Annotated in this window: 103 protein-coding genes, 3 tRNA genes, 1 other RNA gene and 1 pseudogene (1 of these 108 cut by a window edge); 64 read left to right on the forward strand and 44 right to left on the reverse strand. The window is 64.8% G+C overall.

What is annotated here, in order from left to right:
• Positions 1-163, forward strand: a 163-nt coding sequence (locus F615_RS19575; protein WP_156824495.1) for a transposase, incomplete at its 5' end; no start/stop codon positions are given.
• Between the two features lie 1,036 nt (positions 164-1,199).
• On the opposite strand, the pseudogene F615_RS20355 reads toward F615_RS19575, so the two are convergent.
• Together F615_RS20355 and F615_RS19585 are read right to left on the reverse strand one after the other, a co-directional pair.
• A pseudogene (locus F615_RS20355) lies at positions 1,200-1,469 on the reverse strand (PAAR domain-containing protein); the annotation flags it as partial.
• Between the two features lie 67 nt (positions 1,470-1,536).
• The gene (locus F615_RS19585; RefSeq protein WP_019559311.1) at positions 1,537-2,358 is read right to left on the reverse strand and encodes a M15 family metallopeptidase; all 822 of its coding nucleotides are present in this window, start codon (positions 2,356-2,358) and stop codon (positions 1,537-1,539) included.
• 155 nt (positions 2,359-2,513) lie between these two features.
• On the opposite strand from F615_RS19585, the gene F615_RS0101035 reads away from it, so the two are divergent.
• The gene (locus F615_RS0101035; protein ID WP_019559312.1) at positions 2,514-3,308 is read left to right on the forward strand and encodes a hypothetical protein; all 795 of its coding nucleotides are present in this window, start codon (positions 2,514-2,516) and stop codon (positions 3,306-3,308) included.
• Between the two features lie 4 nt (positions 3,309-3,312).
• Here F615_RS0101035 and icmH read toward each other — a convergent pair whose 3' ends face one another.
• The 3 genes from icmH to tssJ are packed head-to-tail and all read right to left on the reverse strand — an operon-like array spanning position 3,313 to position 6,102.
• The gene (gene icmH, locus F615_RS0101040; RefSeq protein ID WP_019559313.1) at positions 3,313-4,095 is read right to left on the reverse strand and encodes a type IVB secretion system protein IcmH/DotU; all 783 of its coding nucleotides are present in this window, start codon (positions 4,093-4,095) and stop codon (positions 3,313-3,315) included.
• A complete protein-coding gene (gene tssK / locus F615_RS0101045) occupies positions 4,092-5,444 on the reverse strand; it encodes a type VI secretion system baseplate subunit TssK (protein WP_026329908.1) in 1,353 nt (450 codons plus the stop codon). Before tssK ends, icmH begins: the two co-directional genes overlap by 4 nt.
• Positions 5,445-5,469: 25 nt before the next feature.
• On the reverse strand, positions 5,470-6,102 hold the full coding sequence (gene tssJ, locus F615_RS17495; protein ID WP_051090159.1) for a type VI secretion system lipoprotein TssJ: 633 nt from the start codon (positions 6,100-6,102) through the stop codon (positions 5,470-5,472).
• Between the two features lie 281 nt (positions 6,103-6,383).
• On the opposite strand from tssJ, the gene F615_RS0101055 reads away from it, so the two are divergent.
• The 8 genes from F615_RS0101055 (at position 6,384) to tssH (ending at position 15,899) form a co-directional block, all read left to right on the forward strand.
• Positions 6,384-7,040, forward strand: a complete 657-nt coding sequence (locus F615_RS0101055; protein ID WP_019559316.1) for an outer membrane protein assembly factor BamD — start codon at positions 6,384-6,386, stop codon at positions 7,038-7,040.
• Positions 7,041-7,070: 30 nt separating this feature from the next.
• Complete coding sequence (tssB, locus tag F615_RS0101060; protein WP_019559317.1) at positions 7,071-7,586, forward strand: type VI secretion system contractile sheath small subunit; 516 nt, start codon at positions 7,071-7,073, stop codon at positions 7,584-7,586.
• 4 nt (positions 7,587-7,590) lie between these two features.
• A complete protein-coding gene (tssC, locus tag F615_RS0101065) occupies positions 7,591-9,081 on the forward strand; it encodes a type VI secretion system contractile sheath large subunit (protein WP_019559318.1) in 1,491 nt (496 codons plus the stop codon).
• A 39-nt stretch (positions 9,082-9,120) separates the two neighbouring features.
• A complete protein-coding gene (locus F615_RS0101070) occupies positions 9,121-9,660 on the forward strand; it encodes an Hcp family type VI secretion system effector (RefSeq protein ID WP_019559319.1) in 540 nt (179 codons plus the stop codon).
• An 88-nt stretch (positions 9,661-9,748) separates the two neighbouring features.
• On the forward strand, positions 9,749-10,240 hold the full coding sequence (gene tssE / locus F615_RS0101075; RefSeq protein ID WP_019559320.1) for a type VI secretion system baseplate subunit TssE: 492 nt from the start codon (positions 9,749-9,751) through the stop codon (positions 10,238-10,240).
• Position 10,241: 1 nt separating this feature from the next.
• Complete coding sequence (tssF, locus tag F615_RS0101080; RefSeq protein ID WP_026329910.1) at positions 10,242-12,116, forward strand: type VI secretion system baseplate subunit TssF; 1,875 nt, start codon at positions 10,242-10,244, stop codon at positions 12,114-12,116.
• The gene (gene tssG, locus F615_RS0101085) at positions 12,080-13,156 is read left to right on the forward strand and encodes a type VI secretion system baseplate subunit TssG (protein WP_026329911.1); all 1,077 of its coding nucleotides are present in this window, start codon (positions 12,080-12,082) and stop codon (positions 13,154-13,156) included. Before tssF ends, tssG begins: the two co-directional genes overlap by 37 nt.
• A gap of 25 nt (positions 13,157-13,181) precedes the next feature.
• Positions 13,182-15,899 (forward strand): type VI secretion system ATPase TssH, encoded by a 2,718-nt coding sequence (gene tssH / locus F615_RS0101090; protein WP_019559324.1) that lies wholly within the window; start codon positions 13,182-13,184, stop codon positions 15,897-15,899.
• A gap of 167 nt (positions 15,900-16,066) precedes the next feature.
• On the opposite strand, the gene ffs is transcribed toward tssH, so the two are convergent.
• Positions 16,067-16,164, reverse strand: an RNA gene (gene ffs / locus F615_RS19590) — signal recognition particle sRNA small type.
• A gap of 109 nt (positions 16,165-16,273) precedes the next feature.
• Here ffs and F615_RS0101095 point away from each other — a divergent pair.
• From F615_RS0101095 to F615_RS0101120, 6 genes are all read left to right on the forward strand, one after another.
• Complete coding sequence (locus tag F615_RS0101095) at positions 16,274-16,987, forward strand: MgtC/SapB family protein (protein ID WP_019559325.1); 714 nt, start codon at positions 16,274-16,276, stop codon at positions 16,985-16,987.
• A 428-nt stretch (positions 16,988-17,415) separates the two neighbouring features.
• Positions 17,416-18,165 (forward strand): electron transfer flavoprotein subunit beta/FixA family protein, encoded by a 750-nt coding sequence (locus F615_RS0101100; RefSeq protein WP_019559326.1) that lies wholly within the window; start codon positions 17,416-17,418, stop codon positions 18,163-18,165.
• Positions 18,166-18,176: 11 nt separating this feature from the next.
• Positions 18,177-19,109, forward strand: coding sequence for an electron transfer flavoprotein subunit alpha/FixB family protein (locus F615_RS0101105; RefSeq protein WP_019559327.1), 933 nt, complete (start codon positions 18,177-18,179; stop codon positions 19,107-19,109).
• 127 nt (positions 19,110-19,236) lie between these two features.
• The gene (locus F615_RS0101110; RefSeq protein WP_026329913.1) at positions 19,237-21,027 is read left to right on the forward strand and encodes an acyl-CoA dehydrogenase; all 1,791 of its coding nucleotides are present in this window, start codon (positions 19,237-19,239) and stop codon (positions 21,025-21,027) included.
• A gap of 17 nt (positions 21,028-21,044) precedes the next feature.
• Positions 21,045-22,001, forward strand: a complete 957-nt coding sequence (locus F615_RS0101115) for an NAD(P)H-dependent flavin oxidoreductase (RefSeq protein WP_019559329.1) — start codon at positions 21,045-21,047, stop codon at positions 21,999-22,001.
• 118 nt (positions 22,002-22,119) lie between these two features.
• Positions 22,120-23,223, forward strand: coding sequence for a PA0069 family radical SAM protein (locus tag F615_RS0101120; protein ID WP_026329914.1), 1,104 nt, complete (start codon positions 22,120-22,122; stop codon positions 23,221-23,223).
• A gap of 37 nt (positions 23,224-23,260) precedes the next feature.
• Here the strand turns inward: F615_RS0101120 and F615_RS0101125 are convergent, their stop codons facing one another.
• From F615_RS0101125 to F615_RS0101140, 4 genes are all read right to left on the reverse strand, one after another.
• Positions 23,261-24,160 (reverse strand): hypothetical protein, encoded by a 900-nt coding sequence (locus tag F615_RS0101125; protein WP_019559331.1) that lies wholly within the window; start codon positions 24,158-24,160, stop codon positions 23,261-23,263.
• A 153-nt stretch (positions 24,161-24,313) separates the two neighbouring features.
• Complete coding sequence (locus tag F615_RS0101130; RefSeq protein ID WP_019559332.1) at positions 24,314-24,808, reverse strand: cupredoxin domain-containing protein; 495 nt, start codon at positions 24,806-24,808, stop codon at positions 24,314-24,316.
• Between the two features lie 36 nt (positions 24,809-24,844).
• Positions 24,845-26,194, reverse strand: coding sequence for a multicopper oxidase family protein (locus F615_RS0101135; RefSeq protein WP_019559333.1), 1,350 nt, complete (start codon positions 26,192-26,194; stop codon positions 24,845-24,847).
• 57 nt (positions 26,195-26,251) lie between these two features.
• Positions 26,252-27,358 carry a TolC family protein gene (locus F615_RS0101140; RefSeq protein ID WP_156824497.1) on the reverse strand — a complete coding sequence of 369 codons (1,107 nt, stop codon included), beginning with the start codon at positions 27,356-27,358 and terminating at the stop codon, positions 26,252-26,254.
• A 167-nt stretch (positions 27,359-27,525) separates the two neighbouring features.
• Between F615_RS0101140 and F615_RS0101145 the strand changes: the two genes are divergently transcribed.
• Together F615_RS0101145 and F615_RS0101150 are read left to right on the forward strand one after the other, a co-directional pair.
• Entirely contained in the window at positions 27,526-28,212 is a 687-nt protein-coding gene (locus tag F615_RS0101145) for a heavy metal response regulator transcription factor (RefSeq protein ID WP_019559335.1), read from the forward strand.
• On the forward strand, positions 28,209-29,591 hold the full coding sequence (locus tag F615_RS0101150) for a heavy metal sensor histidine kinase (protein WP_019559336.1): 1,383 nt from the start codon (positions 28,209-28,211) through the stop codon (positions 29,589-29,591). Before F615_RS0101145 ends, F615_RS0101150 begins: the two co-directional genes overlap by 4 nt.
• A 5-nt stretch (positions 29,592-29,596) precedes the next feature.
• On the opposite strand, the gene dnaJ is transcribed toward F615_RS0101150, so the two are convergent.
• The 3 genes from dnaJ to grpE form a co-directional block, all read right to left on the reverse strand.
• Entirely contained in the window at positions 29,597-30,736 is a 1,140-nt protein-coding gene (gene dnaJ, locus F615_RS0101155) for a molecular chaperone DnaJ (RefSeq protein WP_019559337.1), read from the reverse strand.
• Positions 30,737-30,855: 119 nt separating this feature from the next.
• A complete protein-coding gene (dnaK, locus tag F615_RS0101160; protein WP_019559338.1) occupies positions 30,856-32,793 on the reverse strand; it encodes a molecular chaperone DnaK in 1,938 nt (645 codons plus the stop codon).
• A 69-nt stretch (positions 32,794-32,862) separates the two neighbouring features.
• Positions 32,863-33,393: a nucleotide exchange factor GrpE gene (gene grpE, locus F615_RS0101165; RefSeq protein WP_019559339.1), complete on the reverse strand. Its 531-nt coding sequence runs from the start codon at positions 33,391-33,393 to the stop codon at positions 32,863-32,865.
• A 216-nt stretch (positions 33,394-33,609) separates the two neighbouring features.
• Here grpE and F615_RS17500 point away from each other — a divergent pair, with 216 nt between their 5' ends.
• The gene (locus F615_RS17500; RefSeq protein ID WP_156824498.1) at positions 33,610-34,497 is read left to right on the forward strand and encodes a DUF6502 family protein; all 888 of its coding nucleotides are present in this window, start codon (positions 33,610-33,612) and stop codon (positions 34,495-34,497) included.
• Positions 34,494-35,705 carry a DUF5666 domain-containing protein gene (locus F615_RS0101175; protein ID WP_156824499.1) on the forward strand — a complete coding sequence of 404 codons (1,212 nt, stop codon included), beginning with the start codon at positions 34,494-34,496 and terminating at the stop codon, positions 35,703-35,705. The genes F615_RS17500 and F615_RS0101175 overlap by 4 nt, the downstream gene beginning before the upstream one ends.
• A 67-nt stretch (positions 35,706-35,772) precedes the next feature.
• Here F615_RS0101175 and F615_RS0101180 read toward each other — a convergent pair whose 3' ends face one another.
• The 3 genes from F615_RS0101180 to F615_RS19285 all read right to left on the reverse strand — a co-directional run bounded on the left by F615_RS0101180 (position 35,773) and on the right by F615_RS19285 (position 40,980).
• Positions 35,773-36,183, reverse strand: a complete 411-nt coding sequence (locus F615_RS0101180) for an Hsp15 family ribosome-associated heat shock protein (protein ID WP_019559342.1) — start codon at positions 36,181-36,183, stop codon at positions 35,773-35,775.
• A gap of 9 nt (positions 36,184-36,192) precedes the next feature.
• The gene (gene hemH / locus F615_RS0101185) at positions 36,193-37,284 is read right to left on the reverse strand and encodes a ferrochelatase (protein ID WP_019559343.1); all 1,092 of its coding nucleotides are present in this window, start codon (positions 37,282-37,284) and stop codon (positions 36,193-36,195) included.
• A 93-nt stretch (positions 37,285-37,377) separates the two neighbouring features.
• Entirely contained in the window at positions 37,378-40,980 is a 3,603-nt protein-coding gene (locus F615_RS19285; RefSeq protein WP_019559344.1) for a PAS domain S-box protein, read from the reverse strand.
• 132 nt (positions 40,981-41,112) lie between these two features.
• Here F615_RS19285 and F615_RS0101195 point away from each other — a divergent pair, with 132 nt between their 5' ends.
• Positions 41,113-41,832 carry an HAD-IA family hydrolase gene (locus F615_RS0101195; protein WP_232300977.1) on the forward strand — a complete coding sequence of 240 codons (720 nt, stop codon included), beginning with the start codon at positions 41,113-41,115 and terminating at the stop codon, positions 41,830-41,832.
• Positions 41,833-41,850: 18 nt separating this feature from the next.
• Here the strand turns inward: F615_RS0101195 and F615_RS0101200 are convergent, their stop codons facing one another.
• From F615_RS0101200 to dnaG, 3 genes are all read right to left on the reverse strand, one after another.
• Positions 41,851-42,762: an adenylate/guanylate cyclase domain-containing protein gene (locus tag F615_RS0101200; RefSeq protein ID WP_019559346.1), complete on the reverse strand. Its 912-nt coding sequence runs from the start codon at positions 42,760-42,762 to the stop codon at positions 41,851-41,853.
• A 287-nt stretch (positions 42,763-43,049) separates the two neighbouring features.
• The gene (gene rpoD, locus F615_RS0101205) at positions 43,050-45,323 is read right to left on the reverse strand and encodes an RNA polymerase sigma factor RpoD (protein WP_019559347.1); all 2,274 of its coding nucleotides are present in this window, start codon (positions 45,321-45,323) and stop codon (positions 43,050-43,052) included.
• Positions 45,324-45,672: 349 nt separating this feature from the next.
• Positions 45,673-47,499 carry a DNA primase gene (gene dnaG / locus F615_RS0101210; protein ID WP_019559348.1) on the reverse strand — a complete coding sequence of 609 codons (1,827 nt, stop codon included), beginning with the start codon at positions 47,497-47,499 and terminating at the stop codon, positions 45,673-45,675.
• A gap of 271 nt (positions 47,500-47,770) precedes the next feature.
• Here dnaG and malE point away from each other — a divergent pair, with 271 nt between their 5' ends.
• Positions 47,771-48,952 (forward strand): maltose/maltodextrin ABC transporter substrate-binding protein MalE, encoded by a 1,182-nt coding sequence (gene malE / locus F615_RS17510; RefSeq protein WP_019559349.1) that lies wholly within the window; start codon positions 47,771-47,773, stop codon positions 48,950-48,952.
• A 4-nt stretch (positions 48,953-48,956) separates the two neighbouring features.
• On the opposite strand, the gene F615_RS0101220 is transcribed toward malE, so the two are convergent.
• The gene (locus F615_RS0101220) at positions 48,957-50,744 is read right to left on the reverse strand and encodes a gamma-glutamyltransferase family protein (protein ID WP_019559350.1); all 1,788 of its coding nucleotides are present in this window, start codon (positions 50,742-50,744) and stop codon (positions 48,957-48,959) included.
• Positions 50,745-50,753: 9 nt separating this feature from the next.
• Positions 50,754-51,512, reverse strand: a complete 759-nt coding sequence (locus F615_RS0101225) for a 3-hydroxyacyl-CoA dehydrogenase (RefSeq protein WP_019559351.1) — start codon at positions 51,510-51,512, stop codon at positions 50,754-50,756.
• Positions 51,513-51,711: 199 nt separating this feature from the next.
• Between F615_RS0101225 and F615_RS0101230 the strand changes: the two genes are divergently transcribed.
• The 13 genes from F615_RS0101230 (at position 51,712) to F615_RS0101290 (ending at position 64,601) form a co-directional block, all read left to right on the forward strand.
• Positions 51,712-54,063 (forward strand): bifunctional salicylyl-CoA 5-hydroxylase/oxidoreductase, encoded by a 2,352-nt coding sequence (locus F615_RS0101230; RefSeq protein ID WP_026329917.1) that lies wholly within the window; start codon positions 51,712-51,714, stop codon positions 54,061-54,063.
• 2 nt (positions 54,064-54,065) lie between these two features.
• The gene (locus F615_RS0101235) at positions 54,066-54,830 is read left to right on the forward strand and encodes an SDR family NAD(P)-dependent oxidoreductase (protein WP_019559353.1); all 765 of its coding nucleotides are present in this window, start codon (positions 54,066-54,068) and stop codon (positions 54,828-54,830) included.
• Positions 54,827-55,381 carry a MarR family winged helix-turn-helix transcriptional regulator gene (locus F615_RS0101240; RefSeq protein WP_019559354.1) on the forward strand — a complete coding sequence of 185 codons (555 nt, stop codon included), beginning with the start codon at positions 54,827-54,829 and terminating at the stop codon, positions 55,379-55,381. The genes F615_RS0101235 and F615_RS0101240 overlap by 4 nt, the downstream gene beginning before the upstream one ends.
• A complete protein-coding gene (locus F615_RS0101245; RefSeq protein WP_019559355.1) occupies positions 55,378-56,244 on the forward strand; it encodes an enoyl-CoA hydratase family protein in 867 nt (288 codons plus the stop codon). Before F615_RS0101240 ends, F615_RS0101245 begins: the two co-directional genes overlap by 4 nt.
• A 1-nt stretch (position 56,245) precedes the next feature.
• Positions 56,246-57,424 (forward strand): acyl-CoA dehydrogenase family protein, encoded by a 1,179-nt coding sequence (locus F615_RS0101250; protein WP_019559356.1) that lies wholly within the window; start codon positions 56,246-56,248, stop codon positions 57,422-57,424.
• Positions 57,421-59,052 (forward strand): AMP-binding protein, encoded by a 1,632-nt coding sequence (locus tag F615_RS0101255; protein WP_026329919.1) that lies wholly within the window; start codon positions 57,421-57,423, stop codon positions 59,050-59,052. Before F615_RS0101250 ends, F615_RS0101255 begins: the two co-directional genes overlap by 4 nt.
• A 71-nt stretch (positions 59,053-59,123) precedes the next feature.
• Positions 59,124-60,305 (forward strand): ABC transporter substrate-binding protein, encoded by a 1,182-nt coding sequence (locus F615_RS0101260; RefSeq protein WP_019559358.1) that lies wholly within the window; start codon positions 59,124-59,126, stop codon positions 60,303-60,305.
• A 15-nt stretch (positions 60,306-60,320) separates the two neighbouring features.
• On the forward strand, positions 60,321-61,241 hold the full coding sequence (locus F615_RS0101265) for a branched-chain amino acid ABC transporter permease (RefSeq protein ID WP_019559359.1): 921 nt from the start codon (positions 60,321-60,323) through the stop codon (positions 61,239-61,241).
• Positions 61,242-61,248: 7 nt separating this feature from the next.
• Positions 61,249-62,280: a branched-chain amino acid ABC transporter permease gene (locus F615_RS0101270; protein WP_019559360.1), complete on the forward strand. Its 1,032-nt coding sequence runs from the start codon at positions 61,249-61,251 to the stop codon at positions 62,278-62,280.
• On the forward strand, positions 62,277-63,044 hold the full coding sequence (locus tag F615_RS0101275) for an ABC transporter ATP-binding protein (protein WP_019559361.1): 768 nt from the start codon (positions 62,277-62,279) through the stop codon (positions 63,042-63,044). Before F615_RS0101270 ends, F615_RS0101275 begins: the two co-directional genes overlap by 4 nt.
• Positions 63,041-63,751: an ABC transporter ATP-binding protein gene (locus F615_RS0101280; protein ID WP_026329921.1), complete on the forward strand. Its 711-nt coding sequence runs from the start codon at positions 63,041-63,043 to the stop codon at positions 63,749-63,751. The genes F615_RS0101275 and F615_RS0101280 overlap by 4 nt, the downstream gene beginning before the upstream one ends.
• A gap of 2 nt (positions 63,752-63,753) precedes the next feature.
• Complete coding sequence (locus tag F615_RS0101285) at positions 63,754-64,209, forward strand: acyl-CoA thioesterase (RefSeq protein WP_019559363.1); 456 nt, start codon at positions 63,754-63,756, stop codon at positions 64,207-64,209.
• The gene (locus F615_RS0101290) at positions 64,206-64,601 is read left to right on the forward strand and encodes a RidA family protein (RefSeq protein ID WP_019559364.1); all 396 of its coding nucleotides are present in this window, start codon (positions 64,206-64,208) and stop codon (positions 64,599-64,601) included. Before F615_RS0101285 ends, F615_RS0101290 begins: the two co-directional genes overlap by 4 nt.
• Positions 64,602-64,613: 12 nt before the next feature.
• Here F615_RS0101290 and adk read toward each other — a convergent pair whose 3' ends face one another.
• The 6 genes from adk to F615_RS0101320 form a co-directional block, all read right to left on the reverse strand.
• The gene (gene adk, locus F615_RS0101295) at positions 64,614-65,267 is read right to left on the reverse strand and encodes an adenylate kinase (protein ID WP_026329922.1); all 654 of its coding nucleotides are present in this window, start codon (positions 65,265-65,267) and stop codon (positions 64,614-64,616) included.
• Positions 65,268-65,396: 129 nt separating this feature from the next.
• Positions 65,397-66,152: a 3-deoxy-manno-octulosonate cytidylyltransferase gene (gene kdsB / locus F615_RS0101300; protein WP_019559366.1), complete on the reverse strand. Its 756-nt coding sequence runs from the start codon at positions 66,150-66,152 to the stop codon at positions 65,397-65,399.
• A complete protein-coding gene (locus tag F615_RS0101305; RefSeq protein ID WP_019559367.1) occupies positions 66,149-66,349 on the reverse strand; it encodes a Trm112 family protein in 201 nt (66 codons plus the stop codon). The genes kdsB and F615_RS0101305 overlap by 4 nt, the downstream gene beginning before the upstream one ends.
• On the reverse strand, positions 66,349-67,398 hold the full coding sequence (lpxK, locus tag F615_RS0101310; RefSeq protein ID WP_033370840.1) for a tetraacyldisaccharide 4'-kinase: 1,050 nt from the start codon (positions 67,396-67,398) through the stop codon (positions 66,349-66,351). The genes F615_RS0101305 and lpxK overlap by 1 nt, the downstream gene beginning before the upstream one ends.
• 24 nt (positions 67,399-67,422) lie before the next feature.
• Entirely contained in the window at positions 67,423-67,848 is a 426-nt protein-coding gene (locus tag F615_RS0101315) for an ExbD/TolR family protein (RefSeq protein ID WP_019559369.1), read from the reverse strand.
• 26 nt (positions 67,849-67,874) lie between these two features.
• On the reverse strand, positions 67,875-68,501 hold the full coding sequence (locus F615_RS0101320; protein WP_019559370.1) for a MotA/TolQ/ExbB proton channel family protein: 627 nt from the start codon (positions 68,499-68,501) through the stop codon (positions 67,875-67,877).
• A 363-nt stretch (positions 68,502-68,864) separates the two neighbouring features.
• Here F615_RS0101320 and xseA point away from each other — a divergent pair, with 363 nt between their 5' ends.
• From xseA to F615_RS0101340, 4 genes are all read left to right on the forward strand, one after another.
• Positions 68,865-70,163 (forward strand): exodeoxyribonuclease VII large subunit, encoded by a 1,299-nt coding sequence (gene xseA, locus F615_RS0101325; RefSeq protein ID WP_033370867.1) that lies wholly within the window; start codon positions 68,865-68,867, stop codon positions 70,161-70,163.
• A gap of 115 nt (positions 70,164-70,278) precedes the next feature.
• A complete protein-coding gene (locus F615_RS0101330; protein ID WP_019559372.1) occupies positions 70,279-70,860 on the forward strand; it encodes a superoxide dismutase in 582 nt (193 codons plus the stop codon).
• Positions 70,861-70,967: 107 nt separating this feature from the next.
• Entirely contained in the window at positions 70,968-71,663 is a 696-nt protein-coding gene (locus F615_RS0101335) for a response regulator (protein ID WP_026329924.1), read from the forward strand.
• Positions 71,664-71,667: 4 nt separating this feature from the next.
• Positions 71,668-73,128: a sensor histidine kinase gene (locus F615_RS0101340; protein WP_026329925.1), complete on the forward strand. Its 1,461-nt coding sequence runs from the start codon at positions 71,668-71,670 to the stop codon at positions 73,126-73,128.
• Positions 73,129-73,131: 3 nt separating this feature from the next.
• Here F615_RS0101340 and F615_RS0101345 read toward each other — a convergent pair whose 3' ends face one another.
• Positions 73,132-73,626, reverse strand: coding sequence for a DUF192 domain-containing protein (locus tag F615_RS0101345; RefSeq protein ID WP_019559375.1), 495 nt, complete (start codon positions 73,624-73,626; stop codon positions 73,132-73,134).
• A gap of 79 nt (positions 73,627-73,705) precedes the next feature.
• Between F615_RS0101345 and F615_RS17515 the strand changes: the two genes are divergently transcribed.
• From F615_RS17515 to F615_RS0101390, 9 genes are read left to right on the forward strand one after another with little or no spacing between them, the layout of a single operon-like run.
• A complete protein-coding gene (locus F615_RS17515; protein ID WP_156824508.1) occupies positions 73,706-76,084 on the forward strand; it encodes a heavy metal translocating P-type ATPase in 2,379 nt (792 codons plus the stop codon).
• 9 nt (positions 76,085-76,093) lie between these two features.
• Positions 76,094-76,294: a cbb3-type cytochrome oxidase assembly protein CcoS gene (ccoS, locus tag F615_RS17520; protein ID WP_019559377.1), complete on the forward strand. Its 201-nt coding sequence runs from the start codon at positions 76,094-76,096 to the stop codon at positions 76,292-76,294.
• A gap of 28 nt (positions 76,295-76,322) precedes the next feature.
• Entirely contained in the window at positions 76,323-77,774 is a 1,452-nt protein-coding gene (ccoN, locus tag F615_RS0101360; protein WP_019559378.1) for a cytochrome-c oxidase, cbb3-type subunit I, read from the forward strand.
• 30 nt (positions 77,775-77,804) lie between these two features.
• Positions 77,805-78,434, forward strand: coding sequence for a cytochrome-c oxidase, cbb3-type subunit II (ccoO, locus tag F615_RS0101365; RefSeq protein WP_019559379.1), 630 nt, complete (start codon positions 77,805-77,807; stop codon positions 78,432-78,434).
• A gap of 16 nt (positions 78,435-78,450) precedes the next feature.
• On the forward strand, positions 78,451-78,588 hold the full coding sequence (locus F615_RS0101370) for a CcoQ/FixQ family Cbb3-type cytochrome c oxidase assembly chaperone (RefSeq protein ID WP_026329926.1): 138 nt from the start codon (positions 78,451-78,453) through the stop codon (positions 78,586-78,588).
• A 12-nt stretch (positions 78,589-78,600) separates the two neighbouring features.
• Positions 78,601-79,515 (forward strand): cytochrome-c oxidase, cbb3-type subunit III, encoded by a 915-nt coding sequence (gene ccoP / locus F615_RS0101375; RefSeq protein ID WP_019559381.1) that lies wholly within the window; start codon positions 78,601-78,603, stop codon positions 79,513-79,515.
• The gene (gene ccoG, locus F615_RS0101380) at positions 79,496-81,004 is read left to right on the forward strand and encodes a cytochrome c oxidase accessory protein CcoG (protein WP_083932360.1); all 1,509 of its coding nucleotides are present in this window, start codon (positions 79,496-79,498) and stop codon (positions 81,002-81,004) included. Before ccoP ends, ccoG begins: the two co-directional genes overlap by 20 nt.
• A 26-nt stretch (positions 81,005-81,030) precedes the next feature.
• The gene (locus tag F615_RS0101385) at positions 81,031-81,321 is read left to right on the forward strand and encodes a hypothetical protein (protein WP_156824501.1); all 291 of its coding nucleotides are present in this window, start codon (positions 81,031-81,033) and stop codon (positions 81,319-81,321) included.
• Positions 81,322-81,370: 49 nt separating this feature from the next.
• Positions 81,371-81,607 (forward strand): hypothetical protein, encoded by a 237-nt coding sequence (locus F615_RS0101390; protein WP_033370843.1) that lies wholly within the window; start codon positions 81,371-81,373, stop codon positions 81,605-81,607.
• Between the two features lie 16 nt (positions 81,608-81,623).
• Here the strand turns inward: F615_RS0101390 and fnr are convergent, their stop codons facing one another.
• A complete protein-coding gene (fnr, locus tag F615_RS0101395; RefSeq protein WP_019559385.1) occupies positions 81,624-82,343 on the reverse strand; it encodes a fumarate/nitrate reduction transcriptional regulator Fnr in 720 nt (239 codons plus the stop codon).
• A gap of 267 nt (positions 82,344-82,610) precedes the next feature.
• Here fnr and hemN point away from each other — a divergent pair, with 267 nt between their 5' ends.
• The 3 genes from hemN (at position 82,611) to icd (ending at position 86,104) form a co-directional block, all read left to right on the forward strand.
• Entirely contained in the window at positions 82,611-84,017 is a 1,407-nt protein-coding gene (hemN, locus tag F615_RS0101405; protein WP_019559387.1) for an oxygen-independent coproporphyrinogen III oxidase, read from the forward strand.
• A gap of 13 nt (positions 84,018-84,030) precedes the next feature.
• Positions 84,031-84,711 carry a sulfite exporter TauE/SafE family protein gene (locus F615_RS0101410; protein ID WP_019559388.1) on the forward strand — a complete coding sequence of 227 codons (681 nt, stop codon included), beginning with the start codon at positions 84,031-84,033 and terminating at the stop codon, positions 84,709-84,711.
• Positions 84,712-84,850: 139 nt separating this feature from the next.
• A complete protein-coding gene (gene icd, locus F615_RS0101415) occupies positions 84,851-86,104 on the forward strand; it encodes an NADP-dependent isocitrate dehydrogenase (protein ID WP_019559389.1) in 1,254 nt (417 codons plus the stop codon).
• A gap of 173 nt (positions 86,105-86,277) precedes the next feature.
• Here the strand turns inward: icd and F615_RS20685 are convergent, their stop codons facing one another.
• Positions 86,278-86,592: a cold-shock protein gene (locus F615_RS20685; protein ID WP_019559390.1), complete on the reverse strand. Its 315-nt coding sequence runs from the start codon at positions 86,590-86,592 to the stop codon at positions 86,278-86,280.
• 186 nt (positions 86,593-86,778) lie between these two features.
• Between F615_RS20685 and clpS the strand changes: the two genes are divergently transcribed.
• Together clpS and clpA are read left to right on the forward strand one after the other, a co-directional pair.
• Positions 86,779-87,138, forward strand: a complete 360-nt coding sequence (clpS, locus tag F615_RS0101425) for an ATP-dependent Clp protease adapter ClpS (RefSeq protein ID WP_026329929.1) — start codon at positions 86,779-86,781, stop codon at positions 87,136-87,138.
• On the forward strand, positions 87,135-89,441 hold the full coding sequence (gene clpA / locus F615_RS0101430) for an ATP-dependent Clp protease ATP-binding subunit ClpA (protein WP_019559392.1): 2,307 nt from the start codon (positions 87,135-87,137) through the stop codon (positions 89,439-89,441). The genes clpS and clpA overlap by 4 nt, the downstream gene beginning before the upstream one ends.
• Before the next feature lie 58 nt (positions 89,442-89,499).
• Here the strand turns inward: clpA and F615_RS0101435 are convergent, their stop codons facing one another.
• The 5 genes from F615_RS0101435 to F615_RS17530 form a co-directional block, all read right to left on the reverse strand.
• A complete protein-coding gene (locus F615_RS0101435) occupies positions 89,500-90,288 on the reverse strand; it encodes a M90 family metallopeptidase (RefSeq protein WP_033370845.1) in 789 nt (262 codons plus the stop codon).
• Positions 90,289-90,293: 5 nt separating this feature from the next.
• Positions 90,294-91,106, reverse strand: coding sequence for a UDP-2,3-diacylglucosamine diphosphatase (locus F615_RS0101440; RefSeq protein ID WP_245558303.1), 813 nt, complete (start codon positions 91,104-91,106; stop codon positions 90,294-90,296).
• A gap of 5 nt (positions 91,107-91,111) precedes the next feature.
• A complete protein-coding gene (locus F615_RS0101445) occupies positions 91,112-91,606 on the reverse strand; it encodes a peptidylprolyl isomerase (protein WP_019559395.1) in 495 nt (164 codons plus the stop codon).
• A gap of 3 nt (positions 91,607-91,609) precedes the next feature.
• Positions 91,610-92,176: a peptidylprolyl isomerase gene (locus F615_RS0101450; RefSeq protein WP_026329930.1), complete on the reverse strand. Its 567-nt coding sequence runs from the start codon at positions 92,174-92,176 to the stop codon at positions 91,610-91,612.
• Positions 92,177-92,261: 85 nt separating this feature from the next.
• The gene (locus tag F615_RS17530; protein WP_019559397.1) at positions 92,262-92,813 is read right to left on the reverse strand and encodes a tetratricopeptide repeat protein; all 552 of its coding nucleotides are present in this window, start codon (positions 92,811-92,813) and stop codon (positions 92,262-92,264) included.
• Positions 92,814-92,923: 110 nt separating this feature from the next.
• On the opposite strand from F615_RS17530, the gene cysS reads away from it, so the two are divergent.
• From cysS to F615_RS17535, 8 genes are all read left to right on the forward strand, one after another.
• Complete coding sequence (gene cysS, locus F615_RS0101460) at positions 92,924-94,297, forward strand: cysteine--tRNA ligase (RefSeq protein WP_019559398.1); 1,374 nt, start codon at positions 92,924-92,926, stop codon at positions 94,295-94,297.
• Between the two features lie 5 nt (positions 94,298-94,302).
• Complete coding sequence (locus tag F615_RS0101465; protein WP_019559399.1) at positions 94,303-94,944, forward strand: DNA-3-methyladenine glycosylase family protein; 642 nt, start codon at positions 94,303-94,305, stop codon at positions 94,942-94,944.
• Between the two features lie 67 nt (positions 94,945-95,011).
• A complete protein-coding gene (locus F615_RS0101470; protein WP_019559400.1) occupies positions 95,012-95,986 on the forward strand; it encodes an acetyl-CoA carboxylase carboxyltransferase subunit alpha in 975 nt (324 codons plus the stop codon).
• Positions 95,983-97,308, forward strand: a complete 1,326-nt coding sequence (gene tilS, locus F615_RS0101475; RefSeq protein ID WP_019559401.1) for a tRNA lysidine(34) synthetase TilS — start codon at positions 95,983-95,985, stop codon at positions 97,306-97,308. Before F615_RS0101470 ends, tilS begins: the two co-directional genes overlap by 4 nt.
• A 138-nt stretch (positions 97,309-97,446) precedes the next feature.
• Complete coding sequence (locus tag F615_RS0101480; protein WP_019559402.1) at positions 97,447-98,715, forward strand: aspartate kinase; 1,269 nt, start codon at positions 97,447-97,449, stop codon at positions 98,713-98,715.
• A 68-nt stretch (positions 98,716-98,783) separates the two neighbouring features.
• Positions 98,784-98,876: transfer RNA gene (locus tag F615_RS0101485), tRNA-Ser, on the forward strand.
• Between the two features lie 501 nt (positions 98,877-99,377).
• On the forward strand, positions 99,378-99,722 hold the full coding sequence (locus F615_RS0101490) for a hypothetical protein (RefSeq protein ID WP_156824502.1): 345 nt from the start codon (positions 99,378-99,380) through the stop codon (positions 99,720-99,722).
• Positions 99,723-99,866: 144 nt separating this feature from the next.
• Positions 99,867-101,783 carry an ATP-binding protein gene (locus F615_RS17535; RefSeq protein WP_156824503.1) on the forward strand — a complete coding sequence of 639 codons (1,917 nt, stop codon included), beginning with the start codon at positions 99,867-99,869 and terminating at the stop codon, positions 101,781-101,783.
• Here the strand turns inward: F615_RS17535 and F615_RS0101500 are convergent.
• The 3 genes from F615_RS0101500 to F615_RS0101510 form a co-directional block, all read right to left on the reverse strand.
• Positions 101,754-102,422 (reverse strand): N-acyl amino acid synthase FeeM domain-containing protein, encoded by a 669-nt coding sequence (locus F615_RS0101500; protein ID WP_019559404.1) that lies wholly within the window; start codon positions 102,420-102,422, stop codon positions 101,754-101,756. The two genes, F615_RS17535 and F615_RS0101500, sit on opposite strands and share 30 nt — an antisense overlap.
• A gap of 273 nt (positions 102,423-102,695) precedes the next feature.
• Positions 102,696-103,004 carry an H-NS histone family protein gene (locus F615_RS0101505; RefSeq protein ID WP_019559405.1) on the reverse strand — a complete coding sequence of 103 codons (309 nt, stop codon included), beginning with the start codon at positions 103,002-103,004 and terminating at the stop codon, positions 102,696-102,698.
• A 147-nt stretch (positions 103,005-103,151) separates the two neighbouring features.
• The gene (locus F615_RS0101510) at positions 103,152-104,195 is read right to left on the reverse strand and encodes a Fe(3+) ABC transporter substrate-binding protein (RefSeq protein WP_033370847.1); all 1,044 of its coding nucleotides are present in this window, start codon (positions 104,193-104,195) and stop codon (positions 103,152-103,154) included.
• Between the two features lie 164 nt (positions 104,196-104,359).
• On the opposite strand from F615_RS0101510, the gene F615_RS0101515 reads away from it, so the two are divergent.
• A complete protein-coding gene (locus F615_RS0101515; RefSeq protein WP_019559407.1) occupies positions 104,360-104,860 on the forward strand; it encodes a response regulator in 501 nt (166 codons plus the stop codon).
• Here F615_RS0101515 and F615_RS0101520 read toward each other — a convergent pair.
• The gene (locus F615_RS0101520) at positions 104,839-105,111 is read right to left on the reverse strand and encodes an oxidative damage protection protein (protein WP_019559408.1); all 273 of its coding nucleotides are present in this window, start codon (positions 105,109-105,111) and stop codon (positions 104,839-104,841) included. The genes F615_RS0101515 and F615_RS0101520 overlap by 22 nt on opposite strands.
• 98 nt (positions 105,112-105,209) lie before the next feature.
• A complete protein-coding gene (gene argA, locus F615_RS0101525) occupies positions 105,210-106,550 on the reverse strand; it encodes an amino-acid N-acetyltransferase (RefSeq protein WP_019559409.1) in 1,341 nt (446 codons plus the stop codon).
• A gap of 93 nt (positions 106,551-106,643) precedes the next feature.
• Here argA and hrpA point away from each other — a divergent pair, with 93 nt between their 5' ends.
• Together hrpA and F615_RS0101535 are read left to right on the forward strand one after the other, a co-directional pair.
• On the forward strand, positions 106,644-110,468 hold the full coding sequence (gene hrpA, locus F615_RS0101530) for an ATP-dependent RNA helicase HrpA (protein WP_019559410.1): 3,825 nt from the start codon (positions 106,644-106,646) through the stop codon (positions 110,466-110,468).
• Between the two features lie 37 nt (positions 110,469-110,505).
• Positions 110,506-110,582: transfer RNA gene (locus tag F615_RS0101535), tRNA-Pro, on the forward strand.
• Between the two features lie 481 nt (positions 110,583-111,063).
• Here the strand turns inward: F615_RS0101535 and F615_RS0101540 are convergent.
• The 4 genes from F615_RS0101540 to F615_RS0101555 form a co-directional block, all read right to left on the reverse strand.
• Positions 111,064-111,140 (reverse strand) — tRNA-Arg (locus F615_RS0101540).
• A 33-nt stretch (positions 111,141-111,173) separates the two neighbouring features.
• The gene (locus tag F615_RS0101545; RefSeq protein ID WP_019559411.1) at positions 111,174-111,587 is read right to left on the reverse strand and encodes a VOC family protein; all 414 of its coding nucleotides are present in this window, start codon (positions 111,585-111,587) and stop codon (positions 111,174-111,176) included.
• 53 nt (positions 111,588-111,640) lie between these two features.
• Positions 111,641-112,333 carry a glutathione S-transferase N-terminal domain-containing protein gene (locus tag F615_RS0101550; protein WP_019559412.1) on the reverse strand — a complete coding sequence of 231 codons (693 nt, stop codon included), beginning with the start codon at positions 112,331-112,333 and terminating at the stop codon, positions 111,641-111,643.
• Positions 112,334-112,472: 139 nt separating this feature from the next.
• Positions 112,473-113,608, reverse strand: partial view of an acyl-CoA dehydrogenase family protein gene (locus F615_RS0101555; protein ID WP_019559413.1) — the 3' portion only. 82 nt of this gene lie beyond the right edge of the window; the window shows 1,136 of its 1,218 coding nt (coding positions 83-1,218); its start codon lies off the right edge, out of view; the stop codon is at positions 112,473-112,475.

Below are 113,608 nucleotides of genomic sequence, written 5' to 3' on the forward strand. Positions count from 1 at the left end.
CGCGCGGGTCGAGCACCCGTTTCATGTGCTCAAGCGCCTGTGGGGCTTTGCCAAGGTGCGCTACCGAGGCCTGGCCAAGAACGCCAACCGCGCCTTCACGGCGCTGGCGATGGTCAACCTGTACATGGCCGCACGGCGCGTGCCGGCATTGGTGCGCCCGTAATGGGCCCATCATGGCCCGGGCGGGCGCCGAAGGGCCCGCCAGTAAGGCCCTCGAGGCCGTAGAACGCGCCAAAAACGCTCCGTTTCGCCCCGCGCAGGACAATCTCGCCGCGGCGCGGGGCTTGATCAGCGTTTCCTTATATTCCTTAGCGCGTGTCAATCGGAGGTACTCAGGGTTCAACCTCCAGAAAATCGTCCCGCCGTGAGCCGCTGTGGATTGATAGACGTGGTCATAGCGGCCGACCTCCTCCTGCTTGACGCTCACGGTGCCCGTGCTCTTGTCTCGAACCTTGATCCGCTTATAAAGGATCACGACCTTTGTCGACTCCTCGATGCCATAGATGTTGTGTGATGGATCCGTAAAGCGGATACCGTGCTTCACTTTGAAGTGGTTCTTGTAATTGGTCTTGATGTCGGCGCCGTCCCAGAACCAACCGCCGTTCGACATGTCCGGTCCCCCGGCCAGTGCATTCTTGGCGGCGGCGACCGCACGTCGCATGCCGGTGTCCTTCTCGATTTCTTGATCGCTAGCCTTCATCAGCTTGGCGTAGCGCTTGTTCCCGTCGTTGACGACGAATGAAAAGGTTGGCTCACCTCGCGCAAAGCTCGCGATGTCCTTGTATCCGCGCGCGTCGCGCTGTCGCACCAAGATGCTGGCCAGAGCCTGCAGCTCGGCTTCCACGTTGTCTGGCGATGCCTCGCCGTATGCCATTGCCGCCAGTTGGCGAGTTTCGTCGTCGACCTTTGACATCTCAGTTCAGCCAAATGATCAGTTTGAGCTCGCAAACGCCCTGCACACTGGTAGTACATCCATCGCTGAAATCCTTGGCCTTCGCATGCAACGCGCCGTTCGCGAACAGGTCATATCGGTAGCCCTTGCAGGGATATCCAAATTCATCAGCCAGGAAGAAGTGCTGCTCAATCACCTCATCCTGTTCATCTTGCTTGTCCGGCTCTGCCTTGGCCCCAGGCTCCGGAGGAGACACGGAAGTGGCACTGCTGACTGCCCATGGGGCGGATGTGTCTCCGCCCCCGCTTGAGCCGACAGTGCTGATGCTTTGGCTCGCGATCAGCGTTGCCCCACAGGCGCATTTGTCGCCATGGCGAGCCGCCGGCTTGCCGTCGATCAGCATCGTGGGGTCACCGGTGACGATCGTGGTCACGCGGCCGTGGCCCTTGCGGGGGCAGGTCACTTTGTCCCCGACGCGTGCGATACGCCGTCCGTGGGTGTCGGTCGATCCGGATGCTTCGACGACGGTGCCGCCGTGACTGGTCTTGTCGCCCAGAACAATGAACGGACGTGACATGTGCACTCCCTGCACTTGAAGATTTCTTTGTGGAACGAAGTCTAGCGATACAAACGTCTGCAACCTGTTACCGTTGGTGTCGTCGAGACAATTGGATGGAACGCAGCTCCACGTGCCCGTAGTCGCGCATCTGCCATCGTCCCCCCCAGGTCAGGCCCACCGATTCGGCGAGTTCGCCATACAGTCGATACCCTTCGAGGGCCCAGGGATCTTGTTCGGAGATCACGAGCGTCCCATCACGAAGAAACGCGCTGTCGGCGGCCAATCCGTGCTGGTGATAGCTTTCTCCCGGTCCGGCTTGCGTGACCTGAGGCCCCATGGCTTGCAACTCGGCTTGTCTTTGCGGGCTTCGGTATCCCTCGATGAGCACCATCTCATAGCCATATCGCTCCCGCATCAGTCGATAGACGAGCAGCAGCCGTTGACGGAAGTCCTCGTCCAGAAGCGACCAATCTCGGCTGGCGTGTGTGAGTCGAGGGCGGATGGCCTCGACCTCGGCCGTGGCGAATACCTCCGGTGGCAACGCCGGCGGCGGAACCAGCTTTTCGCCTTGTAGCAGCCAGGCGATCTGGGGGTTCCTGCTCGCGGTGTGGGGCACGCCGAGGTCCGCCACACGGCGGCCGTCGTGCATCCACCATGCCAGCAAGGGCGGCACGATCAGGAGCGACAACATGCCCAGGATGCGCAGTCGGTGTCGGTACGAAAGCACAAGCTGCGTCGGCGCCTTCCAAGGCTTCTTCGGGCGCATGCGGCGGTGTCCACGTTGGGTTCGTCGCCAGTCGCGGCCGAGGCGGCGCACCCATGGGAGCGGATTGCTGCGCAGTTCCGGCAAGGCCCACCAGCTCAGCAGCAGGCTGCCAGTGATGACGAACAGGAGAATCCAGCCCATGGCGTTTTCACGATGTAACGAGGCTTTGCGAGCCCCCACAAATCACACCGGTCTTTCTAGAATCGTGCGCGCGCGGTCCGGGACGGTCATGCCACGGATCGCCCAAGGGAGGATCCATGCATAACCGTCGTTTGCCACCATCGGGGCACGAGCCTGTGCCCAGTCTCCTGGCGAGCCGCGACGCGGCCGTCGACGCCTCGCTCGAAGCTGCCGAGCAGGCAGAGGGCATCCTGGCGGTGGTCAGCCAAGGCCACGCGCCGGGCACATCACGTCGGATGCGGATTTGGCGCGTGCTGCCGATCGTGTCGATCGTGCTGGTCGGCGCGTTGACATGGTGGATATGGCCCATGCAGGATCGCCGCGTACCTGCACTCGAGGCAGCACCTTGGTCCCAGCAGCGCGCGCCCCAGCAGCCAGCGGCCGCTGCGGTCTTGCCCGACCCGTTCGTTCGCACCACTGAGGCGGCCGTCACGAATCCGTCGGCGGCACGTATCGAGCTGGCCGAGGAAGTCTCCACCGTGCCCCAGCCCGAGGTCGAGCCGCAGGCCTCTGAGCGCGTGACGGTGGGGCAAGCGCCTTCGGCGCCATCCACCTCTCCTGAGAGTCGCCGCAAAGGATCGCGGGTCGCTCCCGTGTCTCGAGAGCCCGTGCGCCGCATGGCCACCCGCACCGTCGATCCCGATGTGGACGTCATTGAAGTGCTGATGTCACGCGCTGTGCCCGAATCGGTCGCCCCCCGCCAGGTGTCGTTGGGATCGGGTTCCGCGCCTGGGGGGGGCCACAGCGATGTCGTGCTCGTCCAGGCGGGAATTCCCACTGCGGAGCTGGTCCGGCGTTGTCTCACCTTGGGCTGGCTGGAAGGGCAGTTGTGCCGCGCCCGAGTGTGCGCGGCGCGGCATGACGACGAGGCGGCCTGTCCACGCCAGGCCACTGCCTTGGGCGCTCCCTGAATCATCACGGCAGTGTGATCGTCAGATGCGCGGCTTCGGGGGGAAGCTGAATGAGCTGTTGGTAGGCCGCGAGATCGGTATGGGTTGCCCGATCGAGCAGGGTCCGAATCCCCATGAACGCCAGCAGTCCCAAGCAGACAAAGCCAGCTGCCAGCATCCACGGCGGAATCACGGTGTGCAGCACGTGTTGCACGCGGTCCGGAGGCGCCCAATGCGGAGCGAAGCTTGCTTTGCGTCCTTTCATGTGGGTGATCTCGTCGGTCAAACGTGCCGTCAAGTAGCTCAGCTTCTCTTGCCCTTCGAGCAGGTATTTCCCCTGAAACCCGAGCAGCAGGCACAAATGAAAGACCTCGAGCGCGGCCAAACGAGCGCTGCCTTGCTGACGCAGTCGCTCGAGATGCACGAAGAAGTTCTCCCCGGCGAGTTGATCTCCGAAAAACTGCAACTGCAAGGGGTGGCGCTCCCAGTCCTCGCGGATCTTGAGGCCCGAGGTCAGGATCGTTTCATCCACCAGCGCGCAAAACGCGTACTTTGCGAGGTGAACGTCTTCGGCGCTGGCATCGAGCTGAATCGAGTGACGCTCGAACTCGGCGAGAAATTCCTTCAGCTTCTCCCGCAGAGTGGTGGCATCGGCCGGGCTATGTCGATTCTTCAGTAGAAAGACCAGGTAGAAGCCCTCGTAGAGCAGATCGACGAGTTTGCCGGTTTGGACGGGCGCACCGGAGGGGGCCTCCGCCGGTGGCATCAGCTCGGTGTCTTCGAAAAGGGAGGGGGGTGAAGTGCTCATGGATTCACGGCGATCAGTTCGAGACGCAGATCAGGCCAGCCCTGCGGGGTGTACAGAGCGATCGCTTGTGCTTGCAGCATGCGCTCGTAAAGAGGGCCACGTGGCTCCAGCGAAAAGTAGTGCATGCCCGGTCGAATCGGCACAGCGGCAGGGACCTGCTGAGCATGGATGAGCCGCACGCCTGGCATGGCTGACAGCACGAGTTTTTCCACATCGTCCGGCGCGCCGATCTTCAAGCGCAAGGGCGCGGTCTCGATGAGCTCCGAGCCGGGCAGTGCGGCCGACAAGCCCAGGAAGAAGGCCGTGGAGGCTTGGATTTGCTCGCTGTCGAGGCGACCGATGTGGAATGAAGGCTTGCTCTCGTGCAACGCGATGGCGAAGTATCGTGTGGAGATGACGGCTTCTAGCATTTCCCGCACGATGTGATCGATGCGAGCAAAGCAAGTGCCCGGGTCCTGGTGGTCATAGGCGGGCAAGTCCGACAACGTGAACGACTTGGAGAACGTCAAGAGCGAGCCGGCCAATTGGAGCAAGGCCTGATACAGGCGCTCGGGATGCAAACCGGGGTGGCGCGCCAAATGGGTCAAGGACGCGTGGGCTGCGTTGACGGTGTGAAGCAGCCAGAATGAAGCCACGTCGCCGGATCTGAATTCGATGATGTTTTTCGACGGCTCTCGGTGCAGGCCGATCAGCGCATCGGCCTTGGCTTGCAGCGCATCGAGCAGCCGGCGGAGCATCGACTGCAACGCCGGGGTGGAGTCGATGGCCACCGAAGGCGGAATGAAGCGACGGTCCACTTCGAATCCACCGTTGCCTTTGCGCCGCAAGCGCAGCACCGGAAAACTGACGGTGTCTTCTCGCGCATCGTGGCTGGCACGTAAGCGCGCCGCTTTACGCAGGACCACGACTTCGGCCGGGACCGCGTCGGTGAACCAGTCGCTGGCTTGCACGTGTGCGTCTTGTCGAAACCGCAACTCGACGCCTTCGTTCTCGTCGAGACGGCTATGGTTGTTGCCCATTCGACGCATCGGGGCGACGCACAAATGAAACGTGAATTCGGACTGCTGTAGGTCGAGCTCGGTCAAAGACAAGGAAGGAGGCAGCAGGTCATCTCCTGGTGCGTCGTAGAGATCGCCATCTGGCAACACGGCTTGAATCTCCAACAGTTGCAGCAGGCCGTTTTGCAAAGCGTCTTCGTCGACGCGAAGGTGCCTCACCCCCCAGGCGTATGGATGCAGGATGCGCGCCATTTGAGCAAGCCGCCACTCGTGATAGGCGTCTTGCCGTTGGAAATGCTGAGGTCTCAGGAAGAGACCTTCACCCCATAGGATCTTGGAAGATGGAATCACGTTGTCAGGTCCGTGTTGCAAGTCCTCATCCGCGCTGACAGCCCGCCGGCGCAGAAGGAACGGGGTTTGCAGACGAGGTCGTCGATCGGCCGATGGCCACGCTGAGGCTGCAGGCGTGTAGACCAAGCGACAGGCCCGTTTTCGCCGCGTCCTTCGCATCGAAAGTCAGTCGCCAGCTCTGCGCAGCAGGGTGATGGAATAAAGCCACGATGCCCAGGTGAGTAGCCTCGGCAGGAAGAACTTCGTGCCATTCACGGTGTTGCCCTGGCAGCATCTGAATTTCGCGCACCTCGATCAGCTCGTCGCCGAGCAGCTCGCGTTCACGGGCAGGCGAGGTGAACGCGTCCTGCGGTGCCGACTCGAATGCCTGGATTCCTTTGAGCTTGTAGACGCGCATCACCAGCGACAGGGATCGGCCTTGGTCGTCGACGTTGAGCGATTCGCTGGCCTGCATTCGCACCGCAATGCGCGCAGGTTGAGCGTTTGGTGGAGGGGATTCTTGCGGGGCCAAGCCGATCAGGCGCAGCGCCCCACTCGTGAGGGCGCTGGCCGCATCGACTGCCTTGCCGGCGCTCGCGCAACCGACGACACCTGCCAGCGCCACGACAGACAGAACACGGGCGAGCAAAGCAAGTGCCGGCGGTGCGCGATGCCACATGGCTTTCTTCCCTGAGACGATGCTTGTTGTGATGAAAAGCGGCCGTAGTCTAGGCAAGACGAGCGCGGATGCACTCACCTGTTCAGGGGGATATGGTGACTTGCTGTATCAATAGGTAATTCTGTGTAACGAGCGCCTCGAAGCCCTAGCGTCGAGCCCACAAGCTGCGATTTAATCCGCAGCCATTCAAGCGACACGATGAGAGTGCGGGGCCTGCATCCACTTGCAGGTGAAGCAACCGGTCGCAACGATCAGCAACAGCAGGTGAGGGGGTCTTCGGTATGGACCTGATTGCATTCAAGGGGGCACTCAAGGGGGCGCTTTGGCGCATCGGGGCGGTCTTGGTGGTTCCAGGCTTGACGGCCTGTGCCAGCGTGTCACGGACCGAAGACAAGTTGCCCCAAGTGGATCTTCAGCAGGCGCTGGCTCAGGCCCGGACTGCACAGGAAGCCGGCGATTGGGCCAAGGCGAGCGATTTGCTGCTGCAAGCGGCGCGCGCCCACCCGGGAGCCAAGGAGCCCTGGCTTCAGCAGGCCCAGATGCATTTGGAGGCCAAGCGCTATGGCCAGGCCATGGTCGCTGCGCAGGAAGTCCTGCAGCGCGATGTGAATGACACCACGGCCCACAGCATCATGGCGGTGGCAGGTTTGCGAGCTTCGGCCTTGGCTTTGAGTCATTTGCGGCAGGGCAATGCGGTGCAGGGCAGCACCCGCGAGGAAGCTCAGACACTCACGCAGACGATCCGAGAGGCCATAGGCGAGACGGTGATCGTGGCGACCGAACCCGTCCAGACGCCGGCTGCGCGCCCTGCGGTGGTGACCCGCCGCCGGGAGGCTTCATCCATCTCGGCCTCCAGTCGGGCGGCGCGTCCGGCGGAGCCTGCCACGGCCCGACCGGCATCCACCGGGTCGCGCAATCCATTCAGCGCTCTCCAGTGAGCGTCTTTCATCCTCTTCGCAGGGAGTCCCATGGCCAAGAAAGACAGTGTGCAAAAGCGTCTCGAGAAGGTGCGTCCGCCTCGGGTGCAGTTGACCTACGACGTCGAGATCGGCGATGCCATCGAGCAGAAGGAGTTGCCGTTCGTGGTGGGTGTGCTGGGTGATTTCATCGGAAAACCTTCCGACCAGACGCCTCCGCCTCGGCTGAAGGATCGCAAGTTCGTCAACATCGATCTCGACAACTTCGATGCCGTCATGGCAGGCATGGCCCCGAGAGCGTCGTTTCGGGTGCGTAATGTCTTGAGCGAGGAGGGTGGGGAGTTCGCCGTCAACCTGGAGTTCAAGCAGATCGACGACTTCCGTCCGGAATCCGTGGTGCAGCAAGTGGAACCGCTGCGTCGTCTGCTCGAGGTGCGGACCCGGCTGGCCGATCTGCGTAACAAGCTGGCAGGCAACGAGAAGCTGGAGGATTTGCTCGACGAAGTGTTGCGCAACACCGAGCAGCTCGAGCGCTTGGGCCAAGAAACCCAGACCACGAAGGAGTGACGTGATGAGTGCCGAAGCCCTTGCGCAAGCGCCGCAACCCGAAGCCGCGCCAGAGTCGGAGTCTTTGCTCGATCGCATCGTCGAACAAAGCCGCGTGGCCAAGTCGCCGACGGAACATCAACGTGCGCGAGACATCATTTCCGAGTTGGTGCGAGAGGTCCTGAAGGGGACCGTGGTTCTGTCAGAGAACCTGTCGGCCACGCTCGATGCCAGAGTGGCTGAGATCGACCAGCTCATCTCAGCCCAGCTCAGCGAGGTGATGCATGCCCCGGAGTTTCAGCGTCTTGAATCATCTTGGCGCGGTTTGCACTATCTGTGCAAGCACACCTCCACGGGAGCGATGATGAAAATCAAAGTCATGCACGCAACGAAGAAGGAGCTCGTGCGTGACTTCAACACGGCCATCGACTTCGACCAGAGTACGCTTTTCAAAAAGGTCTACGAAGAGGAGTTCGGAACCTTCGGCGGGGCGCCCTTCGGGGCCTTGATCGGTGACTACGAGATTGGTCGTCAGCCCGAGGACATGTACTTCATCGAGCAGATGTCCCATGTCGCGGCGGCGGCTCATGCGCCATTCATTTCTGCAGCGTCGCCGGAGCTGTTCGGGTTGGAGAGCTTCACCGACCTGGGCAAGCCTCGCGATTTGGCCAAAGTATTCGACACGGTCGAATATGCCAAGTGGAAATCCTTCCGAGATTCGGAAGACGCCCGCTATGTCGGTCTGACCTTGCCGCGCTTCCTCGGGCGACTGCCGTACAACCCGAAAGATGGAACCACCGTGGAGGGGTTCAACTTCGTCGAGGCGGTTGATGGCAGCTGCCATGACCGTTACCTGTGGGTCAACAGCGCTTACGCCTTCGCCGCGCGACTGACTGCCGCTTTCGAAAATTATGGATGGTGCGCCGCCATTCGCGGGGTGGAAGGTGGGGGGCTCGTCGAAGATTTGCCGACGCACACGTTCAAGACCGACGATGGTGAGATCGCTCTGAAGTGCCCCACGGAAATCTCGATCACCGATCGGCGAGAAAAAGAGCTCAGCGACCTGGGGTTCATTCCCTTGGTGCATTGCAAACACACCGACTACGCCGCGTTCTTCGGTGCTCAGTCGGTGCAAAAGCCGCGCAAATACGATTTGGATGCGGCCAACGCCAACGCCGTGCTGTCCGCGCAGCTGCAGTACATGTTTGCGGTGTGCCGCATCGCGCACTACATGAAAGCGATGATGCGCGACAAGATCGGTAGCTTCGCGTCGGCAGCCAACGTGGAAGACTATCTGAACCGATGGATCTCGCAGTACGTCACCTCGGATGACGCTGCATCTCAGGAGACCAAAGCGCAGTTTCCATTGAGAGAGGCCTCCGTGCAGGTCTCCGAAGTTCCGGGCCGTCCAGGGGTGTACAGGGCGGTCTCCTTCGTTCGTCCACATTTCCAATTGGACGAACTTTCGGTGTCTTTGCGCCTCGTGGCGGAATTGCCACAGGGTGGCAAGGGCTGATTCTCAACGCTCCAACCTTTTCAGCGGAGGATTTTTTCCATGGCGAAGGACATCTACGTCGAGTTCAAGGGTAGCGACATCAAGGGCGATTCCCGCGACAGCAAGCACAAAGATTCCGTCGAGGTCTACTCCTGGAGCCACTTGGTGCGTCAACCCAAGTCTGCGACGGCGTCGACGGCCGGTGGGCATACGGCAGAGCGCTGCGAACATGGTGAAATGGTCTTCACCAAGGACATCGACGGTGCCACGCCCAAGCTGCTGCAGGCTTGCTCGGCCGGGACCATCATCAGTGATGTCATCGTCTACTTTTACCGGGCCCATGGCGGGAAGAACAATGTGGGCAGCCCGTCGGGGACTCAGAGCCGTCACCAGTATTTGAAGATCGAGTTGAAGAATGTCATCGTTTCTTCGGTGGCGCCGACGGTCAATGGTGAGGGCGTTCCTTCCGAGACGTTCACGCTGAAGTACTCGGCTGTGCGCTGGACTTACGACGAACTCAACATCACCGGCGACAAGTCCGGCAAGGTCAACATCACCGGGGCCTGGGACCTGGCCAAGAACGTCCCGAACTTCAGCTGATTCTCAAGGCTCCTTCCGGAAAGAGAAAGGCGGCACGTCCGCCTTTCTTTCTGAGCTTGGATGCCCCGTCGTTTCACTTGCGCCCCTCATGTTGCGCTATCGTCCTTCGCTCTTGGACTGCCTGCTCGACGACGATGGAGGTTCGGTCAGTCCTCATGCCGTGCTTCAAATGTCGCTGGAGCAAATCAAGGACTGTGTGGCTCGCGACCTGGAGGCCTTGCTCAACACCCGTTGCGCTTTAGCGGACGAGGACTTCGAGGGGTACCCGCTGAGCGAGCGTTCCGTGCTCTCGTATGGGATGCTGGATTTCAGCAGCCTGAGCCTGGCCAGCCCAGAAGACCGGCGGCGCATCTGTCAATCGATCGAGCGTGCCATCGGCATCCACGAGCCCAGGCTGAGTGCAGTGCAGGTGACTCTGGAGACAGGGGCCGTGGCTGAGCAAAAACTGCATTTCTCCATTCGAGCGTGGCTGCTGGTAGAGCAATCGAAAGAGCCTGTCAGCTTTGATGCGGTGGTGAGCCAGACCACGCAGCATTATCGCGTTCGCTGCGCGGGTGCAGACCGCATTGTCGAGGTCTGAAGTGGAAGAGCTACTGCCCTACTATGAGAGAGAGCTTGCGTTTCTACGCAATCAGTCCAGGGAGTTCGCGCAGCGGTACCCGAAGATCGCTTCCCGTCTACAACTGAGTGGAGAGTCTGCCGAGGATCCTCATGTCGAGCGACTGATCGAATCGTTCGCATTCCTGGCCGCGCGAATCCACAAACGTGTCGAGGACGATTTCCCTCTCTTTACGGAATCTCTGCTGGAGGTCCTCTATCCTCATTACCTTCGGCCATTTCCTTCGTGTTCCGTGGCTCAGTTCCGTCTTGGATCGGCAGCCGCGCAGATGAATGGGGTCGTACGCATTCCCCGTGGTGAGGTGTTGCGCAGTCGACCGATTCGGGGCGTGGCGTGTCAGTTCCGCACGGCTTACGACGTTGAATTGGTGCCGGTGAGGTTGACCGAAGCCAGCTTCCGGATGGCGCCACCGTCCCTGCCGGGCTGCCGTTGGCCCGATGGGACGTCGGCAGTCGTGTCCATTCATCTGGAGTCCCTGTCGCCACAGTTTTCTTTGGGGGATTGGCAGGGAAAGTGCTTGCGCGTCTACCTCGATGGCGAGCCGTCGCTGGTGAGCGTTTTACGCGAGGCGCTGTGTTCCAAGTCACTGGATGTGATTTTGCAGTCCGGTGATGGACAGGGGGTGTCGAAGCTGACAGGGATGCGGCCGCGGTTGGTCGGCTTCGAGGACCATGAGTCGATCGTGGAGCTCGATCCACGGTCGCATGTGGCTTATCGCTTGCTCACGGAATACTTCGCCTATCCGGAAAAGTTCAATTTCGTGGACCTGCCTGTGTCGCTTCCATCGCAAGGCACTGGCAGGGACATGGCCATCAAGGGGACGCACCTGATCCTGCACATTCCATTGACGGGCATGCGCGGTGATTCTGATGCGGCCCGACTTCTGGAAGATCTCGACGCCCAACATCTCCAACTCGGGTGCACGCCGGTGGTCAACTTGTTCCGAACGCCGGCCGACCCCATCCGGGTGACCCATGCTCGAACGATGTATCCGGTGGTGGTCGATGCGCGTCGGGCGTATGCCTATGAGGTGTATGGGGTTCAGAGGGTGTGGTGTGTGCGCCAGTCTGCGCAAGGCGAGTCCGTTCAGGAGTTTCGCCCGTTTTATTCTTTGCGCCACGACGACTTGCTGCGTGATGGGGAGCGTGTCCAACCCAAGGCCTGCTATTGGTACACCCAGCGCGACGAGCGAACGGCCTCACAAAGCCCTGGATATGAGTTGGAACTGGGGCTGGTGGATGCAGACTTTCAACCCAGCTGGGCGGTGCAAGAGACTTTGTCACTGGAGGTGTGGGCGACCAACCGAGACTTGCCCACCCAGCTGGCGATCGGGCAGCCAGGAGGTGATCTCTTCGTCGAGGGGGGCAGTGCGGCCCAAGAGATTCGGCTGTTGCGCCGGCCCAGCCCGAGCTTGAGGTTTTCACGCGGGCAAGGCGCTTTGTGGCGGCTCATTTCTCACCTGTCGCTCAACCATCTCTCACTCAGTCAGGGGGGCATCGATGCCCTCAAGGAAATGTTGCGGCTGTACGATTTGCCGCGCAATGCTGCCAATCAGCGCCAGATCGATGGCCTGGTGGCCGTGCAGCATCAGCCTGCGGTGGCCTGGTTGCCAGGCAAGCCCTATGCCACTTTCGTGCGCGGAACCGACATCTGTCTGACCATCGATGAAACCAGTTTCGTCGGCGTGGGGCTGCATGTGTTCGCCGAGGTGCTCCACCGATTCTTTGGTTTGTATACCCATCTCAACAGCTTCACACGGTTGCGGCTGGTCTCCGCCCACACCGGCGAAGAACTTCTGTCATGCTCTCCCCGCAGCGGCGCTCAATCCCTCGTGTGATCGATCGGCTGCTGGAAGAGCCACATCGACACGAGTTCTTTCAGGCCGTGCGCCTGTTGTCGCGTTGGCTGTCGGCGCGCGATGGCCTGGACGAGCAGGGCATTCTTGCGCATCGGCTCCGCTTTCGCAGCTCGCTGTCGCTGAGTTTTCCGGCCAGTGAAATCGAGGACCTTCAGGTCGTCCGAGAGGCGTCGCAGGGGCAAGCCGCCAGTGCAGGGTTGGAGCGCATCGAGATCACGCCTGCGTTCATGGGGCTGCTGGGCGTGCACGGCACCTTGCCGCTGCACTACACCGAAACACTCGTGCGTCGCGAGGTGTTCAAGCGTGATGGCGCAGCACGCGCTTTCCTTGACATCTTCAATCACCGAGCCCTTGGCTTGTTCTACCAGGCATGGAAGAAGCATCGCTTGGCCCTGTCGTATGAGTCCGACCGAGCCGAGGGGTTCTTGCCCATGGTGCTGTCCTTGGCAGGGCTGGGGCAGTCCGCGTTACGCAACCGTCTGCTCGATGGGCCAGGGGCTGGTTTGCACGACGAGTCGGTGGCCTATTGGGCAGGGGCCCTGCAGCGCCGGCAGGTGTCGGCATCGCAGTTGGAGTCTTGGATCGGAGCGCATTTCGGCATTCCCGTCCGGGTGGAATCGTTCGTGGGCCGTTGGGTTCGATTGCCCACGTCGGCGCGAAGTGTGCTCGGTCACAGCGATGTGGCCCTGGGGCGTAACGCGGTTCTGGGCGAACGCCTGTGGCAGCGCGACTTGCGTGTGCGCTTGCACCTAGGCCCCCTGGAGCGGCGGCGCTATGACCATTTTCTGCCGGGAGCCACCGGCGCGCGAGCCCTACAGCGACTGCTGACCTTGGTCTGCGGCGTGTCATTGGAGTTCGAAGTGCGCTTGTGCCTGCGGCAGCAGGACGTTCGGCCCACGGTGTTGAGCTCGCGGTCTGACGCTCTGGTCCCACGGTTGGGATGGACGACGTTCCTCTGTAGCAAACCCGCGACCCAGGATCGCGACGATCTGGCCTACGACGCGCTGTCGGCGGTGTGAATCTTTCATTCTTTGGACATCGACCATGTCTGTATCCCTCAAGACCTTGATTACCAAGCTCAACGAGCTGACGCGGCAGGCGGCTGAACGGGCGGCCAATTTGTGCATGGCTCATGGGCACCACGAGGTGGATATCGAGCACCTCTTGCTGGCCTTGCTCGACGAGCCTCGCAGCGACCTGAGCTTGATCTGTGCGCGTCGTGAGGTGTCGGCCGCAGGGCTGCGCCGGGATCTCGAGTCCGCGCTGCGGCAGCTGCCCAGCGGCAATACACGAACCCCCGTGTTCTCGCAGCGTCTGCCGCAATGGTTGGAGCATGCTTGGCTGATTGCATCGCTCGATAGCCAGGTGGCGCGCATCCGCAGCGCGCATTTGCTCTTGGCATTGCTGACCGATCCCGGATTGCGGCAGATGGCCGCTCGGGCCTCATCGGCGTTGTTGCGCATCCCCGTGGAGGACCTGAAACACCGCCTCGACGAACTGACTGCCGGCTCGGCCGAAGCCGCTGGCATTGCATCCTCACCGGTTGCAGCATCGTCACCGGATGGGGGCGCTGCAGCCTGCGCCAGCACGCCGGCATTGGATCGTTACACGGTCAACCTCACACAGCGAGCCCGCGAGGGACAGATCGATCCAGTGATCGGTCGGGAGTCCGAAATCCGTCAAGTCATCGACATCCTGCTGCGACGGCGTCAGAACAATCCCATCCTCACCGGAGAGGCTGGCGTGGGCAAGACGGCGGTGGTCGAAGGCTTGGCCTTGCGCATCGCTTCGGGAGACGTTCCTGGGCCTTTGCGAGACGTTGCGTTGCATGTGCTCGATTTGGGCTTGCTGCAGGCTGGCGCCTCCGTCAAGGGGGAGTTCGAACACCGGCTTCAGCAGGTCATCGATGAGGTCAAACGCAATCCGCAACCGATCGTTCTGTTCATCGATGAGGCCCACACCTTGATCGGTGCGGGAGGGCAGGCCGGGCAAAACGACGCGGCCAATCTGCTCAAGCCAGCACTGGCCCGGGGGGAACTGCGCACGGTGGCAGCCACCACCTGGAGTGAATACAAAAAGTACTTCGAGAAGGACGCTGCCTTGGCGCGTCGCTTTCAGGTCGTCAAGGTGGAAGAACCGTCCGAGGCCGTGGCAGCGGACATGTTGCGCGCGATGGTTCCGCTGATGGAGCGACATTTCGATGTGCGCATTTGCGACCAGGCCGTCACTGAGGCCGTCCGTCTGTCTCACCGCTACATCACCTCGCGTCAGTTGCCGGACAAGGCCGTGGGGGTGCTGGATACGGCGTGTGCCAGGGTGGCCTTGGGGCGCAATGCCACGCCAGCGGTGATCGATGAAGCCCGCCGCCGACTCGCGGCTCTGGAAGCCGAGCGTCAGGCTTTGCAGAAGGAAGCCGCGCAAGGCGTGGATCACCGCAGCCGCTTGGCCGAGCTGGACACACAATCCCAAGCGATCCAGGCCCGCCTGGAGGCCGACCTGAGCCGTTGGGAGCAGGAAAAGGCCTTGGTGGCCGAGATCGATGAGTTGCGTGAGCGTCTCGAACGTGGGGCAGACGAGGCGGGCGCGCCGTCCACGCCCGCAGCGCTGGGTGCTGAGCCTGCGCCGCCGGCTGGCAAGTCGCGCAAGAAAAACGAACCTTTGTCCTTGACGCCCTGGCAAGCCGCACTGCAGGCCAAGTTGTCGGAGTTGGCCGTCATCCAAGGCGACACGCCCTTGGTGCCGGTGCAGGTGGATGCGCAGGTCGTGGCCCAGATCGTCTCGGACTGGACCGGCATTCCTTTGGGCCGCATGGTCAAGGACGATATCCAAGCTGTGTTGCAGCTGCAACAAGCGTTGGAGGAGCGGGTCATCGGACAGTCCCATGCCCTGGCTGCCATCGCTCAGCGCGTGCGTACCGCCCGGGCCGGGTTGGAAGATCCGAACAAGCCCCAGGGGGTCTTTTTGTTCGTGGGCCCCAGTGGCGTGGGCAAGACCGAAACCGCGTTGGCTTTGGCCGATGCGCTCTACGGTGGGGAGCGCAGCCTCATCACCATCAACATGAGTGAATACCAAGAGGCGCACAGTGTTTCTGGCCTGAAGGGCTCGCCGCCGGGTTATGTGGGCTACGGAGAAGGCGGTGTCCTCACGGAGGCGGTGCGCCGAAAGCCTTACAGTGTGGTGCTGCTCGACGAGGTGGAGAAGGCGCACCCCGATGTGCTGGAGCTGTTTTTCCAGGTCTTCGACAAAGGCGTGATGGAGGACGCTGAAGGCCGCGAGATCGATTTTCGCAACACCCTCATCATCCTCACGTCCAATGTGGGTTCATCGACCTTGATGCAGGCCTGCCTGAACAAAGACGAGAGCGAAAGGCCTAGCCCGGAGCGCCTGGAGGAGCTGCTCAGGCCGCAGTTGTACAAGGCTTTCAAGCCGGCCTTCCTGGGGCGTTTGAAGGTCGTGCCGTTCTACCCCCTGTCCGATGAGGTGCTCGAGCGGGTCATCCGTCTGAAGCTGGACCGCATCGGTGAACGCTTCCATGCCCAACATGGCGCCCGCTTCGAGTATGGCGATGACTTGGTCGAGGCCGTGCTGGCCCGATGCACGGAAGTGGACACCGGGGCCCGCAATGTCGATCACCTGCTGGGCGGCAGTTTGTTGCCGGAGTTGGCGCAATTGGTGCTCGCCCGCATGGCCGAAGGTCAAGCCGTGGGGCGCATCAAGGCCAGCGTGGGCAAAGACGGACAGTTCAAGTACCGAATGACTTGAGCAGCGCTCGTCAACCGAGGCGCAGCCGTGGTGGTGTGGGCAGGCGCTGTGGACGCCTTGCGGCGCATCCCGGGATGCGCCGCTGGCGCTGGCGGGCCGCATGATCCGCTGCGGCTGGGCGCAGGCGCCTGTTGCAGGGCCGACGAAGCCCGAAACCGACGAATTCGGGTGACGAGCCTTAACCCCGGCACTGTTCGCGATGGTTAGGGCTGCTTCGTTCCCGACCTGACCCGGTTGGCCATGCTCCCATGCGAGGAGGCCCGTCATCCGCTATTGTAGGCCATGCCCCGCCAGTGGCAGTCCGATCGGTGCGGCCAGATGTGTCGCGGACGGTCGGCTGGACAGCGGGGGCGCGTGTTGGGCATGATGGGTGCATGAATGAGTTGCTGACCCAAGTGCCTCCCGTCTACAGAGAGACCAGCCTTCATTTGCTGGGCGCTGTATTGGCCGGAGCGGTCATCGGCCTGGAGCGAAGCTACCACGGGCGCCCAGCGGGGTTCCGGACGCATACCTTGGTCTGTTTGGCCTCTAGCCTGCTGATGCTCATCACGGTGTTCCATGCCGAGTGGTTTGCCGGTCCAGCGGCGATGCGGGCCCAGATCGATCCCACGCGCATGGCTCAGGGGATCATGACGGGCATCGGCTTCTTGGGGGCGGGCGTGATTTTCAAGGAAGGCCTGTCGGTGCGAGGGCTCACGACGGCGGCCTCGATCTGGGTCACCGCCGCGGTGGGCATTCTGATCGGCGTGGGATTCTTCTTTGCCGCGGCGTTGGCGACGCTCATCACCCTGGGTGTGCTGGCCGTGTTCCGCTTGATCGAAGGACGCATGCCCACGCGCCAGCATGCTCATTTCAGCGTGTGTTTCGAGCGCGACCACGTGATGCCCGAAAGCGAGCTGCGCCAGTTGCTCGAGGCCCATGGCTTTTCGATTGCAAACCTGAGCTACCGGCTCGAGGCTGAAGGAAGGATCTTCGAGTACCGCATGACCGTGCGCTCACGAGCCGGCGACAGCCTCTCGCGGCTGGCGTCGACGCTGGCGGCGCGGCCCATGGTGAAAGAGTTCCGTCTGTCACCGGCTGGGGATTGAGGCCGGGCTGGTCCGCACAGGGCGTGGTTGGACCCCAACCAACGGTTCGGCAGGCTCTGGAAGCGCGCAGCACAGCCTGGCTTGCGGGGCCATCACGCCGATGCGGCCGTTGCGGGCGCGCTGGGAGGCTGGCTGGACGCTGGCTTCGTGCCGATCAAAGGCAGGTCGGGGCCGACGGAGCAAGGCCGCAGTGAGGCGGTCAAGGCGCTGCAGTGTGGGGCTTGGAGACCCGACTCCAAGCTGGGTGACTGGACGGCCCTGGGGGGGGATCCGTTAGAATGCACAAAATCGAACGATCGTTCTATTTTGTGCAGGCTGCGATGCCTAGGGTTAACCCGAGCACGCTTGTCGCCAGGACAACAGTCCGGCTGTGCGCTGCACCATAGAATGGGATGTAACGTTTACGTCAATCCGAAGGAGAGCGTCGCATGAAGGCACTGGTCGCAGTCAAGCGCGTCGTGGACTACAACGTCAAGGTGCGTGTGAAGTCCGACGGCACGGGGGTGGACATCGCCAACGTCAAGATGAGCATGAACCCCTTTGACGAGATCGCGGTGGAAGAAGCCACCCGTCTGAAGGAAAAGGGGGTGGTCAGCGAGATCGTGGCCGTGTCCTGCGGCGTGGCGCAATGCCAGGAAACGCTGCGCACGGCGATGGCCATTGGGGCGGACCGGGCCATACTCGTCGAGACCGATGCCGAGTTGCAGCCGTTGGCCGTGGCCAAGCTGCTCAAGGCCGTGGTCGACAAGGAGCAGCCCCAGCTCATCATCTTGGGCAAGCAAGCCATCGATGACGATTGCAACCAGACGGGGCAGATGCTGGCGGCATTGCTCGATCGCCCGCAGGGGACCTTTGCCAGCAAGGTCGAAGTGGTCGATGGGGCCGTGGTCGTCACCCGCGAGGTCGACGGTGGCCTGGAGACGGTGAAGCTGCAATTGCCGGCCATCGTGACCACCGATCTGCGCTTGAACGAGCCGCGCTATGTGACGCTGCCCAACATCATGAAGGCCAAGAAGAAGCCCCTGGAGGTGCTCAAGCCGGCGGATCTCGGGGTTGACGTCAGCCCGCGTCTGAAAACCCTGAAGGTGGCTGAGCCTCCCAAGCGCAGCGCCGGTGTGAAGGTGCCCGACGTGGCCACGCTGGTCAGCAAGCTCAAGAACGAAGCCAAGGTCATTTGAGGAGTTCGGTCATGTCCATTCTTGTCATTGCAGAGCACGAGCACGGCGCCCTCAAAGGGGCCACGTTCAATACGGTGACGGCTGCGTTGGCCTGCGGGTCGGAAGTGCATGTGTTGGTGGCGGGTCACAACGTCGGGGAAGCGGCTCGGCAAGCGGCCCAGATCGCCGGTGTGACCAAGGTGTTGCATGCCGATGCGCCGCAACTCGATGCACAACTGGCCGAGAACGTGGCGGCCCAAGTGCTGGCCGTGGCCCAAGGTTATAGCCACATCCTCTTTCCGGCCACTGCTCACGGCAAGAACGCCGCCCCCAGGGTGGCGGCCAAGTTGGACGTTGCGCAGATTTCGGATATCACCAAGGTGGTGTCGCCGGACACCTTCGAGCGGCCCATTTATGCCGGCAACGCGATCGCGACGGTGCAAAGCGCCGATGCGGTCAAGGTGATCACGGTGCGCACCACGGCGTTCGACGCGGCGCCGGCCACTGGCGGCGCAGCAAGCGTGGAAAGCGTGGCGGCGGTGAGTGATTCGGGGTTGTCCAGCTTCGTGGGTCGCGAAGTCACCAAGAGCGACCGTCCGGAGCTCACCGCCGCCAAGATCATCGTCTCGGGTGGCCGTGCGCTGGGCTCGGCCGAGAAGTTCAACGAGGTGCTGACGCCGCTGGCCGACAAGCTCGGGGCCGCGCTGGGCGCCAGCCGGGCGGCGGTGGACGCGGGGTATGCGCCCAACGACTGGCAGGTCGGTCAGACGGGCAAGATCGTGGCACCGCAGCTGTACATCGCCGCGGGCATCAGCGGGGCGATTCAGCATCTGGCGGGCATGAAGGACTCCAAGGTGATCGTGGCGATCAACAAGGATCCCGAGGCCCCGATCTTTTCCGTGGCCGACTATGGCCTGGAGGCCGACCTGTTCGAAGCCGTGCCGGAGCTGGTCAAGAGCCTGTGAGATCCACAACGGGCCGTGACATCGGGATGTTGCGGCCCGCCAGACCCGTGCGCCCGTTGCACAGGCCACGGGTCTTTTTTCCGCCTGGTGCACAAGTTGTCCGTCGAGTGACAAGCGAGGAGATGCCGTGACTTACCGTGCCCCCGTCAAGGACATGCTGTTTTGCATGAAGGAGCTGGCTGGTTTGGACGAGGTGGCCAAGCTGCCTGGTTTCGAGGATGCCGGCGTGGAAACCGCCCAGGCCGTTCTGGAGGAATGCGCCCGGTTCAATGAGGGGGTGGTCGCTCCGCTCAATGTGGAAGGCGACCGCAACCCCAGCGCCTGGAAGGACGGGCAAGTCTTCACGACGCCTGGCTTCAAGGAAGCTTTCCGTCAGTTTGCAGAAGGGGGCTGGCAGGGTCTGCAGCACCCGACCGACTTCGGTGGTCAGGGCCTGCCCAAGACCATCGGTGCGGCCTGCATCGAGATGATCAACAGTGCCAATCTGAGTTTTGCACTGTGTCCGCTGCTGACCGATGGGGCGATCGAGGCCTTGTTGACCGCCGGCTCGCCCGAGCAGCAGCGCACCTACATTCCCAAGATGATCTCGGGGCAGTGGACCGGCACGATGAACCTCACCGAGCCGCAAGCGGGTTCGGACCTGGCGCTGGTGCGCACGCGCGCCGAGCCACAGCCAGATGGCACCTACAAGCTGTTTGGCACCAAGATCTTCATCACTTACGGTGAGCATGACATGGCCGAGAACATCGTCCATCTCGTGCTGGCGCGTGTCACCGGCGCGCCCGAAGGGGTGAAGGGCATCTCGTTGTTCATCGTGCCGAAGTTCTTGGTTCGGCCCGATGGGTCGATCGGTGAACGCAACGATGTGCACTGCGTGAGCATCGAGCACAAGCTTGGCATCAAGGCCAGCCCGACGGCAGTGTTGCAGTTTGGCGACCACGGTGGCGCGGTGGGTTACCTGGTGGGTCAGGAAAACCGCGGTCTGGAGTACATGTTCATCATGATGAACGCGGCTCGCTATGCCGTGGGTGTGCAAGGCATTGCGGTGGCCGAGCGGGCTTATCAGTTGGCAGCGGCGTATGCCAAGGAGCGTATCCAGTCGCGGCCGGTGGACGGGTCTCGGCCTGGCAGCGCGCCGATCATCCACCATCCGGATGTGCGCCGGATGTTGATGACGATGCGCGCCTATACGGAAGGCTGCCGTGCGATGGCCATCACTGCCGCAGCGGCCTATGACGCGGCTCATGCACACCCGGACGAGAAGGAGCGCCAGCGCAATCAGGCTTTCTATGAGTTCATGGTGCCGCTGGTCAAGGGCTACAGCACCGAGATGAGCTTGGAGGTGACCAGCCTGGGGGTGCAGGTGCACGGGGGGATGGGCTTCATCGAGGAGACGGGGGCCGCCCAGCATTATCGAGACGCTCGCATTTTGCCCATCTATGAGGGCACCACGGCGATCCAAGCCAATGATTTGGTGGGCCGCAAGACGGTGCGCGATGGGGGCCAGGTGGCCAAGGCCATCGCTGCGCAGATCGCCAACACCGAGGCGGACTTGGCCCGTCGCGACAGTGTGGCCGCTCGTGCCATGCTCCAGCGCCTGCAAGCGGCCCGAGAAGCATTCGTGCAGGTGGTGGATTTCATCGTGGCGCAAGCCAAGAGCCGACCGAATGCGGTCTACGCCGGCAGCGTGCCGTATTTGATGCTTGCCGGCAATGTGGTGGCAGGTTGGCAGATGGCGCGGGCCTTGATGGTGGCCGAGGATCGGCTGGCCGCCGGCGAGGACACGGGCTTCATGCAGGCCAAGATCGCCACGGCGCGCTTCTATGCCGAGCACATCCTGGCCAAGGTGCCAGCGGTGCGTGAGGCGATCGTCAATGGCGCCGACAGCGTCATGGGCTTGGACATCGAAGCATTCTGAGTCTCGAGGAGCATCCCGTGCCTTTGCCGACCATCCTTCAGAACTTGCCGCTGCCAGTCATCGGCTCGCCGTTGTTCATCATCAGCAATCCACGGCTCGTGATCGAGCAGTGCAAGGCCGGCATCGTGGGTTCGATGCCGGCGCTCAATGCGCGGCCGGCCTCTCAGTTGGACGAGTGGTTGGCCGAGATCACCGAGACGCTGGCGGCCTATAACCGCCAGCATCCGGACCGCCCGGCTGCCCCGTTTGCGATCAACCAGATCGTGCACAAGAGCAATGACCGGCTCGAGCACGACATGGCCTTGTGCGAGAAGTACAAGGTGCCCATCATCATCACCTCGCTGGGGGCCCGCACGGATGTGAACGAGGCGGTGCATCGCTGGGGTGGAGTCGTGTTGCACGACATCATCAACAACACCTTTGCCCGCAAAGCCATCGACAAAGGGGCGGATGGCTTGATTGCCGTGGCGGCCGGGGCCGGCGGTCATGCGGGCACGACCAGTCCTTTCGCGCTGGTGCAAGAGATTCGGGAGTGGTTCGACGGCCCCTTGGCGCTGTCCGGGGCGATTGCCACGGGGCGTGCGATCTTGGCGGCGCGGGCCATGGGGGCGGACTTCGCTTACATCGGCTCGGCTTTCATCGCCACCGAAGAGGCGCGCGCCGTCGATGAATACAAGCGCATGATCACCGAAAGCACCAGCCAGGACATCGTCTATTCGAACCTTTTCACCGGGGTGCACGGCAATTATTTGCGTGGCTCCATCGTGCGTGCCGGGTTGGATCCGGACAATCTGGCCGTTAGCGACCCGAGCAAGATGAATTTCGGCGGCGAAGGGGCGAAAAAGGCCTGGAAGGACATCTGGGGCGCCGGCCAAGGGGTGGGGGCCATCAAAGAGGTGGTGCCCGCGCGCGTGTTGATCGAGCGTTTACGCAGCGAGTATCTGGCCGCCAAGGCGCAGTTGTGCGCAGCTTGATGCGGCGGCCCGGCGTTCGCGCGGTCCACGGGCCGGGTGGACGCTGAGCCGCCGGCCTGGACTTCCAGCGGTTCGGCATCTATACTGTATATCTATACAGTTACCGATGGGTCCCGGCATGGCCGAACCTCCATGGTCTCCAGTGGTGATCAAGGGCCGCGGCACGGGCTGGCGGCTGGCGCATCGTTTCGAAAGCCAGGAGCGCGAATGGTTTGACGATGGATGGACCCCGGGGGCGCAGGCCGAGTCTGCCGCTGAGGGGGCCGTCGCGCATCCTCCTCGCACCGAGGTGATGGAAGAGCGCGTGCGCTCGCTGCTCAGCCCGAACGACTCCCCAGACATTCCCTTCGAGTGGTCGATCAATCCCTACCGGGGCTGTGAGCACGGCTGCATCTACTGTTACGCCCGCCCCACGCACAGCTACCTGAATCTTTCGCCCGGGCTGGATTTCGAAACGAAGCTGGTGGCCAAGGTGAACGCGGCCGAGGTGCTGGCCCAGGAGCTGGCGCGACCAGGGCACCGAGTCAGCCCGATCAATATCGGCTCGGCGACCGATGCCTATCAGCCCATCGAGCGTCGCTTGCGGATCACGCGGGCGGTGCTGGAGGTGTTGCACCGCTGCAAACACCCTTACACCATCGTTACCAAGTCCTCAGGGGTGGAACGGGACCTGGACCTGATTGCCGCCGATGCGGCCGAGCGCCGGGCGATGGTCTTCGTGAGCGTGACGACACTCGATGCGGCGCTGAGTCGCCGTCTGGAGCCCCGTGCGGCGGCGCCCCACCGCCGATTGCAGACGGTGCGGACTCTGGCGCGCGCCGGTGTGCCGGTGGGCGTGAACGTCGCCCCGATCATTCCTTTTTTGAACGAGCCGGAGATCGAGCGGCTCGTCCAGGCGGCTGCCGAGGCCGGCGCCAGGTCGATTCACTACACCGTGTTGCGGCTGCCGTGGGAGGTGAGCCCTTTGTTTCAGCGCTGGCTGCAAGATCATCTGCCGCAGCGGGCCGCACGCATCATGGCACGGGTGCGTGAGTTGCGGGGCGGCAAGGACTATGAGGCCGAATTCGGCGTGCGCATGAAGGGTCAGGGGGTGTGGGCGCAGCTCATCGCCCAGCGCGTGGACAAAGCCTGCGCCCGCGCCGGGCTGGCGCGCCACGCACCGCGTCTGGATGCGACGGCTTTCCGACCTCCTGGTGACGCACGCCAGGCCGAGCTGTTTTGACGCAGGGATCTGATGCGAGGGGGCCGAAGCGGGGGCATCAGAAGCGGATGGTCAGCGTCAGGCCCAAGGCCCACAGGCCTCGGCGCGCTTCGGCCGCTGTCTCGCGTTCGCGGAAGTGACCCAGGGAGACCTGACCGAGCAGCCAGTCTTCGTGCAGTGCTTGCTCCCAGCTCAGTTGCAGACCGTATTCCTCGACCTTGACACCGCCTCCTTCACGACCGCGGAAAAGCGCCTCGGTGGACAGCAGGCGCTGGTTGCCGAAGAACTGGTACAGACCGAGGTTGCTCGACCATTCGACGCGCTGGCTGCGTTGGGTGTAGGTGGCCGCGTGGAGCCAGCGCCCGATCAGGGTGGGGTTGACCTCATGCTCGTACGACACCGCGGTGGTGGATCCGACGCGGTCATCGCGGGTCCAGAAAACGGTCTCGCGCAAATGCAGCCGGTCGGCGGGGCCGAGTTCCCACTGGTGCCGGTAGCGCAGCTGTGCATAGGGTTTGATGCCTCCGCGCAGGCCCAAGCGGGCATCGAAACCGGCCCCGGCATGGACGCCCAGCCCAGCAAAGAAGGTTTCTTGTCCTGAGCCGGGGGGCTGCAAACGCTGTTCGCGGCTGAGGGGCTGCGGCTGGTCGGTCACCAGGTCTCGGGCGTCGTCTCGTCCGACGAACAGCCGTGCAGAGCGCCGTTCGATGTTGGGCAGCCGGAAGCTGGCGTTGAAGCGGGCCCCCAGCCGGGGCGCATGCTGTTGCCGCAGCAGCAACCGCACTTGGAAGACGCCGTCGCTCACAGAGCCGCCGTCTTCGAAGGGATGGTCGCCAAACCAACCGTCCACGCCCCGGGCCAGCCACTCGGCGGATGCGCGTAGGGACTGCCGGGCCGAGCTGGCGATGTCCACCATCGGGGAGGCCGGCTCCCCGGGAGGGGAGTCGGCCAGCGCCATGGCTGGCAGGATCAAGATCGCGAACTGACACCAGGCGCTGAGGCGCGGGGCAGGGCATCGTGAGCGTGCAGAAGGCGCGTACGTGGTGGACATGGGGGTAGGAACTTGCAGGCCGTGCGCACTATAAGCCAGCCCGCACCCCACGCCAGTACATCATCGCGGCACGACGCGGATCTTGCCCACCATGCCAGCGTCGAAGTGACCCGGCAGCAAACAGGCATACTCGAACTCGCCCACACGGTTGAAGTGCCAGATCATTTCGGCCGTCTTGCCCGGGGCGACATGGGCCATGTAGGGCTCGTCATGCTCCATGTCGGGGAACTTCTTCATCAGCTCGGCGTGCGCCTGGAGTTCCTGACGGGTGCCGAGCACGAATTCGTGCATGACGTTGCCGCGGTTGTGGTGGAGGAAGCGAATCGTCTCGCCGTGCTTGACCTCGATCTGGGCGGGGGTGAAGCGCATGTCGTCGCTCATTTGGATCTCGAGGGTGCGAGTCACGGCCCGCGCCTGTCCGGCGATGCCCCAAGGTTTTTGCTCAATCACCACGGGGCCGGCCTGGCCGCCGTGGTGGCGGTCGCCGTGCGCGATGGTCACCGCTGGCACGAGCAACAGGCCCGCAAGGGCGAGGGCATGGGCGGCTTGCAGCATCGGTGGGTCTCCTTCCAATGGGGCATCGATGGGGCGTCAATGGGCGTGGCCCGTGCCGTGGGGTTTGACCGCGCGGGCCGAGTCGGGGGCGGGCGATGGCGAGCCCGCGCGCACGGCCGCCGGAGGCGCGCCTGTCCATTCGTAGGCCACAGTGCCTGGTGGATGCCTGAATGGCCCGGGATCGCTGTAGTCACCGGGCCGCTGGTGGCGGCGCACTTTGAGCACGGTGAACATGCCGCCCATCTCCAAGGGGCCGTACTGTCCCTGGCCGGTCATCATCGGTGCGGTGTTGTCCGGCAGGGGCATTTCCATTTGACCCATGTCGGCCATGCCGCGTTCGCCCATTACCATGTAGTCGGGCACGACACGCTGGATCTTGCGCACCAGGCCGCGGTGGTCGACTCCGATCATCGTGGGCACATCATGGCCCATGGCATTCATCGTGTGGTGGCTCTTGTGGCAGTGCAAGGCCCAGTCGCCTTCTTCGTTGGCGATGAATTCGATTTGGCGCATCTGGCCGACGGCGATGTCGGTGGTCACCTCGTTCCAGCGTGCACTTGGTGGTGTGGGGCCGCCGTCGGTGCCGGTCACCTGGAACTCGTGACCGTGCAGGTGGAGCGGATGGTTGGTCATCGTGAGGTTGCCCACGCGAATGCGCACGCGGTCGTTCAAGCGCACGTTGAGCGTGTCGATGGCTGGAAAGATACGGCTGTTGAAGCACCAGATGTTGAAGTCGAGCATCGTGTTGATGCGCGGGGTCTTGCTGCCTGGCTCCACATCGAATGCGTTGAGCAGGAAGCAGAAGTCGCGATCGACCTCGTTGATGTGCGGGTGCTTGTCGCGCGGGTGCGTGACCCAAAAGCCCATCATGCCCATGGCCATTTGCACCATCTCGTCGGCATGAGGGTGGTACATGAAGGTGCCAGGGCGGCGGGCTTCGAATTCGTAGACGTAGGTCTTGCCCACGGGGATGGCCGGCTGAGTCAGGCCGGCCACCCCATCCATGCCGTTGGGCAGGCGCTGCCCGTGCCAGTGGATGCTGGTGTGCTCGGGCAAGCGGTTGGTCACGAAGATGCGCACCCGGTCGCCCTCGACCACTTCGATGGTCGGGCCCGGGCTTTGGCCGTTGTAGCCCCACATGTGGACATGGAAGCCAGGCGCCACCTCCCGCACCACCGGTTCGGCCACGAGGTGGAATTCCTTGACGCCATCTTTCATGCGCCATGGGAGGGTCCAGCCGTTGAGCGTGACGACCGGTCGGTAGGGCCGTCCATTGGGCGGCAGCAGGGGCGGTGCGGTCTGTGGCGAGGTCTGGACCACCGGTTCGGGCAGGGCCGCCAAGGCCGAGCGGGCTACGGCCACACCGGCCACGGCGCTGGCGGCCATGGCGAAGAATCCGCGTCGGGAAGAGGCATTCGGCATGTGGTGTCGGGACATCGAGGGTCAGTGAGCTGGGGCGGTGTCGGCGCTGGCACCATCGCCGAGCGAGACGAAGTTCGTGGGCTCGCCCCCTTGGAGCACCCATTGGAGATCGGATTCGGCCAGCCAGAAGTCGCGTTGGGCACGGACGGCGTCGGCTGCAGTGGCCAAGCGGGAGCGGGTGTGGGACAGCAGCTCCCAAACGCTCATGAGCATTCCGTTGTAGCGCAGCACCGCTTCCTCGGCCATCAGCTCGCGGGTCTTGAGCACCTGGTCGCGGTAGGTCATGGCCAGGGCGTGGCTGGTCCGATAGGCCTCGTAGGCCAATCTTGCATGAGCGGATGCACGCAGCGCCTCGGCTCGTGGCAACTGGTCGCGCAAGCCCTGCAGATGGGGTGCCAGCGCATCGACGCTCATCAAAGACTCTGGCAAGGCTGGCAGCGCATCGGGCAGGGCGATGCGGTCGTGCCGTCCGGTCAGCTGCAGCACGCGCACCAGCTCGCGCTCGGCCAGGGCGGCCGCGTATTCGGCTTTCTCCAAGGCCATCTTGGCTTCGCCGAGGGCCAGCGAGCTCGGCGCTGCTTGCAGGCGACTCCAGTTGCCCACCTGCACCATGCGTTGACCGAGTTCATGAGCCGCCTGGGCCGCCACGAGGCTGTCGCGGTGCATGCCGATGCTCTGTCGCGCCGCCACGGCTTGGATCCATGCCTGACGGGCCTGCCGGGCCACGGCCAGCAACTCGCTCAGACCTTGTACGCGACGGTGCATCTTGGGGTCGAGGGCCATCCAGCGCCCCTGGGCGATGGCATCGGTCAGCGCTGCGCCGAGCTGGGCCTGCACTGGGGCCAGCGACAGATGGGCCTTCCAGGCCTGGCGCACGGCGTCGGCGGGCGTGGCCAAGGACAGGGACGCCGATGGCGCGGCGGGCTGCGCGGGGTCTTGGTGTTGCGCTTCTTCCCAGCGCAGGATGTCGACATGGCCGCGCTGAAACCTTCCGACCGTGTCATTGGCTTGGCGCCAGTCGAGGGGGGCATCGCTTGGAGAGGCCAGCGCGGCGGGGGCCAGCATGGCCCCTGCGGCCCACAGGGCGGCTGCCAGTCGTGCGAGTTTGAGATGGAACATGGGTGGCATAAGGGGGGAACATCCACGGGCTCATCGACCGGTACATCAACCGGTGGGCGGAATTTTGGGCGGGTCGAGCCAACGGCAAGCTGTCTGCCAGATGACAAATCTGTCAGCTTGTGGCGCTGGGCAGCGTTGCAGGCACACTACGTCTTGTTCCAGTGTGTGCAGCGGCCGTGAAGATCCTCATCGTCGAAGATGAACCCAAGACCGGCGACTATTTGCGCCAGGGCCTGCGTGAGGCGGGCTTTGCCGTCGATCTGGCGACCCATGGCGCTGACGGACTGCACATGGCGCTGGCTGGCGATCCCGACTTGCTCATCCTGGATGTGATGCTGCCCGGCCTGGACGGCTGGACGGTGTTGCGCGAGCTGCGCAGGCAGGGGTGGACGCGGCCGGTGCTCTTTTTGACCGCGCGCGATCAGGTCGAGGAGCGGGTGCGCGGCTTGGAGTTGGGCGCCGATGACTATCTCGTCAAGCCGTTCTCGTTCGCCGAGCTGCTGGCGCGCGTGCGCACCATTTTGCGCCGAGGGCGTGCTGGCCTGGAGCCCACGATCCTGAGAGTGGCCGATCTGGAGCTCGACTTGCTGCGTCGTCGCGTGACGCGAGCGGGCCGTCGGATCGATCTGACGGCCAAGGAGTTTGGCCTGCTGGAGCTGCTGATGCGGCGCAGTGGAGAGGTGTTGCCCCGTTCCTTGATTGCCTCTCACGTATGGGACATGAATTTCGACAGCGACACCAATGTGATCGAAGTGGCGGTGCGGCGGCTGCGGGCGAAGGTGGACGAAGGCTTCGAGCCGCGGCTGATTCACACGGTACGCGGCATGGGCTATGTGCTGGAGGTGCCTGAGGAACGCGCATGAGACTGCGGCTGACGCTGACGGCTCGCCTGACGCTGCTGTACACCTTGGTGTCACTGACCATGCTGCTGGGGCTGGGCGTGTTCGTGCTGCGCGCCACCGATGCGCATTTCGTCGAGTTGGATGAGGAGCTGCTGCGCGACAAGTCGCGCCTGATCGCGCGGATCGTGGCCGAGAGCCGCTCGGCCGACGAGTTGGCCTCTCACTTGGATCATCTGCTCTCGACCCACGAGGGCTTGCATGCCGAGCTGCATGACGGGACTCGCGCGGTGTATGACGCCCATGGGCTGCAGCTGGCCCAAGCCGTCGAGCGCCAGCAGGGCGTGCGGCCGCCCGCCCAGTGGACCGTGGCGGGGCGGACGTTGCGCGTGCTGCAGTTTTCCTTGCCTGCTGCGCAGGCACTGGCTGCCGACGGCATGCTCGTGCTGACCTTGGGATTGGATATCGGGCACCACCAGCATTTCATGCAGTCGCTGACCCGCTGGCTGACGGTGTGCCTGGCCGCAGCCACGTTGCTCAGTGGGTTGCTGGCCTGGTGGGTGGCGCGGCGCGGGCTGGCTCCGCTGCGGGAGATGAAGGCGCGCGCGCAGCGTGTGACGGCGCGCCAGATCGATCATCGCATGCCCGAGCAGGACGTGCCGGTGGAGCTGGCCGACTTGGCCCAGGGGCTCAATTCGATGCTGGATCGTCTGCAACAGGATGTCGAGCGTTTGTCGCAGTTCTGCGGCGATCTGGCTCATGAGCTGCGCACGCCCATCAGCAACTTGCTGACGCAGACGCAGGTGGCCTTGGCCCAGCCACGACCGGCGCAGGCCTATCGCGAGATCTTGGCTTCCAATGCCGAGGAGCTGCAGCGCTTGGCTCGCATGGTGTCAGACATGCTCTTTTTGGCCCAGGCCGATCACGGACTGGCGCTGCCGCGGCCCGAGCGCATCGTGTTGGCCGAGGAAGTCAAAGCGCTGTTCGACTTTTATGAGGCCTTGGCCGAGGACAAGGGCTTGCGCCTGGAGGCTGCGGGTCAAGCCGAGGTGTGGGGGGACCGTCTGATGGTGCGTCGGGCCATCAGCAACTTGTTGTCCAACGCACTGCGGCATGCGCGGCCCGGCACGCCGGTGCGCGTGAGTCTGGAAGAGCGGGATGCCCAGTGTGTGCTGACGGTGCACAACGAGGGGCCGGACATCGATCCGCAGGATCTGCCCCGGCTGTTCGATCGCTTCTTCCGCGCCGACCGCTCGCGGCGCCACGGTGTCAGCGAAGGGGCCGGGTTGGGGCTGGCGATCACGCAGGCCGTGATGCGCGCGCACGGTGGGTATGCCTCGGCTCGGTCAGGGCAAGGCCAAACCGCGATGTCCTTGCATTTCCCGCGCGCAGCGTCCGGGTGAGGCGCTCACTTGAACAGGTCTTTGACCCGGTCGGTCCAACTCTTGGCATGGGGCGAGTGGCGTTCGCCGCCTTTCTTGAGCGATTCATCCAGCTCCTTGACCAGCTTGCGTTGGTGCTCTGTGAGCTTGACCGGTGTTTCGATCTGGATATGGCAGTACAGATCGCCAGGATAGGCCGAGCGCACGCCCTTGATGCCTTTGCCACGCAGGCGGAAGGTCTTGCCATGCTGAGTGCCCTCGGGCAGCTCGATTTCGGCGCGGCCAGACAGCGTGGGCACCTCGATGGTGCCGCCGAGGATGGCCGTGGTGATGCTCACGGGCACGGTGCAGTGCAGGTCGTCGCCGTCGCGTTCGAAGATCTCGTGTTTTTTGATGCGGATCTCGATGTACAGGTCGCCGGGTGGGCCACCGTTGGTGCCGGGTTCCCCATTGCCGGCCGAGCGGATGCGCATGCCTTCGTCGATGCCGGCGGGGATTTTGACCTCCAGTGTCTTGGCGCGCTTGACCCGACCCTGTCCGCCGCAGCTGGGGCACGGATCGGGGATGACCTTGCCGCTGCCGTGACAGTTTGGGCAGGTTTGTTGGATGCTGAAGAAGCCTTGGCGCAGGTGCACGGTGCCCGAGCCATGGCAGGTGCCACAGGTTTTGGCACTGGTGCCCGGACGGGCGCCGCTGCCATGGCAGGTGTCGCAGTCTTCCCAGCTGGGGATGCGAATTTGCGCTTCCTTGCCGAAGGCGGCTTCTTCCAGGGTGATTTCCATGGCATAGGACAGGTCGCTGCCGCGATAGACCTGTGGGCCCCCGCGGCGCGAGCCGCCGGTCCCGAAGATGTCGCCAAAGATGTCGCCGAAGGCTTCTGCAAAGCCACCGAAACCTTCGGGGCCACCGCGGAAGCCGGCGCCGCCCATGGACGGATCCACCCCTGCATGGCCGTACTGGTCATAGGCCGCGCGCTTTTTCGGGTCCGAGAGCATCTCGTAGGCCTCTTTGGCCTCTTTGAACTTTTCCTCGGCTTCCTTGGCCTTGTCACCCTGGTTGCGGTCCGGGTGGTACTTCATGGCCAACTTGCGGTAGGCCTTTTTGATGTCCTCTTCGGAGGCATTTTTCGCCACACCCAGGACTTCGTAGTAGTCGCGCTTTGCCATGTTCTCGGTCACTTTCAAACGCAAAGCCCCCGTGTGCAGGTGTCGCTGCCCACGGGGGTGCTTTCATCCCCGCCCCCTGCGGCTGCGGCTGCCGGCTTCGGGGGGCGGGCCAGCGTCGATTACTTTTTGTCCTTCACTTCGGTGAATTCGGCGTCCACCACGTTGTCGTCGGCGGACTTGGCCGAGGCTTGGGCACCAGCAGCGGAGTGGCTCTGGCCGGCCGCCTGAGCCGCCTGCATGTCGGCATAGAGCTTCTCGCCCAACTTCTGGCTGGCCTTCATCAGCGCCTCGCTCTTGGCTTCGATGGTGGCCTTGTCCTCGCCCTTGAGGGCTTCTTCGAGGTCCTTGATGGCCGACTCGATGGCTTCCTTCTCGGAGGCTTCGAGCTTGCTGCCGTGCTCACCCAAAGACTTGCGCACGCTGTGCACCAGGGCGTCGGCCTGGTTGCGGGCTTGCGCCAGTTCGAGCTTGCGCTTGTCCTCGGCGGCGTTGAGCTCGGCGTCTTTCACCATCTTTTGGATCTCCTCCTCGGTGAGGCCGGAGTTTGCCTTGATGGTGATCTTGTTCTCCTTGCCGGTGGCCTTGTCCTTGGCGCTGACGTGCAAAATGCCGTTGGCGTCGATGTCGAAAGTCACCTCGATTTGCGGCACGCCGCGCGGCGCCGGCGGAATGCCTTCCAGGTTGAACTCGCCCAGCAGCTTGTTGCCCGCGGCCATTTCGCGTTCGCCCTGGTAGACCTTGATGGTCACGGCCGGTTGGTTGTCCTCCGCCGTGGAGAAGACCTGCGAGAACTTGGTCGGGATGGTGGTGTTCTTGCTGATCATCTTCGTCATCACGCCGCCCAGGGTCTCGATGCCCAAGGACAGCGGGGTGACGTCCAGCAGCAACACGTCCTTGCGGTCGCCGGCCAGCACCGCGCCTTGGATGGCCGCACCCACGGCCACGGCTTCGTCGGGGTTGACGTCTTTGCGCGGCTCTTTGCCGAAGAACTCCTTGACCTTCTCCTGCACCTTGGGCATGCGGGTCATGCCACCGACCAGGATCACGTCATCGATGTCGCTGACCTTCACGCCGGCATCCTTGATGGCGATGCGGCAGGGCTCGATGGTGCGCTCGATCAGGTCTTCGACCAGGGCCTCGAGTTTGGCACGCGTGAGCTTGATGTTCAGGTGCTTCGGCCCGGAGGCGTCGGCCGTGATGTAGGGCAGGTTGATTTCGGTTTGCTGGCTGGAGGACAGCTCGATCTTGGCTTTCTCGGCAGCTTCTTTCAGGCGCTGCAAGGCCAGCACGTCCTTGGTGAGGTCGACGCCTTGTTCTTTCTTGAATTCCCCAATGATGTAGTCGATGATGCGCTGGTCGAAGTCCTCGCCACCGAGGAAGGTGTCGCCGTTGGTGGACAGCACTTCGAACTGCTTCTCGCCATCGACATCGGCGATTTCGATGATGGAGATGTCGAACGTGCCGCCGCCGAGGTCATAGACGGCGATCTTGCGGTCGCCTTTGGCGGTTTTGTCCAGGCCGAAGGCCAATGCGGCCGCCGTGGGCTCATTGATGATGCGCTTGACTTCCAAGCCGGCGATGCGCCCGGCGTCCTTGGTGGCTTGACGCTGGCTGTCGTTGAAATAGGCCGGCACGGTGATCACGGCCTCGGTCACGGGTTCGCCCAGGTAATCCTCGGCGGTCTTCTTCATCTTGCGCAGCACTTCGGCGCTGACCTGCGGAGGCGCGAGTTTCTTACCCCGCACTTCGACCCAGGCATCGCCGTTGTCGGCTTGCACGATGGAATAGGGCATCAGGTCGATGTCCTTTTGGACTTCCTTCTCGGTGAACTTGCGTCCGATCAGGCGCTTGACGGCGTACAGGGTGTTCTTGGGATTGGTGACTGCCTGGCGCTTGGCAGGGGCGCCGACCAGCACCTCACCGTCTTCCATGTAGGCCACGATGGACGGCGTGGTGCGCGCGCCCTCACTGTTTTCGATGACCTTGGGCGTATTGCCTTCCATGACGGCCACGCACGAGTTGGTGGTGCCCAGGTCGATGCCGATGATTTTTGCCATGTTGGATGCTCCTGATCTGAAAAATCCGGTTGTCCGCTACTTGTGGATCAATGAGGGGCTTTCAAGGGGTCAGCGGGGGGCCGCCACGGTCACCAGGGCTGGACGCAGCACCCGGTCGGCAATCACATAGCCTTTTTGCAGCACGGCCACGATGGTGTTGGGCTCTTGCTCGGCCGGCACCATGCTGATGGCCTGGTGTTGATGGGGGTCGAACTTGTCGCCGCTGGCCGGGTTCACCTCGAGCACCTTGTTGCGTTCCAGGGCCTGGGTGAGCAAGCGCAACGTGGCATGCACACCCTCGCGCAATTGTTCCAGCGTGGCGTTGTCCACTGCCAAGGCGGCTTCCAGGCTGTCTTTGACGGGCAGCAGGCTTTCAGCAAACGCCTCGATGGCGAACTTGCGCGACTTGGCGATTTCCTCCTCGGCGCGGCGGCGGGTGTTTTCGACCTCGGCCTTGGCGCGCAAGTAGGCGTCGGACACCTCGGCGTGCCGGGCTTCGAGTTCGGCCAGCTTCTGTTCGAGCGTCACCTGCTCGGCCGGCTCGGCGTTCAGTTCAGGGGCAGGAGATTGGTTGGGGTCAGGATGTTGCGGTTCTGTCATGTCGTGCTTCCCATCGGTTGGCGCGCAAATGGGGGCATGCTCCAAAGGTTCAAGAGGCTGGGCCCGATGGCGGACGGGAAAATCCTGAAGAAAATCTTGAATTTTGCCGGCAAATGGCCTGGGCCGGTCCGTCCGGTCCCCGACGCAGGGGGGCGCCTGGGCATTTTGCGCAGGTTAGGATGCCTGCCTGAGCCTGTGAATCAGTCCCATTTGCCCTTGGACACTTCCTTTTCCAGCGAAACCAAGGATGCCGCTGCGCATTCCAGGGGCGCCGGCCGCGCCGAGCTGGCCATGCGCACGGCCCTGACCTTGGCCCGGCCCATCGTGCGTTGGTTGCTGCGCCAGGGGGTGCAGTACGGGGCTTTCGTGGCCGCGCTCAAGCGGGTCTTCGTGGAGGTGGCGGCCGAGGAACTGCGCCGCCAGGGGCGGCGCTGCACCGATTCGGCGCTGAGCGTGCTCAGCGGGGTGCACCGCAAAGACGTGCGGGCGCTGACGCAGCTGGGCCGGGCCCTGCAGCGCGACAAGCCTTTTTCGCCCGCGTCGCTGGTCTTCACGCGCTGGGCCACCGACCCACGCTGGCGCGATCCGGCCAGCGGCCGCCCGTTGCGGCTGCCGCGCCAGGGAGAGCAAGGCTCGTTCGAGGCGCTGGCGCGAGAGGTGTCCACGGACGTGCACCCCCGCACCTTGCTGGACGAGCTGCAGCGGTTGTCGCTGGTGCACATCGATGGCCCGTGGGTGGAGTTGGTGGCGCAGAGCTACGTGCCGTCGGCCGACGAGGCCGCCATGGCCGAGCTGTTGGCCGCCAACGGGGCCGATCACCTGGCTGCTGCGGTGCACAACCTGACCATGTCCGAACCGCGCCTGCTCGAGCAAAGCGTGTTCGCCAGCGGGCTGTCGCAGGCTTCGGCCGAGGCGCTGGGGGTGCTGGCACGGCGGCTGTGGGCGCAGGACTTCGTGTGCATGGCCGAGCAGGCGCGACAGCGCTGTCAGGCCGACGCAAAGCCTGCGCAGCCTTACCGCATGCGCTTTGGCGTGTATTACTACATGGAGCCCGAGGCATCCGAGACCGACGCTGCGCACGCCCGAAAGGAGTCTTCGTCGTGAACCGAGTCCTGAGGGGGAGTCGGATCGGCCTGATGGCCCTGGCGCTGGCTGGCGGGCTGGTTGCTTGCGGCGGTGGGGACGGTGTGGGTTCGGGTGGGACGGGGGCGCCGGTGTCGTCATCGGGGACGGTCTCGGGCTTCGGCAGCGTGTGGGTCGATGGCGTGGAGCTGGACGACACCCAGGCGCGCGTGAGGCTCGACAGCGCGGAGGGGGCGCCCGACCTTCCCTCCGGACCGCTCCGGCTCGGCCTGGGCCAGCGCGTCGAGCTCGAGTTCGAGACCGCGGCCTCGGGGCGGCGCGTGGTCTCCGAGATCCGCATCTCGCCTCAGGTGATCGGCCCGGTGACCTCGGTCTCGCCCTTGAAGGTGGCCGGGCAGCCGGTGCGGGTCAACACCGATGCGGCGCAAGGGCCCTTGACCTTGCTGGTGGGGGTGGCCGACGCCTCGGCGCTGCAGGTGGGGCAGCGGGTGGAAGTGCACGGCCTGGCCCGCACGAGCGGGGGGGTGCGCGAGATCCTGGCCTCTCGGATCGCCACCGTGGACGGTGCCGGACAGAGCCCCTGGCTGCGCCTGAGCGGTTCGGTCATGGGCCTGACATCGGGCAGCTTCAGGCTGGGTGGACTGAGGGTGCAGTGGGACGGCCGCACGGTCATCGTGCCTGGTCAACAGGCGCTGGCCGAGGGGTTGTCGGTGCGGGTGTGGACACGCGGGGGCATCTTGGGCCCGCCGGACGACCCGTATGTCCTGGCCGATCGCATCCAGATCCTGCGCCGGCAGTGGCAGCCGCAACAGCCGGTGCGTCTGTCCGGGCCGGTGCAGGTCTGCTCGGAGGCACCCTCGTTGTTTTATGTGTGCGTCGCCGATGCCGTGATCGAGCGGTCGTCGGCCCAGGTGAGCGGAGGGAGTCTGGATGACTTGGTGGAGGGGCGGTACGTGGACGTGCAGGCGCACTACGATGCGGCGCTGCAGGTGCTGCGTGGAGCCCGCTTTGCGCTGCGCACGGATGCCAGTGAGGCGTCCGTGGCCCGACTGGCCGGGGAGGTGTCCGAGGTGTCCGGGTTCCGCTTCACGGTGCGCGGCACGTTCGTCGAATGGAACGCCAGCACGCCGCGTGACTGTGACCCGGCCCACGGCGTGCGGGTGCGGGTGACGGGCCGCATCGCTGGCGACCATGTCCGCGCGACCCGGATCGAGTGTGTGAATCCTTGAGGCGGCCTCAAGCAGCGGATCCTCGGGGCCGCTGCGGGTGTCCCGTGCCGGCGCGCCGGTGGCGGTATCACCGCTTGGGCAGATCGTCCAGCGACACGCTCCAGCGCTGCCAGTCGGCCAGCTTGCGCCGGTCGCGCTTGGTCGGGCGGCCTTGTTCGATGGCGTGGGCCGGGTCGGCGAGGTAGCGCCGCAGGCGCGCGGCTTCTTCGCGGGCGCGAACGCTGTCCGGTGTTTCTTCGTAGAGCTGCTGAGCCACGGCGGCCGGGCCGCGCACCTTGCTCAGACCGCGCACGATGAGAATGCGGGTCGTCGGTCCCTGTTGAATGCTCAGGCGGTCGCCGATGCGAACTTCGCGCGAGGGCTTGGCCGGTTGGTCGTTGACACGCACTCGACCTTTGTCGACTTCTTCCATGGCCAGGCTGCGCGTCTTGTAGAAGCGCGCGGCCCATAACCATTTGTCCAGGCGTACGCCGTCCATGGCCAGACCTCAAGCGGCTGCGCCAAGCGCCAGGGCGCGCTCGCGTTGGCGTGTCAGTGCGGCCGGGTCACTGGCTTCGCGTGTGGGCCATCCGGCCAGATGCTGCTCGGCGATGTCGCAAAGCGCGACGATCCATTCGTGCAGATCGTTCAGGCAGGCGATGTGATGGAACTCCTGGCCGCCGGCGCCCAGAAAGGCTTGGCGGCCTTCGATGGCGATCTCTTCCAGGGTTTCGATGCAGTCGCTGACGAAGCCGGGGCAGATCACGTCCACACGCCGCATGCCCTGGCGGGCCAGTTCGATCAGCGTGGGCTCGGTGTAGGGCTGCAACCAAGGTGCCTTGCCGAAGCGGCTTTGGAAGGTGACGCAATATTGCTCGGCTCGCAGGCCGAGCCGTTCGGCCACCAGGCGCGCGGTCTTGTGGCATTCGCAGTGGTAGGGGTCGCCGAGGTCCAGGGTGCGCCGCGGCACGCCGTGGAAGCTGAGGACGAGCCGGTCGGGCCGGCCATGGTCCATCCAGTGCTGGCCGATGCGTCGGGCCAGGGCGCCGATGTAGCCAGGATGGTCGCCATAGCGGTTGACGAAGCGCAGCTCGGGCAGGGCCCGCGTGCGCGCCGCCCAGGCGCCCACGGCATCGATCACGCTGGCCGTGGTGGTGCCGGAATACTGGGGGTACAGGGGCAATACCAGCACCCGTGTGGCACCAGCGGCCTTCAAGGCATCCAGTTGGGTGGCAATGGACGGTCGTCCATAGCGCATGGCGGCTGCCACCGTCACACGGTGCCCGCGCTCGCCCAGATAGCCTTGCAAGAGTTTGGCTTGTCGTTCCGTCCACACCCGCAAGGGGGAGCCAGCCTCGGTCCAGATGCTTTCGTATTTCGCGGCAGACCGGGATGGACGCACGCGCAGGATGATGCCGTGCAACAGGGGCTTCCACAGCCAGCGCGGGATCTCCACCACGCGGGGATCGCTCAGAAACTCGGCCAGGTAGCGGCGCAGCGCCGGCGCCGTGGGGGCTTCCGGAGTGCCCAGATTGCACAGCAGCACACCGGTGGTGCTGTCGCGGCCATGGGCATGGGGGGGTTCGGGGGCGAAGCGCATCGATTCGGGATTCCTTGTGGCTTCGGGATTATTCCCGAGCCGCTCCAGTCTCACCATCGCAGGCCGGGCTTGCCCCTAGGGGGTGGGGGGAACTCAGTCCTCGGGGTCTGGCCGGCGCCTCACGCGCGCGATGTCCGCCAGCACTTGGGGCAGGGCGATGGGTTTGGTCCAGTAGCCGGCGAAACCGGCCTGACGGGCCCGTTCGATGTCCTCGGGCATGGCATCGGCCGAGCACATGAAGGCTGGGATGTCGTGCAGGCCGTGGTCTCGGCGCAGGCCTTGCAGCACGTCGAAGCCGGACATGCCGGGCAGGTGGGCGTCGAGCACGATGACGTCGGGCCGCCAGTGGCGCACCAGGTCGAACGCTCGTTCACCATCTTCGGCGACCTGCAGTTCGATGTGCTCGCACAGGGTCATGGCCTCGCGGAACAGCAGGGCGTTGACCGGGTTGTCTTCCACGTAGAGCAGGCGCAGCGGGCCGATGCGGCTGGGCATCGATGGCGCGGGATCGGTGGACGCCGCACCGATGGTGTTCGCCGTGGCGGCATCGGCGCGCGGCAGCTCCAGGCTGACCGTGGTGCCCGTGCCGACGCTGCTGCGCACGTGGATGCGGCCGCCCATCTCTTCGATCAGGCGCTTGGCGATGAACAGACCCAAGCCGGTGCCTTCGATGCCGGAGGTTTCGCGCCCCAATCGCTCGAAGGGCTGGAACAGGCGCTCGAGCTGCGCGGCATCCAGACCGGCGCCGGTGTCGGTCACCTCGATGCTCACACGGTGCTCGGCCGCATCGCCGGCCTGCAGCGTCACGCGGCCGCCGGGCCGGTTGTATTTGATCGCATTCGACACGATGTTGAGCAAGACCTGGCGCAGCCGCTGCGGGTCGGCCCGCACGTGCGTGTCCATCGGTATGAGGTTTTCGATGTCGATGCGGTATTCCCGCGCCAAGGGCGCCAACAATTCTTGTGTTTGGGCACTGGCTTCGCGCAAGGACACAGGCCCCATCGACAGGGCAAGCTGGCCCGCTTCCACGCGTTGCAGATCCAACACGTCGTTGATCAGCGCCAAGAGGTGGCGGCCGGCTTGCAGCATGTGCGTGGCATAGTCGCGAATCTGCGCCGCATGGGGCTGCCCGGCGCTCATTGCAAGCAGTTGGGCAAATCCGATCATCGCATTGAGCGGGGTGCGCATCTCATGGCTCATGCGCGAGAGGAACTCCGTCTTGGCCTGGCTGGCCAGCTCGGCGGCCCGTTTGTCGCGCAACGCCTGTTCGGCTTGTTTCAGACGCGTGATGTCGGAATAAGTGCCGACCACCCGCAAGGCACGGCCATCGGGCGAACGGACCATCACCTTGCCGCGTTCGAAGACGCACAGATAGTGGCCATCGCGGTGACGCATGCGGTGCTCGGATTGGTAGACCTCGGTCCGTCCTTTCAAATGTGCCACCAGCGCGGCGCGCACCTGCGGCCAGTCCTCCGGGTGGACGCGTTCTCGCCATTCGCGTGGATCGTTGCTCAGCTCGTCATGGGCATAGCCCAGATTGGCGCGCCAACTGCGTGAGTAGTACACCGTGCCGGCTTGAACGTCCCAGTCCCATACGCCGTCGCCGCTGCCCTCGAGGGCGAATTTCCAGCGCTGTTCGCTTTGGGCCAAAGCGAGCTCGGCTTGGCGCTGACGGGTGATGTCCCGAAAGGTCAGCACGGCCGACATCGGCGGCTCGTCAGGACTTACCCGCAGCGGCTGCGTGTTGACGGCCAGCCACCGGGGGCTGCCGTCGCGCCCGCGCACCGCATACACCTCCTCGGTCACCGGCTTGCCGGTCTGGAGTGAGCGCGTCACCGGGTGGGCCTGGGCGGGCAAAGGCCGCAGGTCCTCGCTCAGCAGTTCGAGGACGGGCCGCATCATCAGCGTGTCCATCGAGGCGTCGAGGATGCGGCAGGCTGCCGGATTGACCGCCACGACGTAATGGTCACGTGTGAGCACCATCAGTCCATCGCTGATCGACAAGGCCACCGAGCGGTACAACTCCTCGCTCAGCCGCAGCCGGTCGGCGGCGGCGCTGCGTTCGGTGATGTCGTTTTGCAAGCCGATGAAGTGGGTGATGCGCCCTTGGGCATCGCGCAAGGGCGCCACATGCAATTCATTGAGGAAGCGGCTGCCGTCTTTGCGCTGGTTGCGCAGCACCACGGTGCAGCTTTCCCCACGCGCCAGCGCCGAGCGCAGTGCGGCCAGCATCACCGGATCGGTGTCCTCGCACTGCAGGAAGCGGCAGTTGCGGCCGAGGATTTCCTCTCGCCGGTAACCGGTCAGACGTTCGAAGGACGGGTTGACATACACCAGCGGCATGTCTGGAGCCAGGGCGTCGACCACGGTCATCGGCAGGGCGGTCTCGGCTTCCATGGCGCGCCGCATGATTTGCAATTGGGCATCGCGCTGCTCCAACTCCTGCTCGGCTCGACGGCGCGCGGTGATGTCCACGGCCACACGAATGTGGCCGCCGCTGGCGATGGGCTCTTCGGTCAGGAGGATCCAGCGGTCGCGCCAGCGCATCTCCAGCGGCGCAGCGCCCGCTGGGCGGGCGGCGGTGTGCCAGGCGAGAAATTCGTCCTCGCGTCCGATGGCATCGGGATAGTCGCCTGCACGCACCGCCCGCTCCAGCGCTTCGGTCCAGCAGGCACTCTCCAGGCCCTGGACGTGGCAACCCAGGCCTTCGCGCCAGGCCCGGTTGGCATGCACGATGCGGTCATGGGCATCGGTGATGACGATGCCCGCCCCCACGCTGTCGATGGCCTCCTGAAGCAAGCGCTGGACTTGGCGGGCCTGCTGCTGCAGACGCAGTTCCTCCGTCACCACCCGGGTGGCGCCGCGATAGCCGCGGAACCGCCCGGACGAGTCGAACACCGGCACGCCCGACACCGACACGGCCAGGCGGCCGCGCGGCGTTTCGCGCTCCATGACCAATTGGCTGAAGGGCTGGCGCGCTTGGCGTGCTTGTATGTAGGCCGCATGGTCGCTACGGTGGGCCGGATCGGAGCAAGGATGAAAGAACTCGCGGGCTGTTTGTCCGATTTCGTCTTCCGGACGCAGCCCGGTGTGCCGCTCCAAACTGGCCGACACCCAAGTGATACGACCTTCGGCATCCGATTCCCACAGCCAGTCGTTGCCGGCCAGTCCAGCCGTTCGCACCCGGGCTTCCTGCATGCGCGAGCGCTGCTCTTTGAGTCGCAAGGCCAGCATGTCTTCCAGCATCAGGCCGAGCTGATGCAGCCCCTGCCTGGCCGGGGCATCCAGTGTTCGCGACCGCAGGTCATAGACGCACAGCGTGGCCACCACGGCTCCTTCGACCCGCAGCGGCAGGCTTGCAAAGAAGCGCAGTCGATAGGTATCGACGACGAAGGGGTGCTGGGCGAAGCGGGGATCGGCTGTCAGGTCCTCGACCACCGTCAGACCGTCCTCATGCAGGGTCTGGTTGCACAGGGCCAGCTCGCGCGGGACTTCCCGGGCCTCAGCCCCGACCACGGACTTGAACCAATGGCGATCCCGGTCCATGAAGCCCAGCAGCGCGATGGGGCAACCGGTCAGCCGCGCGGCCAAGCTCACGGCGGCATCGAAGCTCGGCTCGGGCGCCGTGTCCAGGATGCGCAACTCGTGCAGGCGCCCCAGACGTTGGGTTTCGTCAGCGAGGCTCGGGCGGGACATGGCGTGTCCGGTGGATCATGGGCGGCGGGGGACGTTCGCCGTGCACTATAGGCGAGTTGGAGGCCGGCTTCATCGGGTTCGATGGTGCCATGGCCTCAGAATGCTGGGCATCGTTGAATAATGCGCTACCTCGTGAAGGCGACGAACAATCCCCCGCTAGCCATGCCGCCCTTGGCGCTGACGCTCGACCTGGACGACACCTTGTGGCCCGTGTGGCCGGCCATCGAACGGGCCGAGACGCAACTGCATGCCTGGCTGCAACGGCATGCGCCGGCCACGGCGCGGCGTTTCGATATCGCCGGCTTGCGGGCGCTGCGCGACGAAGTGGCCCGCACCCACCCGCAGTGGTCCCACGATCTGAGCGCCATCCGCCTGGAGAGCTTGCGGCGTGCGCTGCGCCAGGCCGGCGACGACGAGGGGCTGGCGCAACCGGCCTTCGACGCATTCTTGTCTTGGCGGCACCGAGTCGAGATTTACGCAGACGTGGTGCCAGCGCTACAGCGCCTGGCGGCTCGCTTCCCCTTGGTGGCGCTGACCAATGGCAATGCCGACCTGCAAACCATTGGGCTGAGCCATTGGTTTCGCAGCGTGGTCAGTGCGCGCAGTTTTGGGGTGGGCAAGCCCCATGCCGCGATCTTCATGGAGGCTTGCCGCCGTGCCGGGGCGCCGGCGCACCGGGTCTTGCACGTGGGGGACGACTTGGCTTTGGATGTGGCAGCGGCCTTGGCCGCGGGCCTGCAGGCGGCCTGGGTGGCGCGTCCAGACATTCATGCCGAGGCCGAGGGGGCGCCCGAAGGCACCCACCATGTGGTGCGTGATTTGGGCGAGCTGGCCGATCGGTTGGGAGCTTGAGCTGCCGTGGGAGGGCTTTCAAGGCCCGATGCTGAAGACTTCGAAGCTCAGGCAGGCAGCTTTGGGGTCGCCTGGCGGCGCTCCCAGTCCGATGACGCCACGGCCATGCAGCACGCAGCGGCCGCGGCGCAACACCACGGTCTCGGCCTCGTTGGCAAAGCGCACGAAGCTGCCGTTGCTGCTTTGATCGTCGAGGTGGAAGTTGCCGCTGTGCCATTCGATGCGTGCATGCAGTCGCGAGACCCGGGTGTCGTCGATGCACAGCGTGGATTCGGGGCTGCGCCCCAGGACGATCGGTGTTTGTTGGGGGGTGTAGACCTGATGCACACCGCCCACCGTCAGTCGCAGGCAGTCGGCCGAAGGGGTGTCGGTGAAGTCGGAAAACAGCGTAGACACCGGGGCATCGTCGGTCCAGGTCTCCAGCACGAAGACGCGGCAAGGTTCGGCGCGGCCGCGCAGATGCAGGCGATCCAGGCTGCGAAAACGCTGCCGATCCAGGCGGTTGAGACGCTCGTGCACCGCATCGGTGATCAGCACTTCATTGTCCCCGGCATGTTCGAGCAGGCGGGCCGCGACATTGACCGCATCGCCGAACCAATCGCCGTCGACCGCGACGATCTCGCCGTGCGCCAAGGCCACGCGCAGCTTCAGCGATGAGGCGCCAGTGTGGGCATCGGACATGATGCGGGCGATGGCTTCTTGCATTTCACAGGCCGCGCGCAGGCTGCGTGCGGGCCGCTCGAAGACGGCCATCAAGCCATCCCCCAGGGTTTTGACCACCGTGCCACCGCGTTGGCTCACGACCTGGCTGAGCATGCCGATGGTGCGGGTGATGATTTCGGCCGCCTGGGAATTGCCAAGGGACTCGTACAGCGAGGTGCTACCGCGCAAATCGGCAAACAGGACGGTGCGCTCGCTGGAAGACGGCATCGGCGGACTGTGAGAAATGTCACGCGCAGTGTAGCGGCTGCGAGGGGGCGCTGGAATGCGAACGGCCCCGCACAGGGGCGAGGCCGTTGGTTTCTTGCAATAGCCTGATGGGCCGAGGCGCCCGCTCGGCGCCTCGGGCGGTGCGAGTCCCGCCGCCTGCGGCGGCTGACGTCTCTCGCCAATCAAAGATTGTCGAGATACGTTCTCAGCTTGTGCTGGGTCGCGCAAGCCGAGAGGGCCTCGCTGCGCGAGTCCCGCCGCCTGCGGCGGCTGACGTCTCTCGCCAATCAAAGATTGTCGAGATACGTTCTCAGCTTGTCAGAGCGGCTGGGGTGTTTGAGTTTGCGGATGGCCTTGGCTTCGATTTGACGGATGCGTTCGCGAGTCACGTCGAATTGCTTGCCCACTTCTTCCAGCGTGTGGTCGGTGCTCATCTCGATGCCAAAGCGCATGCGCAGCACTTTGGCTTCCCGCGGGGTCAGGCTGTCCAGGATCTCTTTGACCACCTCGCGCAAGCCAGCTTGCATCGCGGCATCCACCGGCGCGATGTTGTTGGTGTCTTCGATGAAATCGCCCAGGTGGGAGTCGTCGTCGTCTCCGATGGGGGTTTCCATCGAGATCGGCTCCTTGGCGATCTTCATGATCTTGCGGATCTTGTCCTCGGGCATGTCCATCTTCTCGGCCAGCGTCGGCGCATCGGGTTCATAGCCGAACTCTTGCAGATGTTGGCGCGAGATGCGGTTCATTTTGTTGATCGTCTCGATCATGTGCACCGGGATGCGGATGGTGCGGGCCTGATCGGCGATCGAGCGGGTGATGGCCTGCCGGATCCACCAGGTGGCATAGGTGGAGAATTTGTAGCCGCGGCGGTATTCGAATTTGTCCACCGCCTTCATCAGGCCGATGTTGCCTTCCTGGATGAGATCGAGGAACTGCAGGCCGCGGTTGGTGTATTTCTTGGCAATCGAAATCACCAGGCGCAGGTTGGCCTCGATCATCTCGCGTTTGGCTTCACGCGAGGCGGCTTCCCCTTCGTTCATGCGCTTGTTGATCTCTTTGAGATCCTCCAGCGGCACCACGGCACGGGCTTGGATGTCGATGAGTTTTTGCTGCAGCTCCTGCACGGCCGGCAGGTTGCGCGCCAGCACCGCGCTGTAGGGCTTGCCAGCCGCAGCCTCTTTCTCGCCCCACTTGAGGTTGAGCGCGTTGGGCGGGAAGGTCTTGATGAAGTGCTCCTGAGGCATGCCGCACTTGTCCACCACGATCTTGCGGATCTCGCGTTCGTAGCGGCGCACGTCATCGACTTGTGAGCGCAGGATGTCGCACAGCTTCTCGATCGTCTTGACCGTGAAGCGAATGGTCATCAATTCGTTGGAGATGGCCTGCTGGGCCTTGTTGTAGGCCGGCGACTTGTAGCCGTCCTTTTCATAGGCGCGGCGCATCTTGTCGAACTCGACGCGCAGCTTGGCGAATTTCTCCAGAGCCGCGGTCTTGAGTTCCTCCAGCTTCTTGGTCAGCGCCTTGGAGCCGCCATTGCCGTCGTCGTCCTCGTCTTCGTCGAATTCGTCGAAGTCTTCCTCGGCGACATAGTCGTCGGCTTCGTCGTCGGAGACGAAACCGTCGACCACATCGGAGATTTGCAGTTCGCCTGCAGCGATTTTGTCGCCCAGCGCAAGGATCTCGGCAATGGTGGTGGGCGAGGCGGAGATGGCCAGCATCATGTCTTGCAGGCCCTTCTCGATGCGTTTGGCAATCTCGATCTCGCCCTCGCGGGTGAGCAACTCGACGCTACCCATCTCGCGCATGTACATGCGCACCGGGTCGGTGGTGCGGCCGAACTCGCTGTCCACCGTCGAGAGCGCCGCCTCGGCCTCTTCCTCGGCCTCTTCCTCGGTGGCGGTGGTCGTGCCGCCGCCGGAGATCAGCAGCGTGGCCGCATCGGGCGCCTGTTCGTAGACGGCGATGCCCATGTCGTTGAGCATGGACACGATGGCGTCCATGATCTCGGTGTCCACCAGCTTTTCGGGCAGGTGGTCGTTGATTTCCGCATGGGTCAGGAAGCCCCGCGTCTTGCCCATCTTGATGAGGGTCTTGAGCTCGGAGCGGCGCTTGTTGACCTCTTCCTCGGTGAGGGTGGTTTCGTCCAGCCCGAACTCGCGCATCAGCGCACGCTCCTTGGCGCGGCTGACCTTCATGCGCAGCGGCTTGGCCTTGGGCTTGTCGTCGCCTTCTTCGATGGCTTCGACTTCCGGTTCGAGCTCGGCTTCGAGATCGGCTTCGATGTCGCCGAAGTCGTCGTCCGCATCGAGATCGGCGCGGCTCTTCTTGGCCGAGGTGGTCTCGGCTTTGGGCTTGCGGCCGCGCCGACCCTTGGGGGCGCTTTCCGCCGACGCGCTGGTCTTGGCAGCGCGGGTGCCGCCCGATTTGGCAGGTGCGGCGGCTTTGGCCGAGGCCTCTTTCACGGTCGCAGCCTTGGTGGCCTTTTTCTTCTCGGTGGCGGATTCGGCAGCGGCGGCTTTGGCGTCGGACGCCTTGGAGCTGGCACTTTTCTTGGCGGTCATGCGTTTCCTCGGATGGTCTGGTGCGGTGGGCTTGGGGGGTGCTGTCGCCGCTGGGCGCGGACCGGAGGAAACCGCAGCCCCATGCGGGCGATGCACGAGCCAAACCGGTCGACACCGCATGAGGCAGATGGGGCCGGCCGGTGTCGACTCAAGAGGGCAAGCTGGCGTGAACGAGGATGGAGGGCAGTTCTGGCGGGGTTGGGTGGCCGGTGATGGTGCCCGTGTCGCGGGTGGCCGGGGCCCCCAGAGTCTGCTGTCACTCTTGCCGCATCAATAAACGCAACATTATCGTCGACATTGGCCTTTTCGTCAAAGACTGCGGGGGTGTCTTGCCGGGCCACCGTGAGGCTCAGGGGCCCGCCGGGGCGGTGCGGGCGGCTTCCAGGCGGCGCCGGCGCTCGTGCACCTCGCGGTAGCGTTGCAGGGCCGTCGGGTCCCGGGCGGCTTGCTCGATCAGGCGCGATTCTTCCGCTTTCAGGCGTTCGACGATCAGGCGGTCCAGCAGGGCGCGCAAGTCCGAAAAGTCGAGACCGTCGTCCGGGTGTATGGCGCCGGTCAATCGGCGTGCCGCCTCGTGCAGGGGGTGGCCCGACAGCGCTTGATCCAGCACGGACCAGGGTTGTGGGCCGTGTTCGGCCATGTAGCGTTCGAGCCAAGCGCACAGCGCGCCCAGCGGTGCAGGCAAGGCATGCAGCAGCTCATGGTCTTCGCCGGTGAGTTGGTCCCACCACGCGCTGTGCAGCCACAACAAGCGCACGGCCTGCTCGGCCGGCCCCGGTGGGGCTCGACGTGGGCCGATCGGGCCGGGCGTTTGCTCGCGCCTGCGCCAGTCGCTGCGGCGCGCCAGACCGTCGCTGCTGCGTCCCGCCGAGGGCGGGCGCCCCTGCCACAGGGCCAACAGATCGGCAGGGTTGAGGCCGCCGGCCTGGGCCAGTTCGGCCAGGATTTGCTGCTTGAGCACGCCCTCGGGCAGGGCGTTCCACAGGGGTTTGGCGGCGGCCAGCATGTGCGCGCGGCCTTCGGCGCTGTTGATGTCCAGGCCGTCGCGGGCGGTGTCCAGGATCTGCCGTGACAGCGGCACGGCCTGCGTCACGCACAGGGCGAAGGCCTCGCGCCCATGTTCGCGAATGTAGGAATCCGGGTCGTGCTCGGGGGGCAGGAAAAGGAACTTGATGGTGCGGGTGTCCGTGGCATGGGGCAGGGCCGCTTCCAGCGCCCGGGTGGCCGCGCGCCGGCCGGCGGCGTCACCGTCGAAGCTGAAGATCAGCGTGTCGGTGAAGCGCAAGAGTTTATGGACATGGTCGGCCGTGCAGGCCGTGCCCAAAGTGGCCACGGCATTGGGGAAGCCCCATTGAGCCAAGGCGACCACGTCCATATAGCCTTCCACCACCAGGGCGTAGCCGTGCTGGCGCAGGGCCTGACGGGCTTCATACAGGCCATAGAGTTCCCGCCCTTTGACGAAGACCGGCGTCTCGGGGGAATTCAGATACTTCGGTTCTCCCTGGTCGATCACCCGTGCGCCAAAGCCGATGACCTCGCCCCGCACGTTGCGGATCGGGAACATGATGCGGTCGCGAAAGCGGTCATAGCGCCGGGCGTCCTCGCCTTCGCCCTGCACGATGACCAGGCCGCATTCTTCGAGCAAGGGGTCGTCGTAGCGGGGGAAGGCGCTGGCCAAGGGGCGCCAGCTGTCTGGGGCATAGCCCAGCCCGAAGCGGGCGGCGATCTCGCCGGTGAGGCCGCGGCGTTTGAGGTAATCGATGGCGCGCGGGCTGGTCTTGAGCTGCTTGCGGTAGTGGGTGGCCGCGCGCTCGAGCACCTCGGTCAGCGTGTGCTGTCGTTGTCGTTGCTGCTGGGCCTGGGCGCGCTGTTCGGGGGTGCTGTCGTCTTCGGGCACGGGCAGTCCGGCTTGCTGGGCCAGCTCGCGCACCGCATCGACGAAACCCAAGCCGCTGTGTTCCATCAGGAAGTCGATCGCATTGCCATGCGCGCCGCAGCCAAAGCAGTGATAGGTCTGGCGTGAGGGGCTGACGATGAAGCTTGGCGTCTTTTCGGCATGGAAGGGGCACAGGCCCTTGAAATGAATGCCGGCCTTCTTGAGTGCCACGTAGCGGCCCACGATCTCGACGATGTCGAGGCGGGCGAGCAAATCTTGTTTGAAGCCGGTGGGAATCACCTCGGCAGTCTACCGCCGGCCGCTGCAGCACGCGCGGGCTCTGCCATGTTGGCGCGTCCAGATGTAGTGAAATTACTCAATCTGTACTTCCTGAGTGGCGCCGCAGCACAGTCGCAGGTCGGCGTGCTGGCGTATCGAGGGACAACACCGATTTCCATTGATTGACGAGCCAATAGACTGGCCATGATGGTTCCGTCCGAGGAGGTGTCGTGTGTATAACGATCGGCGAAATGTAGTCAAACTTCTTTCTATGGGCCTCTGTGGCGCTGGCATGGCCTTGCCCCGGGCGGGCTGGGCGCGCACGGCCTCTGATCCGCTGAGGGTGTGGGTCAATGCCGACAAGGGTCATGAGGGCTTGCGTCGCGTGGCCTTGGCCTATACCCAGCGCACGGGGCGCCCGGTGGTGGTGGAGCATTTCGAACAGGCCGTCGATCGCTTCGAGGCCGCGATGCGCGATGGGGGCGCGAGTGGGCCAGACATTTGGATTTGGCCGCATGACCGCATCGGTGACTGGATCCAACGCGGCTGGATCGCGCCGGTGCGGCCGGGCGAAGCCGTGCGCAGCGACATCGTGCAAGTGGCCTGGGACGGATTCACTCTGGGCGGGCAGGTGTGGGGCTATCCTTTGTCGGTCGAGGCCGTGGCGCTGGTGTACAACAAGGCCTTGGTGGATCGGCCGCCGTCGAGTTTCGAGGAGGTGCTGACCCTGCATGAAAAGCTCAAGCCCAAAGGCATTCGGGCCTTGGGCTGGGAGACGGGCAGTCCCTATTTCACCTGGCCGTTGATGGCCGCTGGGGGGGCCTATGTGTTCCAGCGCCGCATCGACGGCAGCTACGACCCGCGCGACACGGGCATCCATCACCCCGGGGCGGTGCGGGCCGGGCAATACCTACAGCAATTGATGGCCGCCGGCGTGATCCCGCAGGGTGGCCTCAGCTACTCGGAGGCCGAGGCCGACATGCGCGACGGCCTGCAGGCGATGTGGATCACTGGCCCCTGGGCCTGGGAGGGGCTGGCGGCCGCGGGTATCGACTTTGGGGTGGCCCCGCTGCCCACGCTGGGGGGCAGGCCGGCCCGGCCCTTCGTCGGCGTGCTCGGGGCGATGGTGGTGCAAGCCAGCCCGCACCGGGCGTGGGCGGTGGACTTCATCGAAAACCATCTGCTGCGGCCCGAGAGCCTGCACACCATCAATGCCGACAAGCCCCTGGGCGTGCCGGCCTCGCGCCGGATGTTCTGGCGCCTGTATGCCGATGCCCGGGTGCGGGCCTCGATGGAGGCGATCTACGCGGGCCGGCCCATGCCGAGCAATCCGGAGATGACATGGTTCTGGCAGCACCTGTCGGCGGCGCTGCGCGAGATCAACGCCGGCCGTCCCCCACGGGAGGCGCTCGAAGCAGCGGCCGCGCAAATTCGAGCCTTGGCCGTGCAGGGGCGGCCGGTGGCCAGCCGTTGACGCTTCACTGGCCGCGCACCGCGCCTTCGCGGCGTGGATCGGCAGCCCCCAGCCAGCCGCGAGGCTGACGCTGCAGGGCCTGGGCGCCGCTGGTCATGGGGGCTTCGCGCACCGTGTGTCCACGCCGGCGCAGCGCCTCCAGTGTGGCGGCTGGAAAGCGCCCTTCCTCCAGCAGCAAGGGCCCGCCGGTGGTGCCGAAGTTGGGCTGGTCGATGGCCTGCTGCGCGTCCAGGCCCCAGGCCAGGGTGCCCAGCAGTACTTTGGCGGTGTAATGGATGATCCACGCTCCGCCGGGCGAGCCCACGTTGAGCACGAGCTGGCCGCCGGCGCGCTCGAAGACCAGCGTGGGGCTCATCGACGAGCGAGGGCGCTTGCCGGGTTCGACCCGGTTGGCCACGGGCCGGCCGTGGGCATCGGTGGGAACGAAGGCGAAGTCGGTGAGCTGGTTGTTGAGCAAGAAGCCGCCGGGCAGGCCTGTGCCGCCATCGACGAGTTGCCGGGCACCGAAGGCATCCTCGATCGTCGTGGTCATCGCCACGGCGCGGCCCTCGCGGTCGATGACCGACAGATGCGAGGTGCCGCGCTCGGGGGCCTCGGGCTGAGGGGCCCAGACGCTGTGCTGGCCCCCGGGGCGGCCGGGTCGCGCTCTCGGCATCGCGTGCGGGCTGATCAGCCGGGCGCGTTCGGCCAGGTAGGCGGGGGCGAGCAGGCTGCTCCAGTGACCTGCCGGCGGCGCGACGAAATCCGGGTCGGCCACGTACTGGGCGCGGTCGGCAAAGGCCAGCCGGGAGGCTTCGGCGTAGGCATGCAGGAAGTCGGGGCCGGGCAAGGCCGCTGGCCGCGCCGCTGCGGGTGGGGCCACGTGTTCGAGCAGGCCCAGGATCTGCGCGATGGCCAGATGGCCAGACGACGGTGGCGGGAAGCCGCACACCTGCCACGTGCGCCAGGGGCTGCACAGGGCTTCGCGCCGCCGCACCTGGTAGGCGGCCAGGTCGGCTTCGCTCAGGCGTCCGGGGCGCACCGGGTGGTTACGGACCTTGGCCACGATGCTGCGGGCGATCGGCCCACGATAGAAAGCATCGGCCCCCTCGCGGGCCAGCGTGCGCAGGATGGCCGCCAGCGCCGGGTTGCGCAGCCGGTGGCCCACGGGATGGGGGGCGCCGTCGGGGCCGTAGAAGTAGGCGGCGGCGGCCGGGTCGCGCCGCAGGTGTTCATCGGATCGCAGCAGGGCGTGCAGGCGCGGCCCGACCGCAAAGCCTTCATCGGCCAATGCGATGGCAGGCTCGAAGAGCTGGGCCCAAGGCAAGCGGCCGTGGGCCCGATGGACGGCCTCCAACAGGCGCATCAGGCCGGGTGTGCCTACCGACAAGCCACCAACGACGGCCTCGCGAAAGGGCAACGGGCGGCCTTGGGCATCGAGGAACAGACCTTCGTCAGCAGCCGCCGGGGCGGTTTCGCGGCCGTCCCAGGCGTCGAGCCGTTGGCCGTCCCAGTGCAGCAGGAAGGCGCCGCCGCCGATGCCGCTGGATTGTGGTTCGACGAGGGTGAGGACCAATTGCGCAGCGATGGCCGCATCCGCAGCCGTGCCGCCGGCGCGCAGCATGCGCCAGCCGGCGTCGGCGGCCAACGGGTGTGCGGCGGCCACGGCCTGCTCGCGCACGAGCACGGCCGAGTGTTGGCGCACACCCGAGGCTGCCTCCGGCTGGTGCGGCCGGGCGGTGTCCGGCGTTGGCGCCGCCGCGCAGCCCAGCAGCAGGGCCAGCGACGCGGCGCACGCTGCGAGGCCTCGCATGGCAGGGGCTCAGCGGGGTGCCAGCCGGATCGCGCCGTCCAGGCGGATCACCTCGCCGTTGAGCATCTCGTTGGTGATGATCTGGTGCACGAGCTTGGCGTAATCCTCGGGGGTGCCCAGGCGGCTGGGGAAGGGCACGCTGGCGGCCAGGGCGTCTTGCACCTCTTTGGGCATGCCAAACAGCATGGGTGTGCCGAAGATGCCAGGGGCGATCGTCATGTTGCGAATGCCGTTGCGTGCCAGGTCGCGGGCAATCGGCAGCGTCATGCCGACCACCCCGCCCTTGGAGGCGGAATAGGCCGCTTGTCCAATTTGGCCGTCATAGGCTGCCACCGAGGCGGTGGAGATCAGCACGCCGCGCTCGCCCGTGGGCTCGGGGTCGTTTTTGCACATGGCCTCGGCCGCCAGGCGGATCATGTTGAAGGTGCCGATCAGGTTGACGGTGATCGTCTTGGTGAAGACGGCCAGCGGATGGGCGCCGTCTTTGCCGACGGTCTTGACCGCCGGAGCGATGCCGGCACAGTTGACCAGGCCCACCAGCTTGCCCAACGCGACGGCTTGGGCGACCACGGCCTTGCCATCGTCCTCACTGGCCACGTCGCATTTCACGAACGCGCCGCCGATGTCGCGGGCCACGGCCTCGCCCTTGTCGACCTGCAGGTCGGCGATCACGACTTTGCCGCCTTCACGCGCCAGCATGCGCGCCGTGCCTTCGCCCAGGCCCGAGGCACCACCGGTGACGATGAAGACTTTGCCTTGAATGTCCATGAATGCGCTCCTCGTGTGGATGGGGGTCGAAATGACGTTGACGTAAACGTCAATTGTGGCCCAAACCTCGCAACGGCCGAAAGGGCGACCGAAGGCCCCGGTGAAAACCCGGGTGGGGTTGATCCTAAGGGTGAATTGCTTGAATACCAAATACTTGAGGTCTAAATTAATTTCATCACCACCTCTTGGGGTCATGGGCATGAGGATCGTGTGCATCGGAGGCGGCCCGGCCGGCCTGTACTTTGCATTGCTGATGAAGCGTGCCGATCCGTCCCATGACGTCACCGTGGTCGAGCGGCATCGCCCGTATGACACTTTCGGCTGGGGGGTGGTGTTTTCGGATCAGACCCTGGGCAACTTGCAGCAGGCCGACCCCGAGACGGCCTCGCAGATCCTCGACGCCTTCAACCACTGGGACGACATCGACGTGCACATTCGCGGACGCACGATCCGCTCGGGCGGGCATGGCTTTTGCGGCATCGGGCGCAAGCGTCTGCTCAACATCCTGCAGGCTCGTTGTGAGGCCCTGGGGGTCAAGCTGGTGTTCGAGACCGAAGTGGGCGGCGATGAAGAGTTTCCCGATGCCGATCTCATCATCGCCAGCGACGGGCTCAACAGCCGCATTCGCAACAAGTACGCCGCGATCTTCCAGCCCGACATCGATGTGCGGCGCTGCCGCTTCGTGTGGTTGGGTACGCACAAGCTGTTCGAAGCCTTCACCTTCGCGTTCGAGGAGACCGAACACGGCTGGTTCCAGGCGCATGCCTACCGCTACGATGCCCACACATCCACCTTCATCGTCGAGACGCCGGAGGAGGTCTGGCTCAAAGCGGGGCTGGACAAGATGGGGAAGGAGGAGTCCATCGCCTTTTGCGAGCGGCTCTTCGCCAAGTACCTCGATGGCCACAAGCTGATGTCCAATGCCGCCCACCTGCGGGGCTCGGCGCAGTGGATCAAGTTTCCGCGCGTGGTGTGCAAGACCTGGGTGCATCACAACGGCCGCGCACCGGTGGTGTTGATGGGCGATGCGGCCCACACGGCTCATTTCTCGATCGGCTCGGGCACCAAGCTGGCGCTGGAGGATGCGATCGAGCTGGTGCGCAGCATCCAGCGTCATCCCGGCGACCTGGCCGCGGCTTTGCGCGACTACGAAGCCGTGCGCAGCGTCGAGGTGCTGCGCATCCAGAATGCGGCGCGCAATTCGACCGAGTGGTTCGAGAACGTCTCACGTTATGTGAACTTGCCGCCCGAGCAGTTCGCCTACTCGTTGTTGACGCGCAGTCAGCGCATCAGCCACGAGAACCTGCGTTTGCGTGACAAAGCGTATGTGGAGGGCTTCGAGCGCTGGCTGGCCGAGCGCTGCGGGGGGCCGTCACGAGCCGGCCGCGCGCCGGTGCCGCCGATGTTCACGCCCTTCAGCGTGCGCGGCGTGACCTTGAAGAACCGTGTGGTCGTCTCGCCGATGGCGCAATACTCGGCCGTCGAGGGGCTGCCGGGCGACTATCACCTGGTGCACTTGGGGGCGCGGGCCATGGGCGGGGCCGCCTTGGTGTTTGCCGAGATGACTTGCGTGTCGCCCGAGGCGCGCATCACCCCGGGGTGTCCGGGCCTGTGGAACGATGCCCAGCGCGAGGCCTGGAAGCGCATCGTCGATTACGTGCACACCCACACCGATGCCAAGATCGGCATGCAGCTCGGACATGCGGGTGCCAAGGGCTCGACGAACATTCCCTGGCAGGACGACGGGGGCGATCGGCCGCTGCGCAAGGGCAATTGGCCGCTGCTGTCCGCCTCGGCTGTGCCCTACCTCGACGATGGGCCACTGCCGCGTGCCATGACTCGCCAGGACATGGATCGCGTGCGCGAAGACTTCGTGGCGGCGGCCCGGCGTGCGGCGCAGGCCGGTTTCGACTGGCTGGAGTTGCACTGCGCACATGGCTACCTGCTGTCGAGCTTCATTTCGCCGCTGACCAACCGGCGCACCGACGACTACGGTGGGTCGCTGGCCAACCGCTTGCGCTACCCGCTGGAGGTGTTTACCGCGCTGCGCGAGGTCTGGCCGCAGGATCGCCCGATGTCGGTGCGCATTTCCGCGCACGACTGGGTGGAAGGCGGCATCACCCCGGACGATGCAGTGGCCATCGGCCGGGCCTTCAAGGCCGTGGGCGCCGATGTGATCGATTGTTCCTCGGGTCAGGTCAGCCCCCATCAAAAGCCGGTGTACGGCCGCATGTACCAGACGCCTTTTGCCGACCGCGTGCGCAACGAGGCCGGCATCGCCACGATCGCGGTTGGGGCCATCACCGAGGCCGACCAGGTCAACGGCATCATCGCCGCCGGCCGGGCCGATTTGTGTGCGATCGCACGCCCGCACTTGGCCAACCCGTCATGGACGCTGCTGGAGGCTGCCCGGCTCGGCTATGGCGATGTGGACTGGCCGGTGCAGTATCTGTCGGCCAAGAGCCAGCTCGAGCGCAACCTCGAGCGTGAGAGGGCGATGTCAGGCCGCCTGGCCGCGGCCGAACAGGCCAACCGAGCCTTGGGGGTGTGAGCATGGTCACCGCGCGACATGCCGTCATCACCGGTGCGGCTCGCGGCATCGGTGCGGCCATTGCGCGCCGTCTGGCCGCGCAGGGGCACCGGCTCACGCTGATGGGGCGCACGGCGCAGGCCCTCGAAGCCCTGCGCGCGCAATTGCCGGGTCAGGGGCATGCGGTGGCGGCCGTGGACGTGGCCGACGCGGCGTCGGTGGAACGGGCCTTTGCCCGGGCGCGTGAGGTGTCTGGCCCAGTGGAGATCCTCGTGAACAACGCCGGCCAGGCCGAAAGCGCGCCCTTGGCCAAGACCGATGTGGCGCTGTGGCAGCGCATGCTCGATGTCAACCTCACCGGCACCTACCTGTGCACTCGCGCTGCGCTGCCTGATCTGCTGCAGGCCGGCTGGGGCCGCATCGTCAACGTCGCCAGCACGGCCGGCTTGCGCGGCTATGCCTACGTCACGGCCTATACCGCGGCCAAGCATGGGGTGGTGGGCCTGACACGCGCGTTGGCTTTGGAGCTGGCCCGCCAGGGCATCACGGTCAATGCCGTGTGCCCGGGCTATACCGAGACCGACCTGCTGCGCCACAGCATCGAAGGCATCGTCGCCAAGACCGGACGCAGCCCAGCCCAGGTGCGTGCCGAGTTGACCGCCGCCAACCCCCAGGGCCGCCTGGTGCAGCCTGAGGAGGTGGCCGATGCGGTGGCCTGGTTGTGCGCAGAGGCCGCCGCGGCGGTGACGGGGCAGGCGATCTCGGTCAGTGGCGGGGAGGTCATGTGAAGCGCGGCTCCAAACTCCGTCTCGTGAGCGGCCTGGATGAGCACAGCATCGGCTTGGAGGCGCGCGCGGCCTCGGACGATCACATGGCGCTCAAGCTATGGTTGCGCTTGTTGGCCTGCAGCACCCAGATCGAAACCGAGATCCGCAAGCGTCTGCGTGCGCGCTTTGGCATCACCTTGTCCCGCTTCGACTACCTGGCTCAGTTGTACCGACATCCCGAAGGTTTGCGCATGAGCGCCTTGTCGCGCTACCGGATGGTCACCGGCGGCAGCATCACCGGGCTGACCGACGAGCTGGAGAAGGAGGGGCTCGTCTTGCGCGAGCCGTCCCCCGAGGATCGGCGTGCATTTCAGCTGCGGCTCACCGCCGAAGGCCGCCGCGTTTTCGAGCGCATCGCCGCCGAACACGAGGCCTGGGTCATCGAGTTCTTTTCCGACTTGCGAGCGTCCGATCGCAAGGTCCTGTACGAGCTGCTGGGCGAGCTGCGTGTGCACATGGCCGCACGCCAAGCCGCTCCTTCGTCATCCACTGCATCGAGTGAGCTTGCATGAGCGATCCCTCCACACCCATTGGCCTGGACCCGGCCCTGGCTGCCGGCAACCGGCGTGAACTCGCGGGCTACGGTGCACGCCACTTCCTGTGGCAGTGCGACCACGGCGTGGCTCAAATCACCCTGAGCCGCCCGCAGCGCAAGAACCCGCTCACCTTCGATGCCTATGCCGAGCTGCGCGACCTCTTCCGGGCCCTGCAGCATGCGGTAGATGTCAAGGCCGTGGTGCTCTCGGGCGCGGGGGGCAATTTCTGCTCGGGCGGCGACGTGCACGAGATCATTGGCCCGCTGGTGCAGCTCAAGGCCCCCGAGCTGCTGATGTTCACGCGCATGACCGGTGACGTGGTCAAAGCGATGCGGGCCTGTCCGCAGCCGATCATCGCGGCGGTCGACGGGGTGTGCGCAGGCGCCGGTGCCATCCTGGCCATGGCCAGCGACCTGCGATTGGGCACTGCGCGCAGCAAGACGGCCTTTCTGTTCAACCGCGTCGGTCTGGCCGGCTGCGACATGGGAGCCTGCGCCATGTTGCCGCGGATCATCGGTCAGGGGCGTGCAAGCGAGCTGCTCTACACCGGCCGCACGCTGGGCGGCGAGGAAGGCCTGCAATGGGGCTTTTTCAACCGCTTGTGTGCGCCCGAGGCCCTGGTGCCAGAATCCTGGCAATGGGCCCGCGAGATCGCCGCCGGCCCGACCTTTGCGAACGGCATCACCAAGACCATGTTGCACCAGGAGTGGAACATGGGGCTGGACCAGGCCATCGAGGCCGAGGCCCAGGCGCAGGCGATTTGCATGCTGACCGAGGACTTCCGTCGCGCCTATGAGGCCTTCGTGGCCAAGCAGCGCCCGGTGTTCCAGGGGAACTGAGATGGCCGATACCGCCGACCTGGACTGGCCATTCTTCGAGCCACGTCACCGGGAACTCGCACGGGGGATCGAGGCCTGGGCGCGCGTTCACGTGCCGCAGGTTCACGATCACGACGTCGATGCCGCGTGTCGCGCGCTGGTGCGTGCGCTCGGGCAGGGCGGCTGGTTGCGCCATGCGGTGGCGGGCACGGCCCACGGTGGGGCGGGCGAAACCATCGACACCCGTGCCCTTTGTCTGATCCGCGAAACCCTGGCGCGTCACTCGGGTCTGGCCGACTTTGCGTTTGCCATGCAAGGGCTGGGCTCCGGGGCGATCAGCCTGGCTGGCAGCCCCGAGCAGCGCGCTGCCTGGCTGCCGCGTGTGGTCCGCGGTGAGGCCATTGCCGCCTTTGCACTGTCCGAACCCGAAGCCGGCTCGGACGTGGCGGCGATGGCCTGCACGGCCCGCCAGGAGGGCGGCGACTATGTCCTCGATGGAGAGAAGACCTGGATTTCCAATGGCGGCATTGCCGACTTTTACGTGGTGTTCGCCCGCACGGGCGAAGCACCCGGGGCGCGGGGCATCTCCGCGTTCATCGTCGAGGCGGGCACGCCCGGTTTGGAGATTGCCGAGCGCATCGAGGTGATCGCTCCACATCCGTTGGCCCGGCTGCGTTTGGCCGGCTGCCGCGTGCCGGCAGGCCAGCGCATCGGGCCGGCCGGCGAAGGCTTCAAGCTGGCCATGCGCACGCTCGATGTCTTTCGCACCTCGGTGGCAGCCGCTGCCCTGGGCTTTGCCCGCCGCGCCCTGGACGAGGCGCTGCAGCGCGCCACCACACGGCGGATGTTCGGCCAGCGTCTGGCCGATTTCCAGCTCACCCAGGCCAAGTTGGCCGAGATGGCCGCCACGGTGGACAGCGCGGCCCTGCTCACGTACCGAGCAGCCTGGCAGCGCGACCAAGGCCGTGGTGTCACGCGCGAGGCGGCGATGGCCAAGATGTGCGCCACCGAGGGGGCGCAGCAAGTCATCGATGCGGCCGTGCAGATCTTCGGCGGGCTCGGGGTGGTTCGCGAGATGCCGGTCGAGCGCCTGTACCGGGAGATCCGCGCCTTGCGCATCTATGAGGGCGCCACCGAGGTACAGCAGCTCATCATCGCCCGCGAACTGCTCAAAGACGTGAAGGAAAGGGGCCAGCCATGACGACGAGAACCTCGCACGTGGACACCTTCGCCCGCGACCGTCTGCCGCCGCCACAGTGGCAGCCTGAGTTTCTCTTCGAGCTGCCCGAGCTGCAGTTCCCCGACAGATTGAACTGTGCCACCGAGCTGTTGGACCGCTGGGTGGCGCAGGGCCAGGGCGAGCGCCTGTGCTTGCAGGCCCCGGGGGGCGTGCGTTGGACCTATGCCGATCTGCAAGACCGGGCCAACCGCATCGCGCATGTGCTGGTGCGTGAGATGGGCCTGGTGCCGGGCAACCGGGTGTTGCTGCGTGCGCCCAACAACCCGATGATGGCCGCCTGCTGGTTCGCGGTGATGAAGGCCGGCGGCATCGCGGTGGCCACCATGCCGCTGCTGCGCGCCAAAGAGCTGGGTCAGATCATCGACAAGGCCCAGGTCAGCCATGCGCTGTGCGACGCCGCGCTGGCGGCGGAACTGCAGTTGGCCGCGGCCCAGCATCCGGTGCTGCGCGAGATCCGCTACTTCCATGAGGAGACGCCCCAGGGTTTGGAGGCCGCGATGGCGCGGCAATCACCGTCCTTTGACAATGTCCACACCGCTGCGGACGACATTTGCCTGATCGCCTTCACCTCGGGCACCACCGGCGTGCCCAAGGGCACGATGCACTTCCACCGTGACGTGATGGCCGTCTGTGCGTGCTGGCCGCGTCATGTGCTCAAGGCCCGTGCCGACGATGTCTTCATCGGCAGCCCTCCGCTGGCCTTCACCTTCGGCTTGGGCGGTCTGCTGCTGTTTCCGATGAGCATCGGGGCCTGCAGCGTGCTGCTGGACAAGGCCAGTCCGCCGATGTTGCTGGAGGCCATTCCACGCTTTGGCGCCACGGTGCTCTTCACGGCGCCTACGTCCTACCGTGCGATGGCAGCACAGGCCGGCCAGCTGCGCATCGGCGCGCCCCGCGGCGGCAGCCTGCGCAAATGTGTGTCCGCTGGAGAAGCCTTGCCGGTGGCCACGCGCGCGCTGTGGAAGGAGCACACCGGCATCGAGATGATCGACGGCATCGGTTCGACCGAGATGCTGCACATCTTCATCTCGGCCGACGAGGCGCATGCCCGTCCTGGCGCCACCGGCACCGTCGTGCCCGGCTACCAAGCCTGCGTGCTCGACGACGAAGGGCGCCCGGTGCCTCCAGGCACCTTGGGTCGTTTGGCGGTCAAAGGCCCCACGGGCTGCCGCTACCTGGCCGACGAGCGCCAGCGCCAGTACGTCCAGCATGGCTGGAATCTCACGGGGGATGCTTACATTGTGGACGAGGATGGCTATTTCCACTACCAGTCCCGCACCGACGACTTGATCGTCTCGGCCGGCTACAACATCGCCGCCGTCGAGGTGGAGGACTGCCTGCTGCAGCATCCGGCCGTGGCCGAATGCGGCGTGATCGGTGTGCCCGACGAGCAGCGCGGCCAGATCGTCAAGGCCTTCGTGGTGCTGCGCGAGGGCCATGTGCCGAGCCAGGCCATGGTGCGCGAGCTGCAAGACTTCGCCAAGCGCACCGTGGCACCCTACAAGTATCCGCGTGCGATCGAGTTTCGCGAGCAGTTGCCGCGCACCGAGACGGGCAAGCTGCAGCGATTCAAGCTGCGCTCGGTATGAACCCGCTCACCCTGAACGGCCCGGCTCGGGCATGCTCGGCGGCCTGATCTCTCAACCAAGGAGAATGTCCCATGCGACTGATTCCACGACCCCTGGTGTGCGCCGTGCTGGCAACCGGCGCGCTGGCCATGCCGGCCCTGGCGGCCGACAAAGTGAAGATTGGCTTCCTCAGCACGCTGTCCGGACCGGGGGCCGGCCTGGGCATCGACATCCGTGACGGCTTCAACCTCGCGCTCAAGCACACCGGCGGCAAGCTCGGCGGCTTGCCCGCCGAGGTGATCATCGTCGACGACCAGCAAAGCCCGGATGCCGCCAAACAAGCCACCGAGCGCCTCCTCAAGCGCGACCGGGTGGATTTCATGACCGGTGTGGTCTTCTCCAACGTGATGCTGGCCGTGGGCCAACCCATCTTCGAGAACCAAACTTTCTATATCAGCGCCAACGCCGGCCCTTCGCAATATGCCGGCCAGCAGTGCAATCCCTACTTCTTCAACGTGGCCTGGCAGAACGACAACCTGCACGAAGCCGTGGGCAAGACGGTGGCCGACAAGGGCTACAAGCGCGTGGCCTTGCTGGCGCCCAACTATCCGGCCGGCAAAGACGCCCTGACCGGATTCAAGCGCTACTACCAAGGCGGCGAGGTGGTCTCGGAGATCTACACCCGCCTGGGCCAGCTCGACTATGCGGCCGAACTGGCCCAGGTGCGCGCGGCCCGGCCCGATGCCATGTACATCTTCCTGCCCGGCGGCATGGGCATCAACTTCATCAAGCAGTTCGTGGCCTCGGGCATGTCCAAGGACACCACTTTGTTCGGCCCCGGCTTCTCGGCCGACGAGGACGTCATTCGCGCGGTGGGCGAGCCCATGCTGGGCATGTTCAACACCTCGCAATGGGCGCATGACCTCGACAACCCGCAGAACAAGCGTTTCGTGGCCGATTTCCAAAAGGAGTACGGCCGTCTGCCGTCGCTGTATGCCTCGCAAGGCTATGACGCGGCCATGCTCATCGATGCCGCCGTGCGTGACGTCAAGGGCAAGATCGAGGACAAGGCCGCGTTGCGTAAGGCGCTGCAAGCCGCCAACTTCAAGTCCGTGCGCGGGGCGTTCAAGTTCAACACCAATCAGTACCCCATCCAGGACTACTACCTGCGCATCGTGCACAAGGATGCCCAGGGCCGTATCACCAACCGCACTTTGGGCACGGTGTTCAAGAACCATGTCGACGCCTACGTGGGCGCCTGCAACATGAAATAAACCCAAGGCGCGACCGTGACCCTGACGCTCATCCTCGAGCAGGCTCTCAACGGCCTGCAATTCGGACTCATGCTCTTTTTGCTGGCGGCCGGGCTGACCCTGGTCTTCGGCATCATGGACATGATCAACCTGGCCCACGGCTCGCTCTACATGGTGGGCGCCTACCTCACGGCGGCCGTGGCCCAGGCGTCGGCCTCCTTTGCCGCGGGGTTGGCTGCCGGCGTCGTGGGCACGGCGATCTTCGGCATGGCCTTGGAGTTCACCATCCTGCGGCGACTGTACCAGCGTGATCACATCTCCCAGGTGCTGGGCACTTTTGCGATTCTGCTCATGTGCAACGAAGCCGTGCGCATGATCTGGGGGTCCCAGCCCATCTTGCTCAACCCGCCGGCGGCGCTGGCCGGCCCGGTCGAGCTCTGGGATGGCTTCAGCTATCCCGCGTACCGACTGCTCATCATCGGGGTCGGGCTGGCCGTCGCCTTGGGCCTGTTTCTGCTCATCACGCGCACGCGGGTGGGCATGCAAGTGCGTGCTGGCGCCTCCGACCGCGAGATGGCGCTGGCCATGGGGGCGGACGTGCGCAGGCTGTTCACGGCGGTCTTCGGTGTGGGCGCGGCATTGTGCGCCGTGGCCGGCGGTCTGCTGGGCCCGCTGGTGGCCGTGCAGGTGGGCATGGGCGAGAACATCCTGATCCTGGCCTTCGTGGTCATCGTGATCGGCGGCATCGGCTCGGTGCGTGGTGCCCTGATGGGCTCGCTGCTGGTGGGCGTGGTCGATACGCTGGGACGCACCTTCGTTCCCGTGGCCCTCAGTGGCCTGCTGGGGCCGGCTGCGGCCTCCGGCGTGGGGCCGGCGCTGGCCTCGATCCTGATTTACGTCCTGATGGCCGTGGTGCTGTTCTGGAAGCCCGCAGGGCTGTTCCCGGCGCGAGGTTGAAGACATCATGAGCGACTCGATGCACGCCACTGCGAGCACCGACTCCATGGCCGGCCAAGCGCTGCCGCAGAACACGGCACCCATGCCGCCGCAAGGGCTGCTGGACCATCGGCTGCACCTGCGCTGGGCCTTGCCCGTGCTGGTGCTGCTCGTGGCCTTCCCGCTGGTGGCGCAGGCGTTGGACGAGGCCTTTTACATCAGTCTGGGCAGTCGCATCCTCATTCTGGCGCTGGCTGCCACCAGTCTCAACCTCATCCTGGGCTTCGGTGGCATGGTGAGCTTCGGCCATGCGGCGTTCTTGGGCATCGGGGCCTACACCGTGGGCATCGCCATGGTCCATGGCGTGGTCTCGGCCTGGGTGAGCTGGCCTCTGGCGGCCCTGATGGGCGGCCTGTTCGCGCTGGGCATCGGTGCGATCAGCCTGCGCACGCGCGGCGTGTACTTCATCATGATCACACTGGCCTTTGCCCAAATGCTCTACTACGTGATGATCTCGCTGCGCGACTATGGCGGCGAGGATGGCCTGCCGCTGCCGCAGCGCAGCGAGCTGGGCCTGGGGCTGAACCTGCGTGAGGACATGCACTTCTACTACGTGGTGCTGGTTCTATTCGCCGCCTGCTTCGTCTTCATCTGGCGGCTGCTCAATGCCCGCTTCGGTCATGTGCTGCAAGCCCAGCGCGAAAACGAGACGCGCATGGTGGCCATCGGCTTTGCGGTGTATCGCTACAAGCTCGTGGCTTTCGTGCTGGCCGGCGCCATGGCCGGCCTGGCCGGCGCGCTGATGGCCAACCACAGTGGCATCGTCAGCCCGGCCTTGATGAGCTGGCAGCAGTCCGGCGCGCTGATGATCATGGTCATCCTCGGTGGCGTCGGCCATCTGTACGGCGGCTTCGTCGGTGCAGTGGTCTTTCTGCTGCTGGAGGAAATTGCGTTGGGCTACACCATCCATTGGCAGTTCGGCGTGGGGGCGGTGTTGTTGCTGGTGGTGCTGGCGGCCCCGCGGGGCCTGATGGGGTTGTTCGCGAAGGAGTTGCCATGAGCGCGACACCGCTGCTCGAACTCAAAGGCTTGGTCAAGCGCTTCAGCGGTTTGACGGCGACTGACCAGGCCAGCTTGGAGGTGTGGCCTGGGGAGGTGCATGCCTTGATCGGCCCCAACGGAGCCGGCAAAACCACCCTGATCCATCAAATCTCGGGCGCGCTGCGGCCCGATGCCGGATCCATCGACTTCGAGGGCCAAGACATCACCCGCTTGCCGATGCATGCACGTGTGCTGCGCGGCTTGGTGAGGTCGTACCAAATCACCAGCATTTTCAAGCGTCTGAGCGTGCTGGACAACTTGGCCTTGGCCATCCAGGCCCGTCAGGGCTCGAGCCTGCAGTTCTGGCGTCCTGCCCGGCAGGAGCGGGCTCGATACGAGGAAGCCGCCGACATCGCACAGCGCGTGGGTCTGGGCGCGCGGCTGGATGCTCTGGGCGCCGCCCTGGCTCACGGCGAGCAGCGGCAGCTCGAACTGGGGCTGGCGGTGGCCACGCGGCCCAAGCTGCTGCTGCTGGACGAGCCCATGGCGGGCATGGGGCCGGAGGAGTCCGAGCGCATGGTCGGCTTGCTGCAAAACCTGCGCCGCGAGCTGACCATGCTGCTGGTGGAGCACGACATGGATGCGGTGTTCCGTTTGGCCGACCGCATCTCCACCCTGGTGGCCGGCCGCATCATCGCCAGCGGCAGCCCGCAAGCCATCCGCGAGCATCCCGAGGTCAAGCGCGCGTACTTGGGCGACGAACTCGAGGCCACCGTGGCATGAGCGCCTTGTTAGAAGTCCGTAATTTGGAGGCCGGGTACGGCCGCAGTCAGGTGCTGTTTGGCATCGATCTGAGCCTGTCCGCCGGCCAGATGGCCACGCTGCTGGGCCGCAATGGCATGGGCAAGACCACCACGGTGCGATCGATCCTGGGCCTGCTGCGTCCCCACGCAGGAGAGATCCGCTTCCTTGGCGAGCGCATCGATGGGCGAGCGCCCGACCGCATTGCGCGCATGGGGCTGGCCGTGGTGCCCGAAGGGCGTCGGATCTTTCCCAATCTCACGGTGCAAGAGAACCTGCTGGCCTTCGCAGCCAATCGCTGCGCCTGCGCCGAGCCGTGGACCCTCGAGCGCGTGTACTTGCTCTTTCCTCGGCTGAAGGAGCGTGCCAGCCACCTCGGCAACCAGCTGTCCGGCGGCGAGCAGCAAATGCTGGCCATCGGCCGGGCCTTGATGACCAATCCGCGCCTGCTGGTGCTGGACGAAGCCACCGAGGGCCTGGCGCCCTTGATCCGCGAGGACATCTGGCGCTGTTTGGCCGCGCTGCGTCAGCAGGGGCAGACCCTGCTCGTGATCGACAAATATGTGCAACGCTTGGTGCGCCTGGCCGACCATCACACCATCATCGAGCGCGGCCGGGCGGCCTGGCAGGGCGATTCACGACAGCTCGGGGCCGACCCCGCTCTGTGGCATCGCTATATCGGCGTGTGAGCATGCTCATGCCAGGGATTGCACAGCGTCACGCCTTCGAGCGCCCGCAGCTCATTCGCTTTTCGCACTGCGACCCGGCCGGGTTGGTGTTCTATCCTCAGTATCTGGTGATGTTCAACCAACTGGTCGAAGACTGGTTCACCGAGGCTTTGGGCCTGCCCTATGCCGAGATCCTGGGCCCGCGCCGCACCGGGCTGCCCACGGTCAGCCTGACCTGTGACTTCATCGCCCCGAGCCGTATGGGCGAGATCCTCACGCTGGGTTTGACGCTCCAGCGCGTGGGCAGGGCTTCGTTCAGCGTGGACTGGGGAGCGCGCTGTGGCGACCAAGCCCGCGTCACGGCCCGCCAAGTGCTGGTCACCACATCGCTGGACACCCATCGCAGCATCCCCATTCCCGAGGACATGCGTCGAGCACTGCTGGACCGTGCGTCCCCACGACACGGAGATCGAACATGAAGATTTTGCAACCCCCGGACTGGCCGCGACCCAAGGGCTATGCCAACGGCGTGGCCGTGCGCGGCCAGATGGTGTTCGTCGCCGGGATGATCGGCTGGGATGCCCAGGGGCGGTTTCACACCGACGAACTGGCCGGGCAGGTCCGGCAAGCGCTGGCCAATGTCGTGGCGGTCTTGGCCGAAGCGGGCGCCCGGCCGGAGCACATCGTGCGCATGACCTGGTACCTGACCGACAAGCGCGAGTACCTCGCTCAGCAGCGCGACATCGGCCGCGCTTACAAAGAACTCATTGGTCACTACCACGCCGCGATGACCGCGATCGAAGTGTCGGCCCTCATCGAAGACCGGGCCAAGGTAGAGATCGAAGTGACCGCGGTGATACCCGATGCGTGATCTGCCGAACCCTCAACTGAGGGCGGCCAGCGCCCGCGCGGTGATGTCTTCGACCGACCCCAGCCCCTCGATGCGGCGATATTTCGGCGCCATCGGATCGCCGGAGGCGGCCCACTGTGAGTAGTAGTCCACCAGCGGACGGGTTTGGCTTTGATAGACCTGCAGCCGCTTGCGCACCGTCTCTTCCTTGTCGTCGTCGCGCTGGATCAGGTCTTCGCCGGTCACATCGTCCTTGCCTGGCACCTTGGGCGGGTTGTACTTGATGTGATAGGTGCGCCCCGAAGGCGCATGCACACGCCGCCCGCTCATGCGTTCGATGATGGCCTCGTCGGGCACGTCGATCTCCAGCACGTAATCCAGCTTGACGCCAGCGGCTTTCATGGCATCGGCCTGCGGGATGGTGCGGGGAAAGCCATCGAAGAGGAAGCCGTTGGCGCAATCGGGCTGCGCGATGCGCTCCTTGACCAAGCCGATGATGATGTCGTCGCTGACCAAACCGCCAGCGTCCATGACCTTCTTGGCCTCCAGCCCCAAGGGTGTGCCAGCCTTGACGGCCGCGCGCAGCATGTCGCCGGTGGAGATCTGCGGGATGCCGAATTTCTGACAGATGAATTTGGCTTGCGTGCCTTTGCCTGCGCCGGGTGCGCCCAAGAGTATCAATCGCATGAGGATCCTTTGGAAAATGCCATGCCGGGCGCGGCGCGCCCGGCACCAGTTGCGGGCGAGGATATCACGGGGTGCCCTGCGCGAAACTGACGCACTTGGCAGGGTTTCCCCGTGACAGGGCGCTGGCTTTCAGCCGCCCAGCAGCTTGCGCACGCGCTCGAGGTCCTCGGGGGTGTCCACCCCCGGTGCAGGCAAGGTCTCGCTCACGTGCACGGCAATGCGATGGCCATGCCACAGCACGCGCAACTGCTCCAAAGACTCGATGTGCTCCAGCGGGCTGGGTGGCAAGGACGGAAAACGCCTCAGAAAGCCGGCGTGGTACCCATAGATGCCGATGTGGCGCAAGGGCGCCGGATGACTGAGCGTTCGGATGCCCTGCGCGTAGCCATCGCGCCACCAGGGCAAGGGCGCGCGCGAAAAGTACAGTGCACGCCCGGCCGCGTCACACACCAGCTTCACGACATTGGGATTCGTGAATTCGGCCGGTGAGCTGATTTCGTGGGCCACGGTGCTCATCACGCAGTCGTCGCGCATCATCAGCGCTGCGGCGGTCGCATCGATCAGAGCCGGATCGATCAGGGGCTCGTCCCCCTGCACATTCACCACCACTTCGTGGTCGCCCAGGTCCAGTTGCTCGCAGGCTTCGGCCAAGCGGTCACTGCCTGTGGGATGGTCGCTGCGCGTCAGCAAGGCCCGCACGCCATGGGCCTGGCAGGCGTGCACGATGTCGGGGTGATCGGCTGCCACCACCACTTGGTGCGCCTCGCTGGCCTGGGCCCGGTGTGCCACCCGCACCACCATGGGCACGCCGGCCAGATCCGCCAGCGGCTTGCGCGGCAGGCGGGTGGATCCGAGCCGGGCCGGGATGAGGACGGTAAAACTCACGGAGCCTCCACCTCCGTCGGCGCGGACTCCGCGGTATCCAGGCTGCGTGCCTCGCTCTCGAGCATCACCGGGATGCCGTCGCGGATCGGGTAGGCCAGACGGTCGGCTTTGCAAATCAGCTCGCGCGCCTGTTGATCGTGCTGCAGCGGCCCCTTGCACAGGGGGCACACCAGCAATTCCATCAATCGGGTGTCCATCAGTGTTCTTCCTGCGCCGCCTGGGCGGCTCGAACGCCTTGCAGCAGGTGTTGCAAGGCCAAGTGATAGTGCGGATCGGGCTCGAAGTCTAGCGCGACCACATGCAGCCGAGGGTCACTGGCCAGCGCCGAGCCCGGGGGCAGTTTGACGGCGTCTTTTTCGGTCAGCAACACGACGTCGGCAGGATGGCCGCGCCAGGGCGCCTCCGTGTAGACGTGATGGTCGGCCAGCGCGAGGGTGTCGAGGTGTAAGCCGGCTGCACGCAGCATGTCGAAATAGCGTTGCGGATGGGCGATGCCGGCCACGGCCAGCACGCGGGTGTCGGCCAGGGTGGATAGGGGGCGTCCGGTGTGGGCGCCCTGCCACCACTGAGCCAGCGGGATCGCTGGCCCCAGGGCCCGCCGAGCCAGCCAGCCCGCCCGCGCCGTCGAGGCCGCCGGTGCGTTGTACAGCACCAGGTCGGCGCGGCGGTCTGCATGGTCACGCAGTGGCCCGGCCGGCAGCCACCAGCCGTTGCCGATGCCGCGTTCGTCGAACACCAACACCTCGACATCGCGAGCCAGGCGGGGATGTTGCAGGCCGTCGTCGCAGACGATCACGGTGAGTTCGGGATGCCGTGCCAACAAGAAGCGGCCGGCTGCGGCACGGTGGTGCCCCACGGCCACCGGGGCGCCGGTTCGCAGGTGCATGAGCAAGGGCTCATCGCCGACCTCGGTGGCGGGGCTGTGGGAGGTGACTTCGCACAGACCCCGGCTGCTGCGGCCATAGCCGCGAGAAACGATGCCGGGGCGTTCACCGGCGGCTCGTAGCGCGCGCACGGTGGCAATGACCGTCGGCGTTTTACCGGCACCGCCGGCCACCACATTGCCCACGACGACCACGGGGCAGGGCAAGCGTTCACGGGGCCGCAGCCCCCAGGCATAGGCGCGACCATGCCACGTGGCCAGCGCCCGGTACAGCCACGACAGCGGCCACAGGACACAGGCCAGCGGGCCGCGTCGGCTCCAAGCGGCCTGCAGGCGCATCGCGACCCTGACGGACACGGGCATGGGCAAGGACCGAATCGACGACCTTCAGCGCCCCCGAGAGGGCTCGCTCAGCCGGGTGGCGAAGGTCAGCTGGCTCAAGCCGGCCCGCCGCGCGGCATCCATCACGTTGACCACGCTTTGGTGTGCCGCGTGGGCATCGGCCGAGATCACCACCACGGCCTCGGTGCTGCCGGCGGCGGCACGCATCTCGGCGGCCAGCAAGTGCACGGCGCGGCCGTCCACCAGGCGGCCATTGACGGCATACTGTCCATCGGCCGAGACCGAGACGATCACTTCCTTGGGGTGTTGGCGCGGCGGCTGCGCGTCGGCCACTGGCAGGTTCACCTGCAGCTCGGCGAACTTGGAATAGGTGGTCGTGAGCATCAGGAAGATGAGGATCACCAGCAGCACATCGATGAACGGAATGAGCGCGATCTCCGGCTCCTCCGGGCGTCGGTGATGGAAATTCATCTTCTTCACGACCGGTCCTTGCGAACTCAACGCTGCGCGGTGAAGCGCATCAAGTGAGGCACCATGCGCTCGGCGGCCTGTTCGAAATCGAGCACGTACTCGTCGACCTTGCCGCGGAAGTACCGGTAAAACATCAGCGAGGGAATCGCGATGATCAGCGCAAACGCCGTGTTGTACAGCGCAATCGAGATGCCGTGGGCGAGCTGCTGCGGATTGCCGCCGGTGGTGCCCCCTTGCGAGGCAAAGATCTCGATCATGCCGATGACCGTGCCCAGCAGCCCCATCAAGGGCGCGGCCGCGGCGATGGTGCCCAGGGTGTTGAGATAGCGCTCCATCGAGTGGGCGGCCGCACGCCCGGCGGTTTCAAAGGCAATGCGCAAATTGGATTCGCTGATGCGCGGCTCGTTGATCACACTGCGCAGCCCGGCGGCCAGCACTTGCCCCAGCAGCGAACTGGCGGCCAGCTTGTTGACCACCTCCGGCGCAGGCAGGCCGGCTCGGGTGACGGACAGGACTTCGTCGAGCAGCTTGGGCGGAGCGATGCGCGAACTGCGCAGGCTGGACAAGCGTTCGATGATCAAGGCCAGGGCCACGATGGAACACGCAATGAGCGGCCAGATCGGCCAGCCGGCGGCTTGTATGATCGAAAACAACGAGCTACCTCCTCGCGGGTGAGGGTCCGAGGGTCACGACGGGGGCGATTATGACCCCAAGCGCGCCGATGACCACGTGCGGGGCCGTGTGGTGCTGCACATCTGCGACGGTCTCGTGGCGCCGACGGTCAGTCATCCACGAATCTTGTGGATAACTTTGTGGGAAACCCGGGGGCAGCGCTCGCAAAGTGGCGTTGCGACAAGCCCTCTGACGGATTGCTGCATTCATGAGCACAAAAAAATTCAATGAAATCAAAGACTTGGAACGTTGTGACGTGCTGATGACAGCCGCAACACCGCGTCGAGCCTTGTTTGGCGCGGCTGTGGAGTTTTAACCCCGCGCCGAGCTTGGGAATGCAGCGCATGTCCTTCTTCGAAGCGGCACACGGCCAAGGGCCGCGTGGCCCCTGGCGGGTGGCGGCCTTGCTGCGGGCCATTGCCGATCAGCTGCAGGCTCGCTTCGGCGCCGTCACGGTGCAAGGCGAGCTGTCCAGCTTCACGCGCGCGCCCAGCGGGCATTGCTACTTCGCCCTCAAAGACGATGAGTCGCCCGAGCCGGCGCTGATCCGCGGGGCGATGTTTCGCCGGGCGGCGGCCATGCTCGACTTCGAACCCCGGGAAGGGCAATGCGTCGAGATCCGCGGTCGACTGGCCGTCTATGACGCCCGAGGCGACCTGCAGCTCGTGGCCGAGAGCATGCGTCCGGCCGGGCAGGGCGCGCTGTACGAGCAGTTTCTGCGCCTGAAGGCGCGTTTGGAGGCCGAAGGCCTGTTCGATGCGGCGCGCAAACGGCCGCTGCCACGGTTCGTCTCCCGGGTGGGCTTGGTGACCTCGCTGGCGGCTGCGGCGCTGCACGACATGCTCACGGCCTTGCGCCGCCGCGCGCCGCATGTCGAGGTCATCGTCTACCCGGCGTCGGTCCAGGGCGATGGCGCGGCCTCAGAGCTGGTGCAGGCGCTCGATCTGGCGGCGCGCCGTCGTGAAGTCGACGTGCTCATCATCGGTCGCGGCGGCGGGTCACTGGAAGACTTGTGGGCGTTCAATGATGAGGAATTGGCCCGCGCGATTGCCGCCTGTCCGCTCCCGGTGGTCAGCGCCGTGGGGCACGAGACGGATGTGTGCATTGCCGACTTCGTTGCCGACCTGCGGGCGCCCACCCCCACTGCCGCGGCCGAGCTGGTGGCCCCCTCGCGCGATGAATGCCTGGCGGAACTGGAAGGCTGGGCCCACCGTCTGCGTGCGGGCATGGGCCGGCGGCTGGAGCAGCAGGCCCAACGCCTGGACCACGCCAGCTTGCGCCTGGTGCGTCCCGCTCAGGTGTTGGCGCGCCGGCGCTCGCAGCTGGACATGCTGGGGCAGCGTCTGGCGGCCGCGCCTGCCCAGCATCTGCGTCTGGCGCGCCAGCGCCCAGGCCCACTGGCGCAGCGTCTGGTGCGCGCTGCGCAGGTGCATTGCCACAGTGCAGCGCAACGATTGGCTGCGCTGCAGTCCCGGTTGGTGGCGCTCGATCCGCAGCGGGTGTTGCAGCGGGGCTATGCCTATCTCACCGACCCGCAGGGCCAGGCATTGGTCTCGGTGCGGCAGATCCAAGTCGGTGAGACGGTGCACGCCGTGCTGGCCGACGGTCGATTGGTCACCCAGGTGCGCCAGCGCCAGCCCTGACCTTGCGCGCCGCGCGGGTGTCAGCCCCTTGTTCGGCGAACCGCGGCTCGAGTGCCTACAATTCCTCGAATCAGTCCCGTTGATCACATCTCCCACGAACCGAAAGGACGACACGATGGAACATACCTTGCCTGCGCTGCCGTATGCGATCGATGCCCTGGCGCCCCACATCAGCAAGGAAACGCTGGAGTTCCACCACGGCAAGCATCACAACGCCTACGTGGTGAACCTGAACAACCTCATCAAAGGCACCGAGTTCGAGTCGATGTCGCTGGAGGACATCATCAAAAAATCCAGCGGCGGCGTGTTCAACAACGCGGCTCAGATATGGAACCACACCTTTTTCTGGCACAGCATGAAGCCCGGTGGTGGCGGTGAACCCAAAGGCAAGCTGGCCGAGGCGATCCGTGCCAAGTGGGGCAGCTATGACGCCTTCAAGGAAGCCTTCAGCAAGGCGGCCGTGGGCAACTTCGGCTCGGGATGGACCTGGCTGGTCAAGAAGCCCGACGGCAGCGTCGACATCGTCAACACCAGCAATGCCGGCACGCCGTTGACCACGGCCGACAAGGCTTTGCTGACGATCGATGTGTGGGAGCATGCCTACTACATCGACTACCGCAATCTGCGCCCGAAGTTCGTCGAGACCTTCCTGAACTCGTTGGTCAACTGGGACTTCGCCGAAGCCAACTTCGCCTGAAGTCGTTGCCTCTGGCATGAAAAAGAGCCGGCCCTGGTGCCGGCTCTTTCGCTTGACGCAGCACAATATGGGGCTTGGTCCCCCCGTTTCTTGCCCTTTGCACGACGATGAGAATCCTGTTGGTCGAAGACGACCCGGCGCTGTCGCTGGGAGTGGCCCGCGCGCTGCAGCGCGAAGGCTGGCATGTGGACACCTTGGGCGATGGCGCGGCCGCCTGCGCCGAAGGGTTGATCGACCAATACGATTTGGCGGTGCTGGACCTGGGGCTGCCCCGTCGCGACGGCATGGACGTGCTGCGCACCTGGCGCAGCCGCGGTGCGCATCTGCCCGTGCTCATCCTCAGCGCTCGTGACGAGCTGTCCGATCGTCTACAGGGCCTCGATGGCGGAGCCGACGACTACTTGGTCAAGCCGTTCGACGTGCCTGAACTGGTGGCGCGTTTGCGTGCGTTGCAGCGCCGTGCCGAGGGACGCATCGACGACCGCCTCGTACTGGGCGATCTCGAGCTGGACGTGCGCCACCGCGAGCTGCGCTACCGCGGCCAGCGGGTGCACCTCAGCCCCCGCGAACAAGCGCTCACCGAGCTGTTGATGGCGCGTGCGGGCCGGGTGGTGCCCAAAGAGCATATCGTCTCCACCCTGTCCAGCTGGGAGACCGACTTCAGCGAGAATTCGGTCGAGGTCTATATCCACCGACTGCGCAAGCGCTTCGCCGATTTGGGCGTGGTGATCCGTACCGTGCGCGGCTTTGGCTATCTGATGGAGACCGAAGCGGCCGCCCCCGACGCCCCGCCGCCGGCCTGACACCGTGGGCCGCGCAGCGCAAGAGCTTGGCGATCGCGCACCGGCGGCTGCGGTGCAAGCCGGTCGCAGCCTGCGTGCCCAGTTGCTTGGGCCGCTGATGTGGATGTGGCTGGTGGTGGCGTTGGTGGCCGCGTGGGGGGCCTACAAACTCGCGCAATTCGCCGGTGACACGGCCTACGACCAGACGCTCCAGGACGAGGCCGGGGCCATTGCCACCCAGGTCTACTGGACCGACCGCGGCCCCTTGCTCGAGCTGAGCGTACAGGCCCAGCAGCTGTTGGCGCGCGACAGTGCCGACCGCAACGCCTACATGGTGATCGATGAAATGGGCCACATCCTGGCCGGTTCGGGCGACCTGCCCATGCCAGAGAACATCGACGCCAGCTTCACGCAGCCTCAGCTGTTCGATGCCAGTTATCTGGGTGAGCCCGTGCGAGGGGCGGTGTACTCCATTCGTTCGCCCATGCTCGATCGGGTGGTGTCCATCGTCGTGGTCGAGACGCGCCGGCGGCGACAGCAGCTGGAGCGAGAGATTCAAGTCGCCGTGCTGCTGCCGACGGTGGCGCTGGGCTTGTTGACCTTCGGCTTGCTGCACTGGGGCATTCGTCGCGGGGTGGCCCCTTTGCGACGGGTGGCGGCGGCCGTGGAGGCGCGCGATCCACGCGACTTGCGACCGCTGCCCTTGCAGGGCGTGCCAGCCGAGGCCGTGCCGCTGATCGAGCGCATCAATGTGCTGCTGGCCAATGTCGAGCGCGCCGTTCAGCAGCAACGGCGCTTCGTGGCCGACGCCGCCCACCAGCTACGCACCCCGGTGGCTGGGGTGCGCGTGCTCGCTCAGGAACTGCAGCACGAATGGCAGCACGGCGGCGGCTCGGCAGCCGGTCTATTGCGTGAGCTGGTGGCCAGCACCGAGCGCATGGGGCGCTTGGTCTCCCAACTGCTCAATCTCGCGCGATCGGAATCCGCTTTGCGTCATGAACTGGCGACCCTCGAGCCGGTGGATGTCATCGCCGCGGTGCGCGAGGCGGCCGAACCCTTGGCGCTGCAGGCCAGCCGTCAAGGACGCGAGTTCGACCTGCAGCTGCCTGCACAGCCCTGTCATGCCCGGGTCCATCCCTTGTGGCTGGGGGAGGTGGTGGCCAACTTGCTGGACAACGCGCTGCGCCACGGCGGCGCTCATGTGCGTCTGAGCGTGCAGGCCGAGCCGGACGGGCTGCTCATCGAAGTGTGTGACGACGGCCCCGGCATTGCGGCGGATCAGCGCGAGCACGTCTTCGAGCCATTCTGGCGGGCCGAGCGATCCGACACGCGGGGCGTGCAAGGCAGCGGATTGGGCTTGACGATCGTCAGAGACGTGGTGCTGGCCATGGGCGGACGCATCGAGCTGCGCAGCCGTCCCGAGTTCGACGGCACGAGCTTTCGGGTGTGGCTGCCCTCGGTCAGCCCCCGCTCCCACGAGACGTGAGGGTCAGCGCGCCGGCCCGATGGGCCCACCTTGAATGCGCATCCCCGGCGTGATGCCGCGCCGGGCGAACCAACCTTGGTTCATTTCCAGCGCCAGCCGCACCGGCTCGGCCGAACAGTGCGAATCGAGCGTTTGCGGCTGCATGTCGGCGATGTTGACGATGCGTCCGTCATCGGCCAGGAAGGCGATCGACAGCGGAATCAGCGTGTTCTTCATCCAGAAACACTGCACCGCGGCCGTCTCGAAGACGAAGAGCATGCCCTCATGAGGAGCCAGTTCCTTGCGATGCATCAAGCCGATGGCGCGCTGCTGCGGTGTGCGGGCCACTTCGGCGGAGATGGCATGAAATCCCGCGCGTAAGGGCACGCTGGGCAGCTTCTGGGCGGCTTCTTGGGCCCAGGCGGTCAGGGCCCAAGTCAGACCGACGAGACCCATGGTCATGCCGCGACGCAACGTGGTGAGGCGGCTGGGCAAGGCTGATGACTTGATCTGGATCATGGTGCTCTGGAAGGCTGGAGGCTAGATTCTCCGTGCGCCCGCGGCCGATGTCGACCCGTCGGGTATGGATTTTGCCGCGATGCCCAGCGCCCACCCCCCCGCCCGAGCCGAGCTTGCCGCCTGCGCCCCGTCCGACGCCGAGGCCGTGGCTTGGGACGACCCGCTGGAGCAGGCGCGCTTCACCCAGGAGGTGCCCGATCCGACCGGTGGTGCAGCGCGCCGGCGCTCCGTGCTCATCGTCGAGGGCATGTACTGTGCGGCCTGCTCGGTGCACATCGAAGAAGCTCTGTTGCGTCTGCCCGGAGTGCTGCAAGCCGATGTCCATCCCATCTCGCGCCGGGCCAGTGTCCTGTGGGATCCGGCGCAAGTGCGAGCCTCGGACATCGCCCATGCCGTGGCGAAGGCCGGCTACCGTGCCTATCCGGCCTTGTCGGCGCAAGCCGAAGCCGACCGGCGGCGCCAACAGCGCCAGGCGCTGTGGCGGCTGTTCGTCGCTGGCTTTTGCATGATGCAGGTGATGATGTATGCGGTGCCCACCTACGGGGTGGCCCCCAGTGGCAGCCAGGACATGAGTGCCGACATCTGGCGCTTGCTGCAATGGGCGAGCTGGCTGCTGAGCATCCCGGTCCTGTTGTTTGCCGCCGGGCCATTTCTGCAGGGCGCATGGCGCGATCTGCGTGCGCGTCGCATCGGCATGGACGTGCCGGTGGCGCTGGGCATCGTCGTGACCTTCATCGCCAGCACCGGCGCGACCTTCGACCCCGGCGGCCCGTTCGGCCAGGAGGTCTACTTCGACTCGCTCACCATGTTCGTCTTCTTCCTGCTGGTGGGGCGTTACCTGGTGCTGCGCGCCCACAGCGCCACGGCGGCCGCGCTGGAGTCCTTGATGCAGCGACTGCCCGAGACCGTGGAGCGCGAATCGGCCGAGGGCCACATCGAGACACTGCCGATCTCGCGCCTGCAAGCCTCAGACCGGGTGCGGGTGCGCGCTGGCCAGGCGTTTCCGGCCGACGGGCGCATCGAGGCCGGCAGTGCCTGGGTGGACGAGGCGTTGCTCACCGGGGAGTCCACCCCGCAATGGCGCGGGCCAGGGCAAGCGGTGGTGGCCGGCAGCTTCAACCTTTCGGCTCCCGTGTGGGTGCGCGTCGAGCGGGTGGGGCGTGACACCCGCTATGCGCGCATCGTCGAGTTGATGCAGCGTGCAGCCAGCGAGCGTCCAGCCTTCGTGCAGGCCGTCGACCGCATGGCTGCACCGTTTCTGTGGGCCGTGCTGCTGGCGGCGGCCCTGTGTGCGCTCGTCTGGGCGTTCATCGATCCCAGCCGCAGCCTCTGGGTGGCTGTGGCCGTGCTCATCGTCACCTGCCCATGTGCTTTGTCTCTGGCCACGCCATCGGCTCTGCTGAGCGCCGCCGGTGCCTTGGCTCGCCGCGGAGTGCTGTTGCAGCGCCTCCAGGCGCTGGAGGCCTTGGCCGAGGCCCGGGTGTTCGTGTTCGACAAGACCGGCACGCTCACCGAAGACCGTCTCGAGCTGAAGCAATGCGAGGTTCTCGATGCGCGGTGGTCGCGGGATCAGCTTCTGGCCCATGCGGCGGCTCTGGCCCAGGCCTCGCTGCATCCGGTCTCGCGGGCGGTGGTCGAAGCCGCCGCGCCCAAGGGTGGCCTTGCCCCCGTGCACGAGGTGCACGAATGGGCCGGTCGCGGGCTGGAGGGGCGCGACGCGCAGGGGCGGTGTTGGCGCTTGGGCTCATTCAGCCATGCGACGGACGCTGGCGATGCACGCGCCGGCGCTCACCCCCCGGCGTCCTTGGGGCCGGAAGCGTGGTTGAGCGTCGATGGCGCCGTGCTGGCTCGCTTCGAATTCAGCGAGCGCCTACGGCCCCAGGCCCATGACACGATCGCTGCATTGCGTGCACAAGGCGTGCAAACCGTGTTGCTGTCGGGCGACCGCCCCGAAGCTGTCGAGGCCTTGGCCCGCCGTCTGGGCATGGATCACTGGCGAGGCGGCGCTTCGCCCGAGGACAAACTGGCCTACGTGCATCAGGTCCAAGCCCAAGGATGCAAGCTGGCTATGGTGGGCGATGGCCTCAACGACGGCCCGGTGCTGGCTCAGGCCGATGCCTCCTTGGCCATGGGGCAGGGGGCCGCGTTGGCGCGAGCCCAGGCCGACATCACGCTCATGAGCAGCCGCCTGTCCGATGTCGTGGCCGCTTGGACGATGGCGCGACGCACGGTTCGCATCATCCGTCAAAACATGAGCTGGGCAGCCGCCTACAACGCCCTGGGCATCCCCTTGGCCGCCCTGGGGTGGATGCCACCCTGGCTGGCCGGCCTGGGCATGGCCGCCAGCTCCGTGCTCGTGGTGGCCAATGCCTGGCGCTTGAGCCGTGGCGACTTTCCGGCCGGCAATCCGGCGGCGGCCTTGGGCAGCGCACCGCTGACCGCCACCCCTGGCGCTTGAAGGCCAGCCATGGACATCCTGTTTTTGCTCGTGCCGCTGTCGGTCGTGCTGGTGCTGTTGATCCTGGGCTTGTTTGCCTGGGCCTTGCACAGTGGCCAGTTCGACAACATGGAACGCGAGGGCGAGCGCATCCTTTGGGACGATGCGCTGTCCGACGAGAACTCCGTTGACGACGATCAAGGTTCGGTGCGCAGGCATCCGGAACAATGACCTGACTGACTTCCAGGAGAGAGGCGACATGTCTTCGTCATCGACGTTCTCCGCCGCTTCGGCGGTGAACTACAACGACACCGTGGTTCGGCAGTTTGCGATCGCCGCCATCGTCTGGGGCGTGGTGGGGATGCTGGTGGGCGTATGGATCGCCGCCCAGCTGGCCTGGCCACAGTTGAATTTCGGCATCCCCTGGCTCAGTTATGGCCGCCTGCGTCCGCTGCACACCAATGCCGTGATTTTCGCCTTCGGCGGTAGTGCGTTGTTTGCCACCAGCTACTACGTGGTGCAGCGCACCTGCCAGGTGAGGCTGATCTCCGACAAATTGGCGGCCTTCACCTTTTGGGGATGGCAGGCCGTCATCGTGGCGGCGGCCATCTCATTGCCCATGGGCTACACCAGCGGTAAGGAATATGCCGAGCTCGAATGGCCGATCGACATCCTCATCACCGTGGTATGGGTGGCCTACGCGGTGGTGTTCTTTGGCACCATCGGCATCCGCAAAGTGCGCCACATCTACGTGGCCAATTGGTTCTTCGGGGGCTTCATCCTGGCCGTGGCTTTGCTGCACTTGGTCAACAGTGCGGCCATGCCGGTCAGCTTCATGAAGAGCTACTCGGCCTACGCCGGCGTGCAAGACGCCATGGTGCAATGGTGGTATGGCCACAATGCCGTGGGCTTCTTTTTGACCGCGGGCTTCCTGGGAATGATGTACTACTTCATTCCCAAGCAGGCCGAGCGCCCGGTGTACAGCTATCGCTTGTCCATCGTGCACTTTTGGGCCTTGATCTTCACCTACATGTGGGCAGGCCCCCACCACCTGCATTACACCGCGCTGCCGGACTGGGCGCAAAGCGTGGGCATGCTGTTCTCGCTGATCCTGCTGGCGCCCAGCTGGGGCGGCATGATCAACGGCATCATGACCCTCTCGGGGGCTTGGTACAAGCTGCGCGACGATCCCATCCTGAAGTTCCTGATCGTGTCCCTGTCGTTCTACGGCATGAGCACCTTCGAGGGACCGATGATGTCGATCAAGACCGTCAACGCTCTGAGCCATTACACCGACTGGACGGTCGGGCATGTGCACTCCGGCGCATTGGGCTGGGTGGGACTGATCACCATGGGGTCGCTGTACTACCTCGTGCCGCGCCTGTACGGGCGCAAGCAGATGCACAGCGTGCGCGCCATCGAGCTGCACTTCTGGATTGCCACCATCGGCATCGTGCTCTACATCGCCGCGATGTGGATCGCCGGCGTCATGCAAGGCCTGATGTGGCGCGCCATCAACCCCGACGGAACACTCACCTACAGCTTCGTCGAAAGCGTCAAGGCCACCTATCCCTTTTACGTCATCCGACTGCTGGGCGGCATCCTCTACCTCGCCGGCATGGGCGTGATGGCCTGGAACGTGGCCATGACCGTGCGCAGCGGCCGCGCGACTGAAGTGGCCATCCCGGCCATGAAGCCCGCGACGGCTTGAGGCTGGGATCCCAGATTACGAGGACTCATCATGGCTGATTCCTACAACAAGCCTGGCTTGTTCACCCACGAGAAGATCGAGACCAACAACTTCTTGATGATTCTGCTGATCATCTTGGTGGTGTCGATCGGTGGCCTGGTCGAGATCGTGCCGCTGTTCTTCCAACGATCCACGACCCAAGCCGTCGAGGGGCTGAAACCCTACACCCCGCTGCAACTGGTGGGGCGCGACATCTACATCCGCGAAGGCTGCTATGGCTGTCATTCGCAAATGGTGCGGCCCTTCCGTGCCGAGACGCTGCGCTACGGACCGTATTCCACCGCCGGCGAGTTCGTCTATGACCACCCCTTCCAATGGGGCAGCAAGCGCACCGGACCGGATCTGCACCGCGTCGGTGGCCGCTATAGCGACGAATGGCACCGCATCCACCTGATCAACCCGCGCGATCTGGTGCCCGAATCCAACATGCCCGCGTACCCTTGGCTGGCCAAGACCGTGCTCGATCCTCAAGACGCCGTGGCCCGCATGCGTGCGCTGCGTCGCCTCGGCGTGCCGTATAGCGACGAGGAGATTGCCAAGTCCCCCGACGAGCTCAAAGGCAAGACCGAGATGGATGCCGTGATCGCCTACTTGCAGGTGCTTGGCACTGCCATGAAGTGAGGGACAGACGATGGACATCGATGTGAACGACCTGCGCATCATCGTGACGGTGGTGTCGTTGCTGATCTTCATCGGCATCTGCGGCTGGGCCTATGCCCGCCGTAACCGAGAGCGCTTCGACGAAGCGGCCCGCCTGCCCTTCCAATCTGAATAGCCCGAGCACACCATGAGCGACTTCTTCCATGACGGCTGGTCGATCTTCATCGCCGTCACCACCATCCTGAGCTTGATCGCATGCTTGTTGCTGCTCATCGTGGCGTCCAAGCGCAAGATCATGGCCAACGACAACACCACCGGTCATGTCTGGGACCAAGATCTCAAGGAATTGAACAACCCGCTGCCGCGCTGGTGGATGGGGCTGTTCGTCATCACCGTTGTGTTTTCCGCCATCTACCTGGTGTTCTACCCTGGGCTGGGCAGCTATCAAGGCCGCTGGGGATGGTCCCAGGCAAGCCAATACGACAAGGAAATGGCCAAGGCACAGGCTCAGCTCGAACCTTTGTACGAACAGTTCAAAGGCAAGACGGCCGAGCAGTTGGTGGCTGATGCGCGGGCCATGGGTATCGGCGAGCGTCTGTTCTTGAACTGGTGTGCTCAATGCCATGGCTCCGACGCGCAAGGCGGTCGCGGATTTCCCAACCTCACCGATGGAGACTGGCTGTGGGGTGGCACACACGAGGACATCAAAACCACCATTGCACAAGGACGCACTGGAGTGATGCCGCCGATGGGCCAGGCCATCGGCGGGGGTGAAAACGTGCGCAACGTGGCGCATTACGTGATGAGCCTGTCGGGCAGCCCGCACGATCCGATCGCCGCCCAACTGGGCCGCTCCAAGTTCGGTGCCTGCGCGGCTTGCCATGGCCAGGACGGTAAGGGCAACCCCTCGATGGGCGCTCCCAACCTGACCGACCGCATTTGGCTGCATGGTTGGGGAGAGCAGGCCATCATGCATATCATCAACAACGGCAAGACCAACGTCATGCCGCCGCATGCCGGCAAACTCACCGAGTCGCAAATCCACGTCTTGGCCGCCTACGTTTGGGGTCTGTCGCACCCGGATGCGGGGCAGGCACGCTGAGCGTGCGCGTCAATGGAGCCATCCGGTGAGCCGTACCGAATCCAAGATCATTGCCCTGCGGCCCGCCGCCGCAGACAACGGTGATGCGGCGGGCCAGACGGTGTCTCTGTATCAGAAGCAGCAGAAGATCTACCCCCGCGCCGTCCATGGCTGGTTTGCGGCGTGGCGCTGGGCGCTGGTGTGGCTCACCCAACTCGTCTTCTATGGGCTGCCTTGGCTTCAGTGGAACGGGCGCCAGGCCGTGCTCTTCGACCTGGCGGCGCGGCGTTTCTACATCTTCGGCTTGGTGCTCTACCCGCAGGACTTCATCTACCTGACGGCGTTGCTCGTCATTTGCGCCTACGCATTGTTTCTGTTCACAGCGGTCGGGGGGCGACTGTGGTGTGGTTATGCCTGCCCGCAGACGGTCTACACCGAGATCTACATGTGGGTCGAGCGCAAGATCGAGGGCGACCGCAGCGCACGCATGCGACTCGATCAAGGCCCATGGACCTTCCAAAAGCTGTGGCGCAAGACGGCCAAGCAAGTCGCATGGGTGGCCATCGGTCTGTGGACCGGATTCACCTTCGTCGGCTACTTCACTCCCATCAAGACACTCGGCGCGGAAGCGCTGACACTGGGCCTGGGGCCCTGGGAGTGGTTTTGGATTTTGTTCTACGGCTTGGCCACCTATGGCAATGCCGGCTACCTGCGCGAGCAGGTGTGCAAGTACATGTGTCCCTATGCGCGCTTCCAGAGTGCGATGTTCGACCGGGACACCATGATCATCACCTACGATGCGACGCGCGGCGAACCCCGCGGCTCCCGCCCCCGCAAAGCCAATCCGAAGCAACTCGGACTGGGCCACTGCATCGACTGCAGCTTGTGCGTGCAGGTCTGTCCTACCGGCATCGACATCCGCAACGGCTTGCAATACGAGTGCATCGGCTGCGCCGCATGCATCGATGTGTGCAACGGCGTGATGGACAAGATGAACTATCCGCGTGGGCTGATCCGCTATTCCACACAGAACGGCATGAGCCATGGCTGGACGCGAGCACAGATGTTCAAGCGGGTGCTGCGCCCACGGGTGCTCGTCTACACCGCCATCCTTGCGTTCATCGGTGCGGCTTTTGTCGGCAGCCTGGTGCTGCGCAGCCCCTTCAAAGTGGACGTCATCCGCGACCGCGGGGCGCTGGCGCGCATCGTCGAGGATGGCTACGTCGAAAACGTCTATCGTTTGCAAATCATGAATGCGCTGGAGCAGCCTGAGCGATACCGCATCGGCGTCTCGGGGCTGGAGGGTTTGCGCCTGGCCTCCGAGTCTCAAGTCGAGGTCGAACCTGCCGCTTCGCGTTGGGTGGTGGTGCGCGTCCAGTTGCCGCCGCAGCACGCCGAGCCCTTGCGAGGGCATACCCATCCCATCGAGTTTCGTATCGACCGCTTGCCCCAGGGCGGCCAGACCGAGCATCGCGTGCTCGAACGATCCACCTTCTTGGTGCCGCGTTGAGCGGCAACCCTTGGGAGACCCCTGCCATGAGCCGACCTGCCAATCTGTCTCTTGCCCAACGAGCCGGCGCGCCATGGTGGCGTGAGCCCATGATGTGGCTGGTGTTGGGCGCCCCCGCGGCGGTGATTGCCGCCTGTGTCGTGACCATCACGCTGGCGATCCGGCATCCCGATCCCGTGCTGCAGCGTAGCGCCGTTTCCGCCGCGGCGACCCGTTCCGGCGCAGGCGCGGCCTCCGAGCGGAGTTGGCTGCCTGCGCAACAGGCTCGCAACCACAGTGCCACGCCAGCCTCGGCCCTGACCGGCCGGGGTGAATGAGACGGCACGCGGCGCCACCTTCGTCTTGGTCCGTCGAGGCTCACCTGCGATGAAACTGCCTTGGATGAGTATCCTCTGGCCGGCCTTTTTGATGGCCGGCGTCGTCGAGACGGTCGTCTTCGCGATGGTCGACCCCCAGGAGCTGCATTGGATCGGAGGGGCTCCGATCGAGCTGTCGGTCACGGCGGTCTATTCGTTGGCCTTCTTTTTCTTCTGGGGTGCTTTCATCCTGGCCGGCGTGACGATGCACCTGCTGGCGCACCCGCCGCAGCGAGATGATGCCTGAGTTGGGCGCCAGCGGTTCAGCAGGTGCTGTTGTTGACCAGGCGGCGCAAGCCGTCCTCATTCAAGATACGGATCTGTCGCTGCTTGACTTCGAGCAAGCCGTCTTCCTGGAATTTCGAGAACGTGCGGCTGACGGTCTCTAGTTTCAAGCCGAGGTAGCTGCCGATTTCCTCGCGGGTCATGCGCAGGATCAGCGCCGAGGGCGAAAAACCGCGCGCCTGCAGGCGCTGCGTGAGGTTCAATAAAAAGGCGGCAAGGCGTTCCTCGGCACGCATGCTACCCAGCAGCAGCATCACACCATGGTCGCGCACGATCTCGCGGCTCATGATCTTGTGAAACGAACTCTGCAACTCGGTGAACTCGCGCGACAGCTCTTCGAGTCGATGGTAGGGAATCACACAGACCTGAGAGTCTTCCAGCGCCACCGCATCGCAGGTATGGCGGTCCTGACTGATGGCATCCAGCCCCAACAACTCCCCAGCCATCTGGAAGCCGGTGACCTGGTCGCGTCCGTCCTCCGAAGACACCCGGGTCTTGAAAAACCCCGTGCGCACGGCGTACAACGACTGGAACGGGTCGCCCGCATGGAACAAGGCCTCGCCGCGTTTGACGCTGCGACGCGAGGCCACCATCTGATCCAGCTTCTCGAGATTGGAGCGAGACAGGCCCACGGGCAGGCACAGTTCGCGCAGATTGCAGCTCGAGCAAGCCACTTTGAGGGAATCGAGTTTGAGCATGCGCGTCGGCTTCTCCTTGAGGTCCATTATGGACCTTTGCGCGTCCTGGGAGACGATCGGAGGGGTGAGGCTTGCGCGGGCCGGCCGTGCCGGAGGCTGGGTCGAGGCGGCCAAGGGGGCCCACAGGGGGGCCAGGCTGGCGTCGGAGGGCGTGTCGAACGGCATGGTGCAGGCTCCTCAGGCAATGTGCCGATTGTTCAGGAGCGTTCTGCACAGGGTCTTGAGCAAGATCAAGTCGTCAGCCGATCGCTCTGGCACAGTGCCCCCATGACGCACGATCCCGCCTTGCCGATCGCCCCCGAACTCTTACAGCGCTTCGACGTTCCGGGGCCCCGCTACACCTCTTATCCGACGGCAGACCGATTCGTCGAAGCCTTTGGGCCGGCGCAACTCGCGCAGGCCCTGGCTCAGCGCGCCGGTGGGGTGGGGGCCGTCGGGGGACGCGCTGCGGCCTTGTCCTTGTATGTGCACATCCCGTTTTGCGAGTCGGTGTGCTACTACTGCGCGTGCAACAAGATCATCACCCGCCATCACGAGCGGGCGGGCCAATACCTCGAGGCCCTGGAACGTGAAATCGCGTTGTACGTCGATGTCCTGGGGCGCGACCAGCCGGTCAGCCAGCTGCACCTCGGGGGCGGCACGCCGACCTTTCTTGCCGACGAGGAACTCGCAAGGCTGATGCAGGTCTTGCGAACCTCTTTCTGGTTGGTGCCCGGCGGGGAATACAGCATCGAAGTCGATCCTCGCACCGTCTCGCCGCAGCGCTTGTCCCATCTGGTGTCGCTGGGTTTCAATCGCATCAGTCTGGGCGTGCAGGATTTCGATCCCGACGTGCAAAAGGCGGTGCACCGCGTGCAGTCCTTCGACAGCGTGGCTCGTTTGATCGAGCAGGCGCGCGAGCTGGGCATCGAATCGGTCAATGCCGATTTGATCTATGGGTTGCCACGACAGACGGCGACCTCATTTGCCCGCACGCTGGAGCTCATGGGCCAGTTGCGGCCGGACCGCATCGCCTTGTACGGCTATGCGCACCTGCCAGCGCGATTCAAGCCTCAGCGGCGCATCGATGCCAGCGAGCTGCCCGGACCTGCCGACAAGCTGGCCATGTTGTCGGCGGCCATTGCCAGCTTCGCTCGGGCCGGCTACGACTACATCGGCATGGACCACTTTGCCTTGCCCAACGATGCGCTGGCCGTGGCCAAGCGCCAAGGCCGACTGCACCGCAACTTCCAGGGCTACAGCACCCAACCCGATGCCGACCTCATTGCCTTGGGTGTGTCAGCGATCGGCCGGGTGGGCAGTCACTACAGCCAGAACGTCAAAACCCTGCCCGAGTATTACGACGCCCTGCGCCAAGGGCAATTCCCTGTGGCCCGAGGCTTGGCACTCACGCGCGATGACCTGGTGCGCCGCGCCGTCATCATGGCCCTCATGTGTCAAGGGCAGGTCGCGTTCGAGTCCATCGAACTGTCGTACCTGATCGACTTCCGCCACTACTTCGCGGCCGAAATGGCGCAGCTCGAACCCCTGGCCGCGCACGGGCTGCTGCGCATCGAGCCCGATGGCCTGTATGTGACGCCGTCGGGCTGGTACGTCGTGCGGGGCATCGCGATGGTCTTCGACAAATACCTGCAGGCCGAGCGCAGCCGCGAGCGATTCTCCCGCATCATTTGACGATGAACGGACGATGAACGCGGCCTTGCTGCTCAGTGCGGGATTGATGGGCCTGGCCGGGAGCCTGCATTGCACCGCCATGTGCGGCGCTGCCACACTGGCCCTCGGTCGCTCGGGAACCCGTGGGTGGGCGTTCCAGGCCGGGCGCTTGCTTGGCTATGGAATGGCCGGTGCAGTGGCTGCCGGCGCCCTGCAGTCCCTGCAATGGGCGGCGGCGCAGCTGAGCGTGCTCAAACCCTTCTGGGCCATGTTCCATGTGGCCGTCATCGCCCTGGGGCTGAGCCTGCTGTGGCGGGGGCGCCAGCCGCACTGGCTCGACGCGCTGGCCCACCACGTCTGGCAGCGTCTGCGTCAAGCCCCCCTGCGGCGCTGGCCGCTGCAGGGCGCAGCCAGCGCCCTGGTGGCCGGGCTGATGTGGGTGCTGCTGCCCTGTGGGCTGTTGTATTCGGCCTTGATGGTGGCGGCCCTGGGCAACTCGATGGCCGAAGGGGCTGCGGTGATGCTGGTCTTCGCGCTGGCGTCGGCCGTGGGCTTGCAGGCCCTGGCGTTGACATGGCAGCGCCTGCGCGGGGCGGACGCCGGGTGGCGGGGCACCTGGGTGGTCCGTGCCGCCGGGGCGATCCTGGCCGCCAGCTCCGCCTGGGCCCTGGGGCACGGCCTGTGGATGAACTTTGGCGCACCGGTGTGTCGATGAGGCTGTGCGATTGGCGCCTGGACGATGCGCCGGCCCCCCCGCAAGCGGCCGTGGGCACGGCCTGCACTGCCTTAGAATCGTTCGTCTAAAACAATCTCTCACCCTGAGTTTTCACTCGGTTTTGCGCGGAGCTTGCGACATGTACCAGCACATCAAGGTGCCCGAGGGCGGGCAGAAGATCACCGTCAACAAAGACTTCTCGCTCAACGTGCCCGACAACCCGATCATCCCTTACATCGAGGGCGATGGCACCGGCTTCGACATCACGCCCGTGATGATCAAAGTGGTCGATGCGGCGGTGGCCAAAGCCTATGCGGGCCAGCGCAAGATCCACTGGATGGAAATCTATGCCGGTGAGAAGTCGACGAAAGTGTACGGGCCCGATGTCTGGCTCCCCGACGAAACGCTGCAAGTGCTCAAAGAGTACGTCGTCTCCATCAAAGGCCCCTTGACCACTCCGGTCGGCGGTGGCATCCGCTCGCTGAACGTGGCCCTGCGGCAGGAGCTCGACCTGTACGTCTGCCTGCGTCCGGTGCGCTACTTCAAAGGGGTGCCCTCGCCGCTGAAAGAGCCCGAGAAGACCGACATGGTGATCTTCCGCGAGAACTCGGAGGACATCTACGCTGGCATCGAATGGGCTGCCGAGTCCGAGCAGGCCAAGAAGGTCATCGCCTTCCTGCAGAAGGAGATGGGGGTCAAGAAGATCCGCTTCCCCGAGACCTCGGGCATCGGCATCAAGCCGGTCTCGCGCGAAGGCACCGAGCGCCTGGTGCGTAAAGCCATCCAGTACGCCATCGACAACGACAAACCCTCGGTGACCCTGGTTCACAAGGGCAACATCATGAAGTTCACCGAAGGGGCTTTCCGTGACTGGGGATATGCCCTGGCGCAGAAGGAATTCGGCGCCGAACCCATCGACGGTGGCCCGTGGTGCAAGTTCAAAAATCCCAAGACGGGCAAGGACATCGTGATCAAAGATGCGATAGCCGACGCCTTCTTGCAGCAGATTTTGCTGCGCCCGGCCGAATATTCCGTGATTGCCACGCTCAATTTGAACGGCGACTATATCTCCGACGCTTTGGCAGCCCAGGTGGGCGGCATCGGCATCGCGCCCGGCGCCAACCTGTCCGATTCGGTGGCCATGTTCGAAGCCACCCACGGCACGGCGCCCAAGTACGCGGGCAAGGACTATGTCAACCCGGGTTCGGAGATCCTCTCGGCCGAGATGATGTTGCGCCACATGGGCTGGACCGAGGCCGCTGATCTGATCATCAGCTCGATGGAAAAAGCCATCCTGAGCAAGAAAGTCACCTACGACTTTGCCCGCTTGCTCGACGGGGCCACCCAGGTGAGCTGCTCCGGCTTCGGCCAGGTCATGATCGACCACATGTAAGTAAATATGTGAGCCGTGCGCCCCGTGCGCACGTGAGACCCGGCTGGGCGCCCCAGGGCCTCCACCCGATCCAGGGGGTGGGGGCCTTGTCTCTAATGGGGCGAGGCGAAGAGAGGCAATCGCGCACTACGCGCCCTGCGAGCTGGCAGGCGGGCGCCCGGGGGAAGGGCGGCTCAGTCCCCGGCCCGGGAGGCGCTGCCCTGATGCCGGGACGTGTGGGGACGGGATTCCGAGGCTGGGAAGTTGGCTTGCAGCGCCTGGAGCGCGCCGCGCTTGGGCGGCGGATCCAGCGGCTGGATGTTCTGCGCCAACAGGCCCTTGGGGCCCTGGACGAGATCGAAAGCCACCCGGGCGCCTTGCTTGAGGGTGCGGAACCCTTCCATCTGGATGGCGGTGAAATGGGCGAACACGTCGCCACCGCCACCTTCGGGCTCGATGAACCCGAAACCCTTGGCATCATTGAACCATTTGACCGTGCCGACGCCCATGAGGCTCCCCCTCGGATTGCTACTTTTGTCAGAAAATTTTCAGTTTGGCGTTCGAGCCTTGTCAAGGCTGGACGCGCTCGGGTTTGTCTCCAAATGTGAGCAGGATGTGTGAGCAGGATGCCTCGATGAGCGCGGGGGGATGGGCGAGGCGACACCACGGAGGCCGGGACTCGATAGAATGAAATCATGTCCCGAAACGCGACGAATCCGCCTTCATCTCAGCCGCCCGGTCGGCCGCGGCCGGACGACGGCCAGGGCTCAGTCGTTGCCGAGCGCCAGGCCTCCCGGGTCGAGCCGCCTCGCATGTACCAAGTGGTCATGCTCAACGACGACTTCACACCGATGGAGTTCGTCGTGATGGTTTTACAGGAATTTTTTCACCGCGACCTGGAAACGGCCACGCATATCATGCTGAAGATTCACCACGAAGGTCGGGGCGTGTGTGGGGTCTACACCAAGGATGTGGCCGCGACGAAAGTGGAAATGGTGCTTGCCGCCGCGCGCCGCGCGGGGCATCCTTTGCAGTGCATTATGGAGGCCGCATGATTGCCCAGGAACTTGAAGTCAGCCTGCACATGGCGTTCGTCGAGGCGCGCCAGCAGCGCCACGAGTTCATCACGGTGGAGCATCTGTTGCTGGCCCTGCTGGACAATCCGTCGGCGGCCGAGGTGCTGCGGGCCTGCGCGGCCAACATCGAGGATTTGCGCAAGAACCTGACGAACTTCATCAAGGAAAACACCCCGACGGTGGGCGGCACCGACGAGGTCGACACCCAGCCCACCTTGGGGTTTCAGCGCGTGATCCAGCGCGCGATCATGCATGTGCAGTCCACCGGTAGCGGCAAGAAGGAAGTCACCGGTGCCAATGTGTTGGTGGCGATCTTCGGGGAAAAAGACTCCCATGCCGTCTACTACCTGCATCAGCAGGGGGTCACGCGCCTGGACGTGGTGAACTACATTGCCCACGGGATCAAAAAGTCCGATCCGCCCGAGCCGGCCAAGCCCAGCGAGGGGCCGGCGGCCAACGGCGAGGCCGAACGGGACGAGGCCGAAGGCAAGGGATCGCCGCTGGAGCAGTTCACCCAGAATCTCAACCAGCTCGCCCGAGATGGCAAGATCGACCCGCTCATTGGCCGTGAGCACGAGGTCGAGCGGGTCATTCAAGTGCTGTGCCGCCGCCGCAAGAACAACCCCTTGCTGGTGGGCGAAGCCGGGGTGGGCAAGACGGCCATTGCCGAAGGATTGGCCTGGCGCATCACCGAAGGCGAGGTGCCCGAGGTGCTGGCCGATTCCACCGTCTACGCCTTGGACATGGGGGCGTTGCTGGCGGGCACGAAGTACCGCGGCGACTTCGAACAGCGCCTCAAGGGGGTGCTCAAGGCGCTCAAAGACCAGCCCAATGCGATCCTTTTCATCGATGAAATCCACACCTTGATCGGTGCTGGCGCGGCCTCCGGCGGCACGCTGGATGCCAGCAACCTGCTCAAGCCGGCGCTCAGTTCCGGTGCAATCAAGTGCATCGGGGCCACGACCTTCAACGAATACCGTGGCATTTTCGAGAAGGATGCGGCCTTGTCGCGGCGCTTCCAGAAGATCGATGTGGTCGAACCCTCGGTGGAGCAGACCGTGGAGATCCTCAAGGGCTTGAAATCCCGCTTCGAGGAGCATCACAGCGTCAAGTATGCGCTTGGCGCCTTGCAAGCCGCGGCCGAGCTTTCGGCCAAGTACATCAATGACCGCCACCTGCCGGACAAGGCCATCGATGTGATCGACGAGGCCGGTGCGGCGCAGCGCATCCTGCCCAAGAGCAAGCAGAAGAAAACCATCACCCGAGCCGAGGTGGAGGAAATCGTGGCCAAGATCGCACGAATTCCCCCGGCCAGTGTCAGCAGCGACGACCGCTCCAAGCTGAAAAATCTCGATCGCGACCTCAAGAGCGTGGTCTTCGGGCAAGATGCCGCCATCGACGCCTTGGCCGCGGCGATCAAGATGGCGCGATCGGGCTTGGGCAAACCCGACAAACCCATCGGCTCGTTCCTGTTCTCGGGGCCCACCGGCGTGGGCAAGACCGAAGTGGCCAAGCAGTTGGCCTACATTCTGGGCATCGAGCTGATCCGCTTCGACATGTCCGAGTACATGGAGCGTCATGCGGTGAGCCGCTTGATCGGCGCACCTCCGGGCTATGTCGGCTTCGACCAAGGTGGTTTGCTCACCGAAGCGATCACGAAAAAGCCACACGCGGTGCTGCTGCTCGACGAAATCGAGAAAGCGCACCCGGATGTCTTCAACGTGCTGCTGCAGGTCATGGACCATGGCACCTTGACCGACAACAATGGTCGCAAGGCCGACTTCCGTAACGTCATCATCATCATGACGACCAATGCGGGCGCCGAGACCATGAGCAAGGCGACCATCGGTTTCACCACGACCCGTGAAGCCGGCGATGAGATGGCCGAAATCAAGCGGCTGTTCACGCCCGAGTTTCGCAATCGCCTGGACGCCATCGTCAGCTTCCGGCCGTTGACCGAAGAGATCATCTTGCGGGTGGTCGACAAGTTCCTGCTGCAACTGGAAAGCCAGCTGGCCGAGAAGAAGGTCGAGGCCACGTTCACCGATGCGCTGCGCAAGCACCTGGCGAAGAAGGGCTTCGACCCCTTGATGGGCGCGCGGCCGATGCAGCGCCTGATTCAGGACACCATCCGGCGGGCTCTGGCGGACGAGTTGCTCTTTGGCCGTTTGGTCGACGGCGGGCGCCTGGTGGTCGATCTGGACGACAAAGGCGAGGTGGTGCTGGACATTCAGCCCCATCGCAGGAGCGACAAGCCCAAGGCCGAACCGGCCACGGCTTGATGCCTCGCCCGCTGGGGGGGGCTTCCAAAGACGGGTCCCAGCGGGGCCCGTTCTGTCTTTAGCCCACCGTTTGTGCTGCCGGATCCTGGCGGAAGTAGCCGCTGAACAAACCGTAGAGCTCGGGATGGTGGCGCCGGAAGTCGCTGGCTGCCACGAAAAATGCTTCGGCAGCCACTGGGAAAAATTCCTCGAGGGATTCGCTGCCGTAGGGGTCGAGAAAGGTGTCCAGTCCCTGATCGACGTCGCGGCAGAACGCTTCATACGCTGGCTCGATCACCGAGCGCCACTGCCGACGGGCCGCCCGATCGGGCAGGGGCGGCATGCCATCGGCTTGACCATCGGCCATGTCGAGCTTGTGGACGAATTCGTGGATCACGACGTTGTAGCCCCACTGAGCCAGCTCGCCAGCCTCGGACACATCGGCCCAGGACAGCATCACCGGTCCGCCTTCCATGGCCTCGCCGGCCAGCACTTCGTCGTAATGATGGACCACCCCGTCCTCATCGGTCACCACGCGGTGAGCCACCACCTCGGCTGGGTGCACCACGATACCGACGAAATCGTCATAGACCTGCAAGCCCAGGTGCAGCACCGGCAGGCAGGCCTGCGCGGCGATCGCAACGGCCATCTCGTCGGTGACGACCAGCCCGTTGGCACCCGAGAACTCTTTACGATCGAGAAACAGCGTGGCCATCCGGCGCAGGGCGGCGAGGTCTTCGGCGGAACGTTCGGCCAGAAAGGGATAGCGTGCCAGGGTATGGGCCCACAAGGGCTCGGGAATGGCGCGGCGCGCCAGCGCACGCGCTTCCACACGTGATCGCCACCGTTGCCACCACCATGCAGCCATGACCGTCAGCGTGGGACCGAGACGGTCACGCGCCGCAGGCCCTCGGCTTGCAGGCGCAGCACTTCGCCTCGTGGGGCATGGTGGGGATCATCGAAATCCCAATCGGACAACACGTGACGCAGTCGCCCATCGGGAAGGGGGTGATCGCCCGGGCGGTGAGTGTGGCCGTGAATGAGGGCGTGGGCCTGGCATGCACGCAACCACTGCAGCGTGGCCGCGGGGTCTAGGTCGCCATAGCCGTCGAAGCCTTGTTCGCGTTTGCGACGTTCACTGGTGGCACGTATACGGGTGGCCACGGCGCGGCGCTGAGCCAAGGGTTGCGCCAGAAACGCTTGCTGCCAGGCCGGATCGCGCACTTGGCGGCGGAAAGCCTGATAGTCGCCGTCGTCCAGACACAGGGCATCGCCATGACTGAGCAGCCAGCGCCGGCCGAAAGCCACCAACACGGTGGGGTCGGACAGGGCTTGCACGCCGCTGCGAGCCAGGAAGTCCGGGCCGACCAGGAAGTCACGATTGCCGGGCATGAAGTACAGCGCTTTGGTGCGCGACACCTCTTGCAACAAGGCGGCGCAGTGCGCTTCGAAACTGCCGGCTTCGGCGGCATCGTCACCGACCCACAGCTCAAACACGTCGCCCAGCAGGATCACCGCTTGGACCGGCGCCGTGTGGAGATGGTGTGCCCAGGCCGCCATCGTGGCCGGCAGCCCGGCTTGCAGGTGCAAGTCGGACAGGATGTCGATCGCGGTCCAGTGCGACGGGGCGTGCAGCTCCGGCACGGGCTGCGGCAACGGTGCTGAGCGCAGGGTGGGGGCGGTCAAGGGGGTCAGACTTCGACGGCTTTCTCGATCACCACGTCATCAATGGGCACGTCGTCGTGAAAGCCCCGTCGACCGGTGCGCACGCTCTTGATCTTGTCGACCACGTCGGTGCCGGCGACGACCTTGCCGAACACGGCATAACCCCAGCCTTGAGGCGTTTCGGACTTGAAGTTCAGGAAGTCATTGTCGGCCACGTTGATGAAGAACTGAGCCGTGGCCGAGTGGGGGTCCGAGGTGCGCGCCATGGCCAGGGTGTACCTGTCATTTTTCAGGCCATTGTTTGCTTCGTTGCGAATGGGCGCATCGGTGGCCTTTTGCTTCATGCCGGGGGCATAGCCGCCGCCTTGGATCATGAAGCCATCGATGACGCGATGGAACACGGTGCCGTCGTAGTGGCCTTTGCGCACGTAGCTCAAGAAATTCGCGGTCGACAAAGGGGCTTTCTCCGCATCGAGCTCGATGCGGATCACCCCGAAATTGGTGTGCAGTTCAACGGCCATGATTCATTTCTCCACAGTGGCGTGACGGATGATCACCGGTTCGACCGGGACATTTTGGTGAGGACCTTTGTTGGTGGTACGCACGGCCTTGATCTTGTCGACCACGTCCATGCCCGCGACCACGCGGCCGAACACCGCATAGCCTTGGCGGTCCGGCGCGTTGGCCGCGTCGAGGAAGGGATTGTCCTTGACGTTGATGAAAAACTGCGCGGTGGCGGAATTCGGGTCCATCGTTCGGGCCATCGCAATGGTGCCGCGCAGGTTGCTCAAGCCATTGCGCGACTCCAGCGGAATCGGCGCCCGTGTCGGCTTTTGGACCATGTCGGGTGTGAAGCCACCGCCTTGGATCATGAAGCCGTCGATGACACGATGGAAGATCGTGCCGTCATAGTGGCCGGCCCGCACATACCCCAGGAAGTTTTCGACGGTTTTGGGGGCTTGGGCTGCGTCGAGTTGGATCACGATGTCGCCGTGGGTGGTCGACAGGCGTACCGTTTGAGCCCAGCCGGGCAAGGCGAGAATGCCGCTGAGAACCCAAGCCGCTCCCCAGGCGAAGCAGCGTTGCATCATCTTGAAGACCTCCATGTGTGCGTCTCTGGGTTGGATTGTCGTTCTGCCCGGCATGGGGGGCAGGCCGGCCGGCGCAACCCCGTACTCAACGGGGGGGCAACCGCCCCGGGGTGAAGAGCTCTCGCACCAGGGTCAGTTTGACCGACAAGCCGGGGTGCCCCGGTTGCTGTTCGAGCGCCCGGGCATATGCCTGTCCTGCCAGCTTGGCATAGACGTCGCCCAGATTTTCATGAGCCTGCGCAAAGCGTGGCTGCAGACGCACGGCCATCTCCAGCGCCTGTCGGGCCTTTTCGTATTGTTCTTGCCGCGAGTAGATCACGGCGAGATTGTTGTAGACCTCGGGCACATCTGGGCGGTCCTCGATCAGCCGCAGGTATTGCGCGGCGGCCTCGTCGAGCTTGTTTTGTTCGGTCAGCACCACCGCGCGGAGGAAGCGCAGCTGCAGGTCCTGCGGGCGGGCTTGCAGCGCCTGCTCGACGCCGACCAAGGCGTCGGCCGTGCGGCCTTCACGCAGGAGGCGGCGGATCGCATCGGGGTCGGTCGCTTGCCCCCAGCTCACGGCGACCCAAAGGCCCGACACGATGATGGCCGCAAGCCGCAAGCGGCGAAAAGAAGCTGCGCAGAAGGGCAGGGGCATGCGATGGGCAACCAACAGCAGTGGCGGGGATATACTCGTTCGATTCTATCGTGCCCGCGCCAGCTCTCCAGTAGTCTTACGGGCGGGCACGACCTGAATTGACGGCACCCATGACGCTTTCCATTTACAACACGCTGACGCGCCGGCAGGAGCCCTTTGTCCCCATCGAACCGGGTCATGTGCGCATGTATGTGTGCGGCATGACCATCTACGACTACTGCCACGTGGGCCATGCGCGCATGATGATGGCTTTCGACGTAGTGCAGCGCTGGCTCAAAGTGCTGGGCTATCGCGTCACCTATGTGCGCAACATCACCGACATCGACGACAAGATCATCAAGCGGGCGGTGGAGCGCGGCATCACGATCGGGGAATTGACCCGCGAGATGACCGCCGCCATGCATGAGGACATCGCTCAGCTGGGCATCGAGCCGCCCACGCACGAGCCCCGCGCCACCGAGTACGTGCGCGAGATGATCGATTTGATCGGCCGCCTGGAGGCCAAAGGTCTGGCCTATCGGTCCGCGAATGGCGATGTGAACTACGCGGTGCGGCGGTTTCCCGGGTACGGCAAGCTTTCGGGCAAGTCGCTCGATCAATTGCGCGCTGGCGAGCGCGTGGCCGTGTCCGACGGCAAGGAAGATCCGCTGGATTTCGTACTGTGGAAGGCGGCCAAGGACAGCGAACCCGAAGAGGCGAAATGGGACGCCCCGTTCGGTCGCGGGCGTCCGGGCTGGCACATCGAATGCTCGGCGATGAGCTGTGCCTTGCTGGGCGAACACTTCGACATTCACGGCGGGGGGATGGATCTGCAGTTTCCCCACCATGAAAACGAAATCGCCCAAAGCGAAGGGGCCTCGGGCAAGCCTTTCGTCAACGTTTGGATGCACAACGGCTTTCTCAACGTTGACAACGAGAAGATGTCCAAATCGTTGGGCAATTTCTTCACCATTCGCGACGTGCTCAAGCGCTTCGACGGCGAAACCGTGCGGTTTTTCATGCTGCGCACCCATTACCGCAGCCCGTTCAACTTCAGCGACGCCCACCTCGAAGACGCCCGTCACGCGTTACGCCGCCTGTACACGGCGTTGGACAAAGTGGCCCCGGCCGACGTGCACATCGATTGGCATGAGCCGCATGCCGCACGGTTTCGCGCGGCCATGAACGATGACTTCAACACGCCCGAAGCCGTGGCGGTGCTGTTCGACCTGGCCGCAGAAACCAATCGCACCGCATCGGCTCAGGTGGCCGGGCTGCTCAAAGCCCTGGGCGGCACGCTCGGGCTGTTGCAGGGGGTGCCCAGAGCCTACCTGCAACACGGAGCCGAGCTGGACGAGGCCGACATCCAGGCCCAGATCGCAGCTCGAGCTGCGGCCAAGAAGGCTCGCAATTTCGCCGAAGCCGACCGCATCCGTGATGCCTTGGCCGCCCGCGGCATCGTGCTGCAAGACACTCCCCAAGGCACCACCTGGGTGAAGGCCTGAACGCCATGGTTCGTGTGGTGACCCCGGATTACTGGGACGATGCCTGCAAGTACCTGAGCCGGCGCGACCGGGTGATGCGCAAGCTCATCCCTCGATTCGGCGAGGCGCGGCTGCAAAGTCGCGGAGATGCGTTTACCACGCTGGCGCGGTCGATCGTGGGCCAGCAAATCTCGGTCAAGGCCGCGCAGGCCGTTTGGGAGCGTTTTGCTGCGCTCGTTCCGGGCCCTTCCACCCGGATCGCACCTTCGGCCGTGCTGGCGCTGCCGGTCGAGCAATTGCGCGCGGCGGGCTTGTCGGCCCGTAAGGTGGAATACTTGCGCGATCTGGCCACCCATTTCGACCGTGGCACGGTGCATGTGCGCCAGTGGGCCGACATGGACGACGAGGCCATCATCGAAGAACTGGTGGCCATTCGCGGCATAGGGCGCTGGACCGCCGAAATGTTCCTGATCTTCCATTTGATGCGGCCCAACGTCATGCCTTATGACGATGTGGGCTTGCTCAAGGGCATCAGTCTGAACTACTTCAGCGGCGAACCGGTCTCGCGTGCCGAAGCTCGGGAAATCGGGGACGCGTGGGCTCCGTTCCGCTCGGTGGCGACATGGTACATTTGGCGCAGTCTGGACCCCTTACCCGTGGAGTACTAGGCTTCGTTCGCCCCGCGCACATCGAAGACCATCGCGGGGCGCTGCATCCAACGTCGGGAACACCGGGATGAGCAAACGATATTTCCTCGAGTTCGAGCAGCCCATTGCCGAGCTCGAATCCAAGATCGATGAGCTGCGCTATGTGCAAAGCGAGTCGGCGGTGGACATCTCCGAAGAGATCGACCGCCTGAGCAAGAAGAGCCTGCAGCTCACGAAAGACATCTATTCACACCTGACGCCTTGGCAGGTCACGCAAATCGCTCGCCACCCCCAGCGTCCGTATACGCTGGATTACGTGGGGGAGATCTTCACCGAGTTTCAAGAGTTGCATGGCGACCGGCACTTCGCCGACGATCAGTCCATCGTGGGCGGGTTGGCACGTTTCAATGGCCAGCCTTGCATGGTCATTGGTCACCAAAAAGGCCGTGATACGAAGGAGCGGGCGCTGCGCAACTTCGGAATGTCGCGTCCCGAGGGGTATCGCAAGGCCCTGCGCTTGATGAAACTGGCCGAAAAGTTCGGCCTGCCGGTCTTTACCTTCGTCGATACCCCGGGAGCCTATCCGGGCATCGGCGCCGAGGAGCGGGGCCAGTCCGAGGCCATCGGCCGCAATATTTTCGAGATGGCCCAGCTCGAAGTGCCGATCATCGCCACCATCATTGGCGAAGGCGGCTCGGGCGGGGCCTTGGCGATCGCGGTGGGCGACCAGGTGCTGATGCTGCAGTACTCGGTGTATTCGGTCATCTCCCCCGAAGGCTGTGCCTCGATCCTCTGGAAGACGGCCGACCGCGCCGCAGAGGCGGCCGAGGCTTTGGGCATCACGGCGCACCGTCTGAAGGCCTTGGGCCTGGTGGACAAGATCGTCAATGAACCGGTGGGCGGCGCCCATCGCGACCCGAAGCAAATGGCCGCCTACCTCAAGCGCGCCCTCAACGATGCGTTGCGGCAGGTCAGTGACCTCAAGCCCAAAGAGCTGCTCAACCGCCGCTATGAGCGGCTGCAGAGCTACGGCCGCTTCGCCGATACCAAAGCGCATGGATGAAGACCGGGGCTGCCGCGCCAGAGGTGGTGGCGGTCGCCTACAGCGGGGGCCGTGATTCCACGGCCCTTTTGTACGCCACGCTGCAGGTGGCCAAGTCCGAGGGGTGGCAAGTGGTGGCCCTGCATGTGCACCATGGCTTGCATCCGCGGGCCGACGAGTGGCTGGCGCACTGTCACCGACAATGCGAAGCTTGGCAGCGTCGCGGCTGGCCGGTGAGTTTGGCCTGGGAACACCTGGGGCTGCGGCCCGCGCCGGGCCAGAGTGTGGAGGCGGTGGCGCGCCGCGCCCGTTACGAGGCCTTGCGTCGCATGGCGTTGGCGCACGGCGCCTCGGTGGTATTGCTCGGTCACCATCGTACCGACCAGGCCGAAACCTTCATGCTGCAAGCCCTGCGTGGTGCGGGGGTGGCAGGCTTGGCAGGCATGCCTGCGGCGGTGTGTCGAGACGGCGTGCTGTGGGTGCGTCCCTGGTTGGGGCGCCCGCGTCGCGACATCGAAGCCTATGTGCGCCGCTTGCGGCTGCGCTATGTCGACGATGACAGCAATGCCGATGAGCGTTATGCGAGAAACCGGTTGCGGGCTCGCGTTTGGCCGGCTTTGCTGGCAGCGTTTCCTCAAGCCGAGGCGGCCCTGGCCGATGCGGCAGCATGGGCCCAGGAAGCCTCCGCTTGCCTCGACGAGTTGGCCGCGCTGGACCTGTCCGAGCTGCACGGCGAGCAAGGGCTGGACTTTCGCGCCTGCCTACGGCTTGCGCCGGCAAGGGCACGCAATGCCTTGCGGGTCTGGATTCGGCAGGTCAGCGGCCTGCGGCCCTCGACGCATCTGCTCGAGCGTGTGTGGACCGAGGGGGCCGTCCAACCAATGGCCCGCTGGCTCTGGGCCGGGGGGGAGTTGCGCTTGTACCGCGGGATGCTGCGCTGGGTGCCGGTGCCTGCTGCGCAGGCGCAGACGTCAGGGCCGTCGCCCGTCCGCGAAGCTTGCCTGAGCCTGCGCGGTGCCGGATCGGTGGCGCTGCCAGGGTGGGGCGGTGTGCTGCATGTGGAGGCGGTGCAACAAGGCGGCGTTCCATGGAGTCGCCTGCGCCGCATCGAGTTGCGTGCTCGTGCGGGCGGCGAGCAGTTCCAAGCTGGGCCAGGACGGCCGCCACGTGCTCTCAAAAAGCAGTTTCAGTCGGCCGGGGTGCCCGCGTGGGCCCGTGAAGGACCGCTGGTGTATGACACGCTCGGGCAGCTCCTCTTCGTGCCGGGCCTGGGCATGGATGCACGTGCATGGGCGGATGCGGGGCGCCGCCAATGGCGCTTGCGTTGGGAGCCTGGTCGCTGACGGTATGTCGCCGTTGGCTCGTCATGCGGCGATCAGCGGTGTCAGTGAAGGAAAACCCGCAGATCGTGCGGCTACAATCGCAGGTTTGCGACCGCGGCGCAAAAGCCAGCCAATCACTCCTTCCGCGCAGCACTTCCCATGGCACTCATCGTTCACAAGTACGGCGGCACGTCGATGGGCTCGATCGAGCGCATTCGTAACGTTGCCAAGCGCGTCGCCAAATGGCACCGGGCAGGACACCAGATGGTGGTCGTGCCTTCGGCCATGAGCGGCGAAACCAACCGTTTGCTGGCCTTGGCCAAGGAGTTGGCCCCGGCGGCTCACACCACAGCCTATGCCCGCGAACTGGACATGATCGCCTCCACCGGCGAGCAGGTCTCGGTGGGCTTGCTGGCCATTGCCTTGCAGGCCGAGGGTATCGATGCGATCAGCTACACCGGCTGGCAAGTGCCAGTGCGCACGGATTCGGCGTACACGAAAGCTCGCATCGAGAGCATCGATGACACACGGGTCCGCGCCGACCTCCAAGCCGGCAAGGTGGTGATCATCACCGGCTTTCAAGGCGTCGATGCCCAAGGCCATATCACCACGCTGGGGCGTGGCGGGTCGGACACGTCGGCAGTGGCCATTGCCGCGGCCATGAAGGCGGCTGAATGCCTGATCTATACCGATGTGGATGGGGTGTACACCACCGACCCACGCATCGTGCCGGAGGCGCGCCGGCTGCACACCATCAGCTTCGAAGAAATGCTGGAGATGGCCAGCTTGGGGTCCAAGGTGTTGCAGATCCGCTCGGTGGAATTCGCTGGCAAGTACCGCGTTCCGCTGCGGGTCTTGTCGAGCTTCACACCATGGGACATTCCGCTGGACGAAGAGGCCAAGTCGGGCACGCTGATCACCTTTGAGGAAGACGAGAACATGGAAAAAGCCGTTGTGTCGGGCATTGCCTTCAACCGCGACGAAGCCAAGATCACCGTGATGGGCGTGCCCGACAAGCCGGGCATTGCCTACCAGATCCTCGGTGCCGTAGCCGACGCCAACATCGATGTCGATGTGATCCTCCAAAACGTCTCGCATGACGGCAAGACGGACTTCTCGTTCACGGTGCACCGGAATGACTACGCCAAGACCATCGACCTGCTCAAGGAGAAGGTCGTGCCGCACTTGGGTGCCAGCGAGGTCGTCGGTGACACGAAGATCTGCAAGGTGTCCATCGTGGGCATTGGGATGCGTTCGCATGCCGGGGTGGCCAGCCGCATGTTCCGGGTGCTGGCCGAAGAGGGCATCAACATCCAGATGATCACCACCAGCGAGATCAAAACCAGCGTGGTGATCGACGAAAAGTACATGGAGTTGGCCGTGCGCGCTCTGCACAAGGCCTTCGATCTCGATCAGGATTCGGCTTGAATCGTCAAGAAACTGTGCGCGGGGCCCGTATTCGCGGTTAGAATGCAGCCCTTCGCCAAATTCCGGTTGGAGACGTGACCGAGAGGCCGAAGGTGCTCCCCTGCTAAGGGAGTATGCGGGCAAAACCTGCATCGAGGGTTCGAATCCCTCCGTCTCCGCCAACCGACAAGCCACCCCAAAGGGTGGCTTTTTGTTTTTTGCCTCCTCATGGGCGTGTTCTTCAAGCCCGGAGCTTGCGGCGCGGTCGGCCGGGCCGCTCGAGTCATGGTGCACTGCGCCAGAGCCATCGAGCCAGGCCAGAGGACCCGTCAGAGAGCGTGAACAAAGTGGTGCCGTGTACGGGAGCGCTGATGCTTGGGTCTCGGTGCTCGCGCGTGGGCGTGGAAGAATCGCCGCTGAGAGCCGTCGGGGCGGCGAGATGGCGTCGGCGGCAGGGGACTGAAGTGGTCGAATGATTGGACACGCCGTCTATAGTGTGAAGGAATGCACATTTCAAGGCGGCGTGAGCCCCAGATTTGGGGGTTGCGGGATCCAGCAATCTGGCTTCCGATGCGATACAGCCGAACGGGCCTGGATGGAACGGGCGGTCGGTCCGCAACGAAGTGGTGTCGGCCTGGGGCCTGCCATGGGTGCCCTGGGGCCGAGGAGCAGGAGCGTTCGGAATGACAAGCGTATTTTCGATGTTGGATGACCAGGAAGACGCCTGTGGGGCGTTTCATCTTCCGGTGCAGGGCCTGTTCGCCGATCTCGAACGGGCGCAGGGGTCGGTCAGTCTGGATGACGAGTTTTTGTCGATGCCGCCCGAGGCCCAAGCGGCCATCTTGCAGGATTGGCAACGGGCACTCGAGGCCACCCGGCGTCGCGCCTTGATCCGGATGTTTGCCGAAATTTCCGACCGTCTGCCGCAGGCGCCGATCAGTGTGCGTTGGCAACGGCTGCGCGAACGGTGTGAGCGATTGGGATTGGAGTGCCCGGCGGAGTTGCCAGTGCTCCTGGGGGCTGCCTGAGGATCGCTAGGGAGCCTGTGGTGATCCACCCGATGCACCGAGTCGCGCATCCATGAGACAACGGCACCCATGCGGTACAACTCCAGGGCGTGGCGCGTCGATGCCACGAAGTGAAATGTTGCGCGCATCCCCGTGGTGACCAAGATGGCCGAGGCGACAGGCGTCCAAATCGACCGTGATCTCGCCGAGCGGTTGGCCGACGAGCAACTGCGCATGGTCTGGATGCATGCGTCCATCGGGACGCTCATCGCCACGGCGTTTGCGGTGTTCATGGCGGTGCACTTGTCGGACACCGTGCCCGTGCTGCTGGTGCAGACCTGGGTGGTCATGAAGCTGCTGGTGGCAATTCCCCGGATCGTGCAGGCTCAGGTGTACCGGCGTCAGGGCTATCCGGGGGGGCAGGCTTGGCGCAGCAGCACCTATTGGATGCTGGCACTGGATGGTGCGGTCTGGGGCCTGGCTGGCGCTTGGCTGATGCAGCAAGACACTCACACGGCCTCCTTGGTGGCGGCTTGCTTGGCCTGCGTGGCCTCGGTGGCGACCTTCGGCTTGCAGGTGCGGGTCCTGGCCACGGCGGCTTATGTGGCCCCGATGCTTGCTCCAACGGCGCTGTCTCTGTTGTGGAGAGGCGACGAATTTGGCCTGCTGGGGGGCATCGGTCTGGTGCTGATGCTGGGGCTGTTGTTGACGACGGCCCTGCGGTCCGAGAAGCGACTGGCCGAGGTTTTTTTGCTGCGCTTGCATGCGAACCGAATTGCGCAGGAGCGGGCGCAGGCCCTGGAGATGGCGCAGCGGGAAAGCGCGGTCAAGAGCCAGTTCCTCGCGACGATGAGCCACGAGCTGCGCACGCCGCTGCATGGCATCCTCGGGTTGGCCCGACTGCTTCATGTGGACACGAAGGATCCGGCGATGTTGCGTCGGATCGAGCTGATCGAGAGTTCGGGAACGCATCTTCTGTCACTGATCAATGACCTGCTGGACATTGCGCGCATCGAGTCGGGGCAGCTGAAGATTCAATGCACGACCTTCGACTTGGCGGCCGAACTGGAGCGGGTGGCCGGCGTGTACGCGGTGCGCGCCGAGGACAAAGGCTTGGTGTTCACCAGCGACTTGCGTTTGCCGCGCCCGTGTTGGGTGCAAGGGGATCCGGCGCGCATGCGCCAGGTGTTGCACAACCTCCTGGGCAATGCAGTGAAGTTCACTCAGAAGGGGTGGGTTGGCTTGGCGGTCCACCGGGAGCCTGATGACGAGACGGTGGTCTTTGAGGTCCGCGACACTGGCGTGGGCATTGCGCCCGCCGATCAGGCGCACATTTTCGATGCCTTCCGTCAGGTCGCAGCCGGGCCATCTCGCCCCCTGGAAGGCACGGGCCTGGGGTTGACCATTGCCCGTGAAATCGCGCATGCCATGGGCGGCGACATCACCTGCCAGAGCACGGTCGGGGTGGGCTCGTTGTTCCGTTTCACGGCGCGCTTGCCCTCGGTGGCTGCGCCCGCGCTCGAGTCGGCGGCGCCCGTCGTGCCCGCGGGCTCGACCGCCGTGACGTCCGCGGCGGTGACGCCGGCCGCTGCGGCGTCCGGGCAGCACCAGCCGCATGTGTTGTTGGTCGAGGACAATGACCTCAATGCCTTGGTGGCGTCGGCGTTTCTGGAGCGTTGCGGGCTGGAGGTCGAGCATGTGCACGACGGGCGTGAAGCGGTGCGTCATGCATTGCGGGAAGTGGGGCGTCCTGACCTGATCTTGATGGATTGCCTGATGCCTACGCTCGATGGCTTCGAGGCCACGCGCGAGATCCGCCATCAGGAACAGGCGCTGGGCTTGGCGCGGGTGCCGGTGATCGCCTTGACCGCCACCGCCAGTGAGGAAGACCGCCGCCGATGCTTGGCCGCAGGCATGGATGACTTTTTGGCCAAGCCTTTCACCGATGCCGATTTGATGGCCTTGATGAGCGTGTGGCTGCCGCCTTGGGGCAGATCACCGGGGGCACCGGCGGCCCCCCCGGCGCAGGGCCAGACGGGGCACCCGCCCTCGTTAGGCGGCAAGGGCTTCCAGCCGACCTGAGGACAGGGCGGGCTCGAACAGCCGGATGTCTGGGTGCGTGGTGCCCACCATGAAGGTGTACAGCGGGTGGTGTCGCGCATGCCATTCGCGTTCGGCGGCGCGCACGTCGAAGGCCAAGACCCAGTGCTCCAGGTGGCCTGCATGGGCCAGTGGCACGGTGCGGTCGTCGTCATACAGGCTGGTGAAACCCAGGCGACGGTACTGCCGCACCAAGGCCGGGCTGCGGGCGCCGATGACCATCCAGCGAACCTGGTTGGCCAGGCAGTAGAGGTAGCTGGCCTTCATCAGCGCGAGTTTGACGAGCGGGTCGGTGTGGCCTGGCAGCACGGCCAAGCGGGTGATTTCCGCCCGCGCGTCGTCTCGCATGGCTCGGGGTACTTCCACACTGCCTTCGATCAGCAAGGGGCCGTGGCTGTTGATTTGGACCCGTGCCGTGCCCACCGGCGCGCCGCTGGCTTTGTCGGTACAGACCAACACGGCCGTGGCGGGGGAATGGTCCAAGGCATCGGGGTGGGCAAAGGCCGTGCGCAACTCCGGGAGATGGTGGCCGTAGGACTGGGCGCGTACCCAGCAGGCGGCTTGGAGATCTTGGAGGGTGCGGGCGATCCGGACGGTGAAGCTGAGCTGGGCGGTAGGCATGGCGGCAAGGAAGGGAGGGTGACATCGACCAACCGGACAGTGCGACCGGATTGGGGCGGCCTGACAAACTTACCGTGTTTGGTCCCGTCTGGGGATGGGGGACTTGCAAAAGATCGTGAGGGCCTGCGATCCATGCCGCATCAGCCGACACGGCTTGGATGCGCCCAGGCCGTGAATCAGCAAAGTCCCGCCATCGGTGCCGGGAGGATCGACCCGGTGAAAGCCGGCGGGTGAGTCCGCGGCTCCAGCGTTGCGGCTCAGCCGGCGCGGGGCTCAGATCGCAAAGTCGCTCAGCTGTTTACCACTGGCCAGAGCGGCTTCCACCCATTTGGGCTGCCGTCCACGCCCGGTCCAGGTTTCGCCTGTTGCAGGATTGCGATATTTCGGTGCCACTTTGACGCCTTTGCCCGTCGAGGATTTCCCCGTGGAGCCCTTGCCTGCCAGATCGGCCACTGTGATGCCATATTGAGCCATCAGGCTTTTGATCTGGGCCATTGCTTCGGCCAGCTCTTGCTTGCGGGCCGCCTCGATTTTCTTTTCGAGTTCGGCTTTCTGGGCGAGAAGTTCTTGAAGGGTGGACATGTTTTCGGCCTCAGGACATGAAGACAGCGCTGAATATATCCCGAATGTCCAGGGCTTGGAACCGTCTGCTGGGGCTTGTCAAAAACAAATGCCCGTCGCACGGGCCGTGCGGCGGGCATGTTTTGAGACTCGGCCGTCGAGGGCGGCTTACTTGTAGCCGACGCGATCGAGCATTTGTTGAACCTTGGCCGTGTTGGCCCCCACGGTGGCCAGCGGCACGAGCTCGGCTTTGAATTCCCCCAAGGCCTCCAGGGCAGGGTTGCCCGCCTTCACCCCGGGGACGACGGGGTATTCGTTGTTGCCATTGGCGAAGTAAATCTGGGCCTGGTCGCTGGCCAGGTATTCCAGGAACAGGCGAGCGGCTTCACGGTTCTTGGCATGGCGGGCCATGGCGCCGCCGGCAATGTTCACGTGCGTGCCCCAGCTTTGCTGATTCGGAAAGACGACGCCGACCTTGCGCACGACGTCTTGGTCTTCCGGCTTGTTCGAACGCATCAGGCGGGCGAAATAGTAGCTGTTGCTGATGGCCACGCCGCACTCACCGCTGGCCACGGCACGGATTTGGTCCGTGTCGCCGCCCTTGGGTTCGCGGGCCATGTTGGCCACCACCCCTTTGGCCCAGGCTTCGGTCTTTTCCGGACCCAGGTGCTCCATCAGGGCGCCGAACAGCGAGAGGTTGTAGGGGTGCGAGCCCGAGCGAGTGCAGACCTTGCCTTTGAGCGCAGGATCGGCCAGTTTTTCATAGGTGTCTACGGCAGAGGGCTGGATCATGGCCTTGTTGTAGACGATCACGCGCGCGCGCGTGGAAAAACCGAACCACTGCGAGCCTTGGCCGTGGTCAGCCCCGCGCAGATGGGCCGGAATGCGCTCTTCCAAGACCTTCGATCGCAACGGAGAGAACAGGCCATCCGCTTCGGCACGCCACAGGCGCGCAGCGTCCACCAGCAGGATCACGTCGGCCGGGCTGGCTGCGCCTTCGCTCTTCAAGCGGGCCAGGATGCCAGCGTCATCGGCTTCCACCCGGTTGATGCGGATCCCGGTGGCTTTGGTGAAGTTGGTGTAAAGCGCTTCGTCCGTCTGGTAGTGACGGGCCGAGTACAGGTTGAGCACCTGCTTGTCCTGTGCTGCGGCCGGCAGGCTCAGGGTGGCCATCAGGGCGCTCAAGGCAGCGGTTAGACGTCGGATGAACATGGTCACTCCTGGATTGAGACGGCCGGATTCTAGACAAAAACACGAATGATTCTCAAAAATGATCTTCATAAGTTTGATCTGGCATCAGGGCCTTGCCGGGCAAATCGGGTGTCGTGTGGGATTTGTCCTTGTGGGGGTAGGGTCCAGAGGGGCATGATCAGTCCATGCTCCAGCCCTTTGCCATTGCGCCTGAATCACGGCCCCGGTCTGCGCAGGCCCTGCTGGTGGCCTGCGAAGGGGTGCATCGGCTGTACCTGCGCGGTCGCTTGAGTCTGCGACAGGTGGTTTGTGAGGACGTGGCCCAGGCCGAAGCGGCCGTGGAGTTCTGTGCCGAGCGGCCCGTGGACTTGGTGGTGATGGACTTCGATCACCTGGGGCAGCCGCAGGGCTGGCGGCTCGTGCGGCAGCTCAGGGTTCCGCATGCGTGCCGGCGCGCACCGAAGCTGGCCGTGCTGGGTCAGACGCCGCGCTGGCGCCGTTGGCAAGCCTCGATGGCCGGTGTGACTTGCTTGGACAAGCCGCTGGATCCGCGATTGCTGGACGCTTGGATCGTGCGCTGTTTGGGCCGGGAGCGGACGGGGCCGGTCCCGGTCTCTTTGTTCGGCGCAGGGGCGGACCGTGGCAGCCCGCCAGGGCGGGCCTTTCAGTTCGACGGTGGCACGTAGCCGGCGGGCTGGTCGGCGCCTTCGCCGAAGAAGTAGCGTTCCATTTGCCGGGCCAGGTATTGGCGAGCCCGGGCATCGGCCAGATTCAGCCGGTTTTCGTTGACGAGCATGGTCTGATGCCGCAGCCAGCTGGCCCAGGCCTCTTTGCTGACGTGGTCATAAATGCGCTTGCCCAGCTCACCGGGATAGGGCGGAAAGTCGAGGCCTTCGGCTTCTTTCTTGAGATACACGCAGTGAACGGTGCGAGCCATGGAGTTGCCTTGTGTCATCGAAGGGATTCGGAATTGTCGCGCGGGTCATGCGCTTGGCAGGCCGATGACCCGACGCGCCTTGCGCATTTGTCGAGGCCTCAGCGCAGGCGTTTGACCAACACCTTGGAGCGGCGGTCCCAGTTGTATTTGCGCTTGCGGGCCTCGGGCAGCCAATCGGGGTCGACCTCGCTGAAGCCGCGCTTGATGAACCAGTGCATCGTGCGCGTGGTCAGCACGAAAAGACTTTCCAGCCCCATGGCGCGGGCGCGCTGCTCGATGCGCTTGAGGATGCGTTCGCCGTCTCCCTGGCCTTGCACCTGCGGCGAGATGGTCAGCGCGGCCATTTCGCCGGTGCGGGCCTCGGGGTAAGGGTAGAGGGCTGCGCAACCGAAGATCACTCCGTCGTGCTCGATCACGGTGTAGTGGCCGATGTCGCGTTCGATCTCAGTGCGGCTGCGCTTGACCAGGGTGCCGTCTTGTTCGAAAGGTTCGATGAGCTGGAGGATGCCGCCGATGTCGTCCACCGTGGCTTCGCGCAGGCTTTCCAGCTTTTCGTCGACCACCATGGTGCCAATACCGTCGTGGGTGTAGACCTCGAGCAGCACGGCACCATCGACCGAAAACGGCAGGATGTGCGAGCGCTCCACCCCGCCCAGGCAGGCCTTGACGCAATGTTGCAGATAAAAGGCGGTGTCGGTGGGTTGGCTCGGACTGGGCAGCTGGGCCAGCAGACGCTGGGCGTCGGCCAGTGCCAGCTCGGTGTCGATGGGGCTTTCGGGATCGTTGGGATTTTCGCGGATGCCGGGCACCTCGGTCATGAAGATGAGTTTGTCGGCCTGCAGGGCCACCGCGGTGCTGGTGGCCACATCTTCCATCGTGAGGTTGAACGCCTCGCCGGTGGGCGAAAAGCCAAAGGGCGACAGCAGCACGATCGCGCCAGTGTCGATGGTGCGTTGAATCGCGCCAGCATCGACCCGGCGTACGACACCGCTGTGCATGAAGTCCACGCCGTCGACGATGCCCACTGGCCGGGCGGTCAGAAAGTTGCCCGAGATCACGCGCACGGTCGAGTTGGCCATGGGGGTGTTGGGCAAGCCCTGGGAGAATGCCGCTTCGATTTCGAAACGCAGTTGGCCGGCGGCTTCTTGGGCGCAGTCCAGGGCGATGGGGTCGGTGATGCGGATGCCGTGGGAAAAGCGCGATTCGTGTCCTTTGGCCCGAAGCTGCTCGGTCAGTTGGGGGCGAAAGCCGTGTACCAGCACGAGCTTGATGCCCATGGCGTGCAGGATGGCCAAGTCTTGAACGAAGGCGTTGAGCTTGCCCGCTGCAATCGCTTCGCCGGCCAGGGCCACCACGAAGGTCTTGCCCTTGTAGGCGTGGATGTACGGGGCCACCGAGCGGAACCACGGGACGAAAGTGTGGGGAAAGACGAGGCTCATGGCGGTGGTCGGGCGGGGGAGCGCATGGATGCGCTTGCTTTGAAATAATGGCGAATTTTGCACGAGCCGATGAGTTCCAGCCTACGGCCCCGCATGGAGCGGGCTGCTCACCCCATTGCACCGATCACCTTTGCCGAGTCGCTGCCGGTGTCTGGCAAGCGCGAGGAGATCGCGCGGGCGCTCCAGGACCATCAAGTGGTGATCGTCTGTGGCGAGACGGGCTCGGGCAAAACCACCCAGTTGCCCAAGATCGCGCTGGCCCTGGGGCGGGGCCGTGGCGCCGGGGGAACGGGCCTGATCGGTCATACCCAGCCCCGCCGCATCGCCGCCTCCAGCGTGGCCAAGCGCATCGCGCAGGAGTTGAATTCTCCGCTGGGCGAGATCGTGGGCTACAAGGTGCGGTTTCAGGATCGGTTGTCGCCTGGGGCTTCCGTGAAGCTGATGACCGATGGCATTTTGTTGGCCGAGACGCAGACCGACCCGCTGCTGTGCGCATATGACACGCTCATCATCGACGAGGCGCACGAACGCAGCCTGAACATCGATTTCCTGTTGGGCTATGTGCGACAGATCTTGCCGCGACGGCCCGATCTGAAGGTGATCGTGACCTCGGCCACGATCGATGCCGAGCGCTTTGCACAGCACTTTGCCGGCCGCCAGGGGCCTGCGCCGGTCATCCATGTGTCCGGGCGGCTGTATCCGGTGGAGCTGCGCTGGCGGCCTTTCGAGGAGCGCCGCGACTACGACCTTCAGGATGCGATTGCCGATGCGGTGGACGAGCTGTGGCGCGAAGGGCCGGGCGACATTTTGGTGTTTCTGCCTGGCGAGCGGGAAATTCGGGAAGCAGCCGATCATTTGCGCCGGCATTTGTCGCACCAGCCGGCGCACCGGCATGCACAGATCCTCCCACTGTTCGCACGCTTGTCTCAGGCCGAACAAGACCGGGTGTTCGAGCCCAGCGACGGACGGCGCATCGTGCTGGCCACCAACGTGGCCGAAACCTCGCTGACGGTTCCGGGCATTCGCTATGTGATCGACTCCGGCTTGGCGCGGGTCAAGCGCTACAGCTACCGCAACAAGGTGGAGCAACTGCAGATCGAGCCCATCAGTCAGGCGGCGGCCCAGCAGCGCGCCGGCCGCTGCGGGCGAGTGGCCAATGGTGTGTGCATCCGTCTGTACGACGAGAAGGATTTTGCCAGTCGACCGCGGTTCACCGATCCGGAGATTCTGCGCTCCTCGTTGGCCGGCGTGATTTTGCGCATGAAGGCGCTGGGCTTGGGGCCGGTGGAGGAGTTTCCCTTCCTGGAGCCTCCGCCACGCAAGGCCATTGCAGACGGCTATGCCTTGTTGGCCGAGCTCAACGCGGTGGATGAGTCCAACGAACTCACCCCTATCGGCAAAGAACTGGCGAGGCTGCCGCTAGACCCCCGCGTCGGGCGCATGATCCTGGAGGCGCGGCAGCGCCAGTCTCTGACCGAGGTGTTGGTGATTGCCGCGGCCTTGAGCGTGCAGGATGTGCGTGATCGTCCGCTGGATCAGCAGCAGGCCGCAGACCAGAAGCATCGCCAATTCGACGACGAGAAGTCGGAGTTCATGGGCTATCTCAAGCTGTGGAAGTGGCTGGAAGACAGCCGCGGCGGGCATGGGGCCCACCGTCTGTCGCACCGCCAATACGAGCAGCTGTTGCGCGAGCATTTCATTTCGCCGCGCCGCGTGCGCGAATGGCGCGACATCCACGCCCAGCTGCACACGGTGGTGGCCGAGCATGGTTGGAAGCTCAATACCAGCCCGGCCACCTATGAGCAGATCCATGTGGCCATGTTGGCCGGACTGCTGGGCAATGTGGGCTGCAAGAGCGACGAGGACGATTGGTACCTGGGGGCTCGGGGCATCAAGTTCTGGCGTCACCCTGCGGTGCGTCTGAGCAAAAAGCCCGGACGCTGGCTGGTGGCAGCCGAGTTGGTCGAGACCACCCGGCTGTATGGGCGGGGGCTGGCTGCGATCGAGCCGCAATGGATTCCCTGGGTCGCCGGGCATCTGCTCAAGACCCAGCTGCTGGATCCGCATTGGGAGAAGAAGGTCGCTGAGGTGGTGGCGCTGGAGCGAGCCACACTGTACGGGCTGGTGATTTACAACCAGCGGCGGGTGAACTTCGGGCGGGTCGATCCGGTGGCGGCACGCGAGATCTTCATCCGTGAGGCCTTGGTGGCCGGGCAGTGGGACACGAAACTGCCGTTCTTGGCCCACAACCGCAAATTGATCCGTCAGGTCGAAGAGCTCGAGCACAAATCGCGTCGCCAGGATGTGCTGGTCGATGAAGAGCTGATCTACGCCTTCTACGACCAGCAGATCCCGCCGCAGGTGTGCAGCGGGGCCAGCTTCGAGCGCTGGTACCGCAGTGAGAGCGCGCGCAACCCCAAGTTGTTGATGCTGACCAAGGAGGAGCTGATGCGCCATGAGGCCGCGGGCATCACGACCGAGGCCTTTCCTCCAACGGTGCGCCTGGGTGGCATCGATTGCACGGTGAGTTATCTGCATGAGCCCGGGGATGCGAAGGACGGCATGACGGTGACCGTGCCGATCTACGCGCTGAACCAAGTGGCCGAAGAGCGCTGCGAGTGGCTGGTGCCGGGCATGCTCAAGGACAAGGTGCTCGCGTTGCTCAAAAGCCTGCCTCAGAAACCTCGTGCCCGCTTGGTGCCGCTGCCGGAGTTCGCGCAGGCTTTCATCGACAGCCACCCTTTCGCTCAGGGTTCCTTGCTGGAGGCGTTGTTGCAAGCCGTGCGCGAGCGCACGCAGCTCGATGTCAAGCGCGCCGACTTCAAGTTGGAGATGCTCTCGCCGCATCTTTTCATGAACTTTCGGGTGGTCGATGAACATGGACGCCAATTGGGCATGGGCCGACATCTGGCAGCGCTCAAGGCTGAGCTGGGGGCGCAGGCGCGAGGGGCGTTTCAGGCTCTGGCGGCATTGAAGCTGGGATCAGCCCTCGGGGCCGCTGTGGCCAAGGGCGACACCGAACCGAAGGCGGCGTCGGCACAGCAAGCTGCGGCCCCGGCGGCTGCGGCCGTGCAACGCTACACCGATTGGACTTTCGGCCCGTGGCCCGAGCTGATGGAACTGCAGCGCGGCACGCAGACCTTGGTGGGCTTTCCAGCACTCATCGACAAAGGCAGCCATGTCGAGATCGAGGTTTTCGACGAGCCCGAAGTCGCTGCACAGCGCCATCGCGCAGGCTTGCGACGTTTGGTGGCGTTGCAGATCCGGGACCCACTGAAATACCTGGAGAAGAACATCCCCGACCTGCAACGCATGGCCGTGGCCTACATGAGCCTGGGCACGGCCGAGGAGTTGCGCGAGCAAATCATCGAGGTCGCGCTGGACCGCGCCTTCATCCACGAGCCCCTGCCGCTGGATGAAGCCGCGTTTCGCGCCCGTATCGAGCAAGGACGACCACGTCTGAACCTGATCGCACAGGAAGTCGCGCGCCTGGCGGGTGTGGTGCTGACGGAGTATCAGGCCGTTCAGCGCAAGCTCAAAGACAGCCGCCCCCCTAAGGAGGTGGTCGAAGACTTGACCGCACAGCTGCAGCGACTCATGGGCAAGCGTTTCCTGGCCGCAACGCCTTACGCCCAGTTGGCACACGTTCCCCGGTATCTCAAAGCCATGGTCTTGCGGCTGGACAAGCTGCGCGCCGACCCGGCACGAGATGCCGCGCGGCTGGCCGAGCTCAAACCGCTGGAACAGCGCTACTTGCGCCGATTGGCCGAACTCAAGGGCCGAAGCGATGCTCGGCTCGACGAGTTTCGCTGGCTGCTTGAGGAGCTGCGCGTCAGCCTGTTCGCTCAAGAGCTGCGCACCCCCCAGCCGGTGTCGGTCAAACGCTTGGAAAAGGCATGGACCCAGCTCCTGGGCTGAGCCACGAACGTCGGCGCCGGTCTACAATAGACGTCTTCGGGGTGTAGCGCAGCCTGGTAGCGCAACTGCTTTGGGAGCAGTGGGTCGCACGTTCGAATCGTGTCACCCCGACCATCATCTCGGTGGGTCCTTGCCGGTGCTTGGCCGCCTTGACGCTCGATGCCCAGTGGTTCGTAGGCTCGGCGGGGCGGCCGATGGGATCGATGGCATCGGCCGCACGTCTTTGGATCCGCGCATCCCCCTCCTGACATTTCCCTTGATCTGGCGCCGGCAGCGCGGCTGCCAGGCCGCCGTTCGTTGGCCACACCACCGCACCCCGACGTCGCACCTGCGATCGAGTTGGCTGGTGTGCGATGCGGCCGACCCGTGCCGCGCCGGTGTGCTGCGGCGCTGGAGGGCACGGCCCCCTTCGTCTGGGCGAAGTGTGGACCGTGGACATGGTGCGGTGGGCTGCTTGCTGAAAATTTGTGCAGCCCAGCCAGAGGGCCGATGAATACGGGGCTGTCGCAAGGCATCCCCGGCGTTTTCACAGAGCTATCCACAGGATCTGTGGATCACCGTCGGCCTTGGAGGCAACGGCCAGGCGGATGTGATCTGGCCTGCCCGGAGGGACTCGAACCCCCGACCTGCTGCTTAGAAGGCAGCTGCTCTATCCAGTTGAGCTACGGGCAGATGCTTGGGATTCTACGTGGCGCGCAAGGTGCGTCAGTGGTCGTAAACGGTGTCGAGTGAGCGGAAGCCCTTGATCTCGATCGGGTTGCCGGAAGGGTCGCGAAAGAACATGGTCCATTGCTCGCCGGGTTCGCCTTCGAACCGCACTTGGGGTTCGAGCACGAATTCGACGCCGGCAGCGCGCAGGCGCTCGGCCAAGGCTTGCCAGTCGGGCAGCTCCAAGACCACGCCCAGGTGTGGCATGGGCACCAGATGCGAGCCGACACGGCCAGTGTTGGTGGTGGTAAAGGGCTTGCCCAGATGCAGCGAGATCTGGTGGCCGAAAAAGTCGAAATCGACCCAGGTGTCGGTGCTGCGGCCTTCCCGGCATCCCAGCACCCCGGCGTAAAAGCGCCGTGCGGCGTCGAGGTCGTGTACGTGGTAGGCAAGATGGAAGAGGCTGCGCATGGCCAGGAGGGTCAGGAGGGCAGGGGCGTCACGCAGGGACGGCTCTCGATGGATCAATGACGGCGGTATTGCTCGGCACCAAACAGCACTTCGCGGGCTTTGTCGTCGGTGATGGGCTTGCGCCGCTCGGCCAGCACTTCCACGCCGCGCTGCACGGCCGGTCGAGCGGCGATCTCGTCGAACCAGCCTTTCAGGTGGGGATAGTCGTTCCAGTCAATGCCTTGGTTTTTCCACGAACGCAGCCAAGGAAAAATGGCGATGTCGGCAATGCTGTACTCGGGCCCGCCGATGTAGCGGCTGTTGGCCAAGCGCTTGTCCATGACGGCGTACAGACGCCGGGCTTCGTTGGTGTAGCGTTCGATGGCGTAGTCGATTCTCTGCGGCGCATAGAGGCGGAAATGATGAGCCTGCCCCAGCATCGGACCCACCCCGCCCATTTGGAACATGAGCCACTGCAGGACTTCGTATTTGCCCCGCGTGTCGGCGGGCAGGAAGCGTCCGGTCTTGCCTGCCAGGTACAGCAGGATGGCGCCGGATTCGAACAGCGAGATGGGCCGGCCGTCGGGGCCGTCGGGGTCGATGATCGCCGGGATTTTGTTGTTGGGGCTGATGGCCAGGAATTCGGGCTTGAACTGATCGCCAGCGCCGATGTCGATGGGCACGACTTTGTAGGGCAGCCCACACTCTTCGAGCATGATGTGAACTTTGTGTCCGTTGGGCGTGGCCCAGGAATACACCTCGATCATGGACAGACCTCCGTCGGCGACATGGGTTGCTCGTGCAAGAGCTGCCAATCTAGCCGATCTGGGCATGTCGTGTGGCGGCGTGCCCAGAAAAACGCCCGCACTCGGGCGGGCGTCACTGGCAGGGGCATGCTCAGAGGGGTCACGCCGCGTGCCGACCGAGCTCCCACTTGGCGATGGCGTTGCGATGGACTTCGTCCGGGCCATCGGCAAAGCGCAGCGTGCGGGCATGGGCATAGAAGTTGGCCAGCGGAAAGTCTTGGCACATGCCTGCCCCACCGTGCACCTGCATGGCCCAGTCGATGACCTTGCAGGCCATGCTGGGCGCGACGACCTTGATCATGGCGATTTCCAGCTTGGCCGTCTTGTTGCCAGCCACATCCATCATCCAGGCGGCTTTCATGGTCAGTAGCCGGGCTTGTTCGATCATGCACCGGGCCTCGGCGATGCGCTCCTGGGTGACGGTCTGTTGGGCGATCGTCTTGCCGAAGGCCACGCGCGTGGAGGCGCGCTTGCACATCAGTTCCAGCGCACGCTCGGCCAGGCCGATGAGGCGCATGCAGTGGTGAATGCGTCCAGGGCCCAGGCGTCCTTGTGCGATCTCGAAGCCTCGGCCCTCGCCGAGCAGGATGTTGCTGGCAGGTACACGCACGTTTTCGAACAGCACCTCCATGTGGCCATGGGGAGCGTCGTCGTAACCCATCACATGCAAGGGCCTGAGCACCTTGATGCCCGGGGTGTCGGCCGGCACCAAGATCATCGACTGCTGGTTGTGCTTGGGGGCCGTCGGGTCGGTTTTGCCCATGAAGATGTAGAGCTTGCAACGCGGATCACCGGCGCCCGAGGTCCACCACTTGCGGCCATTGATGACGTATTCATCTCCTTGGCGCTCGATGCGCGATTCGATGTTGGTGGCGTCGGAGGAGGCGACCGCGGGTTCGGTCATGGCAAATGCGCTGCGAATCTTGCCCTCCAGCAGCGGTTCGAGCCATTGCTTCTTCTGCTCGGGCGTGCCGTAACGCACCAGGGTTTCCATGTTGCCGGTATCGGGGGCCGAGCAGTTGAAGACCTCGCTGGCCCAAGGCACGCGCCCCATGATTTCTGCCAGCGGCGCGTATTCCTGGTTGAGCAGGCCGGCGCCGTATTCGCTTTCCGGCAGGAACAGATTCCACAGACCGGCCGCACGTGCTTTGACTTTGAGTTCTTCGATGAGCTGCAGGGGCGTCCAGCGCTTGCCGGCAGCAGTGTTGGCAGCCAACTCCTCGTCGTAGCGAGCCT

This window comes from Caldimonas manganoxidans ATCC BAA-369 (assembly GCF_000381125.1).
GTDB lineage: Bacteria > Pseudomonadota > Gammaproteobacteria > Burkholderiales > Burkholderiaceae_C > Caldimonas > Caldimonas manganoxidans.

Bases quoted from the DNA above. Each gene is read 5' to 3' on its own strand.
- F615_RS19585 (WP_019559311.1), bottom strand. From the start codon at position 2,358: ATGGGCTGGATTCTCCTGTTCGTCATCACTGGCAGCCTGCTGCTGAGC.
- icmH (WP_019559313.1), bottom strand. From the start codon at position 4,095: ATGAGCACTTCACCCCCCTCCCTTTTCGAAGACACCGAGCTGATGCCA.
- tssJ (WP_051090159.1), bottom strand. From the start codon at position 6,102: ATGTGGCATCGCGCACCGCCGGCACTTGCTTTGCTCGCCCGTGTTCTG.
- F615_RS0101055 (WP_019559316.1), top strand. From the start codon at position 6,384: ATGGACCTGATTGCATTCAAGGGGGCACTCAAGGGGGCGCTTTGGCGC.
- tssB (WP_019559317.1), top strand. From the start codon at position 7,071: ATGGCCAAGAAAGACAGTGTGCAAAAGCGTCTCGAGAAGGTGCGTCCG.
- tssC (WP_019559318.1), top strand. From the start codon at position 7,591: ATGAGTGCCGAAGCCCTTGCGCAAGCGCCGCAACCCGAAGCCGCGCCA.
- F615_RS0101070 (WP_019559319.1), top strand. From the start codon at position 9,121: ATGGCGAAGGACATCTACGTCGAGTTCAAGGGTAGCGACATCAAGGGC.
- tssE (WP_019559320.1), top strand. From the start codon at position 9,749: ATGTTGCGCTATCGTCCTTCGCTCTTGGACTGCCTGCTCGACGACGAT.
- tssG (WP_026329911.1), top strand. From the start codon at position 12,080: ATGCTCTCCCCGCAGCGGCGCTCAATCCCTCGTGTGATCGATCGGCTG.
- tssH (WP_019559324.1), top strand. From the start codon at position 13,182: ATGTCTGTATCCCTCAAGACCTTGATTACCAAGCTCAACGAGCTGACG.
- F615_RS0101095 (WP_019559325.1), top strand. From the start codon at position 16,274: ATGAATGAGTTGCTGACCCAAGTGCCTCCCGTCTACAGAGAGACCAGC.
- F615_RS0101100 (WP_019559326.1), top strand. From the start codon at position 17,416: ATGAAGGCACTGGTCGCAGTCAAGCGCGTCGTGGACTACAACGTCAAG.
- F615_RS0101105 (WP_019559327.1), top strand. From the start codon at position 18,177: ATGTCCATTCTTGTCATTGCAGAGCACGAGCACGGCGCCCTCAAAGGG.
- F615_RS0101120 (WP_026329914.1), top strand. From the start codon at position 22,120: ATGGCCGAACCTCCATGGTCTCCAGTGGTGATCAAGGGCCGCGGCACG.
- F615_RS0101125 (WP_019559331.1), bottom strand. From the start codon at position 24,160: ATGGCGCTGGCCGACTCCCCTCCCGGGGAGCCGGCCTCCCCGATGGTG.
- F615_RS0101130 (WP_019559332.1), bottom strand. From the start codon at position 24,808: ATGCTGCAAGCCGCCCATGCCCTCGCCCTTGCGGGCCTGTTGCTCGTG.
- F615_RS0101135 (WP_019559333.1), bottom strand. From the start codon at position 26,194: ATGGCCGCCAGCGCCGTGGCCGGTGTGGCCGTAGCCCGCTCGGCCTTG.
- F615_RS0101140 (WP_156824497.1), bottom strand. From the start codon at position 27,358: ATGCCACCCATGTTCCATCTCAAACTCGCACGACTGGCAGCCGCCCTG.
- F615_RS0101150 (WP_019559336.1), top strand. From the start codon at position 28,209: ATGAGACTGCGGCTGACGCTGACGGCTCGCCTGACGCTGCTGTACACC.
- dnaJ (WP_019559337.1), bottom strand. From the start codon at position 30,736: ATGGCAAAGCGCGACTACTACGAAGTCCTGGGTGTGGCGAAAAATGCC.
- dnaK (WP_019559338.1), bottom strand. From the start codon at position 32,793: ATGGCAAAAATCATCGGCATCGACCTGGGCACCACCAACTCGTGCGTG.
- grpE (WP_019559339.1), bottom strand. From the start codon at position 33,393: ATGACAGAACCGCAACATCCTGACCCCAACCAATCTCCTGCCCCTGAA.
- F615_RS0101180 (WP_019559342.1), bottom strand. From the start codon at position 36,183: ATGGACGGCGTACGCCTGGACAAATGGTTATGGGCCGCGCGCTTCTAC.
- hemH (WP_019559343.1), bottom strand. From the start codon at position 37,284: ATGCGCTTCGCCCCCGAACCCCCCCATGCCCATGGCCGCGACAGCACC.
- F615_RS19285 (WP_019559344.1), bottom strand. From the start codon at position 40,980: ATGTCCCGCCCGAGCCTCGCTGACGAAACCCAACGTCTGGGGCGCCTG.
- F615_RS0101200 (WP_019559346.1), bottom strand. From the start codon at position 42,762: ATGCCGTCTTCCAGCGAGCGCACCGTCCTGTTTGCCGATTTGCGCGGT.
- rpoD (WP_019559347.1), bottom strand. From the start codon at position 45,323: ATGACCGCCAAGAAAAGTGCCAGCTCCAAGGCGTCCGACGCCAAAGCC.
- malE (WP_019559349.1), top strand. From the start codon at position 47,771: ATGGCCTTGCCCCGGGCGGGCTGGGCGCGCACGGCCTCTGATCCGCTG.
- F615_RS0101220 (WP_019559350.1), bottom strand. From the start codon at position 50,744: ATGCGAGGCCTCGCAGCGTGCGCCGCGTCGCTGGCCCTGCTGCTGGGC.
- F615_RS0101225 (WP_019559351.1), bottom strand. From the start codon at position 51,512: ATGGACATTCAAGGCAAAGTCTTCATCGTCACCGGTGGTGCCTCGGGC.
- F615_RS0101230 (WP_026329917.1), top strand. From the start codon at position 51,712: ATGAGGATCGTGTGCATCGGAGGCGGCCCGGCCGGCCTGTACTTTGCA.
- F615_RS0101235 (WP_019559353.1), top strand. From the start codon at position 54,066: ATGGTCACCGCGCGACATGCCGTCATCACCGGTGCGGCTCGCGGCATC.
- F615_RS0101245 (WP_019559355.1), top strand. From the start codon at position 55,378: ATGAGCGATCCCTCCACACCCATTGGCCTGGACCCGGCCCTGGCTGCC.
- F615_RS0101250 (WP_019559356.1), top strand. From the start codon at position 56,246: ATGGCCGATACCGCCGACCTGGACTGGCCATTCTTCGAGCCACGTCAC.
- F615_RS0101255 (WP_026329919.1), top strand. From the start codon at position 57,421: ATGACGACGAGAACCTCGCACGTGGACACCTTCGCCCGCGACCGTCTG.
- F615_RS0101260 (WP_019559358.1), top strand. From the start codon at position 59,124: ATGCGACTGATTCCACGACCCCTGGTGTGCGCCGTGCTGGCAACCGGC.
- F615_RS0101270 (WP_019559360.1), top strand. From the start codon at position 61,249: ATGAGCGACTCGATGCACGCCACTGCGAGCACCGACTCCATGGCCGGC.
- F615_RS0101275 (WP_019559361.1), top strand. From the start codon at position 62,277: ATGAGCGCGACACCGCTGCTCGAACTCAAAGGCTTGGTCAAGCGCTTC.
- F615_RS0101280 (WP_026329921.1), top strand. From the start codon at position 63,041: ATGAGCGCCTTGTTAGAAGTCCGTAATTTGGAGGCCGGGTACGGCCGC.
- F615_RS0101285 (WP_019559363.1), top strand. From the start codon at position 63,754: ATGCTCATGCCAGGGATTGCACAGCGTCACGCCTTCGAGCGCCCGCAG.
- F615_RS0101290 (WP_019559364.1), top strand. From the start codon at position 64,206: ATGAAGATTTTGCAACCCCCGGACTGGCCGCGACCCAAGGGCTATGCC.
- adk (WP_026329922.1), bottom strand. From the start codon at position 65,267: ATGCGATTGATACTCTTGGGCGCACCCGGCGCAGGCAAAGGCACGCAA.
- F615_RS0101305 (WP_019559367.1), bottom strand. From the start codon at position 66,349: ATGGACACCCGATTGATGGAATTGCTGGTGTGCCCCCTGTGCAAGGGG.
- lpxK (WP_033370840.1), bottom strand. From the start codon at position 67,398: ATGCCCGTGTCCGTCAGGGTCGCGATGCGCCTGCAGGCCGCTTGGAGC.
- F615_RS0101315 (WP_019559369.1), bottom strand. From the start codon at position 67,848: ATGAATTTCCATCACCGACGCCCGGAGGAGCCGGAGATCGCGCTCATT.
- xseA (WP_033370867.1), top strand. From the start codon at position 68,865: ATGTCCTTCTTCGAAGCGGCACACGGCCAAGGGCCGCGTGGCCCCTGG.
- F615_RS0101330 (WP_019559372.1), top strand. From the start codon at position 70,279: ATGGAACATACCTTGCCTGCGCTGCCGTATGCGATCGATGCCCTGGCG.
- F615_RS0101335 (WP_026329924.1), top strand. From the start codon at position 70,968: ATGAGAATCCTGTTGGTCGAAGACGACCCGGCGCTGTCGCTGGGAGTG.
- F615_RS0101345 (WP_019559375.1), bottom strand. From the start codon at position 73,626: ATGATCCAGATCAAGTCATCAGCCTTGCCCAGCCGCCTCACCACGTTG.
- F615_RS17515 (WP_156824508.1), top strand. From the start codon at position 73,706: ATGCCCAGCGCCCACCCCCCCGCCCGAGCCGAGCTTGCCGCCTGCGCC.
- ccoS (WP_019559377.1), top strand. From the start codon at position 76,094: ATGGACATCCTGTTTTTGCTCGTGCCGCTGTCGGTCGTGCTGGTGCTG.
- ccoN (WP_019559378.1), top strand. From the start codon at position 76,323: ATGTCTTCGTCATCGACGTTCTCCGCCGCTTCGGCGGTGAACTACAAC.
- ccoO (WP_019559379.1), top strand. From the start codon at position 77,805: ATGGCTGATTCCTACAACAAGCCTGGCTTGTTCACCCACGAGAAGATC.
- ccoP (WP_019559381.1), top strand. From the start codon at position 78,601: ATGAGCGACTTCTTCCATGACGGCTGGTCGATCTTCATCGCCGTCACC.
- ccoG (WP_083932360.1), top strand. From the start codon at position 79,496: ATGCGGGGCAGGCACGCTGAGCGTGCGCGTCAATGGAGCCATCCGGTG.
- F615_RS0101385 (WP_156824501.1), top strand. From the start codon at position 81,031: ATGAGCCGACCTGCCAATCTGTCTCTTGCCCAACGAGCCGGCGCGCCA.
- F615_RS0101390 (WP_033370843.1), top strand. From the start codon at position 81,371: ATGAAACTGCCTTGGATGAGTATCCTCTGGCCGGCCTTTTTGATGGCC.
- fnr (WP_019559385.1), bottom strand. From the start codon at position 82,343: ATGCTCAAACTCGATTCCCTCAAAGTGGCTTGCTCGAGCTGCAATCTG.
- hemN (WP_019559387.1), top strand. From the start codon at position 82,611: ATGACGCACGATCCCGCCTTGCCGATCGCCCCCGAACTCTTACAGCGC.
- F615_RS0101410 (WP_019559388.1), top strand. From the start codon at position 84,031: ATGAACGCGGCCTTGCTGCTCAGTGCGGGATTGATGGGCCTGGCCGGG.
- icd (WP_019559389.1), top strand. From the start codon at position 84,851: ATGTACCAGCACATCAAGGTGCCCGAGGGCGGGCAGAAGATCACCGTC.
- F615_RS20685 (WP_019559390.1), bottom strand. From the start codon at position 86,592: ATGGGCGTCGGCACGGTCAAATGGTTCAATGATGCCAAGGGTTTCGGG.
- clpS (WP_026329929.1), top strand. From the start codon at position 86,779: ATGTCCCGAAACGCGACGAATCCGCCTTCATCTCAGCCGCCCGGTCGG.
- clpA (WP_019559392.1), top strand. From the start codon at position 87,135: ATGATTGCCCAGGAACTTGAAGTCAGCCTGCACATGGCGTTCGTCGAG.
- F615_RS0101435 (WP_033370845.1), bottom strand. From the start codon at position 90,288: ATGGCTGCATGGTGGTGGCAACGGTGGCGATCACGTGTGGAAGCGCGT.
- F615_RS0101445 (WP_019559395.1), bottom strand. From the start codon at position 91,606: ATGGCCGTTGAACTGCACACCAATTTCGGGGTGATCCGCATCGAGCTC.
- F615_RS0101450 (WP_026329930.1), bottom strand. From the start codon at position 92,176: ATGATGCAACGCTGCTTCGCCTGGGGAGCGGCTTGGGTTCTCAGCGGC.
- F615_RS17530 (WP_019559397.1), bottom strand. From the start codon at position 92,813: ATGCCCCTGCCCTTCTGCGCAGCTTCTTTTCGCCGCTTGCGGCTTGCG.
- cysS (WP_019559398.1), top strand. From the start codon at position 92,924: ATGACGCTTTCCATTTACAACACGCTGACGCGCCGGCAGGAGCCCTTT.
- F615_RS0101465 (WP_019559399.1), top strand. From the start codon at position 94,303: ATGGTTCGTGTGGTGACCCCGGATTACTGGGACGATGCCTGCAAGTAC.
- F615_RS0101470 (WP_019559400.1), top strand. From the start codon at position 95,012: ATGAGCAAACGATATTTCCTCGAGTTCGAGCAGCCCATTGCCGAGCTC.
- tilS (WP_019559401.1), top strand. From the start codon at position 95,983: ATGAAGACCGGGGCTGCCGCGCCAGAGGTGGTGGCGGTCGCCTACAGC.
- F615_RS0101480 (WP_019559402.1), top strand. From the start codon at position 97,447: ATGGCACTCATCGTTCACAAGTACGGCGGCACGTCGATGGGCTCGATC.
- F615_RS0101490 (WP_156824502.1), top strand. From the start codon at position 99,378: ATGACAAGCGTATTTTCGATGTTGGATGACCAGGAAGACGCCTGTGGG.
- F615_RS17535 (WP_156824503.1), top strand. From the start codon at position 99,867: ATGGCCGAGGCGACAGGCGTCCAAATCGACCGTGATCTCGCCGAGCGG.
- F615_RS0101500 (WP_019559404.1), bottom strand. From the start codon at position 102,422: ATGCCTACCGCCCAGCTCAGCTTCACCGTCCGGATCGCCCGCACCCTC.
- F615_RS0101505 (WP_019559405.1), bottom strand. From the start codon at position 103,004: ATGTCCACCCTTCAAGAACTTCTCGCCCAGAAAGCCGAACTCGAAAAG.
- F615_RS0101510 (WP_033370847.1), bottom strand. From the start codon at position 104,195: ATGTTCATCCGACGTCTAACCGCTGCCTTGAGCGCCCTGATGGCCACC.
- F615_RS0101515 (WP_019559407.1), top strand. From the start codon at position 104,360: ATGCTCCAGCCCTTTGCCATTGCGCCTGAATCACGGCCCCGGTCTGCG.
- F615_RS0101520 (WP_019559408.1), bottom strand. From the start codon at position 105,111: ATGGCTCGCACCGTTCACTGCGTGTATCTCAAGAAAGAAGCCGAAGGC.
- argA (WP_019559409.1), bottom strand. From the start codon at position 106,550: ATGAGCCTCGTCTTTCCCCACACTTTCGTCCCGTGGTTCCGCTCGGTG.
- hrpA (WP_019559410.1), top strand. From the start codon at position 106,644: ATGGAGCGGGCTGCTCACCCCATTGCACCGATCACCTTTGCCGAGTCG.
- F615_RS0101545 (WP_019559411.1), bottom strand. From the start codon at position 111,587: ATGCGCAGCCTCTTCCATCTTGCCTACCACGTACACGACCTCGACGCC.
- F615_RS0101550 (WP_019559412.1), bottom strand. From the start codon at position 112,333: ATGATCGAGGTGTATTCCTGGGCCACGCCCAACGGACACAAAGTTCAC.